Source organism: Maledivibacter sp., from assembly GCA_025210375.1.
Classification (GTDB): Bacteria; Bacillota; Clostridia; order Peptostreptococcales; family Caminicellaceae; genus JAOASB01.
On the sequence record JAOASB010000041.1, the window covers coordinates 1 to 104,480 of the forward strand.

Here is a 104,480-nt window from a genome sequence, read left to right on the forward strand (position 1 = left end):
ACTTGGCACAATTGCATATGCGAATATCATCCTTAATTTAATTACTTAAGATATAAGCATATTTGGTGGTATAGCTTTGAAGATTTTTAAACTACATGTAGTAGATGGTTTTTATAGAAAGTAATTATGCAATTTGCTCATATAATAATATTTTAGTGTTGAGGGAAATGCTATTTATTAAGGAAATTTTATAATTGAGATTTAGAACAATTGAATAATATATATCGCATGGTTTTTATGGAAGGCAATTATAAAGTTTACTTTATTGATAAAAAAGTAATATGCAAATTTAAGGAGAAAGTTCAATAAATAAAGCAGCGTATTATGGAAAGGAAGCGATGTAATGATTTATTTAGATAATGCTGCCACTTCATATCCTAAACCAGAGGAGGTGTATAAAGCAGTAGATAAATGCATGAGAGAGTATGGGGCAAATCCAGGAAGGTCAGGTCATAAATTAGCTTTAAAAGCAGGAAGGGCAATATATGAAACCAGGGAATTGATGTGTAAGCTTTTCAATATTGATAATCCCATGCAAATAATATTAACATCCAATGCCACGGATTCTTTAAATCTTGCAATAAAGGGTTTACTTAAGGAGGGGGATCATGTAATCACATCTGGAATGGAACACAATTCACTGATAAGACCAATAAAGGCCTTAGAGGAAATAGGAGTTGAGAATACCATAATAGAATGTGATAGTGAAGGTTTTATAAAGCTTGATAAATTAAGGGAGGCTATTAAGGGCAACACAAAACTAATAGCTGTGACCCATGCTTCTAATGTTACGGGAACCTTAATGCCCATAGGGGAAATTGGGGAGATAGCAAAGGAGAGTAATATACCTTTATTGGTTGATGCCGCTCAAACCGCAGGAGTATATGATATAGATGTACAAAAAATGAATATTGATCTACTAGCCTTCCCAGGACATAAAGGGCTTATGGGACCTCAGGGAACAGGGGCACTTTATATAGGTGAGGGAATAAAGCTGAGACATATGAAAGAAGGGGGGACAGGAAGCAAATCGGAATCACTGCTACAGCCAGACATAATACCAGATAGGTATGAAAGTGGTACTCCAAATACATCAGGGATTGTAGGCTTAGGGGCAGGTATAAAATATATTTTAGATATAGGTCTAGATAATATAAGAAAGCATGAAGAAGAATTAACGAAATATATGATTGATGGTTTGAGAAAGCTTGACAAGGTAAAGATATATGGACCCCTGGATGCTAAAAAAAAGGCATCTGTAATTTCAATAAATATAGGGGATTTAGATTCATCAGAGGTAAGTTATATACTAGATCAGGCATTTAATATTGCGGTGAGGTCAGGACTACATTGTGCCCCATTGGCACATAAAACCGTAGGAACATTTGAGCAAGGAACTGTGCGATTTAGTATAGGTTACTTTAATACAAAGCAAGATATTGATAGAGCCTTAGAGGCTATCCACAAAATATATGAAGAGATAGAATAAAAAATAACATTACCAAAGACAATGATTAGGTGAGGGCACTATGAAGAAATATTTATTTATAGTAAATCCTGTTGCAGGTAAGGGAAAGACATTGGAGCTGGTTCCTAAAATAAAGGAGAGCTTTGATAAAGATAAGATAGATTATGATATAAAAATAACTGAAGAGAGGGGCCAAGGAGAGACAATAGCAAGGGAAGCGGCCCAGCAAGGGTATACCCATATTATTTCTGTTGGTGGAGACGGAACCGCTTATGAGGTTATTAATGGTATCGGTAGTGGGAATGTCGTACTAGGAATACTACCAGCAGGAACCGGTAACGATTTTGTAAGGATGACAGAATTACCGAAGGACTACGATGAAATCTTAAAGCATTTTAAAGCTTCTAAAACAAAAAGGATAGACATTGGTAAGGCAAATAATAGATATTTTTTAAATTATTCAAGTGTGGGCATTGATTCAGAGATAGTAAAGGAAACAGAAGATATAAAAAAATATATCTCTGGACCTTCAGCCTATATTGTAGGCGTTTTTAAAACCTTAATAAAGTATAAGAATAAAGAAGTAGATATATTAATAGATGGAAAAAAAATAAGAAGAAACATTGAACTCATAGCAGTCGGTAATGGTAAATATTATGGTGGGGGTATGAAGATAAATCCCTCAGCCGATCTTGAAGACGGACTTTTAGATATTTGTATAGTTAATAAAATTAATAAATTTAAATTTGCTTTGCTTTTCTCTACTGTTTTTAAGGGAAATCATACAAAGTTTGAAGAGGTGGAAGTTTTTAAAGGTAAAGAAGTGAAAATATTAGGTGAAGATTCGCTACTATTATATGCCGATGGAGATATGATTGGAAATACCCCTGCTGTTATTGAGGTACAAAAAGAATCCGTTGAGATTATTATTCCGTAAAAATATGAATAATTAAGGCACCCCTTAGAAAAAATAAATCTAGGAGGTGCTTTGTTAGTGAAAAAAACTATAGCATTAAGTAATGTTTCCCAGGACATTAAGGATGTACTCATTGAAAAGGGGTATAAAATAGTTGATATGTCATATAAAGGTTATGTAGATACCATACTATATAATAGCGATACGGGATCATTAAGTTATTTAAATGTATTTGACAATGTTATTGATATGGATAATGGAGCCTTCGTAATAGATGTAAAAAATAAAACTTCCGATGAAATTGAAAAAATAATTGAAAACAGAAGCTATACTTCATTATTTTAATGATAAATGAAGCATGGGAAGGCCTTTAATTTTGATATGTATAAATTAACTGTTTAACTGGAATATCTATATAGATTTCCAAAAGCTAAACTTAATTTATACATCTCAAAATATCCGATGATTCTAGGGATTTTTGATGTGTATAAATTAACTGTTTAACTGGAATATCTATAGATTTCCCAACATGAAAAAGAGCAGCTAACTCAGATTAAACTGCTCTTTTTTTGAATCCTTCTCATTTTGAAATTTGCATAGACCAAAGTATATTGCACTTGAAATAGTTTCAGCCATATTCATTACTAAGCTTAGCCGTGTATTTTGAAGCACAATATATTCCATGAAGCCTCCTAGATTAACTATTCCGGTTATATGGATATCTCCAACAGCAGGTAAATTCTTTTTGACTCCAGCTCCAGGCTTTATAGGGCCTTGAGATACTGTTAAGTAACCTACCCTATCTACCTTACCTAGACAAGCATCGATTGCAACCACAAAAGGGTTTTTATGGGAAGCATAGATTGTTTTAATGCTTTCATCAAGATTTTTAGCATGGACAGGTTCATCAAGGGTTCCATAAACATGAACATCCTTAAATCGTTTTAGCACTTTTTTCATTTTGTATCCACTTAGGGGGCCTAAAGAATCACCGGTAGATCTATCTGTACCTATGCATAGTATGACTATTTCCCCATGATTATTACTATAGGAATCCTTGAGATGGGATAAAAACATATCAGAAAAATATGATGTGGCCAAGGGTGTCTCAATATTTATAGTGTTATTTGAAAGATTTGATGTCAAATTCAAGCTAATGCCCCTTCCTTAAAAATATAGTTATTTACAAAAAGTTTTCCCCCTATGAAGAAAAAAATACATGAAAAAACTATTTATATAATAGATATGACGATTGAAAAAAATATATACATGATTGATGATATAAACAATTTGTAGTAATATAAAAAAAAGAATGTAGGGGGGATAGTAATGCCTACAAAAGAATTGTTGAATAGAAATAAAATATTTTATGAAGCATGGAAGTCATTCATTACAAAGGGAATATTGGAAAAGAAAAATTTAAGAGATTTTATAGCAGAGTCATGGACGAGAAGTAGGGAATATGGTGTAGACCCTTTCGCAGAAAAGGCTGAAATAGATTTAGATGAAGAAGAAATTAATAAGAGATATGAGGAGTTTAAGGCACTGTTTAAAACAGCCAAACCATTTATGGACAGTCTTTATAAAATAGTGGGAGGCTCTGGCTTGCTTGTTAGATTAACAGATAAAGATGGGTATGTTCTTGAATGTATAGGAGATAAGAATTTAATGTCCAAATATGGTATGTTAAATATGGATAAGGGGTGTAATGTAAGAGAAGAGGTAATAGGAACCAATGCAATAGGGACTGCTTTATATACTGGCAAGCCCATTCAGGTAATTGGAGCTGAGCATTTTTGCAAACAATATCATAGCTGGAGTTCTTCGGCTTGTCCAATCAGAAATGATAGGGGTGAGATGTTGGGGATACTAAGTATGACAGGGGATTTTGAGAAGGTTCACCCCCATACCCTAGGAATGGTTGTGGCCTCAGCTGAAGCAATTGAAAATCAGCTGAAGCTAGATCTTACTAATAAACAATTGGAAATTACAAATAAGCATTTTCATGCAATAATGGAATCAATATCAGAAGGATTAATTTGTATAAATAAGGAAGGGACAATAACCGATATAAATTTATTTGCTAGAAAGCTTTTATCACTAAGGGAAAAGGATATAGTGGGGAAAAATATTAACATCATAATATGTGAAGACTATAGCCATAGAATAAAAAGGGCAATAAAGAGGGGAAGGAAGTTTGAGGAAGAAGAAACCTATTTCAAATTAAAAAAGGGTAAAAAGTTATCGTGTATTTCAACAATGACGCCTATAAGTGATCCGGATACCAATAGACTGGAAGGAGTTGTTATAACCTTTAAAGAGGTTAAGGTTATCCATAGTCTAGTAAATAAAATAGTTGGAGCTGAGGCAAGATTTAAGTTTAGTGATATACTTGGTGAAAGTGATAAAATCAAGGAAGTAATCGATTTGGCGAAAAAATGTTCACAGCATAGTACAACTGTTTTACTTCATGGAGAAAGTGGTACTGGAAAAGAATTATTTGCTCAGTCCATACACAATGCCAGCTCTAGAAGAAATAAACCCTTCATATTTCTTAATTGCGGAGCTATACCAAGGGAGCTTGTAGCAAGTGAACTATTTGGATATGTTGAAGGAGCATTTACTGGAGCCAAAAGAGGAGGTCATCCAGGAAAATTTGAATTAGCTGATGGGGGAACAATATTTTTAGATGAGATAGGGGATATGCCCCTAGATGCTCAAACTAATCTTCTTAGGGTTCTTGAAACCAGAGAAGTGGTTAGAGTTGGTGGGCATGAGGTTATTCCAGTGGATGTTAGAGTTATAGCAGCAACTCATAAGGATTTAGAGAAGGAAGTTGAGCTTGGAAACTTTAGACAAGACCTTTATTATAGATTGAATGTAATGCCTATTAAAATACCTCCACTAAGGGAAAGAAAAGAGGATGTAAGGCTTTTTAGTGACTATTTTATAAATAGGTATTCAGGTAAAATGAATAAAAAGGTAAAGGGTATAAATGATAGCTTCTACAGGGGCTTAATGAGTTATAACTGGCCAGGAAATGTGAGGGAACTACAGAATGTAATGCAGCAAATAATAAATATTTTGGATAATGGTGAAATTCTAAGCTATAAATACCTACCCAATTATATGAAAACAAATAATATGACAGAATCATTAGGAATAAGGGATAAATTACTTTCTTTAGAAGCTGTTGAGAGAATTACCATAGAAAAAACCATCAGAGAAGTAGGAGGAAATATTGCTTTAGCATCCAGACATTTAGGTATAAGTAGAAGTTCTTTATACAGAAAAATATATAAATATGAACTTAAACATGTACTAGAATAGGACATGTGTTTCAAAATAGAACATATTAGGACTTGCCATTTTAAAAAAACTGTAGCAAAACGAAACACTTTTATTCTAAAGGAGATTGTTATCTAATAACAATCTCCTATTTTATTGGTAAAGAAATATATAATTCAGTGAAATGAGGGGATACATCAAGGAAAAAAATATTGGCATGAAATTTGCGAATATAAATTAGTGGTTTTGAGGTTGAGTTATTTTGCTTTTAATTTGGAGGTAGCCATGGAAAGAGATAATATATTTTTCAAAGTATTTATTTTATATATGTTTTTTTGGATTGTCCTAGGTGAAAAAGTAGATTTTCAGATCACATTAGCAGGTATATTTGTTATATCAATGGTACTTATATGGAATTTCGGGAAAAGTAGCATATGCTACAAAGGAAAACGTTACCTAAATTATAAAAGAGGAAAGCTTTTTGTTAGTTATTTGTTTCTTCTGATGAAGGAAATAGTTATAGCAAGCCTTCAAGTAGCCAAAATAGTTTTGAGCAGAGAACTAAATATAAGTCCACAAGTTATAAAATTTGAAACTAGATTAACGGGAAATTTATATAAAACTATTTTAGCGAATTCCATAACATTAACGCCTGGAACTTTAACCATAGAAGTAAATGATAATGAATTTACTGTTCACTGTATTTCAAAAAATCAGATAGATGATGTAGTTAATTCAAAGTTTGAGAAATTACTTTTAAAGATAGAGGAGCAGTCATGATGATAGAGAAGCTATTGGTTTTTGCATCAATTTTCTTAAGTATAACAATATTATTATGTACCATTAGGGCTGTAAAGGGACCAGGGCCTGCTGATAGGCTTATTGCCATAAATGTTATAGGAACAAAGACAGTGGTTCTAATATCTATTATTTCCTATATATTAAAGGAAACCTATTTTTTAGATGTAGTTATTGTGTATGCACTTATAAGTTTTATAGCTTCTATAGTGATATCAAGGCATATTCAGGCTGATAGGAGGTAAAACTATGAAAACTATCCTTATATGGATTACTTTAACTGGAGGGCTATTCTTTCTATTAGTTGGAACCATAGGAATATTGAGATTTCCAGACCTATATACCAGAGTCCATAGTGCTGCAAAGTGTGATACATTAGGGGCAATCCTTTGCTTGTTTGCATTAATGCTTTATAGTGGGTTCAATTTTTCAAGCTTAAAGCTATTGTTAACCATAGTGTTTCTATGGATAACGGCACCAACTGCGACTCACTTGATAGCAAAGGCCTATTATGATGGAAATAATCAGAAATAAGGCATATGCAAAAAATAAATAAGTCATTTCACTTGCTATCTGAATTATTTATCTTCGTTATCGTTTCCTTACATATGCCCAATATCCTCGATTACGATGCCTGGAAAATAATCCAGAGTCCCCTATAAACTGACCTATTTCTTTCATATGCCTAAGTAAATGGAGTGAGAAAGTAATGAATATATTCACCATAATCATGCTTATATTTTTAATTGGATGTTCTATAGCAGTATCAGCTATAAAGAACTTATTAGGTGCTGTTATAGTTTTTATGGCATACAGCCTTGTTATGGCCATCCTATGGCAGCAGCTTAATGCACCGGATCTTGCCATAACTGAGGCAGCAGTAGGAGCGGGAATAACCACTCTTTTATTTGTTCTCACCTTAAAGAGAATTAGAGGTGATAAGTAAATGAAGAAAATAGCTGCAATTACTTTAACTGTAATCATAATTTTAATTTTACTTATAGGAGTTAATGAACTACCTGTATTTGGTAAAGAAAATAATCCAGCTAATAATTATGTGGCCCATAGGTATATAGAAAAAGCAGTAGAGGAGACGGGGGCATTAAACATAGTTACTGGAATCATTTTAGACTATAGAGCATTTGATACCTTCGGAGAAGCTACTGTGCTGTTTACAGGTATTATATCCGTTCTTATTGTACTAAAAAATTCAGGCAGAGGTTAATATATTTTTGATATTATAAATGTGTGTTAAACCCATATTTAGTGGTGGAGAAGCCACATATGTTTTCTTCCAGTTCCTCCTATAAACCAGTTTTTCATCTTAATAGTAAAAGGACAAAACAGGTTTATAAAGGGAACTTTCATAAAACATATGTGTCTTCTCTAGCAGACTATGTTATTTCTTAAAATATTCATGCTTAAATATTAAATGAGGAAATTGCATAACTCTGACTTGGCTAAACCTAATATGCGAATATCATCCTTGATTTAATTGCTTAAGATATAAGCATATTTGATGGTATAGCTTCGGAGATTTTAAAACTATATATAGTAGATGATTTTTATAGAAAGTAATTATGCAATTTGCTCAAATGATATATTATGATCCTGTTATGGAATTAAACAAATTGGTGGAGGTTTAGATGAATAACATTGTTTTAATAGAAATAGGCAAGATTATTATACCCTTTATACAGATATTTGGTATTTATATAATCCTTTTCGGACATTTATCACCTGGAGGTGGGTTTGCAGGTGGAACTATTATTGGAACAAGTTTAATACTATATAGGATAATATTTGGTGAAGAACAGGCCAGAGAAAAATTAAGCTATAAAGGGCTTATGGAATTGATATGCGGGTCACTTATATTTTATGGAGTTTTAAAGGGGTATAGCTTTATAACAGGAGGGGCCCATATACATGCCCCTCAAATACCCCCAGGCAAACCAGGAGATATTTTATCAGGGGGATATCTTCTTCCATTGAATATTGCAGTTGGTATAGTTGTATCGGTTACAATATATTTTTTATTTTGTTTGTTTAATGAAGGAGAAATATAGCTATGGAAGGATTACTAACTAATTATGTTGAAACGGCTTCAATAATATTGTTTGGAGTAGGATTTGTTACTTTGCTCCTGCATAGTAATCTTATTAAAAAGATTATTGGGATGAACATAATGGATACAGCTATATTTCTATTCTTTATTTCAAAGGGATATATATTTGGAAAGGAAGCACCCATAATAAGGGGAGTTCATAGGGGGATTCATGGATATGTAAATCCAGTGCCCACTGCATTGATGCTTACTGGAATAGTAGTGGCAGTAAGTATAACGGCCTTTGCATTGGCATTAACGATAAGGCTATATGAGAAGTATGGAACCATAGAACTAGATGAAATCATGAAAATAAGGGGTGAATAGAATGAATATAGCTAGAAGCTTTCCTCTTGGAATCATATTACTTTTATTTATGGGTGCATTTATTATGCCTATGCTTAAGAAAAAGACCTATGCTAAAGTTTTTAGCCTAATGACATTGGGGATATCATCGTTACTATCGGTTATTACATTAACATATGTGAGCAGATATGGTTCGTTTTTTTATAGGGTTGGTCATTGGGATTCACCATGGGGAATAGAACTAAATATAGGTATTTTAGAAGCTATGATTTCATTATTATTTACCATAATAGCATTTTTAATATCATGGTATTCAATCTATACCGTTGAGGGAGAAATAAAGGATAACAAGATATCTTTCTATTATACCCTTATAAATGTACTGGTTGGAGCCTTGCTCGGTATAGTATATACAAATGATTTATTCAATGCCTTTGTTTTTATAGAAATAAGCACTATAGCTGCTTGCGGAATAATAGTTGTTAAGGATAAAAAAGAAAATATAAAGGCTACTCTTAAATACTTGATATTAAGCAGTGTAGGCTCGGGTTTAGTACTAATGGGAATAGCTTTTATTTATTCAATAACGGGGAACTTAAACATGACATTTATCCATAAGGAGCTTATTGTAAGCTTTATGTCATATAGGAATAGCATATTGATTGCACTAGGATTATTTACAATAGGATTAGGGGTGAAAAGTGCCATGTACCCACTTCATGTATGGCTGCCTGATGCCCATTCAAATGCCCCCTCAAGCTCAAGTGCAATTCTTTCAGCTTTGGTACTTAAGGCCTATGTGATTTTATATATGAAGATATTATATAGAATGTTTGGATACGAGATAATGGGGGGGTTCAAGGGATTACTGCTCATGGTTTTAATACTTGGCAGCCTAGGTATGATAATGGGATCAATATCGGCAATACTTCAAAAAGACATTAAGAGGGTAATTGCTTATTCAAGCGTGGCTCAAATGGGATATATATTTTTTGGAATAGGACTTGGTAATTCCCTGGGACTAATAGCTGCTATTTTTCATATGTTGAACCATGCTGTTATCAAATCAGCATTATTCTTGGCCGTAGGTTCAATGATAGAAAAATCGGGGGAAAAAAAGCTTGCAGGCTTAAGGGGTATAGGTAAGGAAATGCCAATAACCCTAGGTATATTTACAATAGGAGCCCTTTCCATGGTAGGTATACCTATACTTCCGGGATTTATTAGTAAATTTAATTTTGCAATAGCCAGTATCCAAGGAGGAAAAAGTATTTTTATAATTGTTATATTAATAAGCAGTTTGTTAAATGCACTATATTATTTTCCGATAGTCATTAATGGATATTTTGGTGAGGAAAATCTAGAAGGTAAAGAATTTAAATCAAAGGAAAAGACATTAAAGGAATTGATGCCAATACTTATCCTAATTATAGGGGCCCTATATTTAGGAGTCACATCAAATAAAATAATAGACCTAATCAGTAAGGGGCTAGAAATGTTTTAATAAACTAAGAAATCATTAACATTAACCTCAATCTTAATCTTAATTACGGAGGTAAAGAGCTTTGAAGAATTTTTTGATACTTGTTCCTATATTGTTTCCACAAATAGCTGCACTGACAATGACAGCCATAAAATTTAAAAATAGTAAAGGAAGAAATATATATATCGGAGCTGTTATAACACTAAATCTTTTATTTATCATAACTTTATTGTCTATTAATCAATCCATGGGCTTTCATCTTATTAAGATAAACAATCTATTGGATATATATTTTAAAATAGATAAGCTTGGGATATTGTTTGTTTTATTGGCATCTACACTATGGATATTTACGGCTTTTTATTCCTTCGCCTATATGCCCCACGAAGGAAATGAAGAAAGATTCTTTTTATACTTTATGTTAACATTAGGGGTTACTGTGGGAATAGGGTTTTCAGGAAACCTATTTACTTTATATATTTTCTATGAATATTTAACTCTAGCAACCTTTCCCCTTGTAATACATAGTGGGAGTAAGGAGGCACTTAGAGTTGGAAGAAAATATTTAACTTACTCCTTTGGGGGAGCCACATTAGCTCTTTTGGGGATTATTTTAATATTTACTTTAACTAATAGCGTAACCTTTGTAGAGTTTGGTATATTACAAGGCTTAGATTTAACCAATAAGGAGTTATTATTAGCAATATATATGATAATGTTCATTGGTTTTGGAGTGAAAGCCGCATTAGTACCCCTACATTCGTGGCTTCCAGCAGCAATGGTTGCACCTACTCCCGTAAGCTCACTATTACATGCTGTAGCAGTTGTAAAGTCCGGTATATTTGCTTTGATCAGAGTAAGTTACTTTATATTTGGATCAGAAGTTCTTTATGGGATTGGTGGAAACCATTACATCATCATATTGGTTATACTCACCATCTTGATGGGTTCATTGCTTGCTTTACATCAAGATAATCTAAAGAAAAGGCTTGCTTATTCCACTGTAAGTCAGCTGGGGTATATATTGCTTGGTATTGTTTTACTTAATAGAAAGGCATTAACAGGGGGACTTTTACATCTTGTTAATCATGCTGTAATAAAAATAACACTATTTTTCTGTGTTGGAGCAATATATTTTATGACAGGTAAAAAGTATATACACGAGATAAAAGGAATAGGTAAGGAAATGCCAATAACAATGGGATGCTTTGCTGTATCGGCAATATCATTGATCGGAATACCCCCAACCAATGGTTTTGTAAGTAAATGGTATCTAGCCCTAGGAGGCCTTGATGAAAATAAGATTTTATTTGTGGTCATTCTATTATTGAGTGCAATGCTTACTGCAGGATATTTATTACCAATAGTTATCACAGCATTTTTCCCAGGTGAAGAAAGAAATATAGTGAAGAAGGAACCACCTTTGTCTATGCTTATACCTATTATAATATTAACAGGAATAGTTATAATTTTAGGTCTATTTCCAAATGTTGTATTGCATTTGATAGAAGAAATTGTTAGAGCAGTAGTATAATCGAGAGCAAAATTTTAAGGGGAGATATAGGATGATATATAGAAATGCTATTCTAGTCATTTTGATTTTACCTATGCTTGGGGCCCTTATAGGATGGCTAATAGGTAGAAAAAGGGAAGGATATAGGGATACATTTAATATCCTGTTGACTGGAATAGAGTGTTTAATAATAAGTTTACTTTTCAAGAAAATAATTTCAGGCCCAGTGGAGGTCTTTATCCCAGACATCATGGGGATAGGATTATCCCTAAAGCTCGATGTTTTTAGATATATATTTATATGGGTGACTTCCTTGATATGGTTTTTGACCACAATATATTCAACTCAATACCTCATAAAGTATAAAAATAGAAATAGGTATTATGCATTCTTTATGCTTACCCTTGGAAGTACCATAGGAATATTTTTATCAGAGAATCTTATAAATCTATTTACCTTTTTTGAAATAATGTCATTTACTTCATATGCATTGGTAATACACGATGAAGATGAATATGCCCATGAGGCGGGAAGATCATATATTTCCATGGCAATAATCGGAGGACTGATCCTTCTTATGGGATTATTCCTTTTATATGACTGTCTTGGAACTGTGGATATAAGCTTATTATCAAATTCAATGAAGAATTTAGGTAATATTAAGTATTTAATATCTGCTTTACTGATAATAGGTTTTGGAGTAAAAGCCAGTATAGTACCACTGCATGTATGGCTTCCAAAGGCCCATCCTGCGGCTCCTACACCAGCAAGTGCGATTTTATCTGGAATACTTGTTAAAACAGGGATTTTTGGAATAATAATAGTAGTAAATATAATAATGGCTGGGGATATAATTCTTCCAGCTGTGATATTCATAATAGGTCTGATAAATATGTCACTGGGAGGGTTTTTGGCTGTATTTCAGAGGAATATTAAAAGGATACTTGCCTATAGTAGTATGAGTCAGATTGGTTATATACTGGTGGGAATTGGACTTATAGGGCTTTTAGGTGATCATAATTCCATAGCAATATATGGTACCTTGTACCATATATTTAACCATGCCCTATTTAAGGTATTACTATTCCTTTGTACAGGGATAATATATATGATACTTCATGAGCTTAGTATAAATGCCATAAGGGGCTTTGGAAAACATAAGAATGTACTCAAAGCACTATTTTTAGTAGGACTATTCGCCATAATTGGAATGCCAGGCTTTAATGGATTTATTAGCAAAACTCTTTTACATGAAGCCTTGGCAGAGGCCCATCACATGTACCATAATAGATGGTTTAGTATAGCTGAAGTAATATTTACTGTAAGCAGCAGCTTTACTGTAGCATATTTATTAAAAATATTTGTTACTGTATTTATGGAGGAAAACGAAAAATACAAAGGTCAATATAGGGACCATCTGAAAAAAAGAGCAATAGTTCCAATGATATTATTGAGTACAATTATTATTTATATAGGTATTAAACCTAGGGTGTTTTTAAATGTACTTGAAGGGACTATGGAAATATTTGATTCCCATGGACATATTGAGCCACATTTTTATAGTGCTGATAATGTTAAGAGTTCCATGATTACAATAGGCTATGGTATCATAATATATTTTGGGTTTATAAGGAACTATTTGAGAAAGGTAAAGCATGGAGAGCCAGTATATGTTAACCCCTCTTTAAGTTGGTTTAATCTAGAAAAGCATTTTTATATACCCGTAGGAGTATTCTTATATAAATCAAGCTCCATAATATTTAAAGTAATCGATAGGGGGGTAATTAACCTGGTAATATATATATCTGACACACTTAAAGCTTTAAGCGGAATTAAAGTAGTAGCTCCCCATAAAGCCTTTAAGAACTTTAAGATAAAAAAGCCAGAAATCCTAAAAGGAGAAGGTTATAAGAATGAATTTGCAACCTTTTCCGATATTTTATCGATTTTAAGATTTAATCTTAATAGCTTGATGTACTCAGTATTCATATTAGCTATGATGATTATAATTGTTTTGGGAGTTTTAGTTTTTTAGAATATAAATCATTTATAGCCATGGGACTATTTATCTATAGAGTTCCTAATAAAACAAGCTCACCTCAGTATAATATAGGTGGGCTCCTTTTATGAATACCGACTAGGATTATATAGATTATAGAGTATAAATATACATAAAATTAATATTAACAACTTATAAGCATTAGACTGATAATTATATGTGCGGTAGCCCCTATGAGAAGTCATATCACAATTATTAAGATTAGGGTTATTATCTGTATAGAACCTATCATTTGGGTTAGATCGATATCTAGAACCACGATTACCATTGGATCTATTGAATAAACCAAGTAAACTGATAAAATCAAGTTTATTATTAATTGGAGTTTCATTTTCATTATATTGATTGGATGGATTTTCATGGTCATACTTTTCTCTTAAACCATACTTATTACTATTATTATGGCCATTAAATAGGCTAAATAAATTATTGAAATTATGCCTATCATTTATATTAATCCTATCATATGGTCTGGATTCATTTTCTAAGTTAGGAATATCTATTAAATCAAAATCGTCATCGGGCTTGCTATAAAAATTAAGTAAGTAATCTAGGTCAAGCTTATCATTATAATTGAATGGATTATTTAAAGTATCTGGATTGGGTTTGTCTTCAGTAGCAGCCCTATTATTTATATTGGACTCAATTCCATAATCAGGTTCAGCTATTGAATCAACTGTTCCATCGTTTGGTTCATTGTATGAATCAAGCAGATGATCTAAACCCGGCTTATCCTTAGTATTAGAATTAATCCCATTCCATGGATTATCCATATTTGCTTTACTTACTGCACAGGGTTCATCAGATGGATTAGATTCATTTTTTAGATTAGGTATATTTATCAAATCAAGTTTGTCATTACTATTAGAAGCATCTATGGTAGGTTCGTTTTTTACATTCCCATTATTAGCTAAGCCAAGCTTGGGATTATTTGAACTAGTATCCTTTTTACTACTACAATAGGGCTTAATATTTACTTGTTGATTCTGTAATAGTTGAATTTCAAGGATAATAGACATATTATTATCTATTTCAATTATTTCCTTTATATCCGATGGGTTTTCCTTATATATGTATTTATACTGTTCACTAATTTTGCTACTAACCAATTCACAGAAGGGTTTTTTATTTAAAAATTTAATAGAATTCTGGTAATAATCTGATACATCCACAGATAGTAACTTGCTTTGCTCACAATATTTAGCCTCAGTGCTAGTAGAATCAAGTATAGATGGAGCCTTAGAGCCATTAAGTATACCAGTCTTAGTGCATTCAAAGGGTATATCTAGATTATAATATCTAGAATCATTATAGGGTTTTAAAGCATAATATATCTTTTTACGTATAAAACCATTTATAAAAAGTACATTGGGGCCTTGTAAAAACTTACAGGATGATATTAAAATTTTATTTTCAATATTATTGATATCATATGCTTCCTCAGGGAGTTTAATCAAATGACTGATATACAACTCAACCATAAGTACTGCCAGCAATACAGGGATATCCGATGATATTTCCGATGTAATAGGGCTTAGTGGAATGGATTTATTTTCACAGTTTTTTAGAACTGTACTTGTGATTTTGGGGGGATTAGCTTTATCACATTTGTGCAGGTCATTTTCTCGAGAAAAATCTGACCTAAAACTAAAGGGCCCAATGCCCTTGAGATCTTTATTAATAGTCAATTCCAATCACCACCCTATTGAAATATATTAGAAGATATCACATTTTTTCATCTATTACATAATATGAAAATAAAAAGAATTAGTTCAAGAAAAAATTAAAAATATAGGGTCTTTTTACTTTTGACCATATTTCCTTTGGGAAATGACATAAAAAAAGTATCTAGATAAAATCCAGATACTCTTAAGGTGGTAATGGTATGTTCCTTAGCTGATTTGTACTTGACGTTTTTGTAAGATTTTAAGTGTAAGGTATATAACCATTTTTTCTTCTATTTCTTTAAATAATCTTTCTTCAAATGGAGCTGAACCATAGATAGGTCTGCGATCTAGTAATTCATCAAATTCAACAATTCTACTCTTGATTAGCTCACAGAAAGGTAGCTCATTAAAGTACTCTGTACTTTCTTGGTTGAACTGTGAAAGATCGCCAGCTAGTAATTTTTCTTTTTCAGGGAAACCATTTGGTAATTCTTGCTCTCTAAAATATTCAAATTCTTTGCTTCTATTAAATATTACAGGTTTTGGCTCTGTACCATTGAAGTCTACTGGAGTTGTGCATTCGAAGGGAACATCTATTGTACAATGCTTAATATCTCCACAAACACCTTTATCGTTTGAGCATCTTCCCTTAGTAGAATAGTCTATGTTTTTACGAACAAAGCCTTTTATAAAGAGCATATTGGTATTTTGTAAAAGTCTACATTGAGTTATCTTAAGTCTTTTCTTAATAGTTTTTATTTCTAAAGCTGGCTCAGGCAACTTAATATATGAGCTAACATTAATTTGTATCTTAAGTTCTGCTAAAACAACAGGTATTTTTGCTACTACATCACAAATAAAGTCAAGATCTTCAGGATCGTTTTTACACGTTTCCACAGTTTTTCCATAAACTTCTACACATTTGCGAGGGCGACAACAACTATCTTGATCTTGGCCGGCAGTATCTATATTTACACCAGTAACAACACTGTTAGTTTCGTCAGTCATATAAATCTACTCCTTTATATTTTTTTAGAAATAGTAGGTGAGCATCCCATTTCCTATTCCCAGTAACATAATATTCAATTGTCCTATTTGTGTGACTTGTTTTAAAAAAATTTGGGCAAGTCTGATATTCTTTGTTTATCGAGCAAATTGCATAATTACTTTCTATAAAAACTATCTAATATAGGGATTTTAGTGTAGACTTTAATTTATACAAGTCCAAAATGTCCAGAAACATCGGATATTTTGCTACGTATAAATTAAGACTCACCCTAAACTCTCTATATTAGGCTTAGCCAAGTAAGAGTTATGCAATTTCCTGTATCTAGTTTTATGAGTTTATGATGGGATAAAGGGATGGGTTTTTTATGTTAGGCAGCTTATTTGGAAACAAGGTATTTTTTTGAAAAATTCATATGAATAAAAGGAGATTTATTATTTGTGAAGAAATAAAGTATGAACCTAATTAATTGAGAAAATTGCATAAGTACCTTCCGTAAAAAACATATACTATATATAGTTTTAGAATTCGCGAAGACATACCACCAAATATACTATATCTTAAATATTCAAATTAAGTATGATATTCGCATATGCAATTTTGCCAAGTTACGATTATTCAATTTCCTCAATTTATAACTTCAATTTATTTTTCAAATAATAAAAAGGATGGACTTTAAATGGAGAAAACAAAGGCTTTAATTGGCAAGAAATATAAGCATTATAAAGGCGGGATTTACAGGATTATAAATATGGCAATACATACAGAAACAAACGAAGTATTAGTTATATATCAAGGATTAGAAACGGGTAAAGTGTGGGCTAGACCCAAGGAAATGTTTGAGGAAGCTGTAGAAATTCATGGCAAAAGTAGGAATAGATTTCAAGAATTGAACCAATAAAATTGGTAATCTATAGAACTTATGTATAAATGAGGTGTTGATTTATGAAACGTATAGTGATGACAGGTGGAGGTACAGCAGGACATGTTACCCCAAATATTGCACTCATTCCTAGACTGAAGAAAATGGGATATGATGTTCATTATATAGGAACTAAAAAGGGCATAGAAAGAAAGCTTATAGAAAAAGAAGGAATACCCTATCATATTGTTAATGCAGGAAAGCTTAGAAGATATTTAGACTTAAAGAACATAACCGATACATTAAGAATTTCTCAAGGATTTATACAATCTTTATCAATAATTAGAAAATTGAAGCCAAGTGTTGTATTTAGCAAAGGAGGCTTTGTATCATCTCCTGTTGTTTGGGCAGCTTGGATGAATAGGATTCCAATAGTGATTCATGAATCAGACTATACTCCAGGATTAGCAAATAAGATATCCATTCCCTTTGCTCAAAAGCTTTGCTATACCTTTCCGGAAACAGAAAGATATATTCCAAAGGAAAAGGGTGTTTTAACGGGTATTCCTGTCCGTGAAAGCCTATTTGCAGGGGATAAGAGAAAGGGTATAGAAATTTGCAGATTCAGTAATGAAAAGCCTATTATTCTTGTTATAGGTGGAAGTTTAGGTTCAGAAGTTATAAATAAAAGCATCAGGGCAAATCTTGAAGTAATACTTAAAAATTTTCAGATCTGTCATATATGTGGGAAGGGAAATGTAGATAAAAATTACAAGGATATAAAGGGTTATAAACAATTTGAATATGTTAGTAAGGAGCTTCCCCATTTATTTGATATGGCCGACTTAATAATTTCTAGGGCAGGAGCAACGGTTCTTTATGAAATATTGGCCCTTAGAAAGCCTAATATATTGATACCCTTATCAAAAAAAGCTAGCCGAGGGGATCAAATATTAAATGCTGCCTCCTTTGAAAAACAAGGTCTAAGCTATGTTATTATGGAGGAAGAACTAGATGATAAATCAATTTTAGAAGGTATAGAAAAGGCATATAAAAATAGAAGAGATTATGTAAATGCTATGAATTCAAATAAAGCTGGAAACGGCATAGATGAAGTATTAAAGGTTATAACTAAATGTAGTAAATAGTATAGATTTCCAAAAGTTAAACTTAATTTATACATCTCAAAATATCCGATGTTTCTAGGGATTTTTGATGTGTATAAATTAACTGTTTAACTGGAATATCTATAATATAGGGATTTTAGTATAGATTTTAACTTATACAAGTCCAAAATGCCCAGAACCATCGCATGTTTGTCCATGTATAAACTAAAGTTTTGACTGGAATCTCTATAGAGCTGTCTCAAGGGTTTATTCTATGAGATAGTTTTTTTATTATATCCACAGTGGACAAGAAATTATACCTGCAATGTATTCTCAAGAATATCCTGTTGATAATGCATGAAATTGTGTATAAAATATAGAAAATGAGTATATTATCCACAGTTAAATTATATATACACATCGAAGAAAGATAAAATAGCGTAATAAGGAGTCTTTATTAATAGTAGGAGTGATAATAGATATGAACAATGTTATTATAACCATGGATAAATTTATCATAGAATTTGTTCAAAATCATATTCATAATCCTTTTTTAGATAAGATCATGCCCGTTATTACTTCCCTAGGGAATGTGGGATTAATATGGATTTTGATTTCTATAATTATGCTAACTAATAAGAAATACGGAAAAGCAGGGAAACTAGCCATATATTCCCTAATTATAAGTGCAGTTTTAGGTGAATTGATCTTGAAGAATGTCATATGTAGACCAAGACCCTTTATGGAAATTGAAAATATTAGTATATTGATTCCTAGGCCTACATCATACTCCTTTCCATCTGGGCATACGGCTTCTTCCTTTGGGGCAATAGCAGCATTTTTAAAGACCATTGATAGCAAGATAATTATAATTCCCTTGGTATTATTGGGACTATTAATAGCTTTTTCTAGATTATACTTATTGGTACATTATCCTTCAGATATACTAGGGGGAATTGTGCTTGGATTAATATCCGCTAAGATAGCCAGTAAATACCTTGTATTTAAAAGGAAAAATAGGGGTGTAGGCATATAGTTTAATATGATGGAATAGGATTTTGTAGGTGAGGAAATTGCATAACTCTTACTAGGCACAATTGTATAATATATATATAGATTTTTACATTATATGTAGTAGATAGTTTTTTGTAGAAAGTAATTATGCAATTTGCTCAAGTATTAAAAACTAATATCAATTTTAGCCTTGGGGGAGAGTGTCTTGAAAAAATATAAATTAAAAAATGGTAAAATGATAGTAGTTAGAGAAGGATATGGTGAGGATGCCAATAGGGTGGTCAGATATATTGAAAGGGTAGCTTCAGAAAGTGACAATTTGACCTTTGGGGAAGGTGAATTCAATACTAGTATAGAGGACGAAGCAAGGTTCATCAATGAATGTAGAAAAAGTAAAAATGCCTTGTTTTTGCTTGCCGAATGTGAGGGAGAAATAATAGGATGCTTGACATTTTCAGGAGGCAATCGGCCTAGAATAAAGCATTATGGTGAATTTGGTATAACTGTTTTAAAAAAATATTGGGGACTTGGAGTTGGAAAGATATTAATTAATTATTTGATTGAATGGGCTAAGACCTTTGGAACAATTAAAAAGATAAATTTAAAGGTAAAGTCAGATAATACAAAGGCCATAGCATTATATAGAAAGCTGGGTTTTGTGAAGGAAGGAAACATCTCAAAGTTCTTCTATTATGGAGGACGGTTCTATGATGTTTATGTTATGGGACTTGAAATAGATTAAAATAATTTGGTGAAGGTATAACCCTGGCTCAACCTATAAGTCTACCCAAAATTATTGAAAATAAATTTCCTATGATGGCGATATGGAGGATTCTAATGAAGAAGAAATTGTTGATACCTATTTTGATTTTAGTTTTATTAGTTACAATATATAATGTAAAGGAAAAGCAAGAAAAAAGAACACAAATCGAAAACATAGACAATCAAATACAAGCGTTATTTACTCCAACAATTAAAAATACCACTTTCATTATTGGAGATGATAAATATATACTTGTAATGGATAATGGAAAATTTCACAGTTCTATAGTTAATGGTGAAGAAGTAGATTATTTTAAAGCATTAGAAGGGGATACATTTATAGAGTTCTCAGTTTATAAAAACGAAGTGAAGGAAGAAAATCTAATAGGCTCTAGCTGGTATGGGCCTAGGGTTAGAAGAGATTCTTTGGAAAGTGATTTTTATATAGATAATAGTGAAGAGAAGAATATATTATTGTTGCTTTCAAGATTTAATGATGTGTATTATGACTATATCTATAGCTTAAATGAAAAAGAAGAGTCCGATGAAAAAAGTGGATATGCTAACTATGATGATGGTGATATTGAATATGATAAGTACGGAAAGCCTATAAAAGTAGGATATATAGAATATTATAATGAAATTTCATCAAAGGGCTTGGATTTGGTATTTGATACGGTTTTTAAAATGGATCCAGATGGGGAAAAACTAGATATAAATATTTCTGTGATAAATCTTCAGGAAGAAATAAAAAAACCATATATGACCAAGGAAAAATTAAAATCTGAGGGTAAAGAGACAACACTTTATTATCATAAAGAAGAAAACCATAATATGATGGAACACAACCTTGGGCCAATGATTATTGAATATGATGGTAAATTAAAACCAATTTGTTTATCTTGTACCTCTGTGCCATCTATATCACCGGATAATAAAAGTATTGCCTATATAACTCCCTTTGAATGGGAAGCAATTGGGGAGCTATATATATATGATATAAAGGATGAATGGAATAGAGAGGTTATAAAAGCAGAAGATATAGATGATCAAGATACAGTAAAGGTAGCTAAATGGCTAGATGATAGATATATATTGACGATTATAGGACTTGGTTATGGTACGGTTAGTGTGGGAGGAGATTTGTATTTATATGATACCGAAAATAGAGAGCTAAAGATGATTATCGATGCTGATAGCTTAGATAAAGCATTGCCTGAGGATCGTATGGAGATCATGGATTTTGATATCTTAGAAGACAATATTACTATGAAAATAGTTAAGCATAACAAAGAGTTTATGGAATACACCGTTGAAGAGAAAGTCCTAGGAAAGGATGAAATAAAAATAGACTAAAGATATATGGGGTGGGGAGAGATAAATGCTGTTAAAAAGGGATATGCTAGATTTTCTACATAAAGATAGAATAAAAAATGGATTGAGTCCACTAATAAAAACCCTAGGAGTTGTGTCCCTAGTTGGGTTTATGATGATAGTTTTTAGGGTTCTAAATGAGAAAAATATTAGGTTCGCTTTTCTAATATGGAATCTTTTTTTAGCCTGGGTTCCACTTTTTTTATCCCTAGGAATCAATCATATAAATAAAAATATGAAATACGGGGCTAAGAAAACAATATATCTGCTATTCTTAGGCTTTAGCTGGTTAATGTTTTTTCCAAATGCACCTTATATAGTTACTGACGTAATTCATTTAAGCATTTATAACTACTATCACAATATATCCGAGTATGCATACAATTTTAATACTGATTTCATGATTTGGTATGATCTTATCTTAATTATGCTCTTTATATTTACTGGGTATATAGTGGGTCATATTTCCCTATACAATATGCACAAAATAATTGAAGAAAAGCTTGAGAAAGTGGTAGGCTGGATATTTGTATGTATTGTTTCTTTTTTAAGCGGATTTGCCATATATTTGGGAAGATTCCTTCGCCTCAATAGCTGGGAAATGGCATCTAATCCAGTGAATCTAATTAAAGCAATATTGGCTAGTATAAACATAGGATCGATTAAGTTTACATTGATGTTCGGCTTTTTTATATTTCTAATATATATTGTTATGTATAATCTAAGTTTTTTAAAAAATGAGTAAAAATTTATTTCATTTGAATCCTTATGTAGGCGAAAACCTTCTTAAGGATCTTTTTGTTGAGGTCATTTTTCAGAGAAAAATCTGACCAAAAACTCAAGGGTTCAATGTCCTTGAGTTTTTTATCATAAAAAATTTAAATTTCTTGAAGGGATTTGTAAATACATTGCGTCTATATTATTAGAAAAGTGAGGAGGAACAGAAATGAAGGAAAAGAAAATCGGTATATTTACCTTGGCTGTATCTCTGATATTGCTAGGGGGTATATTTCTATTAAATAATTTCATTGATATCAATGTATATCATATTTTATCTATTGCTTGGCCAGTATTTATAATTTTACTTGGATTAGAGATCGTTTTTAGTAGAATCCTTTTTGGCAGTAAGGATGGGAGGATATCTATAAGTGGGAAAAGTGTATTTTTTATAATATTAATAGTTTGTATAACATGTTTTTTTTCAGTCTTTGATAGGTTTCCCTTATACATAGATATGGGGGGAGATTTTTTACCCATAGCATACAAGAATGAAACCACTGTAAATAAGGATATGACCATTGAGACAAAGGGCAAAAAGAAGTTAAAGATTATCAATGGATTTGGCGATGTTAATGTAAAAAAAGGTGATATAAAGGATATCAAAGTAGATATGATGGTAAGCATGAAACATAACTATGAAGAAGAAGAGGCTCAAAAGATAGCATCCAATATGCTAGAGGTTATAAATGATAGTGGAGACACTATAAAGATGATAAATAAGAGGGATAAGTATACCGCTAATAATGAAGTAAATAATTTAGAGGTAAATCTAGACATCACAATACCCTATGATATGGAGCTGGATATAACCAATAAATATGGAGAAATAATGGTGAATGATTGCTCTAACTTAGCTGTAATAAGTAATAAGCATGGGAATATCTTCATTGATACTATAAAGGGAGATGTAGATATAAAAAATTCCTATGGGGAAGTGGAAATAAAAAATATAGATGGAAATGTGAATGTAGAAAATAAACATGGAAAGGTATTTGCAAATAATGTAACAAAGGATATGGACATAGATGTTGAATACGGAAAAATTAAAGTGAATGAGATAGGTGGAAATGTTGAGATAACTAATGTTCATGAAACCATAGAGGCAGAAAAAATAGGTAAAAATCTAACTATTGAAAGCAGGTATTGTAGAATAGATATAGATGGGATAAAGGGGGATTTAAATATAAATGGAAAACATGGAAATATCCTAGGTAAAAAGATAGATGGTGGAGTAAAAGTAACTAATGAGTATGGGAGTATCAAGGTAACTGAGACAAATAAAGCCATAGATATTAGGAATAAACATGGTCAAATAATATTTGAAAGTGATAAAGTAATAAGTGAAAAATTAGAAATTGAGAACCAATATGATAGAATTGATATACGGTTACCTAATAATCAAGAAGGTAAATTCCATGTATATTCAAAGCATGGACGAATAGGTAGTGATTTTGATTTAAATATAGATAAGGATAATAGTGAAGAAATTATTAATCAAAGCATTGGGAACAAGAGTGTAAGTATAGATATTAAAGCTACTAACGGGGATATAAGAATAGATAATTAGACAAATATAATTATTTAATTGTCTCAATTGATTGGGCTGAGCATGGTGGTGATTTAAGTGAATGAAAATGACATAATAATAGAGGTACAGAAGGGGAAAACCGAGAACTTTAGTATGTTAGTAGACATGTACAAAAATAAGGTTTTTGCTTTAGCCTATAAATTTACTAATGATTACAATGAAGCACAGGATCTATCCCAAGAAATTTTTATAAAAGTATTTAAACATATACATGGGTTTAGGTTTGAATGCAGCTTTTCTACTTGGATATATAAAATTGCCACCAATAAGTGTATAGACTATAGGAGAAAGAATAAAATTGGGGCTTTAAGTTTTAATGAAGAATACAATAATAAAATAACATTGGATAATGAATCAAAATCAGTTGATAAGTCACCGGAGGAGATAATCATAACTGATGAGGGACATAGGGAAGTGCATAAAATTATACATGATCTGCCGGATATATATAAAACAGTAGTAGTAATGTATCATATTAATGAATCATCCTATAAAGAGATAGCCCAGACACTGGATATTCCAGAAAAGACAGTTGAAACTAGGTTATATAGGGCTAGACGATTATTAAAGGAAAGGCTTATTAAAGCAAATATGGGAGGTGAGATAGGGTGGAATGTGAAGAAGTCATAGGAAAGCTTGATGCATACCTTGAAAATCGATTAAATGATATTGAAACCCATAGGTTAGAAAAACATCTGGAAAGGTGCATAGAGTGTCAAAAAGAGTATGAACAGCTCAAGGAGATATTTGATATTCTTTCTGGCCACCCTACCATATTACCTCCAGAGGACTTTACAGTTAAAGTAATGAATGCAATACAGCCTACAATAAAACAGAATAGGATAAGTCCTATGATAATGAAAAAATGGGGTATAAGCTTTGTTGCAGCCGGATTATTGGTTTTTGTACTGAATACTTCACTGGGCTATAATATTCAAGATATCTCAAGTTCCATGTATAAGGAGCCCTTTTCTGTAAAAAGTCAAATATCAAACTATGTAAAGAAAATACCTAAAGGTTTTATCAATAATTACAAAAAATTAGAAATAAAGCTTTTTGAAAATAATAAATGAGGAAATCATAATACTTAAAACAAGGAGGGAGCATGATGAATTGCAGTATACACCATGATAAAGAAGCAAGTTTTAGATGCTTTGAATGTGGGGAAGTGATTTGTAAAGAATGTGCAACAGAAATGAATGGAAAGATAGTATGCAAAAAGTGCTTTGAGAAGCAGAGGACTAAGGCCAATGATAATTCTTTAGATATTGATAAGTTTATTGATAAACCAATAATAAATAATAGATATACTGGAAAGTATAATTCTTTTTGGGCCTTTATATTTTCATTAATCCCTGGGGCTGGGCAAATGTATTTTGGATTAATGAAGAGGGGTCTTCAGATAATGCTACTATTTATTACACCCATGTTTTTAGGAAGTATGTTATACTCAACTAATGGAGTACTAGTACTGCTTAATTTTATAATTTGGTTTTATAGCTTCTTTGATTGTCAACATATAAGAAGAGCAATTAATGAAGGAGAGGCACTTGATGATACACTTATTTGGGATATAAATATTCAGGGAATAAATTATAAGCATGTAGGTATGGGATTAATAGTATTGGGAGGCTTAACTATATTAAATAATGGATTCTATAGGTTATCTGACTATATCCGTACTAACTATTCAAATGATATATATTATTTTTTTAGATTTATTAGACAATCAAGCTTTCCAGTACTACTTATAATAATTGGAGTATTTTTACTAAAGAAGGCTAAAGCTCAGAAATAAGATTGGGGGTAAGGGCTGTTTCTAAATATATTTAGGAACAGTTTTTCTTTATTTGGGAAGGACGATTGTATATAAAATAGAATAATACAAAATAGAAATATAGAAAGAGGGAATATAAAATGGGTGAATTAAATAAACTTCCAAACATAGGAAAAGCCTTGGAGAAAAGGCTAAATGAAGTAGATATAGTTACAAAGGATGAACTATTGAGCTTAGGCAGTAAAGAAGCCTTTAAGAAATTAAGAGAAGTAGATGGAGGAGCATGTCTTAATTCATTATGTGCATTGGAAGGGGCAGTTCAGGGAATTAGATGGCATTATTTACCCAAAGAGGTTAAGAATGATTTAAAGGAGTTCTTAAATTCTCTAGAGGTATAGAGTAAATGAGTATGGATCAAAGAATAATATTGCTGTAAATCATCCATAATTAGAAATAAGAGTAAACATATTCATAAAGGTATCCAAAGGGAAATCTCAGTGTTAAGTTTTGTTATTTGAGGAAATTGAATAAATCTAACTTGGCAGAAGTGCATACTATATAGGGATTTTAGTATAAACTTTAACTTATACAAGTCCAGAATACCCAGAACCGTCGCATATTTGTACATTTATATGAAAATCAAGGGTTATAAATAGGTTGTATCTGGAATATTAATTAAATATAGTACAGCTTCATATGAATATATAAAATAAGTTTGGAGGGATGGAGCTTGTTAAATTTATTTAGAGTTAATGGTAAAATTAACTGGGCCGCTTTGATAATTAGTATTATTATCCCATTATTGGTAGGTTTTCTTAGCTCATACTTTATTATGGATTCGTATCAAGCCTTTGAAGAGCTAAACAAACCCAGTTTTGCACCGCCGGCTTCCCTTTTTGGGCCTGTTTGGACAATATTATATATACTTATGGGTATAGCAAGCTATAGAGTTTGGATGTATGGAACGGATAGACAGGATGTAAGGAGTGCCCTTCTATTTTACGGATTACAGCTGGTATTTAATTTTCTATGGCCTATAATTTTCTTTGGATCAGGATTAAGGGGGCTGGCATATATTGAGATAATTATATTGCTAATACTTGTAATAATAACCACATTCAAATTTTATAATATAGACAAAATCTCAGGATATTTATTAATTCCATATGTATTATGGGTTGCATTTGCTTCTGTATTAAATCTGTCAATATGGTTATTAAATAGATAGAAATACTTGAAATACATTGAAAATATGTGATAAGATATAGAAAAGAAGGATGAAGGAGGTGTGAAGATGAGAGACAAGATTTTAGTTGACCATTTTTTGGATAAACTACCAGCTAATTATAATATAGCATTTACTTTGTTAAACCAAGGGGGTAGTCCGTCCAAAATTGAATATTATGTCAACTGAGATCAAGTAATTCATCTTTACCTAACTAAAATCTAAATCGGTTATTAATCCAGGTAGGAGTTTACTTGCCTGGGTTTTTTTAATGTAATCTTACTATAGAGAGTTCCAAGTAAATCTTAATTTATACATAGGAAAGTATCCGATGTTTCTAGGGATTTTTGATATATATGAATTAAAGTTTTGACTGGAATCTCTATAATAATATAGTATGAGAAACTTTATCAATGCTCGGGTAGGTAGTTATTCACTCGAGCATTTTTTATGTTTAACTTAAAAGAATGATCCAAAAACTTGGTACTTGGAACATATAACCTGCAACTTAAAGGAGGAATAAAAATGATAGAAATCGCTTTAAAAAATATTCAAAAGTATTATGGTGCAAATAAAGTGCTTAGGGATATAAGCTTTGAAGCCCTTGGATCAGATAGAATAGGAATATTAGGGAGAAATGGAACTGGGAAAACTACAATTTTCAAGATTATAGCTAAACTAGAAGGTTATGAAGAGGGTACTTTATCCATAAGAAAGGGTGCCAACATAGGATATCTAGATCAAATTCCAGAGTTTCCCAAGGATTATAGGGCAATGGATGTACTGAATGAAGCATTTAAAGACGTTCTAAGAATTAAGGAGAAACTAAGAAGTCTAGAGAATGAGATGATCAATCTACAAGATCAAGAGCTAGACAATATAATGGGAAGATATGGGGAGTTACAAATACAGTATGAAAGTCAAGGCGGATATGAGATAGAAGAGAAGATCAGTAAGATATGTACGGGTTTGAAGATTAATGAAGAGTTTAAAGAAAGACTATTTCATACTTTAAGTGGTGGGGAAAAGACCACCATCATGTTGGGTAAAATATTACTTCAAAATCCAAGCATACTTTTACTTGACGAGCCGACTAATCACTTAGATATAGCTTCTGTTGAATGGCTGGAAGAGTTTTTAAGGGATTATCAGGGAACAGTGCTTATAATATCCCATGATAGATATTTTCTCGATTCAGTAGTAGATAAAATAGTGGAAATAGAAGATGGAAAGTCAAATATTTATAATGGAAATTATTCTTATTATATACAGGAAAGAGAAGTAAGGCTGGCTCAGCAGATGGAAGCATATAAATCTCAACAGAAAAAAATAAAATCCATGGAAGAAGCAATTAAAAGATTTAAGGATTGGGGAAATCGTGGGGATAATGAAGATATGTTTAAGAAAGCAGCAAGTATGCAAAAAAGAATTGATAAGATGGAAAAGATAGATAGACCCATTGTGGAAAAGCCTAATATGAAGCTTGATTTATCCACAAGCTCTAGGTCCGGAAGGGACGTTATAGAAATAAGTGGATTGACAAAAGGCTTTGATGATAAAGTCCTATTAAGGAATCTGGACTTTCATGTTAAGTATTCAGAAAAGGTGGCTATTTTAGGAAAGAATGGCTGTGGGAAATCCACACTCATAAAGATACTATTAAATGACATAAAGGTGGATAAAGGACAGGTGAAAATAGGATTGGGGGTAAAGATCGGATATCTTCAGCAGGAAATAGAATTTAGTGATAAAGAACATACTATTATAGAGGTTTTCAGAGAAGATTATCCAGTATCCGAAGGACAGGCCAGGGGAATACTTGCAAGATTTTTATTCTATGCCGATGATGTATTTAAAAAGGTAAAGAATTTATCGGGAGGAGAGAAGGTAAGACTAAAGCTGTGCATCCTTATGCACAAGGATATAAATCTCTTAATACTAGATGAACCTACCAATCATCTAGATATCGATTCCAGGGAGATGCTAGAAAAAGCCCTTGGAGATTTTGATGGGACTATAGTATTTATATCCCATGATAGATACTTTATTAATAAAATAGCCCAAAGAATAGTGGATTTTAATGATAAGAAGCTGGTGAATTATGTTGGAGATTATAATTATTATAAAGAAAAAAAGTTACAAGAAACATTAGTTAGAAACACAGGGTCTAATAAGAATAGGGTAAAGAAGGAAAGAATTAGACATAAAATGACTAAGGATGGTGGTAATAATAAACTAGAGGGAGCGGTTAAAGCCTTGGAGCAGGAAATTGAAGCCCTAGAAAATCAAATTGAAACTCTAGATGATCAGTTGGCTAATCACTCCCATGATTATGAAAAATTAGCAGGTATTCATAAAGAAAAATGTGATTTGCAGCAAAGCCTTGATAGCCTATTGGAGGAATGGATAAACCTAAGTTCATAAAGAACAACATCACCATTTATTATTTAACCATTATTATGTATAATTAAATAGTATTAAAAGCACATAAACTATAAAAAAATTAAAAAAATATAATTATAGGATAAAATAAATATTAGGAGAGATAAAATGGCAAAATTTGAACTTATGGCTACATCAGCCTTTGGAATAGAAGCTGTGGTTGCTAGGGAAATTAAGGAGTTAGGCTATGAAAATGTTGTAGTTGAAAATGGAAGGGTAACATTCACGGGAAATGAGGAGGCAATATGTAAATCTAACCTATGGCTTAGATGTGCGGATAGAGTATATTTAAAGGTAGGGGAATTTGTAGCCACAACCTTTGAGGAGCTTTTTCAGCAGGTAAAGGCATTACCATGGGAAAACTATCTTCCCATAGATGCTAATTTTCCGGTGAATGCAAAATCAGTAAAATCCAAGCTTTTTAGTTTGTCGGATATCCAAGCAATTTCTAAGAAGGCTGTAGTTGAAAAAATGAAGGAAACCTATATGCAGGATTGGTTTGAGGAAAGCGGAAGCAAGTATCCTATAATGGTATCTATATTGAAGGATAAGGTTACAGTATCAATAGATACCAGTGGGGCTGGACTCCACAAAAGGGGCTACAGGGAAGTGGGAAGTGAAGCACCTCTAAAGGAAACCTTGGCAGCGGCAATGATAAAGATAAGTAGATGGCGTCCCGATAGAGTTTTTATTGATCCATTTTGTGGTTCGGGAACTATTCCCATAGAAGCAGCTCTAATAGGAAGGAATATAGCACCTGGGCTTAACAGGGGATTTATTTCAGAACAGTGGGATATAGTTCCTAAGGAGCTATGGAAAAAGATAAAAAAAGAAGCCTATGAGGCTATAGATCACGATATAGAGTTAAATATCTCAGGATACGATATAGATGGTAGAGTAACTAACATAGCCATGAACAATGCCATTGAAGCCGGAGTAGATGATTGCATCCATTTTCAAAAAAGACCCGTAGGTGAGCTTAGCTCAAAGAAAAAATACGGATACATAGTATGTAACCCACCCTATGGGGAGAGATTAAGTAAAAAAAGAGAGGTAGAAAGGCTTTATAAGGAAATGGGCAAGGCCTTTGGGAACCTTGATACATGGTCATATTATGTGATTACCTCCCATGAAGGCTTTCAAGAATCCTTTGGCAGAAAAGCCGATAAAAATCGAAAGCTTTACAATGGACGTATCAAATGCTATTACTATCAGTATTTCGGACCAAGACCGCCTAGGAGAAGTGAATAGTATATATGAAATAGAAAGTAACCGGTTTTTTTGATTTTAATGTATTGATTAATTGGATTTTTGGAACTCAAAGGTAGGCGGCAAGAGTTTTAGGAATATCTCCGAATATAGTTTTTAAGGCAAAATATATAGAAGCAAACGAACCGTCCTGTTGCTTCTATGATTTAATATATCCTTTACTATAAATTAAAGAAGCCATTTACGTTTCCTTGACAACAATCTGCTAAATTGATTAAATTTGCAAACTAATATTATATATAAATATGGTGGCGATTATAATGATAACTTTTTTACTTAAATCGGTTTTTGCTGGTATCATTACTCATATAGTATTAAACTATGTTAATGGTATTTTAAAATTCAAAGAGAAAATTTATGATAAAATCAATGACATTATCTTAACAAAAATCGTCCTTGCTTTTACTTTAGTAGTGCTTTTTAGCATATTAGTGGGAGGGGCAACGGTAACCATTTCATTTTTTTTAAGCTATAATTTATAGTAGGGGTGATACCAGCGAAACTGTAACCAGGGGCAAAGTAGATATTATATGAACTCTACTTTGTTTTCAAGAATCAAGGGGACGGTTCGTTTGCTTCTTATCGAAATACATAGAGTAGAATGGAATTTATGAAGACAATCACAATACCTAGAACAGCGAGGAGAAAGAGTAAGATAGGAATAAATTATATAATATTTAGAGGAATAAATCATCTGGATATTTTTCTTGAAAAGGATGACTTTGAACAATATATCTGTAGATTAAAAAAGATATCTAAAAATATGAGTTAGAGATATATGCATATTGCCTTATGGCAAAACATGTTCACTTATTAAAGTGAAAGAGAGATGATAATTATAAAGGTGAAAAAAATTGAAGGAGTAACTCAAAGGCAGGCGGCAAGAGTTTTAGGAATATCTCCGAATATAGTTTTTAAGGCAAAATAGATGGAAACAAACGAACTGTCCCCTTGCTTTGGGAAATCTTTTAGATAATGCTATAGAAGCCTGTGAGAAAGTAGCGGCGCCATGGGGACTGTCCCAGTGGCAAAGCAGAAGCTTAAACTTTAAATTACATAACACCAAAAACGACTCTAAAATGAGTCGTTTTTACTTTTTTTGACAATATACATACCAAATACCATGTTTCATCGACCACTTTTATAAAAGCTATTGAAAATATTTGAAAAACGAATAGAATAAAAGACAAATATGGAATTAAATGGTGAAAAATGGAATCAAAGGGACGGTTCGTTTGCTTCCAAACAAAACACATGATATACTAGAGTAAAAAGCCACGAGGAGAATCACAATGCCTAGAACAGCAAGGAAAAAGAGTAAAACAGGAATAAACCATATAATATTTAGAGGAATAAATTATCTAGACATCTTTCTTGAAAAGGATGACTTTGAAGAATATATTTACAGATTAGAAAAGATATCCATGAAATACGAGTTGGAAATATATGCATATTGCCTCATGACAAACCATGTTCACTTATTAATCAAAGAGGGAATAGAAGATATTTCGGCTTCACTAAAAAGACTAGGTACAGGATATGCCCAGTGGTACAATAAAAAATATAGAAGATGTGGACATGTATTTCAAGATAGATTTTTAAATGAACCAGTAGAAGATGATGCATACTTACTAACGGTATCCAGATATATACATATGAACCCCGTAAAGGTAGGAATGACCCAAAAACCAGAGGAGTGGAAATGGAGCAGTTGCAGAGGGTATTATTCTATAGACATACCGAATAGTATACTGAAGAGAGATAAAGTATTAAGCTGCTTTTGTGATGATAGAGAAAAAGCAGTAATGGGATATAAAGAATATATGAAGCAAGAAAATAACGACAAATGTATGGAATATAGAATATCAAAGAAGAGTGATAGTGAGGTATATGAAGCCCTTGCTTGTTTAATGGAAGGGATACCAGTACATAGCCTAATGGCACTGGAAAAAAGAAAAAGAGATATGATAATTGCAAAGGCAAAGAAAATAGAGGGAGTACCCCAAAGGCAGCTAGCAAGAGTTCTAGGAGTATCTCCCAATATAGTTTTTAAGGCAAAATAAATAGAAGCAAACGAACCGTCCCCTTGCTTCGCTGCGAATACTGGAGATATAATACAGGCAGTAAGATATGGGGTCCTTGGTATGCAGGTGAATATGCTGATCCTGATTGGATTAAATTATAGTTATTTAGGAGGATTTTTTTGAATACATATACCATTATAATTCTTAATATTAGTTTATCTACGCTATGGTATAAATTTATAGAGAATAGAATAACCGGAAAAATCCAATATTGGAATTGTAGGTTAAAGCAAATTTTATTGCAATTACCGTCTGTAATTTATGTAATTAATATAAACTTAAAAAATAAAAATTTACGTGAAGTTTCTATTGGAAATAGTTATGTGATGATGACAATATGTCTTCTCATTACAGTATATATGATTTTAAATTATTATAAGAAACACGAATAAATTAAATCATATATGACAAATAGACCCAACAACAGATGCACTATTGTTGGGTCTATTTAAGTGTCATGCCAATAATAGGCATAGAATTCAGTATTTATGTTGTATCTACCCCAACAATCATTTCCCAGTTTCACGATTTCGGAAACTATTAAAATTGCTAAATTATTTTTTATAATAGTATAGATTGTTTTGGGAGGTAATCATGGGGAAGCAATTAACTTTAGTCTTATTCCTCCTATTTTTTTACATACATCACTATCCCATTTCCCTTGATGAAATATACAAAAGTTCTTCTTAGATTCCTTCTATACATTGTTTCAATAATAACACAAATATCTATATGACTTTTAGGTGTGTCAATGCCTACAGCATAACAATCCAGAAGAATTATTTCTTCTGGATTGCAATAAGAAGCTAAGTGACATTAGTCTGCCGTCCCCTTACTTTTGTCCCCTTGCTTTGTAAATTGTACTCCTTGTTTCTGCACATTGTACCTCAAATGTATTTGTTGTATAATATAATATGACATAACAATATTTACCCAATAACCTTAATATATGGGTTTTAATTTGAGAGGTGGAATGTATGAAGAATCCTTTGATTATGACTCCCGGACCTACTTATATCCATGAGGAGGTTAGAAAGGCCCTATCTATGGGAATTACTAATCCTGATTTGGATTTAAATTTCTATGAATTTTATATGGAAACATGTGAGAAATTCCAAGAGTTATTAAACACCAAAAACGAAGTACTTATATTAAGTGGAGAGGGGATATTAGGCCTAGAAGCCGCTTGTGCATCCCTCATAGAACCAGGGGATCGAGTGCTATGCATTGATAACGGTATTTTTGGTAAGGGTTTTGGAGATTTTGCACAGATGTATGGGGCGGAAGTGGTTTATTTTGAATCAGACTATAAAAGAATGGTGGATGTGGAAAAACTGGAAGCGTTATTAGAAAAAGATCATAACTTCAAGATGGTGACACTGGTTCATTGTGAAACTCCATCGGGGATTACTAATCCAATCCACTTGATTTGTCCATTGTTGAAGAAATATGGAATCATATCTGTAGTGGATTCAGTATCTGCTATGGGTGGAGAAAAGCTATTAACCGATGATTGGGGAATTGATATTGTACTTGGAGGTTCACAAAAGTGTTTGTCTTCTACTCCAGGATTAACGATTATGAGTATCAGCCAAGGGGCTTGGAATAAAATATTAAATAGGAAAACGCCAATAACAGGATTTTATTGTAATCTTGCTAATTGGAGAAATTGGTATGAAGAAAAATGGTTTCCATATACACAACCAATAAGTGATATATATGGTTTAAGGGCTGCAGTGGAAATGATACTAAATGAAAAAACTTCGTTAAACAGACATGAGAAGATTGCCAAAGCCGTTAGGAAGGCTTTAACCGAAGGTGGATTAGAGTTATATCCCCTAGATGGTTTTTCTAATACGGTAACTACAGTAAATATCCCAGAAGGGATATCCTATCAACAAATCTTTGAAGGTATGGTTAATGAACATAATATTATGATCGCAGGAGCCTTTGGATTTTTAAAGGATAAGGTTATCAGAATAGGTCATATGGGACAAAATTGCTATGAAGAAAAATTATATTTAACTTTAAAAGCATTAGATCAAGTATTGAGGCAAGTTGGTATAAAGCTTAAAGGAGAATTGCATAAATTATTTGTATCTAATATTGAGGATTAATGATATAAGGCAGTGTTAAAACTTGAAATTCAATACTGACCTTCCCACGTTTATCCTATATATTTAATATCCTATGAATATTCCTGTAACCCATAGTCTTATATGGATCATAGGAATATTTTTTACTTTAGAAGAAAAATGCTATTTATCCTTGTGTATATTATGCAATGAATTTATAAAGTAACAGCTTTTATATCTCTATTTGTAGTTTTTGTATAATTTTTTCTGGGTAAACATATATATAAATAAATTTATATATATTATAATGATAGTATGCAAAGGGAAATCTAGTAAAATTAAGGAGGGAGCATTACATGAATATAAGTTACAATAATCTGGATAAGAATATTTCTTTTGAAGGGGTTATATTACCCTATTTTGAAGATCATTCAGTGAATTATGATGTGTTAGGGATTTTAGATGGTAACAAACTACCCATGGAATACTTAAAGAATAAAGAGTTATTTTCAGGTAAGAAGGATGAGACATATCATTTGTGCTTTTCTAAGGATAATACGGCCTTAGAGGTTGTGCTAATGGGGCTTGGTAAGAAGGAAGAGCTAACGGGACATATTCTTAGAAAGGCAGTGGCTAAAGGCTATAAGGCTTTAAAGAAAAAAAAGGTAGTAAATATAGGTGTGTATTTAGAAGCCGTAAAAGAGGGACTAAAATGCAATTATGCCATGGCTAGGAATACTGCTGAAGCTATTGTTATGGCAGATTATAAATTTGATGCTTACAAAACAGATAGGAAGGAAGAGTTATTAGAAGAGGTTGTACTGCTTTTAAATGACATCGATGAAGAGTTTAAAAATGGTTTTAATGAAGGAATCAGTTTAGGTAATAACAATGTTTTTGCAAGGAAACTTGTCAATGACCCTGCCAATATACTTACACCGGAGGAACTAGCTAATAGAGTAGTTAAGCTTGGAAAAGAAAAGGGTTTTGATACAGAAATCTATGAGCTAGACAAAATCAAGGAATTAAAGATGGAATCATATTTAGCCGTTACTAGGGCATCAGCAAAACCGCCGAAATTTATAATCATGAGATATAATGGAAATCCTGGAGGAGAGACCCTAGGCTTTGTTGGTAAGGGACTTACCTATGATGCAGGTGGACTTTCTATAAAACCAACAAGCGGTATGGTAAATATGAAAAGTGACATGGGAGGTGCCGCTGCGGTCATAGGTGCAATTGGAGCCATTGCAGAAAACAAATTGAAGGTTAATGTAACAGCTGTGGTAGCAGCTTGTGAAAATATGATATCCGGCGATAGCTATAAACCAGGTGATATTATAGGTTCCATGGGAGGTAAGACCATTTTTATAGGCAATACAGATGCAGAGGGTAGACTTACATTAATAGATGCTATGCATTATATTGTTAACCATGAGAAAGTAAATAAAGTAATTGATATTGCAACTCTTACGGGGGCAGCAATACATTGTTTGGGAACTGAAGGTACCGTTAGTATTGGAAATGATGACGATTTCTTTGGGCTGGTAGAGGAAAGCTTTAATAAGGCTGGAGAAAATATATGGAGAATGCCAATCTTTGAAGAATACAAGGAGCTTATTAAACACTCTGAGGCAGATTTAACTAATACCGCGGGTAGTCCAGGGACTATTACAGCAGGTATGTTCATTGGTGAGTTTGCAGGGGACCTGCCTTGGGTTCATCTAGATATCGCTGGAACTGCTATGGCTAAAAAGGAGAAGGCGTATATTTCAAAGGGTGGAACCGGTGTAGCAGTTAGGCCTCTATACTATTTAGCTAAAAAAATTGCTGAGTAAAATCCATAAATTATAATTAAATGATTATTCTAAAAAAGTCCCCATGGAAATTCACATGGGGATTTTTCATTTAATTGGGCAAATTGTATAATTACAATCCTCAAAAACTTACTACTACATATAGTCTTAAATGCCCTGGAGGCATACCACATTTATTATGCAACTTAGCCAAGTTAGAATTATGCAATTTCCTCAATTAATTAAATGAAAAATAAATTTTAATTCTTTGAGGTTTATATTATAATGTTTGTATTGGGCATATGAAAAAATAAACAAGTTGGTTTACGAAGTGATTTTGATTATTTTCTGGGCATTACGTCATGGGCATACTCACTGTATATAAGGGATAAAGTAACGACGGAAGGAATCAAAAAGACGAGTAAGGTGATTAATTTATTTTTTGAATCTATCTTATGTTATAAAACTATAAAATTTTATTATATTTACAGGAATTGAAATATTTATATAGAATAAATAGGATAAGAGAACAATTGTTTTCTGTTCTTAATATGTGTAAAGATGGAGAGAGTGGTATGGAAAAAATATTAACCAAAAAACTCGAAAGACAAAAACGATTTACTGAAGATATATTGGCGGGGATGATAGACCTTGTAAGGGTGGTAGATAAAAATAATAGGATCATATTTATAAATGATCCCATGAAGAATTTGTTGGGAGATGTAAGGGGCGAAATGTGCTATAGAGCCTTGGGAAAGTGTCGTAAATGTGAAACCTGTATAACCGAAACCACTATAAATCATGGTAATATAATTAATAAAGAAGAGATTGTAGGAAATAAGATTTTTTCTGTTGTCAGCTCTCCTATACGTGATGAAAATGGAGAAATATATTGTGCTGTTGAGGTTTTTAGAGATGTCACCGAAAAAAAAGCAATGGAAAAAACCATACTTGAAAAAAATCTCAAAATGAAAAGCGATCTTGATTTCGCAAAGAAAATTCAACAGAGAATAATACCAGAGGATGGAATATATAATGATATGATAAAGATATATTCAGAATATATTCCAAGTGAAATTTTGGGAGGAGACGTTTTCGATATTATAGATATAGATGAAGACAATATAGGTATATATATAGCTGATGTGGCGGGACATGGAGTAACAGCTTCAATGATAACAATGTTCATTAGGCAGACCTTAAAAAACCTAAAAAAGGACGCCCTTGATCCAGTTCATACTCTTAATTATTTGAATTGCAGATATAAAGAATTGAATCTAGATGATAATTATTATCTAACTATATTATATGGCGTATTTAATAAGACCACTTCCACCATAAGGCTCGTAAATGGTGGCCATAATTGTATGCCCATAATTATTAGACAGTATGAAGCCCAAGAAATATTTTTACCGGGACTTCCCATATGTACCCTTTTTGATAAAGTAGAATGTAACGAGTGTAAAATTGAACTCAGCAGTGGAGATAGGGTGCTTTTTTATACCGATGGAATAAGTGAAGCAAGGAATCCTGAAAAAGAAATCTATTCCGAGCGTATTTTAGATATTTGTTTGGAAAATTTAACAGTCTCTAGTGATAAATTAATAGATACTATTATAGACGATGTGAAGGACTTTTCAAATAACAATTTAGATGATGATGTAGCTATAATGATGATGGAAATGTCGTAATTACAAAAGCTGTTTATGGTGTTTTTGTAATATATGTATATCCTCATTTTTCATTCCCATACTTTTTCTATAAAGTTTACTATCATTCCCAATATTTTCATTATTTGACTCGGAAATATTTATATAAGGCATATGGAAAAATAAACTAGTCATCTTACTTGTTTATTTTTTTCATTTGCATAAAACCCCATATTAAGTTAATCTGGGCTAAAACTTAGAACTATAAATACGTATTTGATATATGTTATAATAAAAGCTAGGACACACTGAGTTTTGAGGAGTGAAGATCTTGGCTAAAAGAAGAAAAAGACTAAACAAGACTAGATTTCTAATATTTTTACTAGTAGTTGCTTCTATGATATTTGGAGTAATAAAGTTTACTCAGTTTTTAATCACTACCTTAGGTAATAAAGGTGTTAACTTTAAAAGAGTAAATACAATTGAATATATAAAAAGAAAAGATGAAAACAGAAAAGTCTATATAGAAAGCTTTAATCAATATATTTTTAAATTTGAACAAAAAAAGCTCCATGCATATGACAAAAAGGGGAATATGCTATGGGAAAAGACTTTAGATATTGACAAGGTTATTGTAAAGGGAAATAAGGATAATATAGTGGTTGTCGACTGTTTTGGTGGGAAAATGTATTATATAGATTATGAAGGCGAAATTAAAACAGAACACAACTTTGGAAAAGAAATAATGGATATGAAAATTAATGATAGCGGTTATGCTCTTGTCATGCTTCAAGAGGAAGTAAGTGTATTTAATTCCCATGGAGAATCAATCTCAAATTTTACTATTCCTAATGGAGAGGTTATAGATGGAGATTTATCTCCTGACAATATTACTATAGCACTTACAATATTAGTCGCTGAAGAAAAAAAGTTTTATAGTAATATTTTATTTTATTCACTGGAAGGAAAGGTTTTAGCCGGTAAAAAGTTTGACAATAATGTCATCAATAAAATATTTTTAATTAGTGATAAAAGCTTGCTGGTTTTAAGTGAAAATAGTGTATTGATGCTAACCAGCGAAAATAATATTCTTTGGGAAAAGAAATTTGAAGAGACTTTAAATAGAGGGAAGCTAGAGGATAATGAATTACTTGTATTAAATCTTGTTATGAAAAAAAATACCATAATAGATACAAAGAATAAAAACATTATAGGTGGGCTAGATTTAAATGGTAATATTTTGTATAAAATCCCTGTTGCAGGAGAAGTTCTAGGATTAGATACTATTAATGATCGAATTGGAGTTTTTACAAATAGAACTATATATATAATTGATAAAAAAGGGAATACGATTTTAGAGAAAAAGATTAATAAGGACATAAAAAATATATATTGGATTTCTAAAGAAAATCTCTTGGTAATCTATAAAGACAAACTAGAGGTAATGGAGATTGATTAGTTAAGATACTTATTTTTTCATGGGCCTTATAAAAGCGAATATCCATAGATTAGGGGGACAAACCAATGAATTGGATGGATATAAGTGTAATTATAATCATTGTCATTAGTGGACTAAGGGGATTAAGTATTGGTCTTGTATTATCTTTTTTTAATATAGCTAGTTATATAGTAGCGGGTATTATTGCAAAGCTGTATTACTCCTTTGTGTCTGTACTTATAATAGAAAATACTAATTGGTTTTATAGGATACAGCAATTCATAATCAAAAATATGAAATTTTTAGCAAAGGACAGTCTGCAAAATCAAGGTGCCACCAAGGAGAATATCTTTGAAATGATGAACCTGCCAAAGATATTTGAAAAATTATTTATGAAAAGTGATGCCTTTGCACAGTACAGTGAAGGATCGTTATATAATATCAATATCTATATATCAGAGCTTATAGCTAAGGTGATCATAGATTTATTGAGTATAATAATAATTTTTATAATAGCTAGAATTGCATTAAATATATTAAGCACTGTGTTAAATGGAATAGCGTCACTACCAATTATCAAGCAGTTTAATAGATTGGGGGGACTTATATTTGGATTTATAAAAGGAGTGTTGATTGTTTTTATTCTTGCAGCCATAATGATTCCCATTGTCTCAATTTCTCCAAGTTGTTTTTTGGCCAATGCTTTGGAAAACTCAATCATAGCTAAATCCTATTATGATCACAATGTCCTTTTATACATGGTTAAAAGTATTGTAACCTATGGTGGAAGTCAAATGGTGAATAGCTTTTAGGTTTTAGTTTGTATAAAAAAATTTTATGCAAAGGTGTTAGATATAAATAAATATTATAATAATAATTTTAAAAAACGATTATGTGATACTGGATTTAAGTATTATAATAATCATATGAACACAAAATAAGGAGGATAATACTATGAAATTTGAAGTAGATGCAAGGGGGATGCAGTGCCCTAAACCAGTTATAGAAACAAAAAAAGCAATGGAAAAAGTAAATGAAGGTACTATAATTACTATAGTTGATAATGAAATAGCAAAGGAAAATGTATCTAAGTTAGCTAAAAGCCTAAGCTATGATGTAAATGTACAGGAAGTAGATGGAGAATATCATGTAAATATTTATAAAGGGATTTTGGAAAATGACTTTATTCCAAAGGATATGAGTTCAACTAGAGATTTGGCAATATTAATAGGTAAAGATACTATGGGCGAGGGATCAGAGGAGCTTGGGAATGTCCTTATGAAGGGGTATTTTTATACACTAACTGAAGCTAAACCATATCCTAAGTCAATACTATTTATAAATAGTGCAGTTAAGCTTACTACAGAGGGATCAGAAGTGATAGATCATATAAGAAAGCTTGAAGGAGAAGGTGTAGAAATTCTTTCATGTGGTACATGTTTGGATTATTTTAACCTAAAGGATAAACTAGTAGTAGGTGGAGTTTCTAATATGTACACCATAGTAGAAAAGATGAATGATGCAAAAAATACTATTAGAATTTAGAAGGAGTAATTAGATTGGAAAAAGAATTTTATGTCATAGCTTTTGAATCTACCCATTATGCGATTATGGTTGAAAAGAAATTAAAGGATAACTATAATATTCAAACTATACCCACGCCCCGTGAAATCACTGCAAGCTGTGGATTATCAATAAAGTTTCAAGGGGAAAGCTTAGATGGAATTATAGAAGAACTAATTAGCCAAGAGATTAATAGGGATATGTTGAATATATACAGAATAGAAAGAACTGCTAACCATAAAAAAGCTGAAAAAATAAATTGGGGGTAATAGATTTTGGATACAAAAGTAAAACAAGTGTTTTCGACCCTAACTACAAAATTTAGTGAAAGTTTAAAAGCCTTTACGGATCCAGAGAAGCTATCGAATATATTAAGTGACATAATCATAATAATAGTCATATTGGTAGGTACTAAGATAGCTATTAAAATTATTAAAGCATTGATTGATAAATTTTTTGCTGAAAAGGACAAATTTAAGCTAAGGCTTGAGGAAAATAGGGTCAACACCTTAAAAAGTATATTAAAAAGCTTAGTGACATATATTATTTACTTTGTTTCATATGCTTCTATATTTGAGATTATGGGCATCCCTATTAAGGCACTGATAACTGCGGCTGGAATAGGAGGACTTGCTATAGGCTTTGGTGCCCAAAACCTTGTTAAGGATATTATTACAGGCTTCTTTATATTATTTGAAGACCAATTTGGAGTAGGGGATTATATTGAAGTAGATGGGAAAACCGGTGTTGTAGAAGAGATGGCACTGAGGATAACAAAAATAAGAGATTTTAGTGGAGATCTTCATATAATTCCTAACGGTGCTATTAATAAGGTCACTAACAGATGCAGGGGTAATATGAGGGCAAAGGTAGATATGAGTATAGCCTATGAAGAAAATATCGAAAGGGCTATAGAGGTTTTAAATAAAGCTAGTAAGCAGATAAAGTCAGAGAGTGATGATATCATCGAGGGGCCTATAGTTCTAGGAGTTACAGAATTTGGAGAGTCCGATGTTGTTATAACAATAATATCTAAAGTGAAACCAATGTCCCAATGGGCAGTTGAAAGGCTTATGAGAAAGAGATTTAAGGAAGCCTTTGATATGGAAGCTATAGAGATACCTTATCCAAAGAGAGTGATTTATAATCAGGCTATGGATACTTAGAACTTATAATTATAAATGTATCCATCTGATGGTGCATTTGACCTTAGGAGGTTTATATTCTATGCCAATGGATTTAAAAGTAGGGGATATAGTTGAGACCAGAAAACAACATCCCTGTGGCAATAATAGATTTGAAATAATGAGAACGGGAATGGATTTTAGAGTTAGGTGTTTAAAGTGTAATAAACAGATTTGGATAGCTAGGGCCAAGCTTGAAAAAAGAATAAAAAAAGTGGAAAAAGAGAATGAATAAGGTATGTAAAAAAATAAACAAGTCAGATTACGAAGTGATTTTGATTGTTTTCTAAATACTCAATTGCGAGGATATTCATTGTAGGTAAGGAATTGAGTAACGAAGAAAAAAATCAAAAGCACGAGTAAGACGACTAGTTTATTTTTTGAATCTGCCTAAAGTATAATAAAATTTACAATCTTCAAGGAGTCATAAATACCATTTCAAAAAAATTCAATATTTACAAAAAAATGAAAATTATCTGCAAACCCTATATGAAAAATGCTATAATATAATTAGTGGGTCAACCCTTTTCCCGATATTCAATAGATTTTGGAGGTGCTTTTTATAATGGCAATAAAGTATTCTGATCGTATGGAGGGTATTAAGGCTTCGGAAATCCGTGAGCTATTGAAGCTTACTGTTAGACCAGAGGTTATATCCTTTGCAGGTGGATTACCGGCACCAGAAGTATTTCCTGTTGAAGAAATGAAGAAGGTGTCCTTAAAGGTTCTAGAAGAAAGTGGACAGCAAGCACTTCAGTATAGTCCTACAGAGGGATTCCCTCCTTTAAGAGAAAAGATTGCTAAAAGAATGGAGCAGGTTGGTGTTTTTACAGCCCCAGATAATATTCTGATTACAAATGGTTCCCAACAAGGACTTGATTTCAGTGGTAAAATATTTTTAAATCCCGATGATATTGTTATTGTTGAGAGTCCAAGCTATTTAGGAGCAATAAACGCTTTTAAAGCATATCAATGTAAATTCCTTGAAATACCAACAGATGATGATGGAATGATCATAGAAGAGTTAGAAAAGGCCCTTAAGGCCAATGAGAATATCAAGATGATTTATGTAATTCCAGATTTCCAAAATCCATCGGGAAGAACATGGTCATTAGATAGACGTAAGAGACTTATAGAGATAGCAAATAAATATGATTTACCTGTTGTGGAAGACAATCCATATGGAGAATTAAGATTTGAGGGTAAAAGATTGCCTTCAATCAAGTCTCTGGATACAGAGGGTAGAGTAATATTCCTTGGTACATTTTCTAAAACATTTTGTCCTGGACTTAGGATAGGTTGGGTATGTGCCAGTGATGAAGTACTAAATAAGTATATCCTAGTTAAGCAAGGTGCAGACCTTCAAAGTAACTCTATGTCACAAAGAGAACTGGATGCTTTCCTGGAGGTGTATGATTTAGACGAGCATATAGAAAAAATCAAGAAGTTATATAAGGGTCGTCGTGATCTTATGCTCAAAACAATGAAAGAGCATTTTCCAGAGGAAGTAAAATATACTCATCCAGAGGGTGGATTATTTACTTGGGCTGTATTACCTGAGCATATAAATACAAGGGAACTTATGCAAAAGGCCCTTAAAAGAAACGTCGCATTTGTGCCAGGAGGCTCCTTCTTTCCCAATGGGGGTAATGAGAACACAATGCGTATCAATTACTCTAATATGCCTGAGGAGAGAATCGTTGAAGGTATTATAATATTAGGGGAAGTTATTAAAGAAGCCTTAAGTATAAAATAAAGCAATTAAAAGCTGTACCCTTTGGTGCAGCTTTTTGGTAATTTTCAACAAAAATATATAATTATATTTTTGTTGTTGAATAAATTGTAATCTAATGATATAATCTAAAGTTGTGAATATAAAACATATTCTCTCTGCTCTGCTTGAGTAGGGCCACAAAGACCATAGGGAGGTGTAAAAGATGAGAAAGTATGAAGCGATGTTCATATTAAGACCAGATCTTGAAGAAGAAAAGAGAAATGAGTTAATCGAAAAATTTAAAACAATCATTTCAAATGATGGTGAAGTTGAAGAGTTTAACGAGTGGGGCTTAAAAAAGTTAGCCTATGAGATTAACAAGCTTAAAGAGGGCTATTATGTACTAGCTAATTTCAAAGCAAATACAGATTTGCCTAAGGAATTAGAAAGAAATTTCAGAATTTCAGACGATGTTATCAGATATATGGTTATCAATTTAGAGGCGAAATAAAAAGTGTAAAAACAATAAGGTGGGGATTAAATGAATAGTGTAGTTTTAATTGGAAGACTTACCAGAGATCCTGAGCTTCGCTTTACAGCAGGTAGCGGTAAAGCAGTTGCCACCTTTTCTATTGCAGTGGATAGACCATTTTCTAAGAATAATGAAGCAGATTTTTTCAGAATAGTTGTTTGGGGAAAAACAGGTGAAAACTGTGCCAATTATTTAGCAAAAGGCAGATTGGTTGGTGTACAGGGTAGACTTCAAAATAATAATTATCAGACTAATACAGGCGAAAAAAGATATTCAACTGAAGTTGTTGCAGATAGAGTAGAATTTCTAGAATGGGGAAATAAAAGAGAAAATAATAATTTAGATCCCCAATTCCCAGACTTCAATGATGGTGCAGATGGATTTCAAGCTATAGAGGACGATGATGACGTTCCATTCTAGGACAAGGAGGGGAAATTAGTGAGAAGAGGAAGAAAGAGAAAAAAGATTTGTAGCTTTTGTGCTAACAAAGTTAAAGAAATAGATTATAAAGATACTAAGTTTTTACAAAAGTATGTAACTGATAGAGGTAAAATTCTTCCAAGAAGAATAACTGGTAACTGTGCGCATCACCAAAGACAGTTAACTACAGCTATCAAAAGATCAAGAATTATGGCATTATTACCATTTACAGTTGGTGAATAAAAGAGATATACAAAAGAGGAGCAATATATTGCTTCTCTTTTTTTATATCAAGGAAATTAATAGATTTTATGGTAATAGCAAATATTACCATAAAGGTGTGGTATAATAGTAAAAACTAGGTTATATCATGGAATTGATATAATTTTGGATTATATATACATATCCCATGTATATTTGTTATAATGTATTAGGGAGGGAATAGTATGTCCTTTGGTGATAATGGTATAGATATTACAAAAAATATAAAGATAATAGAATGGCTAAAGAGTGAGCTGCTTTCTTCTATAGCGTCATTATTTGAGCTGCTAGTTAGAGGAATCAAGGGGAAGCAGGAAGCTATAGCTGATATCCTTGCTAATATTATTTTAGTTACCTATGTATTGGGAAGAAGACTGGGTATAAGCTATTCCAATTTGGATATGCGTGTCGATGATAAAATTAAACTAGGGGTTTTAGAAGATCATAAGGTTGAGAGCTGGTTCGGAGATCTATCAAGCTTAAAAAAACATATGGATAGAAATAGTAAATAATAGAAGCTTAGGGAGTGAATATATTTGAATACACGAAACAAAACTAGTGCAATGGTTGAATCAGCCTTGATAACAGCAATAGCCGTTATTTTCACTTTAGTCAGTATGTATATACCTGTTTTAAATGTATTATTAATGTTTCTACCGGCTCCTTTCATCGTAATTGGGGCAAAAAATGGATTGAAATATAACATACTGTCACTTATAGCAGCGGGGATCATGATAGGTACTTTTACAGGACCATTAAGAGCAGTGATATTTTTAGGAACCACTGGATTATCTTCGGCTTTTATGGGATATATGATTCAGAAAAAAAATTCATCCAATTTGATAATTCTTGTTGGAACTATTGCATCCATAGTAGGCATGATAATTAACTTTGCATTGATGCCTAAAATCTTTGGCTTCGGGCCTTTAGAAGCCTTAGAAAATACATTTGTTCAGGCTAGGGAAATGTATAAAGGATTCTCCGGATTTCCTGGTATAGATCCTGCCCAGCTGGATCAAGTTTTGAATGTTCTAGATCAAATGAAAAAGCTTGCTTTATTAGTATTCCCGTCTAGTATAATTGTTGCATCTGTAGTAACAACATATATAAACTATATTGCTTCAGGGGCCATTTTAAGAAGGACAGGCTTTGATATACGAAAGCCAAATAAATTATCCCATTTTAGGCTGCCGGCCAATTTTATGATGGGATCATTGGTAATAGTACTTTTGACTTATTTAGCAAATAGATTTAATATTGTCAAATCTGTTGCTTTAAATTTTAATATGATGCTTTTATTCCAAGAGATTTTTACACTACAAGGACTTGCAGTTGCTAGTTTCTTTTTGGAAAAAAATAATTTGGGTAATGGATTGAGAAGAACCATTTTAGTATTTGCCTATATTATACCGATTACAAGGGGTATTTCATTTTTCATGGGACTAACTGATGTTGTGCTTAATATAAGAAAACTTGAGAGCTAAGTTTGGAGTGTAATTATGAATAATAAAAGATTTCTTAAAATCTTGATGCCCGATACTAGGATTTATCTATGGATTATTGTGGTATTGGTTATGATTATATTTATTTATAATCCATATGTGGGAGCTTGTGGGATAGTTTTAATGGTATATCTAATTTATCATAATTGGAAATCCAATCATATACGTAAAAATAAATGGAAGAAGTATATTGAGAATTTATCTACAGAGATTGATTCAGTAGCAAGGTATTCCTTACTTAATTTACCCATACCCTTAACCATAGTAGAATTTGATGGAAATATATCATGGTATAATTCAAAATTTATCGATATGATGGAAGAGAAGGATATATTGGATAAAAATATAGAGGATATTGTACCTGCCATTGAGATCAATAAGCTTTTAGAAGAAGAAAAGGAAAAAATCAAAGATATAAAAATCAAGGATAAAATCTATCAAGTTCGTTACAATGTAGTAAAGCTCGATAATGAAAATGAGGAAAGATATATTATAATGTTGTATTGGATAGAAAATACTAATTTTTATAATCTAAAGACAAAGTATAATAATGAAAAACCCAATATAGCATTTATCCAGGTAGATAATTATGATGATGTTTTGAAAAAAACTGAGGAAGAATATAGACCTTTAGTTACTGCGGAAATAGATAGAAACATAAATTTATGGGTTTCAAGAATGAATGGATTAGTAAAAAAATATCAAAAAGATAAATATGTAGTTGTTTTTGAAAATAGATATCTTGATAATTTAGAGGCAAAAAAATTTACAATATTAGATGATATAAGGGAGCTTGATCTAGGAAATGAAATTCCACCAACACTAAGCATAGGTGTTGGTGTTAATGGGAAAAATTTAAGCCGTTTAGAAGAATTTGCGTCATCGGCTTTGGAATTAGCCTTAGGTAGAGGTGGAGATCAAGCTGTAGTTAGAAAGATAGATGCCTTTGAATTTTATGGTGGAAAAACTAAAGCAGTAGAAAAAAGAAATAAGGTGAAGGCCAGAATAATTGCCCATGCTTTGAGACAATTAATTGATCAAAGTAACAAGGTAATAATAATGGGTCATCAGTCTCCTGATATGGATAGCTTTGGTGCAGCAATAGGAGTATATAGGGCTGTAATCAATAGAGGGAAAAAGCCATACATAGTTATAAATGGAGTAAATGCAGCTATTGAAAATGTATACAATAAATTTAAAGGTAATGAAGAATATAAGTTTATAAGCAGTGATGAGGCCCTAGAGATTTTTGGTGAGAAGGATTTGATTGTGGTAGTAGATACCCATAGACCTAGCTTTACTGAGTGTCCAAGGCTCATAGATAACAGTGATAGAATAGTTCTTATAGACCACCATAGAAGGGGAACAGAGTTTATAGAAGATACGGTTCTTACCTATTTAGAACCCTATGCATCATCGACCTGTGAGCTTGTTACAGAGATTCTTCAATATATGGAAGCTAAAATAAATTTGGAAAAAATAGAAGCCGAGGCAATGCTAGGTGGAATAACTGTTGATACCAAGAATTTTGCCCTTAAAACCGGTGTAAGAACCTTTGAGGCGGCTTCCCTATTAAGAAGAGCTGGGGCAGATACCACAGAGGTAAGGCAGTTGTTTCAAGATGATCTAACTACATTTATAGCTAAGGCAAATGTGGTTAGAAATGCACAAATAGTTAAGGACAGTATAGCTATATCAGTATGCGATGAGAATATTAAGAATCCTCAATTAGTAGTTGCTCAAGGTGCAGACGAGCTTTTAAATATAAGAGGGATAAATACATCCTTTGTAATTGGAACTAAAGAAGATAATATAGTATTTATAAGTGGAAGATCTTTAGGTGAAATAAATGTACAAAGGATATTAGAAAAATTAGGGGGTGGAGGACATCTTACTGTAGCTGGGGCACAGCTAAAGGATGTGACCACCTATGAAGCAAAGAATATGCTAATAAATGTGATTGAAGAATACTTGGAGGAAGGTGAGAAGTAATGAAGGTAATATTACTAAAGGATATCAAAGGAACAGGGAAAAAGGGAGATGTCATCAATACAAGCGATGGACACGCAAGAAATTACTTGATTCCAAGGGGCTTGGCTAAAGAAGCAACCCAAGGTAACATAAAAAGTCTTAAAGCTCAGAAGGCATCTGAAAAGAAGAGACAAGATAATGAAGTAAATGAGGCAAAACAGCTGGCTGAAAAGATTTCTAATATAACGCTTAAATTTAAGAGTAAAGCAGGAGATGGGGGTAAGCTCTTTGGATCAATAACCACTAAGGATATAGCTGCTAAATTAAAAAAGGATCATAAAATAAATATTGATAAGAGAAAAATGGTTTTAGATGGACATATAAAGGAGCTAGGAGCCATATATGTGGAAGTAAAGGTTTATCCGGAAATAAGTGCAAAGATGAAGATTGAAGTTACAGCTGAATAAAAAAGTAAAAATTACATGATAATTCGATAATATTGTAAAAATTACATAGAAATAGACCTAATGAATTAAATCAATTCATTAGGTCTATTTCTATTGTATTGATTTTAAAGGAATTTAGAAACTTATGGACTTTTAAGGATTTTGGTACAATTCTTGCTACTTATTTTAAGTAATAGATATCATAAAGAATTATAGGGATTTTATATAATTATGTTTGGAGGGAAAGGATGGTGGATCTAATCTTATTTAAAACTGAAAATTATCGATTAGTAGTCAAACAATCGGATATATTGTTGGTCTTAAGCAAAAAGGAAAAGTTTTCAAATGACCAACAAAAAATAAAAACTTTTAATGAGATACGGGATATTCGACCTATAAATAGGGAATATTCAAATGCCACACAATTTATATACTTTGATGGAGATCAGCAATTAGAATGCTTGGGTGTTTCTGATATCCAATATTTTGAAGACTTCAATGAAGATGATATAGTTCATTTTCCAGAAAATGAAAGTCGTGATGGTATCATAGGGTTCATAAATACAGGAAAAGACATAGTACCCATTATAGATATTTTAAGCTTCTCATTTCGATGGATAAACAAATCAAAGGGCTATAACTATGGGTCAGTGGAATCTTCTTTAATAAGGGAATAATATTATTACTAATTCTATCTAATGGATATCTAATAGGTTTTTATAGGAGGAGAGCATAATATGAGATTAAAATTACAGGGTAAATTGCTTTTTATAATTATAGCATTACAATTAATATTTGGTGTAGTAACAATAGTGGCGGCAAAGAATGAAATAACAAATGCTGCAATTTATGAACTTAATAAAAAGCTCGATGGAGATTTAAATCTAGGCTATAGCTTGCTTGATAATAAATATCCAGGAGATTGGATGATAAAGGATGAAAAGCTTTATAAGGGCGATATATTAATTGGAGATGGAACACTAGAAAATGGAAATTTTGAAATCGTAGACGAAGTATTAGAAAAAACTAATTCAGTTGCAACAATATTTATGAAGAATGAAAATGTCAAATTAGAAAATAAAGATGGATATACGGAGGCTCCCTATGTAAGGGTATCGACAAATGTAAAAAAATCCGATGGTAGCAGGGCCGTGGGGACAAATCTTTCTGAAAAGGTTGCAAATAACATTGAACAAGGAGAACATTATACAGGGGAAGCAAATGTGGCAGACAAAATATATGAAACCAAATATAAACCTATTAAGAATAAAAAGGGAGAAGTTCTTGGTATATGGTTCGTTGGGGTAGAGAAAGATGACATTGACCAAGGAGTAGGTAAAATGATCTTTCGTTTTGCCATCATTAGTATGGTCTTTATCCTCATAGGTACCATTATTTCTACAGCATTTATTAGAAATATGGTAAAGAAGATAAAAAATATAGTATCTACAATGGCAGAGGTGGAGAAAAAGAATCTAAATGCTTATTGTGAGGTGAAATCAAATGATGAGATAGGTGATATTGCATTAAGCTTAAATAATCTCACAAAAACATTTAGAAACTTAATACAAACCTTTAGCAATTCATCTAGAACGGTAACCGAAACTTCGGGTTTGCTATCGGATATTACTGGTCAGACAGTGACCGCCATAGATGAAGTGGCAAGGGCAATAGAAGAAATCGCTAAGGGCGCTGGAGAACAGGCGAGGGATATGGAGGATAGCACCTATAAAATAAGTGGGTTAGCAAGTGAGATAGAGACTGTGGCAAAGTCGGCTAAACAAATGAATGATATATCCGATGAAGCAAATGAAATTAGTAATAGTGGAATAAAAATAGTGGAGACCTTAACACAGAAATCAAAGGAAACTAATGATGCTACAATGAAGGTAAGTGGTAGTATATTAGAGGTAGATGCAAAGGCTCAAGAAATAGAGAGTATTATAGGAACTATCGGTCAAATAGCTCAGCAAACAAATCTGCTTGCCCTAAATGCATCTATTGAAGCAGCTAGAGCCGGTGAATATGGTAGAGGATTCTCTGTTGTTGCAGAGGAAATTGGGAGCCTTGCTAAGCAATCGGAGCAGTCTGTAAATGATATCAATAATATTATAGAAGGAATACAAACACAGTCTAAAACTGCTGTAGATACAATGACCGAGGCAAAGGATATCGTAGAAGAGAATAATAAAATAGTCGATGAAGTTGGAGCAATGTTTAATAATATAATTCATTCTGTAAAAAGACTAACTGAAAAAATTAGTGAAATAGAAAAATATAGTGAAAGCATGAACTATAGTAAGGATGAAATCGTGGGTATAATAGAAAATTTATCGGCTATATCTGAGGAAACTTCAGCCTCTACCCAAGAAATTTCAGCATCCACAGAAGAACAGGTGGCTTCTATACAAGAGATCGCATCATCAAGCCACAATTTAGCAGAAATGGTTAAGGGACTAGAAAGGGAAATAAATCAATTTAAGTTGTAATATTTACTTACAAAAAATAAACCAGTCATCCCACCGGTTCTTTGGATTATTTTCTAAAGCCAGTACAAATTAGTACTGGCTTTTTTGTGAGTCTAAAATTATAAATAGAAAAAATGGGTAATTATCATTAGTTACTATAACAAAGTATTAATATATTGTATAATTATAATAGATTAAACATGTCGAATAATGACACTTATTGTAGTGCTATATATTAGGCTGAAAGAGATTGATATAGGTAACCACCTTTAAATTTTATTTAATTCTATTGTTGGTGACCTTTGAATGATAGTGTTGATAATTGGATAAGGGGGGACATAAGTGAAAAAAGTATTCATTGTAGACGATCATAAAGAAATCACAGATTTGTTACAAAAAGTGCTTTGTAAAGAAAATCTTGAAGCCGTAGGATTTTATAGTGCCGAATCGGTTATACAAGCATTGAAGGAAGACTGTCCGGAAATAGTTCTTTTAGATATTCAGATGCCCGATATGGATGGAGTTGAAGTTCTAAAAATAATAAATGAAAATTATAGTGAAGTTAAGGTCATAATAATGACCGCTTATGCGGAGAAATATAAATCTAAGTTTTTTTTAGAAAATGGTGCCGTAGATTTTATATCAAAGCCCTTTAAACTTAAGGATATAAGAAAAGTAATATGGAATGTTTTACAAAAAGATAATGGATTCAATAAAAGACTTCAGCAGGAAAAAGGCAAAATCATAGGTAAAAGTCCGAAGATAAGAAGCTGTATAGATAAGGCCTTAAAATTTTCTAATAGTGATGCACCTATATTGATTTATGGAGAAAGTGGTACGGGAAAAGAGTTAATAGTAGATTCTATACATTATAACTCCATTAGAAAACATAGTAACCTTGTCAAAATTAATTGTGCAGCTATCCCCGGTGATCTATTGGAAAGTGAGCTTTTTGGCTATGAAAAAGGAGCCTTTACCGGTGCTACCAACACAAAGAAAGGTAAAATTGAAGAAGCAAATGAAGGGACTTTATTCTTAGATGAAGTAAGTGAAATGGATGAAAAATTACAAACCAAATTGCTAAGGGTTCTTGAATACAAAACCTTTGAACGTTTGGGGGGAAATAAACAATCGTTTTCTGATTTTAGACTTATATGTGCCACTAATAGGGACATAATGGAAGCTGTGAATAAGGGCGGCTTTCGTAGGGACTTGTTTTATAGGATAAATACATTCAATATAGACTTGCCTTCCTTAAGGGAGAGAAAAGAAGATATACCTTTACTTGTAAATTATTTCATAGATATATTTAGACGAGACTATGTCACCTGTGTGAAAACCATAGATAAAGAAGCCATAGAAGCACTAAAAAAACATGATTGGCCTGGAAATATAAGAGAATTAAAAAATGTGATGCAAAGGATTATATCAATAGTAAATAAAGAAAATATTACCAAAGAGGATATCGACGCTTATTTATTATTAGCAGAAGACAAGAATAACAGCCCACAAAATATTGACAGCAGCGCCATGATCAGTTTAGAACAATTGGAAAAGCAGCATATAACAAAGGTTTTGAAAGGGGTTAGCGGTAATAAGGACGAGGCCATAGGAATTTTAGAAATAAGTAAGAAAACACTATATAATAAAATCCGAAAATATAATATCAAGATATAAAAATACATAAGGCTTTAGTATAAAAACTTTATAGAGGTGAAATTCCATGTTTCATACATTTTTTGATAATATGATCCTACTTATTGGGGCTTTTTTTATAAGCATTAAATTAGTGAACCGTGTTGATAAAAAAACAAGTGGTTATAGACCTAATATTTGGGCATCTTCTATTCATGCCAGTCTAATATCGGTTTTAATTATGCTCAATTCATATATGCACAAGGGAATGGTTTTTGATATAAGGGGTATACCGGTTTTCCTTGTTTCATATTTATATGGGTGGAAGGCTGGACTTATATCCTGTATTTTGCCTACAATATTTCGCTATTATATAGGAGGTTCAACAATTTGGCAAGGTATAGCTATGGGTATAATAATTCCTGGTATGGTTGGGTTCATATTTTATAAACCTAACAAGAATAATGAGAAATATAGATTGTTCAGTATAAAGAGGATACTTATAGCTTACTTAATATACTGTATAATTCGATTTTTCTTAATGCCATTTATTATACCCGTTTCCTATTCCCTATGGTTAATGCTAAATATAAATATGACAATTGTATCTTTGATTTCATTACTTTGTATTGTGCTGATCATAAATGATTCCAATAAAAATATGCTATTAGGAATAGAGATGGATGAAAAGCAAAAAAAGATTGAGAAACTCAATAGTGAACTTTTTAATTCAAATAATACATTGATATCTCTTTTGGATGTTATGCCCGTGGGGATAATAGTTTGTGATATAAAGGGTAATATTATTTTGACAAATAAAACGTCTACCAATATACTAGGTAAAAATGCAAATAGATTGGGTGGAAGGCTTGCCAATTCCCAGGAAAGGGCATATTTTCTTCACGAGCTAGATGGCACTGAGATTCCTTTAAAGGAATTGCCATATTGGGAGACTATTGAGAAGGGAAGGGTTATAAAGGATATAGAGATGCTTTTGCGAAGGAAAGATAAAAAAGAAAGAATTATCATAGTATCTAGTACTCCTATACATGATGAGAATAATAAAATAACCAATGGGGTAATAGTACTAAACGATATAACCCATCTTAAGATTATTGAAGACACCCTCCGTGATGGTCGGAAAATAAGTGAAGCATTTTTAAATGGGATAACGGAAGTACTGATATTGGTAGATAGAAAAGGAACTATTTTGGAACTGAATGAAACCTGTGCATCAGCGTTTAAATTAAAGATTGAAGAAGCTAAAGGCTTAAATATCTTTGACCTTTTATTACCAGAGCTAAAACAAAAAATGAAAAATTGTATTAATAATTTCATTGAAGGGGGAAAAAAAGTATCCTTTGAAGAAAAACTTAAGGAAAAATATTTTAATATAGTATTATATCCTATACTTGACAACCATCAGCAGATGAAAAAATTTGTTGTATTTGCTAAGGATGTTACCAAGATTAAGGAAGCGGATAAAATAAGAAACCGATTTATAAAAGAACTGGCTAATGAGCAGCAAAAGCTGGAGGACAAAAATCATAAGCTGACCTTGTTATCTAAACAGCATATGGCAACCTTGGAGGTCTTATATAAAAAAAATGAGGAATTAAAGGTAGCTAATAGATCAAAAAATAGCTTTATAGCCAATGTAAGTCATGAACTGAAAACTCCCCTTAATATTACAATGACTTATCTTGAATATTTATTGGAGGAACAGGATGAAGAGCTAAGTGAAGAACAAAAAGAAATGCTCAAGGTAGCCTATAATAATGCAGATAGACTTCAGTATTTAATTAATGACTTACTTGATATTTCCTTAATTGAAGCACAGAAAATCAACTTTGATTTTAAGGAAATTAATTTAACCACTTTTTTAAATACATTGATAACAGATAGAAATCTTACTATAAAAGGCAAAAACATTAATATAAAGTTTTCTATTCCTCAAAAAGATATTTTTATTATAACTGATATGTTTAGACTTAGACAAGTAGTTGACAATATCTTAGATAATGCAATAAAATTCTCCTGTGAAGGAGATATTGAGGTATCACTTAAAGAAAAAACAAATAATATTGATATATATGTAAAGGATAATGGAATTGGCATAGATCAGGATAAAATGGATAGTATATTTAAACCATTTTATCAAGTTGATGATTCTTCTAAAAAGAAATATAAAGGAGTTGGATTAGGACTGTATATTTCACAAAAGATTATAAATGCTTTAGGCGGCGAAATATCAGTGGAAAATAATTCTGAACAGGGATGTTGTTTTAAAGTAAGTCTTCCAATTATAGAGAGTCTAGGGTGAATTAAAGTTTTGACTGAAATATCTCTATAGGGTTTTCATAGTATAACTTAAAGTCTATACTGAAATCCCTATAATTGCTACAACAATTAATAAACCCTATAGCGAAATTTGTAAAAATTACTCGAAGAATGTAATAATTACATTAAAATATTCCCCTTGATATGTTAATTAATATCCGGGGGATATTTTTTTATTGAAATTAACCAGTATATAGGAAGAACATAAAAAAATATTTGATGGCATGAAACTTGCACTTATATATTAAACTATGAAAATTTAGGGAGGAGACCATTATGAAGTTAAGAAGTAAAATACTAATTCCCATTATACTAATTATTATAACATCAATATTAATTTTGGTTGTGGTCAGTTATACAAATATTAGAAAGGATTTAGTATTAGGCATGGTAGAATCACAGCTTTACAGCGAATTGTCTACAGTAACAAATACTGTAAAGGCTAGGGAAAACATGATGGATATAACTAAAAATGCATTGAATGAAAAGAGTATAGCTTTAACAAAATCCATAGCACAATTGATCAAAGAAAATCCTGAGCTTCTCTCTACGGAAAATATGAAAATAATAGCAGATAGGCTGGGAGTGGACGAGATACATATTACCGATGAAAATGGAGTTCTAAGCCACGGAACCATAGAGGATTTTATTGGTTTTGATTTTAAAACAACGGAGCAAACAAAACCATTTATAGAAATACTTAAGAATAAAAACCTCACCTTAGCTCAAGAACCAAGCTTAAGGGGTTCAGATAAAACATTATTCCAATATATAGGAGTATCTAGACTGGATCAAGGGGGAATAATCCAAATAGGGTTACATCCTAAGGCTGTAGAAGATTTATTAAAGGTAATGGATTTACAAGATCTTATTAGTAAAATACAGGTGGGAAAAGAAGGATATGCATATATTGTTAACTTAGATGGAGAAATAATAGCCCATCCCAATAATAAAGAAATAGGAACTAATATCAAAGAATTTGATTGGTCTAAGGATATTTTTGAAAAAGATGATGGTAAAATTAGATATACATATGATAAAATACCTAGACATGTTGCTTTTAAGAATATGGGAGACAAAATAGTTATAATTGTGTTTCCAGAAAGCGAATTCATGGAAGAAGTTAACAAGTTAAAGGGACATATTTTAATTGCCCTATTAGGTATTACACTATCTTTAGTACTAGTGGTGTCATTATTGATAAATAGGTTAGCGGTAAGGCCCATTAATGATTTAGTTAAAGCCATGGATAAGGTTGGACAGGGAGATTTAAGTGTGAAAATCCGTGTGAAATCAAAGGATGAAATAGGTCTGCTGTCGGTTAACTTTAATAAGATGATAGAAAACATGAGGGATATGACTATAAAGATAAAGGATACGGTAAAGGAGCTTGAAGAATCATCGGAAACAATATCCTACTCTACGGAGGAAGTAAGTATTTCCAGTGAAGAAATTTCCCAAACCATTGAAGAAATTGCTTCAGGTGTTAACGATTTATCGGGAGAGACTAGTATAGGTTTAGAAATCACAAATAATTTAGCGGTCAATATAAAAGACATCACAGAGAAACTCAAAATTACAACGGATAATACTAATCATATGAAGGAAAAAAATGAAGTTGGAATTATCTCAATTACAAATCTTGAAAAAAGGTTTGAGGAGAATACAAAGTCGACTATGGAGGTCGCAAAGGAAATAGAGGATTTAGCCGATAAATCCAAGTCAATAGGTATGATAGTAGAGGCAATAAATTCAATAGCTGAACAGACTAATCTATTAGCATTAAATGCCGCAATAGAGGCAGCTAGGGCAGGAGATGCAGGTAAAGGCTTCGCCGTTGTAGCCGATGAAGTAAGAAAACTAGCAAAGGAATCGGCAAAGGCCACTAATGAAATAAAGGGTATAATAGATGAAATAACAATAATTATTGAAAGAACAAATGATAATATGCATGGGGCAAAGCTCATATTAAATAGTGCAAATACATCATTAGAAGAAACTAAAAAGTCCTTTGACGATATAACCGTGTCAATAGATGAGTCTACTAAGCTAGTAGGTTTAGTGAATGAGGATATCGAAGAAATCAATAATATTAAGGATAATAATTTGAAATCCATAGAAAATATATCCGCAGTATCTCAGCAATCAGCAGCATCAGCCCAGGAAATTAGTGCATCTGCTGAGGAACAGACGGCATCGATGGAAGAAATCAGTGCATCGATACAAAACCTAGATAATATGATAAAAGAATTATCGGATGCAATAAAGCTGTATAAAATATAATGACCTTCAAGGTGAGGACATCAAGTACTGCTTAGAGAATATTTATATTTACAAATTCACATAAAATCTATTTTATGGTATAGGTTTTACAAGCTATTAGATTGAAAATCTCCAAAGGTATCGGATATTTAGATACCTATAAATTAAAATTTATCCTATATATAGTATGTAATTGTGCCAAGTCATAATTATGCAGTTTCCTCAAATATAGATAAACAGCATTAAGACTTAAAATATATTTCAAAGAAAATGATAAACCCTTCTACATTTTTTCTTTGAAATATATTAAACCTTGAAGTTGTTTATCTTTAAAAAAGAGTAAATATTTCATATGAGGTGTATTGATGAAGTTTTCACGAAGGATAAAAAAAGTAAGCATAGTAAGTTCTCTAGTATCAATGGTTCTGATTATGATTACAATAGGGATTTTTACATTTAATATATCCTATAAAAGGTTCAATAGTGAAATGGAGGTTTTAAGAGAAGAGTACTATAATGATCAAAAAGAGTTAATGAAAAACGAAATCTATGAAGTATATGATTATATACAATTTGAGAAGTCAAAAATAGAGGATAAGCTAAGGAGAGAAATAAAACATAGAGTCTACGATGCTGAAAGCATTGCCCTTAGTATATATGAAAATAACAGACATAAAACGAATGCAGAAATACAAGGAATGATCAAGGATGTATTAAGTCGTATTAGATTTGATTATGATAATGGATATTATTTTATGAGTAGATTAGATGGCAGCATAATTCTTTTACCAAATATGCCGGATAGAGAGGATACAAGCCTCATAGATATTGAGAATAGCCATATTATGAGGGACATGATTAAAATTGCCAAAACTGAAGGTGAAGGTTACTATCACTATACATGGACTAAGCCAAGGGACGATAAAAAAGAATATAAAAAAATATCTTTTATCAAATATTTTGAGCCCTTGGATATGTATATAGGGACTGGGCTTTATGTAAATGATTTAGAAGAAATCATTAAAAAGGAAGTCCTAGATAGGATATCAGAAATCAAGTATGGAAATGATGGATATATTTTTGTAACCACCTATGATGGCATAGCCTTGGTATTTGCTCAAAAAGAATACCTAGGCAAGGATGTTAGTAAAGTAAGGGACATAAATGACGTCAACATACATGATGAGGAAATTAAGGTAATAGAGGGGAATAAGGAAGGATATATTAATTATTTCTGGTCAAAGCCCAATAGGGAAGGTACATATCCTAAAATAACCTTTGTAAAAGGAATTGATGACTGGAAGTGGATTATAGGCACAGGTGTGTATGTGGATGAAATAGAAAAGACAGTGAAACTGGCTGAAGCCGATTTAAGAAAAGAAATTTTTAAGAATATATTTAAAATATCATATATACTACTATTTATAATGCTTCTTGTTACATTCCTTGAGCTATATTTGCTAAAACGAACGGAACAAACCATAAAGGCCGAAGAACAATTATATGAAATATTAACTAATCTTTCAGAAGACGGTATATTTATTTTAGAACCTAATGGAAGAATAATAGAAGCTAATCATAAAGGTTTAAAAATGATTTCATGTTCTAAGCATGTCATAAAAAAGCTAAACTTCAAGGAGCTATTAAAGGACCAATTATTTAAAGAAAATATTGATGAAATAATTAACATTGAAACATATCTAGTGAATAAATCTAAGGAATTAATACCTATAGATCTTTATATTAAGCGAATAAAGTTGAATAGGGATTATAAGTATATTGCATATGTGAGGGACTTAACCAGAAGAAAAAACTATGAAGAAACATTAAAAGCCCTAGCCATAACAGATGAACTCACGGGTGTTTATAATAGGAGATTCATAATAGATCAATTAAAAACTGAGGTTGAAAGATTGGATAGGGAAAAAAGTATTTTATCTATAGTAATGATCGACATTGATAGATTTAAAAATATCAATGATACATATGGACATATATTCGGAGACAAGGTTTTACAGGAATTTACTAAAATACTTAAGGAGAACTTAAGAAAAACAGATTTTATAGGAAGATATGGAGGGGAGGAATTCTTAATTCTTTTACCCTACACAGATAAAATATCGGCATTTAATACAATCCATAGGATAAAAAATATTTTTACTGGAAATAGATGGGAAAATAAGAATTTAAGGGTGAGTTTCAGTGCGGGAATAACGGAAATAAATAGTGCAAATAGAAATATCAAGGATTTATTAGTAGATGTTGATGAGTTGCTCTATAAAGCCAAGAATAATGGCAGAGATAAAATTGAGATATGATTATTAACACCTTATCCTTGTGATTGATAAATGATATAATAGAAAATATAAATAAAGCATTTTATAGTAATGAAATAATTTATTAAGAGGATATCAATGCTATAGATGAGCTTGGAATCCAAGCTGAAAATATGGTTAAATAAAGGCTTGGTAAGATGATCTATTTCTATCATGAATATGAATTATGAGATCTTTATAGAAGAAAAGGTGATGTAGATGGAACACTTTGGAAGAATACCTCCCCATAATGTTGAGGCAGAGCAATCGGTTTTAGGGGCAATGATTTTAGACAAAGAAGCTATAATCGTTGCAACTGAGCTTTTAAAAAACGATGATTTTTATAAAGAGGCTCACAAGGAAATCTATGAAGCAATGATAGATTTATATAACAAGGATGAACCTGTGGATTTGGTAACCCTATCCGAGGAATTATCAAGTAGGGGTACTCTTGAAGCCCTAGGAGGGGTAACCTATCTGTCGGATTTATCTACCTCTGGAATAATAACCTCCAATGCAAAATACTATGCAAAAATCGTAGCAGAAAAAGCATTGCTTAGACGTTTGATAAAGGCTTCTACGGAAATAGTAGAAAAGGGATATGAAGCTGAAGAGGCTGATATGCTCTTAGACCTTGCGGAAAAAAATATATTTGATATTTCTCAGAATACCAATAAGGAAGGTTTTTCTCCAATTAAGGAAATACTATTGGAAACCTTTGATAAAATAGAACAGTTATATAGTAGTGAAGGAGGTATAACTGGACTTTCTACAGGGTTTTCTGACCTGGATAGAAAGACTTCAGGACTTCAAAAATCAGATCTTGTTTTAATAGCAGGAAGACCGGCTATGGGTAAAACCGCATTCTCAATAAATGTATGCCAAAATGCGGCTGTAAGGTCGGGAGCATCGGTTGCCATATTTAGTCTGGAGATGTCAAAGGATCAGTTGGTACAGCGTATGCTAAGTGCTGAATCCCATATTGAGATTCAGAATATAAAGACTGGTCAGCTTAGTGAGGATGAATGGCCTAAGCTTGCAAATGCCATGGGCCCCCTAGCTCAAGCAAATGTATTTATAGATGATACTCCAGGTATTACTGTAATGGAAATGAGGGCTAAATGCAGAAGACTAAAGATGGAAAAGGGCTTAGACCTGATAATGATCGATTATCTACAGCTTATGGAGTCCCATATTAGATCCGATAGTAGACAGCAGGAGATATCAGCTATTTCAAGGGCTTTGAAAATTATGGCTAGGGAGATGGACTGTCCTGTTATTGCACTATCACAGCTATCCCGGGCTCCAGAGCTTAGGGCAGATCACAGACCCATCCTTTCTGACCTCAGGGAATCCGGTGCCATAGAACAGGATGCGGATATCGTTATGTTTCTATATCGTGACGAATATTATCATCCCGATAGTGAAAAGAAAAATATGGGAGAGCTTATAATAGCTAAGCACCGTAATGGTTCTACGGGAACCGTTGAGCTAGCATGGCTCGGACAATATACCAAGTTTGCAAATCTTGAAAAATTTAGGGAATAAAGGGTAGCAGCCGAAGGGTTAGGGTTTTATGATATAGATTTCCTAAAGCTAAACTTAATTTATACATCTCAAAATATCTGATGTTTCTAGGGATTTTTGATGTGTATAAATTAACTGTTTAACTGGAATATCTATAACCACTGAGATCAACAAAAAGATTATATATTTTAAGAAAAAGCAGTCTTGAAAGACTGTTTTTGTTTATTTTTGATAAAAAAGGGTATTTGTACTATTAGTAAGAATAACCAATTCAGAATAAATAATATTGGTTACATACAGAGATCCCAGTCAAAACTTTAATTTATACATATCAAAACTACCCAGAAACATCGGATATTTTTATATGTATAAATTGAGATTCACTTGGAACTCTCTATATATTAGTACTAGGAGCTGATTAGATGAATTATGTGATTATTGGTAATGGAATGGCAGGATTATCTGCAGCGGAAGAAATAAGAAAAAATGACAATGAAGGAAGGATTATAATAATCGGGGGTGAGGAATATTTAACCTACAATAGAGTTAAGCTTTCCCATTTCATTAGTAAAAAAGAGTATTCCATAAAAGAATTACTTGTACATGATGAAAACTGGTATAAAGAAAGGGCAATTGAAGTATTATTAAATACAAAGGTAATCAATATTGATACTAATAGCAAGGAAGTAATAACTGACACTACAGAAAAAATACAATACGATAAACTTTTAATAGCAAATGGCAGTAGCCCATTTATTCCACCAATCAGTGGGGTCGATAAAAAAGGTGTATTTGCACTAAGAACTATAGAAAATCTAATTGATATACAAAACCGTGCAGAAAAGTGTAGTACTGTTTCTGTTATAGGAGGAGGGCTTCTAGGATTAGAGGCAGCATGGGCATTAAATCAATTAGGGAAAAAAGTAAATATAATAGAATTTTCACCATATTTACTGCCTAGACAGCTTGACGAAGAATTGGGAAATTATTTACAACAACAGCTAGAAAAAGAAGGCTTAAATTTCTATTTTAATGCTGCTGCCCAGGAAATTATAGGAGATGGGATGGTAAGTGGCATTAAGCTAAAGGATGAAAGAATAATTGAAAGCGATTTAGTTCTCATTTCCACTGGGGTTAGATCAAATATAAATATAGCCCAGGGAACAGATATTAAAGTAGATAGGGGAATAGTAGTTGACAAATATATGAAGACCAATGTAGATTCTATATATGCGGCTGGAGATATAGCCCAGTATGATGGTCTAGTTCTTGCATTATGGTCAACTGCCATGGATCAAGGAAAAGTTGCAGGAGCAAATATGTGGGGCGATGAGAGGGAGTATAAGATGCCAAAGCCTGCTGCCACATTACTTATTGGAAATACAAAGATGTTCTCCGTTGGAAATGTGAGCAAAGGGGAAAAAGAAATAAAAATTCAAGGAGATAACCATTTTCATAAATTATTTATAGACGGTGGAAAGTTAATTGGAGGAGTACTTACAGGTGATATAAGGAAAATGGTAGTTTTAAAGAAATCAGTAAATGAAAATGTGGACATAAGTGATGCACTTGATAAATATATTACAGGGGAAGAGATCCTAGATAGTCTTTAGAATGATTTATGTAAGATTTACCCTAAACTCTCTATGGAATGACCCCAATATTAGAACTTATCACTTAGAACTACAAAGACGTGATATACGTCTCAGATTGTTGACAAAGTCAACAAGATGTCAGGCAGTTGAGAAATTTGAAGTTCGAGGCGTGCTGAAACCCAGAGGCCGTAGCGTATACAGACATACGTAAGGGTTCTGGGTTTCAGCAACAACGAAGAAATTCGGATTTGTCAATTGCCTGAGACGTGATATACGTCTTTGTTTTTTGGGGAGTGGGATATATGATTATGGCGGGGAATAGGACTAAAATAAGGAAGCTTATAAGAGAAGATGTGGATAAAATGCTTTTATGGGGAAAGCATGAAGACCCAGTATTTTTACATTATAACTTTCCAAATCTATCGAGTCTGGAAAGAGATTTATGGTATAAAATTAAGGCAAAGGATTTAAGAAAAAGATGCTTTACCATCGAAGATATAGAGGATAATCTTATAGGATATATAGCCATTAGAGATATCAAATTTTTAAAAAGAGAAAGTGAAATGGGTATAGTTTTTGATCCAAACAAATTGAATAAGGGCTATGGAACAGATGCCTTAAGTAATTTTTTAGATATGTATTTCAATGTTTTGAAAATGAAAAGATTGAATCTAAAAGTAGCAAAATTTAATAAAAGAGCCCTTCGCTGTTACGAAAAATGTGGATTTCAAGTATTCAAGGAAGTTTTAGATGAGTTTGAAGAACAGAATATAGGGTTAGTGACAATGAAAAGAATTGTTAAGGACAACAAGGAATTCAGATTAGATGATTGTAAACTAATGACAAAATATTATTATATGTATATAACGAAGAAAAAATACCTTTTCCACAAAGAAAAAGAAAAATTGTTGATAAGTCTGTGAATTGTGTGGATAAGTTATCTGGAAATTGTTGATATCCATATGTCGAAAGGGATATATTAAACCTTGATGTTGTTTATCTTTATAGGGTTTTCATAGTATAACTTAACTTATACGTGGACAAATATGTGATAGTTCTGGGCATTTCGCTGGTTTATTTTTTTCCCATGCCTTATTACCTTATTAGTTTGTATAATGATATAATATATAGTGATACAAAAAACAAGGAGGTAAATCTATGACAAAAATAACTAAAGATATGGTTGTTGCCCAGGTTCTAACAATAAACAGAGGAACAGCTACGGTATTTATGAGGCATGGATTACATTGTCTTGGTTGTGCTGGTGCTACTATGGAAAGCATCGGTGATGCTGCCAGAGTTCATGGTATAGATGCAGATAACCTTGTCGAAGCCTTAAATGAATATCTTGAAAATCAAGGGAAATAAGAAAGAGATGAAAGAGTGGATATAGAGTCCACTCTTTTTTTATAATAATATTTTGATAAGAAATAATAATATTTTGATATTTTCAGAAATAAAAAAATTTATAATATTTTGTAAATATTTAATAGTAACATCATATATAATTGAGGAAATCAAATAATTTTAACTTGGCAGAATTGCATATGGGAATATCATCCCTAATCTGAGTAATTAAGGTATAGCATATTTGGTGGTATAGCTTTGGAGATTTTAAAACTATATGTAATAGGAAGTTTCTATAGATAGTAATTATGCAATTTGCTCAATTTATTAAAAGTAGAGGATAGGAGAGATTACAGTGAAAAGTGATAAAATATTTGGCGGTTCTAAAGGCGCTCCTGCCAGATCATTATTTTATGGTATGGGATACACTAAAGAAGAAGTGGATAAGCCATTAATAGGAATTGTTAATGCACATAATGAAATCATAGCAGGACATATGCATTTAGATAGAATTGCTCAGGCAGCAAAAATGGGAGTAGCAATGGCAGGAGGAACTCCTATAGAGTTCCCTGCTATTGGAATATGTGATGGAATAGCCATGGGACATGATGGTATGAGATACCCATTGGCAAGTAGAGAATTAATTGCAGATTCAGTGGAAGCTATGGCTTTAGCCCACGGATTTGATGGACTGGTACTGATACCAAATTGCGATAAGATTGTTCCAGGCATGTTAATGGCGGCTGCTAGATTAAACATCCCCTGTGTGGTTGTAAGTGGTGGGCCAATGAGGGCTGGACAGCATGGTGGAGAGGATATTGATTTTAGTACTATAATCGAAAAAGTAGGAACATATCAGAAAGGACAAATGTCCGAGGAAGATTTAGAAGAAATTTCTATGAAAGCATGCCCAGGCTGTGGATCATGTTCTGGATTATTTACTGCAAACAGTATGAATTGTTTAACAGAGGTTTTAGGCATGGGATTACCTTACAATGGTACAGCTATGTCCCATTCCGGTGAAAGAATAAGATTAGCAAAATATGCTGGTATGAAGGTAATGCAGTGTATAGAACAAGACATAAAGCCTCTTGATGTATTAACTTTAGATGCTTTCAAAAATGCCATAACTATAGATATGGCTATGGCAGGGTCTACAAATACTGTACTACACCTTCCTGCGATAGCCCACGAAGCAGGTATAGAGCTTAGCCTTGATATGTTCGATGAGATAAGTAAGAAAACACCATATCTTACAAAGCTAAGCCCAAGTGGAAAACACCATATGGAAGACCTTCATTTGGCAGGCGGCATACCAGCTTTGATGAAGGAACTTACTAAAAAGGGACTTATAAAAGAGGATTTGATTACTGTTACGGGCCTTACCGTTGGGGAGAATATAAAAAATGCAAATATAAAAGACAAAGAAATTGTAAAGTCTGTGGAAAAGCCATATAGAGAAACGGGAGGATTAGCAATACTTAGAGGAAATCTTGCTCCCGATGGCTGTGTTGTAAAGGAATCAGCCGTTGCAGATGAGATGCTTAAGCACGAAGGTCCAGCCAAGGTATATGATTCAGAGGAAGCAGCTGTTAATTCTATATTTGAAGGTAAAATAGAAAAAGGAGATGTAGTGGTAATCAGATATGAAGGCCCTAAGGGTGGACCTGGAATGAGAGAGATGTTATCGCCTACATCGGCCATAGCTGGAATGGGACTTGATAAGGATGTTGCATTACTTACCGACGGAAGATTTTCTGGAGCTACTAGAGGTGCAGCCATAGGACATATATCTCCTGAGGCAATGGAGGGAGGCTTAATAGGACTTATAGAAAATGGTGACATTATTGAGATAGATATATCTAATAAGAAGTTAGAGGTAAGATTAAGTGAGGAAGAGATAACTAAGAGAAAACAAAAGTATGTAAAGCCTGAACCAAAGGTTAAAAAGGGCTACTTAGCAAGATATGCTAAATTAGTTACATCAGCCAATACCGGTGCAGTATTAAAATAACATATTATTATTTAGGAGGAACAAACCAATGAAGAGAATATTAGCTTTAATGTTATGTATGATTTTAGCTTTAAGTCTGTTTACGGGCTGTGGGCAATCTAAAAATCAGAGTAGTGAAAAGGCCTCGGCTGGGGCAGATCCAATTAAGATTAAACTTGCCCATGTTGTCAATGAAAAGGATGGATTCCATATTGCCGCTTTAAAATTTCAAGAATTAGTTAAAGAAAAAACTAGTGGCAAGGTTGAAATTGAAATATTCCCTAATGCCACATTAGGTGATGAAAGAACATTACTTGAGGGTATGCAGATGGGAACCGTTGATATGGGTATCATAACTAATGGGCCTGTGGCAAACTTCGTTGAAGAGATAGCCGTATTTGAATTGCCATTTTTATTTGGTAGTCCAGAGGAAGCTTATAAGGTACTAGATGGGCCAGTTGGAAAGGAACTATTAGGTAAGCTAGAGGATGTTAATTTAAAGGGATTAGCCTATGCGGAAAGAGGTTTTAGGAATCTAACAAATTCTAAAAAGTCTATTGAAACTGCAGAGGATATAAATGGATTAAAAATAAGAGTTATGGAAAACCCAGTTTATATAGACACTTTTAAGGCTTTAGGAGCAAATACAGTACCTATGGCATGGACTGAAGCTTTAACTGCTTTACAGCAGGGGACTATAGATGGGCAAGAAAACCCAGTCAATGTTATATATTCCTTTAAATTATATGAGACACAAAAATATTTATCTATGACAAGACATACCTATGCACCTGCCATATTTGTGATGAGCAAGCAAAAGTTTGAAAAATTACCTGAGGATATGCAAAAAGTTGTTATGGAATGTGCCCAGGAGGCAGCAGAGCATGAGCGTAGGATAAATGCAGAAAATGAACAAAAGCAGATAGAGGAATTAAAGAAAAACGGTATGGAAATTGTTAATCCAGATTTACAGCCATTCAAGGATACCGTTCAAACAGTATATGAAAAATATAGTGATAAGTATGGTGAATATATCAAGCGTATTCAAGAAGAGCTAAAATAGTATTTGAAAAATGATATAGAGATTCTAGTAAAACTATATGACTAATCAAATTAGCCCTAGTGAAAACTAGGGCTAAAAAAAAGTAAAAGGAAGGATTTTTATGAGAGTAACAAAGGCTTTAAGAAACCTTAGTGATAATATAGATTCATTAATAATGAAGGTGGTTTTTGTAACCATTGTAGGGATGATAGTATCGATTTCTTTACAAATTATTTTTAGAGTTTTTTTTGATGCATTAACATGGACAGAGGAATTATCTAGATATTTATTAGTTTGGTCTACCTTTTTAGGTGCTACCCTAGCCTATAAAAGGAGTATGCATATTTCTGTTACCTTTTGCGTTGACTTGTTCAAAAATACAGCTAAAAAAATAGTAATAGTATTTAGTATAGTATTATCCCTATTATTTTTTGTAGTTGTAGCTTGTTTTGGGATCAAGTATATGTTAATGCAGTCAACTCAAGTTTCAGCAGCCCTTCGTATACCTATGAGATGGGTATATATAGTTATTCCAATAAGCTTTATTGTGATGGCTGTTCATGGAATCACAGGAATATTAGATGAAATATTTAAAGTAAAGGAGGTAAAATAATGGTACAATTATTATTTATTACCTTTTTCATACTGCTTTTATTAGGAGTCCCAGTTGCCATAGCAATAGGTATATCCTGTATGGTAACGCTTTTTACTCAAGATGTTCCCTTGGTCATATTGACTCAAAGGATGTTTGCTGGAACCGATTCATTTCCTTTGGTTGCAGTACCATTTTTTATTTTATCCGGTGACCTTCTTGCAAAGGGTAAGGTATCGGAGAAACTCGTAGAATTTGCGGATTCCATACTTGGTTTTTTCAAGGGAGGCTTATCAATAGTTTCTGTTTTAGCAGGTATGTTTTTTGCAGCTATATCGGGATCCGGTGCGGCAACTACTGCGGCTGTAGGTACCACATTAGTTCCCGAGCTAAAAAAGAAGGGGTATGATGAAGCTTCTTCAGCAGCTTTAATAGCGGCAAGTGGTACTATAGGTGTAGTTATTCCACCATCGGTTCCCATGATACTCTATTCTGTTATATCGGATCAGTCGGTTTCTAAGCTGTTTCTAAATGGATTCGTACCTGGTATAATGATGGGTTTAATGCTCATAGGTATATCTATAAAGCAAGCCATAGATAGAAATTACCCTACAGGAGCAAAGTTTAGCGTGAAAAATATCTGGAGAACATTTAAGGATGCCATATGGGGTCTTTTAACTCCTGTGATCATACTTGGGGGGATTTTTTCGGGTTACTTTACACCATCGGAGGCCGCTGTAATAGCAGTCAATTATGCATTGATAGTTTCTTTATTCATATACAGAGATATGAAGCTTAAGGATGTATTTCAGATAATATGTAAATCGGCTATGACCATGTCTGTAGTCATGTTCATAATCGCAACATCATCAATTTTGAGCTGGATATTAGCTAACTGGAATATACCTACAGCTATAGCCAGTGGAGTTTTAGCAATGTCATCGAATAAATATATAATAATGCTGCTGATTACAATAATAATATTGATAACAGGAGTATTTATGGAGACTGCATCTGCACTAATAATTCTTACCCCAGTATTTTTACCATTAGTAGATCAGCTTGGTATCAATCTTATTCATTTTGGATTGATAATGGTAATGGGATTAGCCATAGGAATGATTACACCTCCTGTTGCAATAAACCTGTATGTAGCGTCCACAATCACTGATCTGCCAATCGAAAGGATTACTAAGGCTATACTACCCTATCTGTTTGGTTTGATAATAGTGTTGTTGCTTATACTATATTTACCCTTGGTATTTCCTATAATTTTTTAAAGTAAAAGAAATATAAATTTACGTTTGTAGAGTTCAATTTAAGTGAGAGAGCTACTGAGAATCCTTTTACGTTCCTCCCACAAACCAGTTTATCATTTGAATAAAAAGAGGACAAAACAGGTTTGTAAAGGTAACTAAAAGGAAACCTCAGTGGCTATTTTTGTTGCTGAATTTTTATTAGCGTACATCTATGAATACTAATATTTTATAAATCCTTATACAAAAGTCCAGCTTCGTTAGGGTTCAAACCAAGGGTTATAGGTTTGATTCTCTTGGAGATGGACTTTTTTAGAAAGTAAAAAATATGATATAATTGGGTAAAAAACTATAGGTAGCTTTGTCCTATAAATTTGGGATTATATTGTACCTAATTATATTTGTATCAAAGGATGAATAAAATATGAAAAACATTTTGAATTTTCCTTCTAAAAGTGAAGATATACAAAGGTTTGAGTGGGGCGAGGTTATGTGGCTTCATGAACCTAAACAGCACAGTCTTGAAAGAATGAGTGTTGGTTTAGTAAAACTGTTTGCAAAATCAAAGCATACAAAGCATTCTCACTTTGGGGAAGAACAAATACTATATACATTACAGGGTGAAGGAATACATCAAATAAATGGTGAAGAGAAAATAATCAGTGAGGGTATGTTTTTGCATTGTCCACCTTATTCAGAGCATGAGGTTACCAATAGGGAGGATACAGACCTTATATTGATGATTATATATACCCCGGGAAAGACCATGGATTTTCAGCCAAATATGTCCCTTATAAGCAGCAAAAATTTATTGGATTATGTAGATTTAGGTATCCTTGAAGGGATACAAAGGGATATATCTAATCTTTTACAGCTTTCCGTAAAGATAACCGATGGCAAAAAAATTGATATAACAAAGTTTACTAGCCAAAATTCTTTTTGTGAATTATGTCCCTATAAAGGGGATTGTAAAGAAAGCTTAGTTTCAGTGATTAAAAGTCCACTTTCAAAAATAAAGGATGTTTGCATATGTAGAAATGGCCTAATAATGCTTTGGAGTCCCATATTAGTAAAGGACAATATCATAGGATATATAAAATGTGGACACCTGCTTATTAATAGGCCCGATAATATTGAAGACACCTTGCAGCTAATATCAAAAAAACATAAAATAAGCTTTGAGGATTTGAAAAGGGCTTATAATGATATACTGTTGATTCCTAAAAGTAGACTATATGCCTTGGTGGAATCCTTGATGGTGGCTTCAAAATATATAACTGGAATTATCGAAAGTAATATAATACAGAGTGAATTAAAGGAGAAAAATAAGCAGATTATTCAAAAGATACAGGATAATATTGATCTTGAAGATGCTTTAAATGAATCAAACAAAAAGCTGTTAAAATATGAAATGAACTCTAAATTTAATATGAATAAGTATATTGAGGATACAAAGGATCATATATACAACATTGATTATCCTTTTAAACAGGAAATGGATTTAGAAAATTGTGTGAGGCAATTAGATAAAGGTAGAAGTATAGGGATTGTTAAAGATATTATTAAGAATTATCGGGAAAAAAATATTCCCATCACCATAGTTAAGGATGTTTTTATTGAACTATTCTCTGTAATATCAAAGGTAATATATAAAGAAACCCATGATTCCCAAAGTATATCTAAAATAAGGAGAGAATATAAAATAATAATCAACAATGCCCGTGATTATTCACAATTACAAATAATAGCTGAAAAAATTATTGATAATTGCGTCCAGATACTTACACCGATCCTTAATAAATATGATAAAGGAATAATAGATGAGGTCAATATATATATAAAACAAAACTATTACCAGGATTTAAACCTCAAGTCCATAGCAGAAAGATTCTATATTAGTCCCAATTATCTAAGTAAGATATTTAATGAACAAAATAAGATGTCATTATCGGACTATATCAATAGAATCCGCATAGAGAAAGCAAAGCTATATTTAGTAAATACAAATATGAAGATAGCCATGATAAGCAAAAAAGTTGGATGCAGTAATATAAGCTATTTTAGTCATATATTTAAGAAATCAGAACAATGCACACCTAAAGAATACAGATTAAATCATAAGGAATAGCTGTGGGGATTTTACCATAGGCTGTGAAATCCCTATAAAATTAATATTAGTATTCAAACGAATGTTCTAAATAATACACATGGTAATATTCGCAAATTCATTGACTATTACCATGGATTTTGATAGTATTAGATGTGTGCGTTCGGATTTAATGTTTTGAAAGAAGGTGTAGGAAATGTCAACCGTAGTTATTGTTGGAGCACAATGGGGAGACGAAGGTAAGGGTAAGGTAATAGATTATTTAGCTGCTGAGGCAGATGTAGTTGTTAGAGGACAAGGTGGAAATAATGCAGGACATACTGTAGTAGTTGGAGATAAGAAGTATGCTCTTCATTTAATTCCTTCGGGAATACTATATCCCGAAACAATTAATGTAATTGGAAATGGAGTAGTCTTCGATCCAGAAGGATTTTTAAAAGAAGTTGAAAATCTTGAAGCGGAAGGTGTTAGTACTAAAAATATTAAGATAAGTGATAGAGCCCATGTAATATTTCCATACCATAAGGTCATAGATGCTCTTTCTGAGGAAGCTAGAGGAGATCAAATGATTGGTACCACTAAAAAGGGTATCGGACCATGCTATATGGATAAAGTAGAAAGATCCGGTATAAGAATATGTGACCTAATGGATAAAGAAATATTTATAGAAAAGGTCACTGCTCAAGTAAAGAAAAAGAATGAAATAATAGAGAAGATTTATGATTCGGAGTCTGTAGATAAGGATGAGATTATAGAAAAATACTTAGAATATGCTGAAAAAATAAGGGATTATGTAGCTGATACCACAGTTATAGTATATGATGAGGTTAAAAATAATAACAAAGTTCTATTTGAAGGGGCTCAAGGAGCATTACTTGATATAGATTTAGGAACTTATCCCTATGTAACAAGTTCACATCCTATTTCCGGTGGATTTACGACTGGATCAGGGGTAGGCCCAAACATGATTGAAGAGGTACTTGGCATAGCTAAGGCATATACCACAAGAGTTGGTAAAGGGCCCTTTGTTACTGAAGAGGATAATGAAACAGGAGATAGAATCAGAATAGCAGGAAATGAATTTGGCACAACAACGGGTAGAGCGAGAAGATGTGGATGGTTTGATTCTGTAATGGTTAAGTATTCTGCTAGAATAAATGGTATGACATGCTTATCCTTGATGCTTTTAGATGTACTTACTGGATTTGACAAGATCAAGATTTGTACAGGCTATAGGCTAGGAGATAAAATAATAGATAACTTCCCGGCATCCTTAGAAACACTAGGAAAGTGTGAGCCTGTTTATGAGGAACTTGAAGGCTGGAATGAAGATATATCTGAGGCTAAAAGCTTCGAGGAGCTACCGGAGAATGCTAGGAAATATATAGAGAGAATAGAACAGTTAGTAGGAATACCTGTAAAGATTGTTTCAATAGGGCCAAAACGAAGTCAGACAATAGTTAGAGATAGTATATTCAGATAAAAACTGTGGTCAGCAATGGCCGCAGTTTTTTATAATTACAATGCTCCAAGAATAGATGTTATAATTGTTCTTGGTAAATATTGTAGATGAAATTACTATTAGGAGGTTAAGTATGGGTAAAAGAATATTGAATTTTTTTAAAACATCCAAAATATTTTATATAGGAATACTTCCTATTATATATTTAGCCATTAATACTGGTATCTATAAATCTAATCAAAATCCTATAAAACGGTATGTTATCGAGAATCATTCTGCTGTAGAAATATTTATGCCGAATGTAGGAATAGGCTTTATACATGGGATTCTGACATTCTCTATTTTAACTATACTCTGGATTTTTATTATAATATTAGGTACTAATTTTAATAAAGACAAGCCCTTTATTAAAAGGTTTTTTATATTAGGAGAAATGTCCGTAGACAATATTATAACCAAGTTATTTTATACAGGGATTATTGTAGTATGTTTTTGGGCTTATGTTTTTAAAACCTATTTCGGTACTATTATATTTAACTTTATTAGTTATGATATTGATTACAGCAGACTGTTTACTTTAATTATTTCATATATTATTACATTTGCTGTCGGACTTATTTTATGGAAGATCATATGTGAATTATTGGTCATTATCTTTCGTTGCTTCGAGATTTATTATGAATCAAAGAAAAAAGAAATGGAAGGATAGCTATAGAGCAAATTGCATAATTACTTTCTATAAAAACCATCTACCACATGTAGTTTTAAAATCCCAATAGCTATACCACCAAATATGCTTATATCTTAAGTAATTAAATTAAGGATGATATTCGCATATGCAATTATGCCAAGTAAGAGTTATGCAATTTCATCTATAGAGATTCCAGTCAAAACTTTAATTTTTGGAAATCTATATACAAGGCATATAACCCTAAAAGCGTTTCGTTTTGATGACGCTTTTTTTATACAAAAAATGAAAAAAAGAGACATATGCACCTTATCATACATCCCTTCTTATATAATGGAGCTGGTGATGGGACTCGAACCCGCAACCTGCTGATTACAAGTCAGCTGCTCTGCCAATTGAGCTACACCAGCCAAAAAGAAACTCACCCCGCTTGTTTTATCAAAGCGGTACTTGCCTTTTATTTGTCCGACGGACAAACTATCAAAAATGTACTTGCCCTATATTTATCTTACAGATAAATATAACTGGTGACCCCTAGGGGACTCGAACCCCTGTTACCGCCGTGAAAGGGCGGTGTCTTAACCGCTTGACCAAGGGGCCAAACTATTGTGATACAAAGACATCAAAAATGTACTTGTCTTCTATTTGTCCTACAGACAAATAGAACTGGTGACCCATCCGCGACTCGAACGCGGGACACCCTGATTAAAAGTCAGGTGCTCTACCGACTGAGCTAATGGGTCTTGCTCACAGTTATATATATTACAGTAGAATATCTAACATGTCAACAAAAATCTACAATATTTTTTATGTATAATTTGGATAAAAAAATCCACCATGAAGGCGAATTCTTTAAAAAATAATATTAGTTTACTTCCCATCTTAAATCGGGGCCATAGAACTCAAGCATTTCAAATCTACCAAATATTCTTGAAGAAACTCTATGACTATAGGTATTGGCTATATCGATGGGACCAAGATTAGTTGAAACTATGGTTTTTTTGTTTTGAATGATTCTATTGTTAATTATATTGAAAATTTCTATATTAGTAAAAGTATTAGTAAGTTCAGTACCTAGGTCGTCTATGATCAATAGATCGCAGTCAAAAAGTAGATCATAACTCATTCTAAGCTCCGGGGTTTTATTTTTATTAAACTTATATTCTTCAATAATTTCAAGTATTTTAAATGCGGTTTGATATACGACTATTTTACCCTTATCAAGTAGGGCTTTTGCAATACAGTTACATAAGAAGGTTTTACCTAGACCAGTTGTGCCATAAAAAAGTAGATTTTCTCCATTGTTTTTACCGAAGTTGTTAACAAAACCCTCTGAAACACTTAAAATATTAAGCATATTTTCTCTAGGGGTTAAATCTTCATCCTCAAATTTCTTATTAGAAAAAATATTTATATCAAAGGTTTGAAAGTTTTCATTGTTTAATGAATTGGATAAATTAGACATAGCATATGCTTTATCAATCAATTTCTGCTTGAAGCATTTGCATTTTTTACCATTTGATACAAAACCCGTATCCTTGCATAGCTTACATGAATAGTTTATTTCTAAAAAGTTTAAGGGTATATTATTCTCAGTTAAAAGTATGGCCTTTTCTTGCTTTAATTTTTCTGTGTACCTTTTAATCTTTTCGACTTCAACCTCATAGTCAGAAGGATTTTGAAGGATTGTCCTAGATAGCTTTATGCCTATTTTTGAGATTTCATCATCAAGATCCTTTAGCCTAGGAACTATGTTATAAACTTCGGCCTTTCTATATTGGAGTTCTTTCTCAGCATCATCTCTTCTTTTTTCGTACTTAAGCAATATATCTTTGATAAAACTTCCATTCATAAAGTCACCTACTTTACTTTTTAATTCTTAACATTTTCTTTAATTGGTCATCTGAGTATTCAATAGGTCTTTGTTTAAAATTATGAAACTTATTGTTTTTAGCCTTACCAATTCTAGTGTTTTGCTTCTTGCCAGTAGTTCTTTTTTCTTGATTTCTGTTTTCAGCTTCCTCGGGGGTTTTAAGACCATCATTTTTCCAAGCTAATAGTATGCTGTTTATATAATTTATACTTGGATTAGAGGTTTTTTTGGAATTCTCACAGGCCTTAAGTATTATATCTATTGAAAAATCCCACTTATCAATCCAAATATCCATGGTTTCCTTTTCAGCCTTAGAAGGTTGTCTAAAACTAAAACCAAGGGCTTTAAAGATTTTATCGTAATATATATATTTTCTATCGGAATTATCTAAGTGATCCTCAAGCTTTTCCAAATTGATTATGCCACCATCATACCAGCTCCTTATTATACCGCCAACATATCTAATGCTTTTTACGTTTCTTTTTTCAATACTGTATTCAAATGCTTTGATTATTATATCAGGATCCATGTTAAAGTTATATATCCATTCAAGTACAGTTATTCTTTCATTGACCGTTAGCTGTCTTCTCATAAGCTGATCTATCTGATAAAACATGTTTTTGATCTCCGGTATTTTATTTGCCTCCATTAGATCATCCGGTGAACAGTTATGCTCCTGTGTACTTTGAGGAGGCTGGGCCTTAGGAGTGCTTTTAAGTTCATAGTTATTATCTATATATAACTGTCTCAATGATAAAAATTCAACAATGAAATCATTATCATCTGAGGTATCCTTTGTATGCTTTTTAATTATTCCTACTTTTTCCCAAAACTCCCAGGCCTTTAAAACATCAACGAGGGGGATGTTTAGATGTTTTGAAATAGTATTATTATCAAGGATTATATTTTCATCTCTGTCACTCGCATACTTATATCCCAATAAATATACCTTGACATATGTACCATCAGCCATGGGCATGAAGTCATTGATAAATATATTTTCAATTGGTGTTTGACCAAAATCAATCTCTGTTGTCTTTTTTATAAAACTCATAAAAACACCTTCCATTTGCTCTTTAATATAGATTTCCAAAAGCTAAACTTAATTTATATATATCAAAATATCCCATGATTCTAGGGAGTTTTGATGTTTATAAATTAACTGTTTAACTGGAATATCTATATAGGGTTTTTATAGTATAAGTTAAAGTCTATACTAAAATCCCTATATAGCTATGCTACTAGTCTTTTTAATTTTTTTCATATGCCTAATTATATCATAATTGATGTTAACAAAGTAATATAGGGAATAAATTACAATTAAATAGATATATTTATATAGGAATGACATCTTAAATATTAGGTCATGGAGGATGATAATGTATGAAAAAATCTCCACTTAAAGCTTTAACAAAAATTAGATATATAAAACATAAGAAAGGCTTAATGACTTTCTTGATGATGGGGATAGCTTTATTTATTTTTGCAAATATATATATAATAGGTAAAACCAGTGTCATAGTTTTTGATGAACTAATGCCAGATGTAGAAGATATAAACGAGTATGAAATCAATGCCGTATTTTATGAGGAAGAAAAAATTATAGAAGCAGCTGAGAAAATTACCTACACTAATAACTGGTCAAAAAACATAAAGACTGTGTATTTCCATATATATCCCAATGTCTTTAAGGGCAAAGAAACTGTACCCTTTGATGCTGGTGAAATGGATAGAGCCTATGCGGATGGTTTTGAGCCTGGATATATTAATATCAATTCCATAAAATCCTCAAAGGGAGATTTAAGCTTTTTGATCATTGGTAAGGGTAATTCCATACTAAAGGTGAATCTTAATGAGGAATTAGAACCAGGAGATAAAACCAAGATATATATAGATTTCATGGTAAAGCTTCCACCTTCATATGGTAGATTTGGTTTTGGTAAAAATACAATTAATGTGGCAAATTGGTATCCTATAGCTTCGGTTATCGATGAAGGGGGCTGGAATCTTGACCCATATTATTCAATAGGCGATCCTTTCTTCAGTGATATTTCTAATTATAGAGTTGTGATGACAATGCCTCCCCGCTATGTATTAGCATCTACAGGGGATTTAATAAAAAAAGAAAGCATAGATGGAAATTCTAGATGGACATTTGAGGCTCAAAGGGTAAGGGATTTTGCCATGATTGCAAGCAATAGATATAAGATTATTGAAGATGAGACGGGGGACATTTCTATTAGAAGCTATTATTTTGAAGACCAATCTGCAGAACTTTCTTTAAAAGCGGCTAAGGATTCCATTGAGATATTTAATAAAGCCTTTGGAAACTATCCCTATAAACATTTTTCCGTAGCCGCGTCGGATTTTTTTATAGGGGGAATGGAATACCCCAAGCTGGTTTTTATAAATGAAGAGATGTATAAGGGTAATGATGAAATGCTTGAGTATATTATCGTCCACGAAACAGCCCATCAGTGGTGGTATGGGATTGTGGGGAATAATGAGATCAAAGAAGCTTGGTTAGATGAAGCCTTAACAGAATACTCTACTTTGCTATATTATGAAAATAAATATGGAAGGGAAGCAAGGGATAAGATGTATAAGGAAATGATATTAGGAGGCTACAATTTATATAGAAACTTTGATAAACCAGAAAATGAAGTCATATTAAAGCATCTACAGGACTTTAAAAGTCCTAGGGAATATCAAGCTCTAGTTTATTGTAAAGGAGCAATGTTTATCCAAAGCCTTAGGGAAGAATTAGGAGATGAAGCTTTTTTTGATATATTAAAAATCTATTTTGACAAATATAAATATAAAAATGCCACTACAGAAGACTTTATAAAAACCTGTGAAATGGTCTCAGATAAAGACCTCAACCCTATTTTTGAAAAATGGCTTAAGGGTATTGATGAATAAATTGTATGTATAAGCATATTCTATATAATAGCTTGTACCAATGTAACTTCACTTGGTCATATAAAAAAATAAACAAAAATACCATTAATTACAGGGATTACAGTTAAAGCTTTAATCTATACATATCAAAACTCTCCGGAAGTATAGGATATTTTGATATGTATAAATTAAGATTTACTTGGAACTCTTTATAGAATATGGTATACTATAAAAGCAAACATTACAGGAATATTACAAGATTCTGAATGTTCAAACAAAAGAAGCGTGGAAAACTTTTAGAGGAGAAAATTATGTCTAATTCAGATTATTTTAGTAGCCTCAAAAAATATATTAAAGAATATATTGATAAGTTTAAGGATATGAGGCAAAATAAAATATTATTAGTTTCAGCTGCTATTTGTATACTGCTTATAACAGTATTTTTGACATATAATAATGAACCAAACAATACAAGATTGACCAGTTCAGTTAAAGTAGAGAATTTTAGTATGCAAAAAGATTCTTCTAATGAAGGAGCTATGTCACAACCTAAAAAGGAAATAACCGGTATATCCAGTATAAAAGATGATATCTATGATATATTAAAAGTAAAAATACCCGTATATTCTATAAATGTTGATGGAAATGAGTTAGCTGCATTTAGAACAAAGCAAGGGGCGGACAAGCTTCTTGATGATATCATAAAGCCATTTACAGAGGGTGAAGATATCAAAATAGAAGAAGTTGGATTTAAAGAAGAGCTTAAGATCGTGGAGAAACTAGGAACTGTAGACGATCTACAGGCAAATGGTGGATATGAAGAAATACTACATTATATAACCAAGGGTACAAGTGAAACTAAAATACATAATATACAAAAGGGAGAGAACTACTGGGTTATTGCTGAAAAATACAATATAAAACCCGACGACCTTATAAAAGCAAATCCCGGAGTTAAGCCTGAAAGACTACAGATTGGACAAGAAATTAGCTTGGTAGTGCCAAAACCTATGCTAACTGTTGTTACAACTGAGATACAGCAATACAAAGAATACATAGCATTTGAAACAGAATATGAAGAAACAAATGTTTTATATAAAGGTGAAGTTAGAGTAAAGAAAGCAGGAAAAAAGGGTGAGCGAGAAGTTAAAGCAGAGGTATCCAAGGAAAATGGTATAGAGAAAAAAAGAGATATATTACAGGAAAATATAATTGCACAGCCCACCACCAAAGTAGTACTTAAGGGAACCAAAAATCCTCCTCCAAAGATAGGAACAGGAAAACTGGCTAAGCCGACAAGTAGAGGTGTAATAACTTCTCCATTTGGATGGCGATGGGGGAGAAGGCATACTGGAATAGATATAGGGCTTCCAATAGGTACTCCTGTAAAAGCTGCTGATGGCGGCAAAGTTGTATTTTCAGGAACTAAGGGTGGATATGGAAAATGCATTATTGTAGATCATGGTGCCAATATAAAAACGCTATATGCCCATAATAGCAAGCTACTTGTCAAGAAGGGTGCCAAGGTATTTAAAGGACAAACAATAGCCAATAGTGGAAATACAGGAAGAAGTACAGGACCACATCTTCATTTTGAGGTTAGAAAGAATGGTACTCCTGTAAATCCAACTAAATATGTTAAGTATTAATAATAGAGGAGTCTGATAAAGACTTCTTTTTTTATACACAATATATGACGAAGAAATCCCTTGATTAGTTCCATAAATATTAAGATGAATCAAAATATTGGTTTAAATTACCATATGAGTTTACATAATATAATGGTATAATATTGGTGTATTCCCTCATATACATATTGATATAAGGGGGAGGGGATGCACATGAAAAAAAGATATTATGTGCTAATAACAATATGTATTGTAGTTATTTTAATATTTTTAAATGTCCTAGGTATAAAAGGAGATTTATATATTTTATTTAGAAATATACCTAAGAAAACAGTTCTTGCTAATATAAAGGACTACAATGAAATTGAAACAAAGCATTTTGTTATAAGATATGAAAACAGCGATCCAGAAGTTTTGGAGCTTATTGAAAAAGCATCAGAAAAATATTATGATGATATATGTAGGTTATTTGATTATTATCCAGAGGATAAAACAGTAGTTGTATTATATGATAATTCAGAGGAGCTTTTAAAAAATGTAAATCTTGGGGAATCTAAACCTCCTATGGGTGTATACTATGCATCTACTATTCAAATTTTGTCTCCGAGATTATGGTGTCCTCCCCACAAGGATATGAAATCCTTGTTTATGGATGAAGGGCCTATGGTTCATGAGTTTACCCATCTGATTATAGATGATATTACTAAGGGTAATTATCCTTTATGGTTTACTGAAGGGGTAGCTCTTTATTCAGAGTATATTCATACAGGATATGAATGGGGAAAGGAAGTTGAGGAAGAAAAGATATATTCTATCGAGGAGTTAAATGATAAATTTAACAAATTAGATCAGTATTTAGCCTACACACAGTCATTTAGAGTAGTAAAGTATATGGCAGATACCTATGGATTTGAGAGTATAAAAGAAATCATAAAAAAATTGGAAGATGGGCATACTTTTAATAATGCCTTTGAAATAGTAACAAAGGATAAAGTTTCAAAATTGAATATCTAAATTCACATTATTGATATAAAGTTAAAAGCATCTGCACTTTTTTAACATTCTATTAATAATCTGGATTAAAAGTATAGACAAGTATAAAGATAAAAGATATCATAATAATAACATACAAATTGCTCAGGCTTTTGTCTGAGCGATTTTTAAAAGCCATAGAAGAATTTTACCATTAATTATGAAATGGGGATTATGAGTGAAGGCTTTAGTTTATACATATCCAAAACTCCCAGAGAAGCTGAGTATTTTTATATGTATAAATTGAGTTTTACTATATAGAACCCATATTTATGGTATAGTTTTGCTATGGATATTGTACATTTAAGAAATAACGAGATTATAGAGAGTTTAGGGTAAATCTTAATTTATGCATAGCAAAATATGCGATATTTCTAGGGAGTTTTGATATGTATAAATTAAAGAATCTCTATATGTGAAATATATATTTTAAAATTAATTTATTAGAGGTGATAAAGGGTGGACAAGAAGATACTTGTAGTTGATGATGAAAAGCCGATTTCAGATATTATAAAGTTTAATTTAGTTAAGGAAGGATTTCAAGTTGATGTTGCCTTTGATGGAGAGGAAGCCTTAAAAAAGGTTTACCAATTTGGGCCGGATTTGATCCTATTGGATTTAATGCTTCCTAAGCTTGATGGTTTCCAGGTCTGTAGAAAGGTAAGGGAAACCTTCAATATGCCAATATTGATGCTTACAGCTAAGGAAGAAGAAGTGGATAAGGTTTTAGGACTTGAGCTTGGAGCAGATGATTATATAACTAAGCCCTTTGGTATGAGGGAGCTTATAGCAAGGGTAAAGGCTAATCTTAGAAGGATACAAGTAGATAAAAAGAACAGCCAAGGCAGCAGTATAATGTCGGGAACCCTTATAATTGACCTTGAAAAATATGAAGTCAAAAAGGGCGACGAGATCATTGATCTTACATTAAGGGAATTTGAGCTGCTTAAATTTCTTGCAACTCAAGAAAATCAAGTTTTTACTAGGGAACAACTCCTCAAGGATGTATGGGGTTATGAATATTATGGGGATATAAGAACAGTGGATGTTACTGTTAGAAGACTAAGGCAAAAAATTGAAGATGACTCCAGTAATGCCAAGTATATTCTTACAAAGCGTGGAGTAGGGTATTACTTCAGGAGGATTTAGGATGTTTAAAAGCATTAGATGGAAATTTATAACGGTTTATTTTGCATTGGTATTTATTGCAATGGCAATTATAGGTGTATATATCATTCGAAGCTTCCAGTCCCATCATTTAAATGTCGTAAGGAGTAGATTAGAGTATACATCTGACCATATCATGGAGAGAATACCAAAGGAATCTAGTCTAGATGAGCAAAAAGAAGTTCTGCAAAGCATTGTAGAACAGTGGTCAAAGGGCTCCTTTGAAGAAACCTTCATCATAGACGATTCTTTACAAATAGTTGCAACGGATAATGATTCATTTCAAGGAATAAATGCAGTAAGCGAATTGGATGAAGAGCTTATTATACATGTATTAAGTGGAAAGAAAGAAGTGGCTGAAAAAGATGATCTTTCAAAGGAAAGACGAACAAAAAACATAGCACTACCTATAAAAAGAAATGAAAAAATAGTAGGAGTTCTATATATAAGATCGGATCTAACAGAAATATATAATACTTTAGATAAATCTAAGAAGATAATGACCCGAGCAGTAGCATTAGCCCTGGGTATTACAGTAATACTTGGATATCTTTTAGCCAAGAGTATAACGGAGCCTATTAACGATGTAACGGAGAAAGCTGCATTGATGGCTAAGGGTGATTTTAATCAACGGGTTGATATCAAGTCCGATGATGAGATTGGTAAACTGGCGGAGATGTTTAATTTCCTAACGGGAAAACTGGAAACAACCTTGGGAGAGATATCAAGTGAAAAAAGTAAGATGGAGACTATCTTAAATTATATGGCCGATGGACTCATAGCTGTTTATAAGGATGGTAGGATTATACATGCCAATCCAAAGGCAATGGAGATGCTAGGATTTTCAAAACAGATGATGACTGAAAAGAAGTATGATGAACTATTTGAGCCATTAAATAGTAAGCTTACACTTAAATATATAATAGACAATAATGAAGCTTTAATAGGTAGCGAATCCATAGGTATTTATGAATCCATATACAATGTGGATTATGCACCCTTTAAGGATGAAAATAACAATATAGGTGGATTGGTATTAGTACTAAAGGATATAACTAAACAGCAAAAGCTAGAAAATATGAGGAGGGAATTCGTAGCTAATGTTTCCCATGAACTGAAGACTCCTCTTACAAGTATAAAAAGCTATACTGAGACCCTATTGGATGGAATGCTTGAAGATAAGGATATTACAAAGCAATTTCTAGGAGTTGTAAATAGTGAAGCCGACAGAATGACTAGATTAGTAAGGGATTTACTTCAATTATCTAATTTTGACAATAATAAAACTAAATTCAATATTATTGAGAATGATTTAGTTAAGCTAATACAGCAAACTGTTATAAAACTTGGCATAACTGCAAAGAATAAAAATCAAAGGCTTGAATTTTTCACTGATTATAAGGAACTAACGGCTTGTTTTGATTTTGATAGGATAGAACAGGTTTTACTTAATATTACTAGTAATGCAATAAAATATACTGAAGAATATGGAGATATCAAAATATATCTTGATAAAAGTGATGATGATGCATTGATAATAGTAAAGGATACTGGTATGGGTATACCTAAAGAGGATCTGTCACGAATATTTGAAAGATTTTATAGGGTAGATAAGGCTCGTTCCAGAGAGCTTGGAGGTACGGGGCTTGGTTTATCAATAGCTAAGGAAATCATCGAGGCCCATAGTGGAAGCATAGAAATTCACAGTGAAATTAATAAGGGGACAGAGGTAAGAATGAGAATTCCTACCCAAGTAAAAGCCGTGTAATACTATTTTAAATGCAGTGTAACACCACTGTAATATAAAATGGTATATAATGATAGTATAATTAGGAAGGATTATGCTGGGAGGCCTAGGTATGTTTAAGAAGATAATAACAGGTACGCTGGTTTTAATAGTGCTTACTACATCTGGTATAGCTTATGCAGGACCGCTGGATGAAATGAATATAGATGGACAACAATTAGATATCAAATCGGAAGCTGTTGATATGAAAATTTCAAAGGTGAAGAAAGAAGATATACAGATTATTAGTCCTCAAATTAGCTCTGAGAAAAAAGAAGTGGTTGCAGACAAAAGTCTTACCATCTCCATAAATGTTTTAGGAGAAACATCTGTGACTTTGAGTTTTTACAAGGTGTCAAAGGTTATGAAGGTAAATGAAGAAACAAATGAATCAGAAAAAACAGAAGAGGTTACAGAATTATTTACACAAGTGGTTGAACCTAATGAAGAATTAGAGACTGACTTTAGTAAGTATATAAAAGATATTGAACAAGGAAATTATAGAATGATATTTAAAGAGGATGGAATAGAGAAACCTATAGATACCATTGAGTTTACAGTAAAGAAGACTGAAGAAGTGGTAAATAAAGAGAACCTTAATACTTTGCCAAATCTTTTAGACTTAAATATTACTGACCTTTTGCCAGGAGAGTAATAGAGGCGGGAGGTAAATATGATGAAAAAAGAAAACCTTAAATCTATATTATTAGCTTTGCTCTTTGCAGTTAGTTTTGTTCTTACACAAAGGTTATGGTTTTATCTGCCCCTTGGGGGAATGATCTCGACGGCAAAGGATATAGAACTGGAAGACATTGATATAGATATCACAGATATATTAAGCCCCCAAGACTTTGTCATAAGTTTTGGGGGTGGAGACTATGCTACATTTTTTTCAGAACCCTATGAGGTATGGAATATTACTGAAGATACAAAGGATGTATCCATTTGGGAGACGTCTAAGGAGGTACTTAGGGACTATTTAACAAAGGATTTTGAAATAAATGAAGTGGACTACGATGAGTGGAAAAAAATAATAAAATTTAAATCAATAAGAATGAACTTTGCATGTGAAATGCCTAGTGATAGCTTTATAAGGGCTATTAGCAGTGAAGACAATAATGTACCCGAAATGAAAAACGACATAGATACAATACTTATTCTGGCTACCAATGAAAAGGATATAAACAATATATATTTTGGCAATAATAGCCAAAATATATATTTTAAAGTTAAAGGCAATGTTGCAGATAGTAGGATCAGAAGGCTCATTGAAAATATTGGAGAAATCCGTGAAGAAAAGGGTTATATTTCATCTCTACCCCTTTACTCTAGTGTTGATAAAGATGTATTTACCCCAGTTTTCTCTAATGAAAGCGGTGAGTATATTCCATCCTACAGTGCAAAAAATCAAATAGATGTTTCAGATAAAGCCGGTGTAAAATCTATAGCCTATAAGTTTTTTGGTAGAACCTTTGACTTTGTTAAAGAGATTAATGAAATAGATGGTACTATTATATATATGTATGGCTATGGAGAAAAGGCTCTAAAATTTTATGAGAACGGGACTTTAGAATATCTTGAAAAGACCAATAAAGATGAGAGTGGAAATGATCTGGACTTTATAGACAGCTTGAAATATGCAGCCAAATTCGTTGACGATAATGTTGATTGGCCTATAAATATAGAAAATGCATATTTATCTGGTTATAAAACCATTGAACAGGATAACAAAACTGGCTATTTGTTTACCTTTAATTACAGATTAAAGGGTTTACCCGTATTTATTCCAGATATAGCATGGGATGAAGGAATACAGGTCAGTATTGTAGGCAGTCAAATTATTGAATATAAAAGAATAGTTAAGCTTCCCCCTCAGGAACTCAATAATAATGGGAATGAGAGGCCTTCTATTTTAAACGATGAAAAAGAAAAAAATGTGCTTAATGTCACAGAGGTTTTAAAAAAGAACAAAAATTATATTAAGAATAATTATATAATGCTATCTGGAAATGAAGTAGAAGAAGATAAAATTAAGGATTTTAAAATTGAACCATTAATAGAAGATATAGGCTTAGTTTATTATGTATATGGAGATAAGCTCATACCTGTTTGGGAAATAACTATTGATAATATAGTTTATTACTTTGATTTATACACAGGTACGAACTACACTAGTACTAATAAATATTTTCATTAAATCCTCGACTTATGTAGTCGAGGATTTTTAAAAGAAGGAGGTGCATTTATGGATTGGGCAAAGGCTAAAAATATTCTTATAATTGCTTTTATAATTACAAATCTGATTTTAGGATATTATGTTTTTAAGGACTGGAAAGCTAATAATGTTTCCTATAGCATAAGTGAAGAAAGAATTAATGATGTTAAAAAAATTCTTAATAAAAAGAATATAATTGTAAATGCCAGTGTGCCACAGGATATATTTGAACTTCCTGGATTGATACTTGAATATGAAACCTATAATAAAGAGGAGATAGAGGCTAGGGTCTTTGGAGATGGAAAAAGAGATTATATACAAAAAGTAAAGGTTTCATTGAATGATAAGTTAATCAATTATACGAAAAGGACTATAGAATTGTATAACGAGGAGACTACAGAAGAAACAGCAAAAAAAATCTCATATGATTTCATAAAAAAGCTGGGATTCCATAATGATGAAATAGAGTTTTGGGATATTAAACAAAAAAATGATGAATATGAAATACAATATAAACAAAGATATGAAGACATAATTTTAGATGATGGATATATGAAGATTGGGATAAAAAATAATGAGGTATTTTCCCTTGAGAGAAAATGGCTGAAGTCAATAACTGTAAAGCCTATTAATAAAAAAGTTATTCCTGCTACTAAGGCCCTATTATTAGGTATGGACGAACTAAGGGAGAAAAAAGAGAAAGAAGATAGTGAAGTTATAGTGACGGATATAAAATTAGTATATTCACTAAATAGTCCGGAGTTTAGTTCAATATTTGACGAACAATGGTATGAGGGAAATGAAAAATCCGGTTTGTTTTATTGGAGAATACGTTTGGAAAGTGATGAAGATATAGATATAAAAGCGGAAGCTTATGAATAAAATTACTTTGATGATAAAAGTAGAAGGACAATATCCTTTCAAAGAGCCAATTACTTTGGGCATATTTGAGGAATAGAAATATAAAAGATTTATTGTAATTTTCATATCTGCTATAATAGTGATATTAATGGGACTATAAAAATTTATTATAGAAAGGTTGAAACACTTAATGGGTCTTAAATTCTGTTCTTTAGCAAGTGGCAGCAGCGGAAACTGTCAATATGTAGGTAGTAAAGAAACAAAATTATTGATAGATGCAGGACTAAGTGGCAAATATATAATGCAAGCTTTGCAAAATATAGATGTTGAAGGAGATAAAATCGATGGACTTATCATTACCCACGAACATAGTGATCATATCAAAGGGGTAGGGGTGTTGATGAGAAAATTTGATATACCATTATATGTAAATGAAAAAACATGGGATGCCATGAAGGATAAGATAGGATCAGTTAAAGGAAAGGATATTAGACTTTTTAATGGCTGTAAGCCTTTTCTTATTGGAGATATAAAAGTCAATCCCTATAATATATCCCACGATGCATGTGATCCTATGGGCTATTCCTTTATTCATAATAATTCAAAGGTTAGTATAGCCACTGATTTAGGTTGCATATCCGATGATATAATTAATGAAATAAAGGATAGTGATTTACTTGTGCTTGAAGCAAATCACGATGTTGAAATGGTGAAGTTTGGTAAATATCCTTGGTTCTTAAAAAAAAGAATTCTTGGGGACTTTGGACATTTGTCCAATGAGACGTCAGGAAATATATTGACAGAAGTAGTGAAAACTGGAAGGGTTAAGTATGCACTATTGGCCCATCTTAGCAAAGAAAACAATTTTCCCGAACTAGCCTATGAAACAGTTAAGAATATTTTAGAAGAGAATGACATACATGTGGATGTAGATGTAAGTTTAGATTTAACCTATAGAAATAGAATTGGAAGGGTATATAATATACAAGACCCCCTTTAAGTAGATATATTATATTAAAAAATGCGCCCAGGGGGCGCATTTTTAGTTAAAATACTCGTCTAGCCTTTACATATCTTTTATTGTAATTGCCAGTAGTTATATCCGAGATAATTACACTATATTTGCTTCCCGATGAAGCATGAATGAATTTTCCATTCCCGATATAAATACCTACATGGGATATCCTAGTACCCTTTCCGTTGCTATTAAAGAAAACTAAATCTCCTATTTGTAAATTGCTTTTACTAACCTTTTTTCCTACTTTTGATTGCTCACTGGAGGTTCTTGGTATACTAATACCCGCTTTTTTAAATACATATCCAGTAAAGCCTGAGCAGTCAAAACGGCTAGGGCCAGTCGCACCATATTTATAGGGTGTGCCTAACAATTTTTTTGCTTCTTGAACAATTTTAATAGCAGTTCTATTAGCACCCCTTGATACGGTATTTTCTATGCTGTCACCAAAAACAATACTTACATAATCCTTATGTATCCATCCCTCTTGGCCTTTAGCTGTTATGATATTATACCAATCATCTAAATAATCCTTTATGTATATGTAAGTTTCAATATTTAATGTGTCCAAGATTTCTGAGTCAATAGATCTTTCTTTTCTTAGGTTTACGTTATCTCCAACGATTATTGCCCTAGAGTAATTAGGTTTGATCTCTACATAGTCCCTATGTATCCAGCCCTTTTTTTCTTTGTCTACAGATATTTCATACCATTCGTTTTCCGTATTGATTATTGTTATTTCATCTTTTTTAGATAAAGTAGCTATGATACCTGAGTCGATGTCGGGTTCTTTTCTAACATTTAGAGTATCAGCCGTTATCATACCTTTTTTTAGTAGGTCTTTTTCCTCATCCACAGCAATAAGATCATTCAAAATCCATCCTTGAGTTTTAGAAGTAGTTTCTATTAAGTACCAGTTGCTGTCATTAGATAAAACGTCAACCTCTTCACCGATCGAAAGCTTAGTTAATACTTCTGAGCCTGTTTTCGGAGCTTGTCTAATATTCACATTGTTTCCTAAGATTACACCTTGAGCCTGTCCTTCACCGAATACTGTAAAGGTGGAAGAAGCCACGCATGCAAGGCTTAAAGATAGGGTGAGCAGTGTTTTAGAATATTTCATTTCTCGTATCCTCCATAATTTATAGCACCTTGTGTAATAATTTCCTACTACATTAATATTATAACATTTAAAAATTGTTCATTCAATTTAATGATAAAGAAATAAATTTGAATATATTAAATTTGTAGGTAAATATTAGGTGAGCAAATTGCATAATTACTTTCTATAAAAACCATCTATAGAGATTCCAGTCAAAACTTCAACTTACACATATCAAAAATCCCCAGAAACATCGGATATTTTGACATGTATAAGTTAAGTTATACTATGAAAACCCTATACATATAGTTTTAAAATCCCAATAGCTATACCACCAAATATGCTTATATCTTAAGTAATTAATTTAAGAACCAATGAATTTTGAAGAAAAACTGATATAATATGAATTATAATAATTTAAAGCCATAGAAGATAAGCCTAGGAAGTATAAAAGATACACATATCTAAGGTATAGTTGTGTATGCTATTTTTGTGGTGAAGTAATATCATTTAATCGAATACATCTATAGAGATTCCAGTCAAAACTTTAATTTATACATATCAAAAATCTCCGGAGATATGGGATGCTTTGCTATGTATAAATTAAGATTTACCCTAAACTCTCTATAAAATAGAATATGAGGTGTGGTAGAAAAATGAATATATCCATAATATCTGTAGGAAAGATAAAGGAAAAATATTTTAAGAATGCAATCAGTGAATACAGTAAAAGATTGAGTAGATACTGCAAACTAAGTTTTATAGAAGTACCAGATGAAAAAGCTCCCGAAAGCTTAAGTGAAATAGAGATGGAAAATATAAAGGATAAAGAAGGTCAAGGAATACTCAAAAATATCAAAGAAGGAACCTACGTGATAGCACTAGATATAAAGGGAAAAATGATGACCTCAGAAGAGCTTGCCACAAAACTAGATACCCTTGGGATACAAGGTAAAAGCAGCATAGCCTTCATAATAGGCGGCTCCCTAGGACTATCAAAAAATGTCTTGAATAGAGCCGATTTCAAGCTGTCATTTTCCCCAATGACTTTCCCTCATCAGCTTATGAAGGTAGTATTGCTTGAGCAGGTGTATAGGGGGTTTAGGATAAATCGGGGGGAACCTTATCATAAGTAACTGGAGTTTTTGAAAGAGACATCTTTTTCTAGATGTCTCTTCTTAAAAGCTATTCTATTAAATGATCATGTGAATCGTATTCTTCCATCTCATCCTATAACTGTATTTCCTATTATATATACTATAACAATACTTATCCTTTTTATTCTTGAACTTGGCCTTTCTCAGAAATATATTCACTGCTTTCAATGGCATCTTCCCCATACTTCAATCTAGCCTTCTTACACCTATCTATGGCAGCCAAACAAGCCTGTCTAAACATAATAATTTGTTCTTTATCGTCGTCTAAGCTATTTGGATTTTTTAATTGCTTATCGAATTTTTCAAGATAAATTTTTTCTTGTTTTAAAGTTATATCTATCTGCTTAAGCATAAGTTTCCTATCGCTCATGTTTATCACCTTTATCCGTTGTTTTGCGAGTCCTTCATTATATAAGAGGTGCAAGTAAATAATTTCCATTTTGTTGTTTTGATATATCCATCCTGTGTTCATGATTGAATTGAAAGAATTAATTGACAGTTTTATTAAAAAGGTATTAATACCTAAATCTAAATTATTTCTTCTTTAAATAGTTCTGAGATTTCAACTTCTAGAGCATTAGCAATTTTTTCAATAATAACTATAGTAGGATTCTTTTTACCCGCTTCAAGTTCACCGATATAAGTAACTGAAATATCTGCTTTTAATGCTAGTTGTTTTTTAGTCCATCCTTTAGCTTGTCTAAGGGTAGTAATTCTTGTACGTATTATTGTTCTAATCATCTCCTAACCTCCTTATTGAATATATTATACAACTATAGTTTATTATAATCAACAATTATAGAGTATTATAAATTAAAAATTTTTATGCTATTATTAAACTATAGCGTATTATTCAAAGGTGGTTGATTCTATGGATTTGGCTAATAGATTAAAAATAATTAGAAATAATAAGGGTTATAGTGTCTATAAATTATCACAGCTTTCGGAAATATCTTCGACTTATATACATGAAATTGAAAAAAGTAAAAAGCAACCAACTGTTGAAGTTGTTTCAAAACTCTGTAGAGCCTTAGATATTACCCTATCTGAGTTTTTTCAAGAAGAGATTGAGAAAAAAACAATAACTCTTGATGAAGTTATTGAAGAACTCGAGAATCTCACTCCTTCACAATTAGAAGCTATTAGATTGACTGCTAAAACTATGAAGGAAAAATAAAGAGTGATATTATGAAAAATATATTGAGCTTATAAAGTCTAAGTATAAGCTCACAAACAATAGGGTCATAAGCCCACTTTTTAGACTTCGCTATAATAAATAGAAAGTTTAAAAGTGGGCTTATGATCCTATAATATTCTTGGTAATCTTTATTATAATGTATTAATTATGTCAATATGTAAATAATCTATTTATTAGTATATAGTAGATTGTGGTGTCGATAGAAACGGCCTTTGACACCTAAGCATCTACCCTCTTATGTTTCCTAGTTTTTCTCATTTGTTTTGTAGTTTTTAAATAATTTTCTTTTACTCGTAACACTACCACTCCCCTATAAATATCTAACATTTAGGATAAAAATATTTAAAAAGCAAATATTTTAAAACCGTCTTTTCAGCATTTCCTTAACGTATAAATCTATAATTTTTTGAAGTTACTTACTCTTATTCGCTATTCTTCACATCAATTTTATAGGTGTTAAAAGATATGTAACATTTACTCTCTTTGGGGCTTGAAAAGTTGGTATTAACTTTTTCATAGATAACAGTATATTCTCAACATCAGTAACAAAGCCACTGAGGGTACAAATATTAGTCATTTTGTCACTTCTCAATATGTAAAACCCTTCTGTATGTCCACAGCGAGTATAATTCATATTCCTATCTACAGCATACAAGTAATTTAGATAATGAACTTTATCGGGTTTTGAGAGTTTGACAATGAATTCCTCATTTATAAACATCACTTCACCTTTAGGACTGAATGAGAAAAGAATCTTTTTCATATCTTTCTTAGGGAAATATGTTTCTAAATCCACGGTAGGTGATGGTTTATCTTTTACTAAGTTTCCTAATGGTCCAGATATAGAAGCGTAATTATTTACTGAATAGTAGTGGAATGAAGCAAAGGCAAGCATAGAGATTAAAAACAAAATTACAAAAACAGCAGATAGTATGACATTTACTACAGGCGTATATCTTTTATATTTCCATAGTGAAACTCCTCTAAGTATTATAAATACTAATATATGGTAAATTCTATCATAACATACTCATATAGTCAATAAAAATAACTCGTATAGCATGTTATGTTTCTATTCTTTAAAAAGTATAGTATTTGTAAAGGAGTGGATACGATTGGATTATGTTGCTTTAGGAAACAGAATAAGAGAAGAAAGATTAAGATTAGGGCTTACACAGGAAAAATTAGCTGAGGATATAGACATTTCAATTTCATATATGGGACAAATAGAAAGAGGAGAGAGAAGTCTTACACTTGGGAGTCTTGTAAAGGTGGTTAATAGATTAGGGGTAACTATAGATTATTTACTTACTGATTCAGTAAAAGTAGAGGATGAGCAGTTAATGAAACAGTTGTTAATGCTTATGGATGGTAGGACAAGCAAAGAGAAAGAAATGGCATTGAATTTGGTTAAGCTTGTATTTGGGTATTTGGATGAGTGATAACTCAATATCTTGGTGAAGGTATTAAAAACAAATAATTGATTTAATAGATGTTCCTATGAAGATTGATTAATAATTCATAGGAAGTTTCTTTTGCGATAAATTGTATTTCTGCAAAATTTATGAAATATTGACGAAATAGATAGAGTAATTTTACAAAATTTGCATAATTAATATAGTAAATGATTAGTAGGATAATTTTCTAGGGTTTTCGGTGTAGTGTTACTGACATATATTGTGAATACCATAGTTATGTGCAATTATAAACTAAGATTAGGAAGGATATAAAGAATGAAAGGTAATAGAGATAGAGTTATATATATTGATAAAGAACATCTGAAAAAGCATAATGTTATAAAAGATGTTTTCAGTTATAAGGATTTAGATTTAGATAGTAAGACTAAAGATACATATGAGTATTTTGAAAATGAGTTCATTGAATCATACAGATTATCTGCAGATGTTCACAATATTAATGAGTTTAGCTTTTACTTAAAAGATAGTTTTCAATGTAATGCTTTTGCTATGCAGAGAAAAGGATACAATATCATAGGTATTACAAATAGTTATCCCATTTTATTAACAGAAAAGTTTGATTCAAAATATTTTGAAAAAATAATATTCACCTTCTTAATAAATAAGGAAAATATTGGTTTAGCATATATTGATCTATGCAAGAATGAGGAGTATGATTTTGGAAAATTTATGATAGATTGTTCAATTAAATTTACTTTAGGTCATGAATTTCGTCATATATTACAATTTAATAGTAGCAAAATAAGAAAAGAGAGTTATTATTTTCAAGAAAACGTAATGCAAAACAAATTTGATATTAGAAGACATGCATGGGAGTTTGATGCAGATAGATATGGATGCTACAATGTGTTAAAGTATGTATTTAGAGCTAATACAAGGTTAAAAGAGCGATCTGATGATAAATTCAAATGTTTACTTTACGCTGGATGTGCAAGCATGATGATTACAAAATACTTATTCTATTATGGCTTAATCTATCAAGGTATTCCTACAATATCAATAAAAAAAATAAAATTTTATACTAAGAAATATTCACATCCACATCCGTTGGTAAGATGTATGAATATTCTTGAGCATTATTATAGCAATATTCTAAATGATTTTCCTAAGTTGGAAATGGATGACCAGGAATTTTTTAATAATGTGTATGGAATTATGAAATTATATTTTGACTCTTTATTAGGAGATAAAAACTTCATAAATGAAATTTTCGATGATTTAAATACGCATATTGATAATGTTAATAATTATAATGGTGAATTATACGATGTGGCTATCAAAGATGAAGCTATAAGAAATTTATTAATTTCCAGTAATAGTAAGTTTGAAGATTTCTAATAATTACTTAGAAGGTTTATAACTGCACATAACACAGCAGTTCCCAACACAACCTTTTGACACCGATATTGCTGGATAGAGTGAACAGGTTCTAGTAAGTTTAATAGTTAGCCTGTGACCCGTGCGCATTAGCGATTGATGTGTTGTATAGTGAATGTCACAAAGTATCCTGAAGGCATTTTAAAATGAGTAGAAGGGAGATATCTATTCTAAGCTTGTATTGATTTCAAGCTAGATTCATAATTTGGTGTGGTTTATGATATACTTTCCATAGTGCGAGTCGCTGAAGTATAGGATTATTTTATGGCAAAATAATCTTACTTAGTTTGATTAGATATTGCTATTTTATTGTCGAATAGTACTGAATTTTAAAGTTCATACGTGCTCATTTTTGTGTATGAGTAACAAAGAATTATACTTAGGCAAATGTTTGGAGGTGTAGCGATGCATGAGTTTTTAAAGCTATTTATTGAGATGAAGAAGGAATTTATTAACTTAGCAGGTGTTATAGCCTTAATTGTACTTATAATTTTAATAGTAATCGAGTATTTCATTGTGAAAATTAGGAAGCCTCAAATATGGCTTGAACTTAAACTCTTTGGAATTCTAGCTGTTGTTGGAATAGCATTGGTTTTAAATAATTCAATAACTAGCACCATTGCAATTATAATCATGGGGACCTTTATTTGTTCAGAACGTTTCTTAGAACGTATAAGTGCAATAGTTATGAAAAGCAGTAATTACAGATTTGAAAATGGCGTTAAAACAGATATACAAGAGAAAATTAATCGTAATAATAAAGTAGATGAGCATAAGAGCATTGATTTGATAAACGAAAAAATAGAATTAAAATCAAATTTACTTAAACCTGTAAGAAATCATTTAGACATTGAAAAAAGAGAACATGTACTTAAGAGCATTGACGAACTATCTCAATTATATGGCAACAGTAAGTTGTTCATGAACATAAAGATGATTAAGAAGAAAGAGACTATTTTATATGACTCAATTTTGGAATTAGAGAGTGGTCAAGTGGTAATGTTTGAAATTCGAGAGTCTAGTATCAGCAAAATAGGATTTATTGAAAAAGACGTAAAATATATGTTAAGAGAGTTGAGAAAATACTATGGGAAACAAAGAAACATTAGTTGTGTGGCAATCGTATATTCTGATGAGGACTTTGATTTTTACACTATGGGTGACATTTGTATTTTAAAAAGCGAAAGTGCCATTTATGATACTTTTAAAGAGGTGAGGAAATGGATAGACTTAAAGGTTGGATAAAGGATAAGCTAAAAAAACAATCAATTCTAGGATCGGCTACCTATAACAACATTATATATGTCTTATTGTTTCTATTTTTTTTGTTTATGCTATTGATAATACCTTCTGTGTTTATTTCTATTCCAATTTCTATTATATATTATCATGTTTACGATGCTAATTTAAAATTAATTATTTTTGTTGTATTCGTTATTCTATTGATATTTCTATTAAATAGATCATTAAAACACCATAACAGAAAAATAGAGATTTCTGAAAACTTGTTTTTGGTGAATAATGATACAACTAAGTATTTACCTATATTTGAAGTGCTTGAGAGAGAAGAGCTATGTGGTGAAATTGATGTATATATCACGAAAAAAGAGAACGAAAAAATTAGTATTGAAGTTAGTCGTCAAAGATCGGTACTTATAATTGGAGAAGAATTTTATGATAAAAAAATTGAGAATATCAAATCACTTATTTATCATGAAATATTCCATCATAGATTTTGGTTATTTCAAGCTATTAACTTTACTTTTAAAAACTCTCTAAAAGAAATTAATCACAAAAAAAATCAAGTAAATAAAAGGTATGGATGTGCATTTGATTTACTTGGTATAACTTATTTAAATCGATCAATAGAATTGATGAATGAGGTGATAATAACTATTACTTATACAGTAGTGTCGTTATATAGTTCGTTTATAAATGAAACATTTGCAGATTTTTATGCAATTGATAAAACGAAAAGTTCAGGAATAATAAGATTTCTAAGATCGAAAACCAAGGGTGAATGTTATGATTATAAAATGTATGACGATTCTCATCTAGAGCCTAAAATGAGAATTAGAATTTTAGAAGAATATTTCAGTCATAAGTACATGAAGCGGGATCATAAGCTTTGGTTTACAAAACTGATAATCATATTCGTTGCAGTTGTGCTATCATCATTTGCTTTCTCAAAACTTATGATATTAATTTCTCAAAAATATTCGAGCATACCAGTTGAGTATTTGAAGAATAAATGGATTGCATTATTCAATAATAATGAAAAAATTGCACTTGCATATTTTCTGTTGTTTACATCTGTGCTAGGTTCAGTTTTCGGGATAAGAAAATGGTTTAGCTTAAGTTATTATAATGCATCATCAATAGCTGAAATTCGTAAAAATGCAATATTTTATACATCACTATCTTTGTTTATGGGGTGCATAGGATTGATGATTCTTATTGGTCAAAATATTATTTTACTAATTTTGGCATTAGTTTTTGGGATAATTTTTAGAGCATCAAACTAATCTAGAACATTAATGAAGATATAAAGTTTAATAGACTATGCCCCATCCTTTTTAAGACAAGTTGGAAGAGGAGAGAGAAGTGTTACATTTTTGACTCTTGTAAAATTGACCAATGGGTTAGGTGTAACCATAGACTATTCTCTAACGGATTTAGTAAAAACACAAGATGAACAGCTAATGAAACAGATGTTAAAGCTCATGATGGTAGGACAAGCAAGGAAAAGGAAATGGTACTGAATTTAGTTAAGCTTGTATTTTGGGATTTGGATGAGTGATAACTCAGTATCTTGATGAAAGTATTAAAAAGTAAATAATTCTTTAACTAGAAATTCCTATAGGATTTATAAATCATAGGAATTTTTTTGCAATAAATTGTATTTTCACAAAATTTATGAAATATTGACAAAATACATAGAGGGATTTTACAAAATTTACATAATTAATATAGTAAATGATTAGTAGGATAATTTTCTAATATTTTCAGTGTAATATTACTGACATATGTTGAGGATATAATAGTTAGATAACAAACAGGAAAGGAGAGAATTATATGGTTGAGTATGATAAAAGAAAGTTTAAAGTATTAGAAAAAAATATTAGGCACTCAAATAGATATATCTACTCTAAAGAAGTAAATAGTATTATTGACGAAATTATGGAAATTTCAAAATCACATATTATAGAAATTGGACAAGATGTTGAGTTATATCGATGTCAGGTTGGATGCATATATAAAGAAGATGAAAGCAATTATGATATATTACCATATGAAAAATTAAGAATGTTTCCAAGAAAGAATATAGCTAATGAAGGACGAGCTAATCCTAAAGGTATACCATATTTATATATGGCTACTGATATGAAAACTGCTATGTGTGAAGTAAGAGCTTGGCCTGGACTTGATGTATCATGCTGTGTTTTTAAGCCTAAGCAAAAGTTAAAATTAATAGATTTAACTAAACAATATAAAGCTGGACTAATTATCGATTTTAAAAAAAATTTAGTATTATCTAATGATTCTTCCGAAGATTTGTGGGGAGAAATAAATAATGCATTTTCTTTTCCAATATTAAGTACGGACAATTCGGCAGATTATTCTATAACGCAAGTAATTGCAGAGATAATTAAGAATGAGGGTTATGATGGTTTATTATATAACTCATATTTTACAAAGAATACTTCGAGAGGCAAGAATATTGTTTTATTTGATAAAGATAAGGTAAAGATTTGTTATGGACATGTTGTTGAAATTAAAAAATTAGATATAGATATTAAACAGGTTGGAAATACAGTTTGGTATGAATAATTGTTTATCACCTAACACAGCAGTTTCTAACACAAGCCTTTGACACCAAATTTTCTTGATAAATGGTAGATAGTTGGTGGGTAAAGTCGACGCCAAATTGTACGGGCCATTAGCGTGAAGAACTGTGGAAACGTTACAGAGCATTAAACTAATGTATTTGGAAAAATGTATATTATTAACTTTAAGGAGGAGAATTATGTGGCCTTTAGGAGACTATGAAAGATTAGTGAGTGAAATTAAACGCCGTGAAAACATGAATATACCTGTTACATTTGGAATACTAATAGCAGATTATAGACAAGTAAAATGTAGAGAGTATATATTAAATTATATAAATCGATTCAACTATAAATCTGATAGGTATATTAACTTTTATTTGCCAGGATATTTAGAAGAAGATATATCTAGAAAAAGAAAAGATAAGATAAGGATACACGAAAAAGAATATTATTTTGATGAAGAGATTTACATGAGATTTTTATATAAATTAGAAAGTGATTTTGAAATTGATTATCCATATAATCCTGTTCTATTATTACTTGAATATGATAGAGGAAACTTTAAAAAATCTAAGAGGATAGTAATAGAATTAGATAAAGATGGAGCAGATATAAAATTAGTTGGGGAACTATTTGAGAGAATATTTTCATATGCTACTAGTAGCTCTTCAATAAATAATATCTCAAACAAATTAATGAAAACTGAAATAACAGATGGATTGCTTGACAGTATTATTGCTGCTATTGATAATAGCTATTTAACAGCTATATATGATAAAGCTAATAATATTGCTAAATACAAACTAAAAAAATAATGTTTAAGACATCATGTAACATAGCAGTCCAAGAGATAAACTTCTGTCCCTATTTCGCTGGATATAAGGTAGCCATTGATAAGCAAAATCAGTGAAAAACCTAAGTATGTTTACGTCGGGAACTGTGAGAACGTTAGCTGAAATGCATTTATTAAGGTGATAACTATGAATAAAAAAGAGTGGAATAATAGAATTGCAAATAGAAGTGATTTTACTGCAGGATTAGTACATTTAACAAAATCTAATAAAGATAAAAATAAGTCTTCATTGGAAATATTAATGAAGATTTTAAAAGAGCAAAACCTAATAGGTAGTACAATTAATTCAGGTTATATAGTAGTAGATATTCCAGCAGTTTGTCTTCAAGATACTCTGTTATATTTATTAGCTAACTGTTAACTTAACAGCCCACAATATGACTTATGATAAATAGGATGTTAGAAAAAATCACATTGGTGACTGTAGGAACATTAGGTGAAATATCAAAAAATACTAGGTAATATTGATTGTAAGATAGATTTAATATAGCATATTATATAATCATACAAGATTACTTAAAAAAGGAGGATAGCCTATATGCCTATACCGGAAAAAGTTTCTGTTAATAAACTATTGTTATGGGAAGAAAACCCACGGCATACAACTTCAGAAACCCAAAAAGAAGCGATTTCTCAATTGGTAACTGGTTATGGAGACAAAATTTATAATTTAGCTAAGGATATTGGCAAAAATGGCTTAATTGAACCTTTAGCGGTTCTAAAGAAAGATAATACATATGTTGTTTATGAAGGGAATAGAAGATTGTTAGCAATGAAGCTAATAATTAACCCTGATATTATAAAAGATATTGATTTAAAGATGTATAATAAGTTTTCTTCAATTAAAAAAACTGATAATTTTAATGATACTATTTCAGTAAATACATATCAAGAAAAAGAAATGGATAAACTATTACACTATGTTGAATTAAGACATAACGGAGAGTTGGATGGGAAAGGGGTAATAAAGTGGAATGCTCCTAGTAAAGCCAGATTTTTTGAATTAAGAAATAATAAAAATGATAAATATCTAATATTCTATAGATTTCTCAAAACAAACAACGTATTAAGTGATAGAGATTTTAACTTGGTAAGTAAAACTAATTGGGAACGTATTCTTTTGAAGCCTGGGCAAGAATTTCTAGAGTTAGTATATGAAGGTGGAGAGTTTAAAACAAGTTTAGCTTTATATGATTTTAAAAAGAGAATTCAGCTTATAGCTTCAGAATTAGCGGGGCAGAATGTAAGCCGTGTATATGCTAGAGTTAACCAGGAGATATTTTTTAATGAAATGAAAGAACGTTTAAATCTCAATAATAAAAGTGATGGATGTCAACAAGTTGATATGTCATCTTTAGAGAATATAGAAATTGAATCTAAAAAAGATACGGAAGAATCAAAAAATGATGATATTGAGCTTAAGGAAGTCTATGGAAAAACTAAATCAAGTACAAAATCGCTACAATTCACAGAACCTATTAAATCACAAGATACAATGCAACGTATAAATAATAAAGATGATGATACTATTGATAAAGATAGTTTATTAGATAATAAAGAGATTGCAGAAAATAATGATGTAACAGACTTAGGGACTAAAGATATAAAGATAAGTGATAAGAAGAGTAGCGGTAATAATCTCAATTGTTTTTTTGCTGAATTAAAGAATACTATAGACTTTTCACAACAAGATAATAAAGGTATTCAATGTATTATAAATGAATTAGAAAAGATATCATCAAAAAAACTTCATAAGACTATACCAATAGCTAGTGCTTTTTTAATGAGGTCATTACTTGAACAGTCTATTTTATATTTATTAAGAGAACGAAATGTACTTAAAAGTATAAAAGAAAAGTCAAAGGGAGAAATTCCAGGCTTGATGAAATTAATTAAATATGTAGATAATCATAAAAGTAATTTATTTAGTAATGATAGAGAACTTGAAAGATGTTGGAATGTTGTTTCTAAAAACATTGGTACAAAAGACCATCTAGATTTAATTGTTCATCATCCAGAATTAATCCAACCGGATGGTAGTGTTTTACAATCTATCGCCAATAATGGTTTCAGAGCATTAATAGAAAAATTACTTACCATATAGAATTAGCCATAGGTTTAATAATTATGTTATTATTTATATAAAGGATGTGTTGGTATGGCTAATTACTCACCGCTTAGATATCCAGGTGGTAAAGCAAAATTATATTCTATGATAAAGGAAATAATATATAATAATAATTTAAAAGGATGTACATATGTGGAGCCTTTTGCTGGTGGAGCAGGACTTGCATTAAATTTACTCTTTAAAGGTGATGTAGATAAATTAATATTGAATGATTTTGATAGATCAATATATGCTTTTTGGTATTGTTGTTTATACTATACAGATGAATTTATTAAATTGATAAATGAGACTCCTGTTAATTTAGAAAATTGGCAGGAACAGAGATTATATCAAAAAGATAAGGATAATGTTGATTTACTTACTTTAGGATTTTCAACTTTCTATTTAAATAGAACAAATAGATCTGGAATTATAAAGGGCGGTATTATAGGCGGTCAGAGCCAAACTGGCAAGTATAAATTAGATTGTCGTTTTAATAAGGTAAATCTAATTTACAGGATAAGAGAAATACAAAAATACGCTAATAAAATATCTATACATAATCTTGATGCTGTAGAATTAATTAATAGTTATTTAAAGGATATGGAAACAAATTCGTTTACCTTCTTTGATCCTCCATATTATCATAAAGCACAGGGATTATATACAAACTTCTACAATCATAATGATCACATTGACCTCAAAAACAAAATAATTGAGGCTATGCGCACTCATTATATTATTACATATGATAATGCCGATGAAATAGTTGATATATATTCAGAGATGGATTCTTTATGCTATGACATTTCATACAGTGCAACGGTTAAACGAAAAGAAAAAGAAATAATGATATATAGCAATCTATTAAAAGTATAAAGATTTACGGATATTAACCAGTGCTGGTAGGTATCCGTTTTTATATACTTGTTTAATGGAAATCACCCAATACAGCAGTTTCCGGAACTATTATTATCAAAACGGAAGGATTAAAAATCGCATTGGGAACTGAACGGTACGAGTAGACCGATAGCAAAGATAAAATTTAGGGACAAAAAACCTGTCTCTTGTTCGGTCTATAGTACTTGGATACCTGGAGGAATAATAGTAAGAGTTTTGATATTTTTATGAAGGTAGTAAAAAAATAAATAATTGTTTAATTACATATTCCTATGAAGATTGTTAATCCATAGGAGTTTTTTCTGCAAGAAATTACATTTTTACACAATTTATTGAGTATTGATAAAAACAGATAGAGGAATTTTACAAAATTTGTATAATTAATATAATAAGTGATTAATTTGAATTAGAAGAAATATGACATATGTTATGAATCCCATAGTTAGGTGAAATCTTATTAAGAAAGGAAATTATTATGGATAAAAGATATCAAGTTTTTATAAGTTCAACATATCAGGATTTACAAGAAGAGAGACAAGAAATTATACAAGCTTTACTAGAATTGGATTGTATACCATCTGGAATGGAGTTATTTCCTGCTGCTAATGAAGATCAATGGAGTTTAATAAAAAGAGTAATTGATGATTGCGATTATTACATGGTTGTAATAGGAGGACGATATGGGTCTATTGGGCCAAGTGGATTAAGTTATACTGAAATGGAGTATAGATATGCTTTAGAATGTGGAAAGCCAATTATTGGGTTTATACATAAAAGTCCAGATAAAATAGTTGCTGGTAAGTCTGAAAAAAGTGATGAAGGTAAATTGAAATTGGAAGAATTTAGAAAATTAGTTTCTAGAAAAATGGTAAAATATTGGGAAACGCCAATGGAGTTAGGTTCAAAAGTCTCAAGAAGTTTAATAAGCCTAATTAAAAATAATCCAGCCATAGGGTGGGTAAGAGCTGATAAAGTAACAAATGAGAATTCTGCCAGTGAAATTCTTAGTTTAAAGAATAAAATTGAATCTTTAGAAGAACAATTAGAATTATCTAGAACAAAAGCTCCGGAAGGAACTGATGAATTAGCTCAAGGAGAAGATGAATTCAATATTGATGTAATTATAGAAGATTATACTGAAATTAGAAACTATATGAGTATTAATATGACTTGGAATCAAATATTTTATATTCTTGCTCCGATGATGATAAATGAATCATCAAAAGATGATTTAAAAAAAGCATTACGTCATTATGTCGCTAAAGAAGTTCAAGAATATATGATCCAGAATGATTTAGATACTAATCCAACTACAGTTCATGATATTGATAATACATCCTATGACACTGTTATTGTTCAACTTAGAGCTTTAGGTTTAATAAAAAAAAGTAATAAGAGTCGAAGCATCAAAGATACCAATACTTACTGGACGTTAACACCATATGGTGATGAAGTAATGACAAAATTAAGAGCGGTGAGAAAAACATTTTCTCAATAAGACCTCACATAACAAAACAATTAGCAAAACTCCCTTCGCTGGGTGCAAGTGCACTTACGTAGTAGAGCTTTGCGGAATCAGTGCATAGATGTCGCTAATCCGAAATGTTAGTACGCCAAGCAAAGCTTGGCTCTTCTGACCAGATGAAAGTTCTGGCAAGGCAAGGTCTAGCCAACCACCTTTATCGAGTGTTGCGCTGTGGCTGGCGACAGTCAGAGTGAAGTGTACACAGAGAATTCTATAGACCATAGGGGAGACCGTAATCCCTGAAGCACATCCAGCCCCGTCAGTCGTGTCCCTACAGTAGTAGGTTTTTGTAGATGACGACGTGTTTAACGTCACGGAAGTCAAAACGGATAAGTCGATATGGTGAGACTTAGAAGGTCTACCGGGGTCAAAGAACATGGTATGTAGAAAGAGAAGAGTCAGGA

96 protein-coding genes and 3 tRNA genes are annotated in these 104,480 nt (G+C 31.8%); 87 read left to right on the forward strand and 12 right to left on the reverse strand.

All coding sequences use genetic code 11. The features are described from left to right. Nucleotides 1-343 precede the first annotated feature (343 nt). The 3 genes from N4A68_14645 to N4A68_14655 are packed head-to-tail and all read left to right on the forward strand — an operon-like array spanning nt 344 to nt 2,729. Nucleotides 344-1,489, forward strand: a complete 1,146-nt coding sequence (locus N4A68_14645; protein MCT4565534.1) for an aminotransferase class V-fold PLP-dependent enzyme — start codon at nt 344-346, stop codon at nt 1,487-1,489. Between the two features lie 40 nt (nt 1,490-1,529). Then, on the forward strand, nt 1,530-2,405 hold the full coding sequence (locus N4A68_14650) for a diacylglycerol kinase family lipid kinase (protein ID MCT4565535.1): 876 nt from the start codon (nt 1,530-1,532) through the stop codon (nt 2,403-2,405). 57 nt (nt 2,406-2,462) lie between these two features. Then, nucleotides 2,463-2,729 carry a YkuS family protein gene (locus N4A68_14655; GenBank protein MCT4565536.1) on the forward strand — a complete coding sequence of 89 codons (267 nt, stop codon included), beginning with the start codon at nt 2,463-2,465 and terminating at the stop codon, nt 2,727-2,729. Between the two features lie 198 nt (nt 2,730-2,927). Here N4A68_14655 and yyaC read toward each other — a convergent pair whose 3' ends face one another. Continuing rightward, nucleotides 2,928-3,503 (reverse strand): spore protease YyaC, encoded by a 576-nt coding sequence (gene yyaC / locus N4A68_14660; protein ID MCT4565537.1) that lies wholly within the window; start codon nt 3,501-3,503, stop codon nt 2,928-2,930. Between the two features lie 210 nt (nt 3,504-3,713). Here yyaC and N4A68_14665 point away from each other — a divergent pair, with 210 nt between their 5' ends. From N4A68_14665 to N4A68_14715, 11 genes are all read left to right on the forward strand, one after another. Continuing rightward, nucleotides 3,714-5,714: a sigma 54-interacting transcriptional regulator gene (locus N4A68_14665; GenBank protein ID MCT4565538.1), complete on the forward strand. Its 2,001-nt coding sequence runs from the start codon at nt 3,714-3,716 to the stop codon at nt 5,712-5,714. Between the two features lie 243 nt (nt 5,715-5,957). Next, a complete protein-coding gene (locus N4A68_14670) occupies nt 5,958-6,452 on the forward strand; it encodes a Na+/H+ antiporter subunit E (protein ID MCT4565539.1) in 495 nt (164 codons plus the stop codon). After that, the gene (locus N4A68_14675; GenBank protein MCT4565540.1) at nt 6,452-6,715 is read left to right on the forward strand and encodes a monovalent cation/H+ antiporter complex subunit F; all 264 of its coding nucleotides are present in this window, start codon (nt 6,452-6,454) and stop codon (nt 6,713-6,715) included. Before N4A68_14670 ends, N4A68_14675 begins: the two co-directional genes overlap by 1 nt. A gap of 4 nt (nt 6,716-6,719) precedes the next feature. Then, nucleotides 6,720-7,004: a monovalent cation/H(+) antiporter subunit G gene (gene mnhG / locus N4A68_14680; protein ID MCT4565541.1), complete on the forward strand. Its 285-nt coding sequence runs from the start codon at nt 6,720-6,722 to the stop codon at nt 7,002-7,004. A 175-nt stretch (nt 7,005-7,179) separates the two neighbouring features. Beyond that, complete coding sequence (locus N4A68_14685) at nt 7,180-7,416, forward strand: DUF4040 domain-containing protein (protein MCT4565542.1); 237 nt, start codon at nt 7,180-7,182, stop codon at nt 7,414-7,416. Further along, complete coding sequence (locus N4A68_14690) at nt 7,417-7,695, forward strand: hypothetical protein (protein ID MCT4565543.1); 279 nt, start codon at nt 7,417-7,419, stop codon at nt 7,693-7,695. Nucleotides 7,696-8,116: 421 nt separating this feature from the next. Continuing rightward, nucleotides 8,117-8,536, forward strand: coding sequence for an MnhB domain-containing protein (locus N4A68_14695; GenBank protein MCT4565544.1), 420 nt, complete (start codon nt 8,117-8,119; stop codon nt 8,534-8,536). 2 nt (nt 8,537-8,538) lie between these two features. Continuing rightward, on the forward strand, nt 8,539-8,901 hold the full coding sequence (locus N4A68_14700; protein ID MCT4565545.1) for a cation:proton antiporter subunit C: 363 nt from the start codon (nt 8,539-8,541) through the stop codon (nt 8,899-8,901). Between the two features lies 1 nt (nt 8,902). Continuing rightward, complete coding sequence (locus N4A68_14705) at nt 8,903-10,384, forward strand: proton-conducting transporter membrane subunit (protein MCT4565546.1); 1,482 nt, start codon at nt 8,903-8,905, stop codon at nt 10,382-10,384. A 61-nt stretch (nt 10,385-10,445) separates the two neighbouring features. After that, nucleotides 10,446-11,897, forward strand: a complete 1,452-nt coding sequence (locus tag N4A68_14710; protein ID MCT4565547.1) for a proton-conducting transporter membrane subunit — start codon at nt 10,446-10,448, stop codon at nt 11,895-11,897. Between the two features lie 31 nt (nt 11,898-11,928). Beyond that, on the forward strand, nt 11,929-13,911 hold the full coding sequence (locus N4A68_14715) for a proton-conducting transporter membrane subunit (protein ID MCT4565548.1): 1,983 nt from the start codon (nt 11,929-11,931) through the stop codon (nt 13,909-13,911). 89 nt (nt 13,912-14,000) lie between these two features. Here the strand turns inward: N4A68_14715 and N4A68_14720 are convergent, their stop codons facing one another. Beyond that, nucleotides 14,001-15,623, reverse strand: a complete 1,623-nt coding sequence (locus N4A68_14720; protein MCT4565549.1) for a hypothetical protein — start codon at nt 15,621-15,623, stop codon at nt 14,001-14,003. 204 nt (nt 15,624-15,827) lie between these two features. Continuing rightward, nucleotides 15,828-16,610, reverse strand: coding sequence for a hypothetical protein (locus N4A68_14725; GenBank protein ID MCT4565550.1), 783 nt, complete (start codon nt 16,608-16,610; stop codon nt 15,828-15,830). Between the two features lie 677 nt (nt 16,611-17,287). Here N4A68_14725 and N4A68_14730 point away from each other — a divergent pair. The 51 genes from N4A68_14730 (at nt 17,288) to N4A68_14980 (ending at nt 74,092) form a co-directional block, all read left to right on the forward strand. Then, a complete protein-coding gene (locus N4A68_14730) occupies nt 17,288-17,509 on the forward strand; it encodes a DUF1653 domain-containing protein (protein ID MCT4565551.1) in 222 nt (73 codons plus the stop codon). Between the two features lie 44 nt (nt 17,510-17,553). Next, entirely contained in the window at nt 17,554-18,618 is a 1,065-nt protein-coding gene (locus N4A68_14735) for an undecaprenyldiphospho-muramoylpentapeptide beta-N-acetylglucosaminyltransferase (GenBank protein ID MCT4565552.1), read from the forward strand. A gap of 439 nt (nt 18,619-19,057) precedes the next feature. Continuing rightward, a complete protein-coding gene (locus N4A68_14740) occupies nt 19,058-19,612 on the forward strand; it encodes a phosphatase PAP2 family protein (GenBank protein MCT4565553.1) in 555 nt (184 codons plus the stop codon). Nucleotides 19,613-19,795: 183 nt separating this feature from the next. Continuing rightward, on the forward strand, nt 19,796-20,332 hold the full coding sequence (locus tag N4A68_14745; protein ID MCT4565554.1) for a GNAT family N-acetyltransferase: 537 nt from the start codon (nt 19,796-19,798) through the stop codon (nt 20,330-20,332). A 95-nt stretch (nt 20,333-20,427) separates the two neighbouring features. Further along, nucleotides 20,428-21,708: a DUF4652 domain-containing protein gene (locus N4A68_14750; protein MCT4565555.1), complete on the forward strand. Its 1,281-nt coding sequence runs from the start codon at nt 20,428-20,430 to the stop codon at nt 21,706-21,708. Between the two features lie 25 nt (nt 21,709-21,733). Then, entirely contained in the window at nt 21,734-22,471 is a 738-nt protein-coding gene (locus tag N4A68_14755) for a DUF1361 domain-containing protein (protein MCT4565556.1), read from the forward strand. Nucleotides 22,472-22,672: 201 nt separating this feature from the next. Next, a complete protein-coding gene (locus N4A68_14760) occupies nt 22,673-24,073 on the forward strand; it encodes a DUF4097 domain-containing protein (protein ID MCT4565557.1) in 1,401 nt (466 codons plus the stop codon). A 57-nt stretch (nt 24,074-24,130) separates the two neighbouring features. Beyond that, nucleotides 24,131-24,724, forward strand: coding sequence for a sigma-70 family RNA polymerase sigma factor (locus tag N4A68_14765; GenBank protein ID MCT4565558.1), 594 nt, complete (start codon nt 24,131-24,133; stop codon nt 24,722-24,724). Continuing rightward, on the forward strand, nt 24,703-25,167 hold the full coding sequence (locus N4A68_14770; protein MCT4565559.1) for a zf-HC2 domain-containing protein: 465 nt from the start codon (nt 24,703-24,705) through the stop codon (nt 25,165-25,167). The genes N4A68_14765 and N4A68_14770 overlap by 22 nt, the downstream gene beginning before the upstream one ends. A 35-nt stretch (nt 25,168-25,202) precedes the next feature. Beyond that, nucleotides 25,203-25,892, forward strand: a complete 690-nt coding sequence (locus tag N4A68_14775; protein MCT4565560.1) for a hypothetical protein — start codon at nt 25,203-25,205, stop codon at nt 25,890-25,892. 119 nt (nt 25,893-26,011) lie between these two features. After that, the gene (locus N4A68_14780) at nt 26,012-26,269 is read left to right on the forward strand and encodes a TfoX/Sxy family protein (GenBank protein ID MCT4565561.1); all 258 of its coding nucleotides are present in this window, start codon (nt 26,012-26,014) and stop codon (nt 26,267-26,269) included. Between the two features lie 332 nt (nt 26,270-26,601). Next, complete coding sequence (locus N4A68_14785; GenBank protein MCT4565562.1) at nt 26,602-27,099, forward strand: tryptophan-rich sensory protein; 498 nt, start codon at nt 26,602-26,604, stop codon at nt 27,097-27,099. 522 nt (nt 27,100-27,621) lie between these two features. Further along, nucleotides 27,622-29,520: an ABC-F type ribosomal protection protein gene (abc-f, locus tag N4A68_14790; protein MCT4565563.1), complete on the forward strand. Its 1,899-nt coding sequence runs from the start codon at nt 27,622-27,624 to the stop codon at nt 29,518-29,520. Between the two features lie 126 nt (nt 29,521-29,646). Next, the gene (locus N4A68_14795; GenBank protein MCT4565564.1) at nt 29,647-30,789 is read left to right on the forward strand and encodes a class I SAM-dependent RNA methyltransferase; all 1,143 of its coding nucleotides are present in this window, start codon (nt 29,647-29,649) and stop codon (nt 30,787-30,789) included. A gap of 278 nt (nt 30,790-31,067) precedes the next feature. Further along, nucleotides 31,068-31,289: a hypothetical protein gene (locus tag N4A68_14800; protein ID MCT4565565.1), complete on the forward strand. Its 222-nt coding sequence runs from the start codon at nt 31,068-31,070 to the stop codon at nt 31,287-31,289. A 128-nt stretch (nt 31,290-31,417) separates the two neighbouring features. Then, entirely contained in the window at nt 31,418-31,579 is a 162-nt protein-coding gene (locus tag N4A68_14805; GenBank protein MCT4565566.1) for a hypothetical protein, read from the forward strand. Nucleotides 31,580-32,099: 520 nt separating this feature from the next. Further along, on the forward strand, nt 32,100-32,870 hold the full coding sequence (locus tag N4A68_14810) for a transposase (GenBank protein MCT4565567.1): 771 nt from the start codon (nt 32,100-32,102) through the stop codon (nt 32,868-32,870). A 998-nt stretch (nt 32,871-33,868) separates the two neighbouring features. Next, complete coding sequence (locus N4A68_14815; protein MCT4565568.1) at nt 33,869-35,008, forward strand: alanine--glyoxylate aminotransferase family protein; 1,140 nt, start codon at nt 33,869-33,871, stop codon at nt 35,006-35,008. Between the two features lie 314 nt (nt 35,009-35,322). After that, nucleotides 35,323-36,804: a leucyl aminopeptidase gene (locus tag N4A68_14820; GenBank protein MCT4565569.1), complete on the forward strand. Its 1,482-nt coding sequence runs from the start codon at nt 35,323-35,325 to the stop codon at nt 36,802-36,804. Between the two features lie 533 nt (nt 36,805-37,337). Then, a complete protein-coding gene (locus tag N4A68_14825) occupies nt 37,338-38,453 on the forward strand; it encodes a SpoIIE family protein phosphatase (protein MCT4565570.1) in 1,116 nt (371 codons plus the stop codon). A 289-nt stretch (nt 38,454-38,742) separates the two neighbouring features. Continuing rightward, complete coding sequence (locus N4A68_14830) at nt 38,743-39,870, forward strand: DUF5711 family protein (protein MCT4565571.1); 1,128 nt, start codon at nt 38,743-38,745, stop codon at nt 39,868-39,870. Nucleotides 39,871-39,935: 65 nt separating this feature from the next. Continuing rightward, nucleotides 39,936-40,661 (forward strand): CvpA family protein, encoded by a 726-nt coding sequence (locus N4A68_14835; protein MCT4565572.1) that lies wholly within the window; start codon nt 39,936-39,938, stop codon nt 40,659-40,661. 142 nt (nt 40,662-40,803) lie between these two features. Beyond that, entirely contained in the window at nt 40,804-41,394 is a 591-nt protein-coding gene (yedF, locus tag N4A68_14840; GenBank protein MCT4565573.1) for a sulfurtransferase-like selenium metabolism protein YedF, read from the forward strand. A gap of 14 nt (nt 41,395-41,408) precedes the next feature. After that, on the forward strand, nt 41,409-41,681 hold the full coding sequence (locus tag N4A68_14845; protein ID MCT4565574.1) for a DUF3343 domain-containing protein: 273 nt from the start codon (nt 41,409-41,411) through the stop codon (nt 41,679-41,681). A 6-nt stretch (nt 41,682-41,687) separates the two neighbouring features. Further along, nucleotides 41,688-42,578 carry a mechanosensitive ion channel family protein gene (locus N4A68_14850; GenBank protein ID MCT4565575.1) on the forward strand — a complete coding sequence of 297 codons (891 nt, stop codon included), beginning with the start codon at nt 41,688-41,690 and terminating at the stop codon, nt 42,576-42,578. A gap of 61 nt (nt 42,579-42,639) precedes the next feature. Beyond that, nucleotides 42,640-42,831, forward strand: coding sequence for a DUF951 domain-containing protein (locus N4A68_14855; protein MCT4565576.1), 192 nt, complete (start codon nt 42,640-42,642; stop codon nt 42,829-42,831). Nucleotides 42,832-43,161: 330 nt separating this feature from the next. Further along, a complete protein-coding gene (locus N4A68_14860) occupies nt 43,162-44,352 on the forward strand; it encodes a PLP-dependent aminotransferase family protein (protein ID MCT4565577.1) in 1,191 nt (396 codons plus the stop codon). Nucleotides 44,353-44,533: 181 nt separating this feature from the next. Further along, complete coding sequence (rpsF, locus tag N4A68_14865) at nt 44,534-44,821, forward strand: 30S ribosomal protein S6 (GenBank protein MCT4565578.1); 288 nt, start codon at nt 44,534-44,536, stop codon at nt 44,819-44,821. Nucleotides 44,822-44,851: 30 nt separating this feature from the next. After that, nucleotides 44,852-45,262 carry a single-stranded DNA-binding protein gene (locus tag N4A68_14870; GenBank protein ID MCT4565579.1) on the forward strand — a complete coding sequence of 137 codons (411 nt, stop codon included), beginning with the start codon at nt 44,852-44,854 and terminating at the stop codon, nt 45,260-45,262. Between the two features lie 18 nt (nt 45,263-45,280). Next, a complete protein-coding gene (gene rpsR / locus N4A68_14875; GenBank protein MCT4565580.1) occupies nt 45,281-45,505 on the forward strand; it encodes a 30S ribosomal protein S18 in 225 nt (74 codons plus the stop codon). Nucleotides 45,506-45,708: 203 nt separating this feature from the next. Further along, on the forward strand, nt 45,709-46,035 hold the full coding sequence (locus N4A68_14880; GenBank protein ID MCT4565581.1) for a MazG-like family protein: 327 nt from the start codon (nt 45,709-45,711) through the stop codon (nt 46,033-46,035). Between the two features lie 24 nt (nt 46,036-46,059). Then, nucleotides 46,060-47,007, forward strand: a complete 948-nt coding sequence (locus tag N4A68_14885; protein MCT4565582.1) for a YybS family protein — start codon at nt 46,060-46,062, stop codon at nt 47,005-47,007. Between the two features lie 15 nt (nt 47,008-47,022). After that, the gene (locus N4A68_14890; GenBank protein MCT4565583.1) at nt 47,023-49,017 is read left to right on the forward strand and encodes a DHH family phosphoesterase; all 1,995 of its coding nucleotides are present in this window, start codon (nt 47,023-47,025) and stop codon (nt 49,015-49,017) included. Then, nucleotides 49,017-49,463 carry a 50S ribosomal protein L9 gene (gene rplI / locus N4A68_14895; protein ID MCT4565584.1) on the forward strand — a complete coding sequence of 149 codons (447 nt, stop codon included), beginning with the start codon at nt 49,017-49,019 and terminating at the stop codon, nt 49,461-49,463. Before N4A68_14890 ends, rplI begins: the two co-directional genes overlap by 1 nt. 227 nt (nt 49,464-49,690) lie before the next feature. Next, nucleotides 49,691-50,119, forward strand: a complete 429-nt coding sequence (locus N4A68_14900; protein MCT4565585.1) for a hypothetical protein — start codon at nt 49,691-49,693, stop codon at nt 50,117-50,119. Between the two features lie 60 nt (nt 50,120-50,179). Beyond that, nucleotides 50,180-51,931: a methyl-accepting chemotaxis protein gene (locus N4A68_14905; protein MCT4565586.1), complete on the forward strand. Its 1,752-nt coding sequence runs from the start codon at nt 50,180-50,182 to the stop codon at nt 51,929-51,931. 321 nt (nt 51,932-52,252) lie between these two features. Then, nucleotides 52,253-53,587 carry a sigma-54 dependent transcriptional regulator gene (locus tag N4A68_14910; GenBank protein ID MCT4565587.1) on the forward strand — a complete coding sequence of 445 codons (1,335 nt, stop codon included), beginning with the start codon at nt 52,253-52,255 and terminating at the stop codon, nt 53,585-53,587. Nucleotides 53,588-53,633: 46 nt separating this feature from the next. Further along, nucleotides 53,634-55,868, forward strand: coding sequence for an ATP-binding protein (locus tag N4A68_14915; protein ID MCT4565588.1), 2,235 nt, complete (start codon nt 53,634-53,636; stop codon nt 55,866-55,868). A 293-nt stretch (nt 55,869-56,161) separates the two neighbouring features. Beyond that, nucleotides 56,162-58,168, forward strand: coding sequence for a methyl-accepting chemotaxis protein (locus N4A68_14920; GenBank protein ID MCT4565589.1), 2,007 nt, complete (start codon nt 56,162-56,164; stop codon nt 58,166-58,168). Nucleotides 58,169-58,512: 344 nt separating this feature from the next. Further along, complete coding sequence (locus tag N4A68_14925; protein MCT4565590.1) at nt 58,513-60,465, forward strand: cache domain-containing protein; 1,953 nt, start codon at nt 58,513-58,515, stop codon at nt 60,463-60,465. Between the two features lie 216 nt (nt 60,466-60,681). Continuing rightward, complete coding sequence (gene dnaB / locus N4A68_14930; protein MCT4565591.1) at nt 60,682-62,010, forward strand: replicative DNA helicase; 1,329 nt, start codon at nt 60,682-60,684, stop codon at nt 62,008-62,010. A 401-nt stretch (nt 62,011-62,411) separates the two neighbouring features. Further along, nucleotides 62,412-63,602, forward strand: a complete 1,191-nt coding sequence (locus N4A68_14935; protein MCT4565592.1) for an FAD-dependent oxidoreductase — start codon at nt 62,412-62,414, stop codon at nt 63,600-63,602. 284 nt (nt 63,603-63,886) lie between these two features. Next, nucleotides 63,887-64,507 (forward strand): GNAT family N-acetyltransferase, encoded by a 621-nt coding sequence (locus N4A68_14940; GenBank protein ID MCT4565593.1) that lies wholly within the window; start codon nt 63,887-63,889, stop codon nt 64,505-64,507. A gap of 235 nt (nt 64,508-64,742) precedes the next feature. After that, entirely contained in the window at nt 64,743-64,952 is a 210-nt protein-coding gene (locus tag N4A68_14945) for a DUF1858 domain-containing protein (GenBank protein ID MCT4565594.1), read from the forward strand. 334 nt (nt 64,953-65,286) lie between these two features. Beyond that, nucleotides 65,287-66,945, forward strand: coding sequence for a dihydroxy-acid dehydratase (gene ilvD, locus N4A68_14950; GenBank protein MCT4565595.1), 1,659 nt, complete (start codon nt 65,287-65,289; stop codon nt 66,943-66,945). Nucleotides 66,946-66,973: 28 nt separating this feature from the next. Next, nucleotides 66,974-67,987: a TRAP transporter substrate-binding protein gene (locus tag N4A68_14955; protein ID MCT4565596.1), complete on the forward strand. Its 1,014-nt coding sequence runs from the start codon at nt 66,974-66,976 to the stop codon at nt 67,985-67,987. A gap of 100 nt (nt 67,988-68,087) precedes the next feature. Beyond that, entirely contained in the window at nt 68,088-68,579 is a 492-nt protein-coding gene (locus N4A68_14960) for a TRAP transporter small permease (protein ID MCT4565597.1), read from the forward strand. Continuing rightward, a complete protein-coding gene (locus N4A68_14965; protein ID MCT4565598.1) occupies nt 68,579-69,838 on the forward strand; it encodes a TRAP transporter large permease subunit in 1,260 nt (419 codons plus the stop codon). The genes N4A68_14960 and N4A68_14965 overlap by 1 nt, the downstream gene beginning before the upstream one ends. 400 nt (nt 69,839-70,238) lie before the next feature. Further along, nucleotides 70,239-71,942 (forward strand): PocR ligand-binding domain-containing protein, encoded by a 1,704-nt coding sequence (locus N4A68_14970; GenBank protein MCT4565599.1) that lies wholly within the window; start codon nt 70,239-70,241, stop codon nt 71,940-71,942. A gap of 175 nt (nt 71,943-72,117) precedes the next feature. After that, complete coding sequence (locus N4A68_14975; GenBank protein MCT4565600.1) at nt 72,118-73,404, forward strand: adenylosuccinate synthase; 1,287 nt, start codon at nt 72,118-72,120, stop codon at nt 73,402-73,404. A 112-nt stretch (nt 73,405-73,516) separates the two neighbouring features. After that, on the forward strand, nt 73,517-74,092 hold the full coding sequence (locus tag N4A68_14980) for a hypothetical protein (GenBank protein MCT4565601.1): 576 nt from the start codon (nt 73,517-73,519) through the stop codon (nt 74,090-74,092). A gap of 313 nt (nt 74,093-74,405) precedes the next feature. Here N4A68_14980 and N4A68_14985 read toward each other — a convergent pair. The 5 genes from N4A68_14985 to N4A68_15005 form a co-directional block, all read right to left on the reverse strand. Further along, nucleotides 74,406-74,481, reverse strand: a tRNA-Thr gene (locus N4A68_14985). A gap of 115 nt (nt 74,482-74,596) precedes the next feature. After that, nucleotides 74,597-74,671 (reverse strand) — tRNA-Glu (locus N4A68_14990). A gap of 67 nt (nt 74,672-74,738) precedes the next feature. After that, nucleotides 74,739-74,814 (reverse strand) — tRNA-Lys (locus N4A68_14995). Nucleotides 74,815-74,936: 122 nt separating this feature from the next. Further along, nucleotides 74,937-75,923, reverse strand: a complete 987-nt coding sequence (locus N4A68_15000) for an ATP-binding protein (protein ID MCT4565602.1) — start codon at nt 75,921-75,923, stop codon at nt 74,937-74,939. A gap of 13 nt (nt 75,924-75,936) precedes the next feature. Further along, nucleotides 75,937-76,998, reverse strand: coding sequence for a DnaD domain protein (locus N4A68_15005; protein ID MCT4565603.1), 1,062 nt, complete (start codon nt 76,996-76,998; stop codon nt 75,937-75,939). A gap of 329 nt (nt 76,999-77,327) precedes the next feature. Here N4A68_15005 and N4A68_15010 point away from each other — a divergent pair, with 329 nt between their 5' ends. The 9 genes from N4A68_15010 to N4A68_15050 all read left to right on the forward strand — a co-directional run bounded on the left by N4A68_15010 (nt 77,328) and on the right by N4A68_15050 (nt 88,534). Beyond that, entirely contained in the window at nt 77,328-78,866 is a 1,539-nt protein-coding gene (locus N4A68_15010; GenBank protein MCT4565604.1) for a M1 family metallopeptidase, read from the forward strand. Nucleotides 78,867-79,156: 290 nt separating this feature from the next. After that, nucleotides 79,157-80,494: a peptidoglycan DD-metalloendopeptidase family protein gene (locus tag N4A68_15015; GenBank protein MCT4565605.1), complete on the forward strand. Its 1,338-nt coding sequence runs from the start codon at nt 79,157-79,159 to the stop codon at nt 80,492-80,494. A 192-nt stretch (nt 80,495-80,686) separates the two neighbouring features. Continuing rightward, entirely contained in the window at nt 80,687-81,487 is an 801-nt protein-coding gene (locus N4A68_15020; GenBank protein ID MCT4565606.1) for a peptidase MA family metallohydrolase, read from the forward strand. A 477-nt stretch (nt 81,488-81,964) separates the two neighbouring features. Beyond that, nucleotides 81,965-82,654, forward strand: coding sequence for a response regulator YycF (yycF, locus tag N4A68_15025; GenBank protein ID MCT4565607.1), 690 nt, complete (start codon nt 81,965-81,967; stop codon nt 82,652-82,654). A 1-nt stretch (nt 82,655) separates the two neighbouring features. Beyond that, nucleotides 82,656-84,440, forward strand: a complete 1,785-nt coding sequence (locus N4A68_15030) for a cell wall metabolism sensor histidine kinase WalK (GenBank protein ID MCT4565608.1) — start codon at nt 82,656-82,658, stop codon at nt 84,438-84,440. Nucleotides 84,441-84,531: 91 nt separating this feature from the next. Next, nucleotides 84,532-85,113, forward strand: a complete 582-nt coding sequence (locus N4A68_15035; GenBank protein MCT4565609.1) for a hypothetical protein — start codon at nt 84,532-84,534, stop codon at nt 85,111-85,113. Between the two features lie 21 nt (nt 85,114-85,134). After that, nucleotides 85,135-86,655 (forward strand): hypothetical protein, encoded by a 1,521-nt coding sequence (locus N4A68_15040; GenBank protein ID MCT4565610.1) that lies wholly within the window; start codon nt 85,135-85,137, stop codon nt 86,653-86,655. Between the two features lie 48 nt (nt 86,656-86,703). After that, nucleotides 86,704-87,555, forward strand: coding sequence for a two-component system regulatory protein YycI (yycI, locus tag N4A68_15045; GenBank protein MCT4565611.1), 852 nt, complete (start codon nt 86,704-86,706; stop codon nt 87,553-87,555). A gap of 169 nt (nt 87,556-87,724) precedes the next feature. After that, complete coding sequence (locus N4A68_15050) at nt 87,725-88,534, forward strand: MBL fold metallo-hydrolase (protein ID MCT4565612.1); 810 nt, start codon at nt 87,725-87,727, stop codon at nt 88,532-88,534. A gap of 46 nt (nt 88,535-88,580) precedes the next feature. On the opposite strand, the gene N4A68_15055 is transcribed toward N4A68_15050, so the two are convergent. After that, the gene (locus tag N4A68_15055; GenBank protein MCT4565613.1) at nt 88,581-89,672 is read right to left on the reverse strand and encodes an SH3 domain-containing protein; all 1,092 of its coding nucleotides are present in this window, start codon (nt 89,670-89,672) and stop codon (nt 88,581-88,583) included. Between the two features lie 635 nt (nt 89,673-90,307). On the opposite strand from N4A68_15055, the gene rlmH reads away from it, so the two are divergent. Beyond that, nucleotides 90,308-90,787 carry a 23S rRNA (pseudouridine(1915)-N(3))-methyltransferase RlmH gene (gene rlmH / locus N4A68_15060; protein MCT4565614.1) on the forward strand — a complete coding sequence of 160 codons (480 nt, stop codon included), beginning with the start codon at nt 90,308-90,310 and terminating at the stop codon, nt 90,785-90,787. Between the two features lie 142 nt (nt 90,788-90,929). Here rlmH and N4A68_15065 read toward each other — a convergent pair whose 3' ends face one another. Both N4A68_15065 and N4A68_15070 read right to left on the reverse strand, forming a co-directional pair. Then, on the reverse strand, nt 90,930-91,178 hold the full coding sequence (locus N4A68_15065; GenBank protein ID MCT4565615.1) for a hypothetical protein: 249 nt from the start codon (nt 91,176-91,178) through the stop codon (nt 90,930-90,932). A gap of 158 nt (nt 91,179-91,336) precedes the next feature. Next, nucleotides 91,337-91,549, reverse strand: a complete 213-nt coding sequence (locus tag N4A68_15070; GenBank protein ID MCT4565616.1) for a helix-turn-helix transcriptional regulator — start codon at nt 91,547-91,549, stop codon at nt 91,337-91,339. Nucleotides 91,550-91,679: 130 nt separating this feature from the next. Between N4A68_15070 and N4A68_15075 the strand changes: the two genes are divergently transcribed. Next, nucleotides 91,680-91,985, forward strand: a complete 306-nt coding sequence (locus tag N4A68_15075; GenBank protein ID MCT4565617.1) for a helix-turn-helix transcriptional regulator — start codon at nt 91,680-91,682, stop codon at nt 91,983-91,985. 457 nt (nt 91,986-92,442) lie between these two features. Here N4A68_15075 and N4A68_15080 read toward each other — a convergent pair whose 3' ends face one another. Beyond that, nucleotides 92,443-92,916 (reverse strand): hypothetical protein, encoded by a 474-nt coding sequence (locus N4A68_15080; GenBank protein ID MCT4565618.1) that lies wholly within the window; start codon nt 92,914-92,916, stop codon nt 92,443-92,445. 205 nt (nt 92,917-93,121) lie between these two features. Here N4A68_15080 and N4A68_15085 point away from each other — a divergent pair, with 205 nt between their 5' ends. The 11 genes from N4A68_15085 to N4A68_15135 all read left to right on the forward strand — a co-directional run bounded on the left by N4A68_15085 (nt 93,122) and on the right by N4A68_15135 (nt 104,049). Further along, nucleotides 93,122-93,448, forward strand: a complete 327-nt coding sequence (locus N4A68_15085; GenBank protein ID MCT4565619.1) for a helix-turn-helix domain-containing protein — start codon at nt 93,122-93,124, stop codon at nt 93,446-93,448. Between the two features lie 291 nt (nt 93,449-93,739). Then, nucleotides 93,740-94,822: a hypothetical protein gene (locus N4A68_15090; protein MCT4565620.1), complete on the forward strand. Its 1,083-nt coding sequence runs from the start codon at nt 93,740-93,742 to the stop codon at nt 94,820-94,822. A 444-nt stretch (nt 94,823-95,266) separates the two neighbouring features. Beyond that, on the forward strand, nt 95,267-96,106 hold the full coding sequence (locus tag N4A68_15095) for a hypothetical protein (GenBank protein ID MCT4565621.1): 840 nt from the start codon (nt 95,267-95,269) through the stop codon (nt 96,104-96,106). After that, nucleotides 96,082-97,386: a hypothetical protein gene (locus N4A68_15100; protein ID MCT4565622.1), complete on the forward strand. Its 1,305-nt coding sequence runs from the start codon at nt 96,082-96,084 to the stop codon at nt 97,384-97,386. Before N4A68_15095 ends, N4A68_15100 begins: the two co-directional genes overlap by 25 nt. Nucleotides 97,387-97,476: 90 nt before the next feature. Beyond that, complete coding sequence (locus N4A68_15105) at nt 97,477-97,623, forward strand: hypothetical protein (GenBank protein ID MCT4565623.1); 147 nt, start codon at nt 97,477-97,479, stop codon at nt 97,621-97,623. Nucleotides 97,624-97,936: 313 nt separating this feature from the next. Next, nucleotides 97,937-98,692 (forward strand): RES family NAD+ phosphorylase, encoded by a 756-nt coding sequence (locus N4A68_15110; protein MCT4565624.1) that lies wholly within the window; start codon nt 97,937-97,939, stop codon nt 98,690-98,692. Between the two features lie 196 nt (nt 98,693-98,888). Then, on the forward strand, nt 98,889-99,506 hold the full coding sequence (locus N4A68_15115) for a hypothetical protein (GenBank protein MCT4565625.1): 618 nt from the start codon (nt 98,889-98,891) through the stop codon (nt 99,504-99,506). Between the two features lie 165 nt (nt 99,507-99,671). Further along, nucleotides 99,672-99,905: a hypothetical protein gene (locus N4A68_15120; GenBank protein ID MCT4565626.1), complete on the forward strand. Its 234-nt coding sequence runs from the start codon at nt 99,672-99,674 to the stop codon at nt 99,903-99,905. A gap of 177 nt (nt 99,906-100,082) precedes the next feature. After that, nucleotides 100,083-101,648: a ParB N-terminal domain-containing protein gene (locus N4A68_15125; GenBank protein ID MCT4565627.1), complete on the forward strand. Its 1,566-nt coding sequence runs from the start codon at nt 100,083-100,085 to the stop codon at nt 101,646-101,648. A 54-nt stretch (nt 101,649-101,702) separates the two neighbouring features. Next, entirely contained in the window at nt 101,703-102,530 is an 828-nt protein-coding gene (locus tag N4A68_15130) for a DNA adenine methylase (GenBank protein ID MCT4565628.1), read from the forward strand. 496 nt (nt 102,531-103,026) lie between these two features. Continuing rightward, nucleotides 103,027-104,049 carry a DUF4062 domain-containing protein gene (locus tag N4A68_15135; GenBank protein ID MCT4565629.1) on the forward strand — a complete coding sequence of 341 codons (1,023 nt, stop codon included), beginning with the start codon at nt 103,027-103,029 and terminating at the stop codon, nt 104,047-104,049. The last annotated feature ends 431 nt before the right edge of the window (nt 104,050-104,480 follow it).

What these genes read in the sequence shown, in the direction of transcription:
- N4A68_14820 (MCT4565569.1), top strand. Translation starts at nt 35,323, where the DNA reads ATGAATATAAGTTACAATAATCTGGATAAGAATATTTCTTTTGAAGGG.
- N4A68_14945 (MCT4565594.1), top strand. Translation starts at nt 64,743, where the DNA reads ATGACAAAAATAACTAAAGATATGGTTGTTGCCCAGGTTCTAACAATA.
- yedF (MCT4565573.1), top strand. Translation starts at nt 40,804, where the DNA reads ATGAAATTTGAAGTAGATGCAAGGGGGATGCAGTGCCCTAAACCAGTT.
- N4A68_14730 (MCT4565551.1), top strand. Translation starts at nt 17,288, where the DNA reads ATGGAGAAAACAAAGGCTTTAATTGGCAAGAAATATAAGCATTATAAA.
- N4A68_14675 (MCT4565540.1), top strand. Translation starts at nt 6,452, where the DNA reads ATGATAGAGAAGCTATTGGTTTTTGCATCAATTTTCTTAAGTATAACA.
- N4A68_14980 (MCT4565601.1), top strand. Translation starts at nt 73,517, where the DNA reads ATGGGTAAAAGAATATTGAATTTTTTTAAAACATCCAAAATATTTTAT.
- N4A68_14920 (MCT4565589.1), top strand. Translation starts at nt 56,162, where the DNA reads ATGAAGTTAAGAAGTAAAATACTAATTCCCATTATACTAATTATTATA.
- N4A68_14800 (MCT4565565.1), top strand. Translation starts at nt 31,068, where the DNA reads ATGATAACTTTTTTACTTAAATCGGTTTTTGCTGGTATCATTACTCAT.
- N4A68_14960 (MCT4565597.1), top strand. Translation starts at nt 68,088, where the DNA reads ATGAGAGTAACAAAGGCTTTAAGAAACCTTAGTGATAATATAGATTCA.
- abc-f (MCT4565563.1), top strand. Translation starts at nt 27,622, where the DNA reads ATGATAGAAATCGCTTTAAAAAATATTCAAAAGTATTATGGTGCAAAT.
- N4A68_15070 (MCT4565616.1), bottom strand. Translation starts at nt 91,549, where the DNA reads ATGATTAGAACAATAATACGTACAAGAATTACTACCCTTAGACAAGCT.
- N4A68_14665 (MCT4565538.1), top strand. Translation starts at nt 3,714, where the DNA reads ATGCCTACAAAAGAATTGTTGAATAGAAATAAAATATTTTATGAAGCA.
- N4A68_14940 (MCT4565593.1), top strand. Translation starts at nt 63,887, where the DNA reads ATGATTATGGCGGGGAATAGGACTAAAATAAGGAAGCTTATAAGAGAA.
- N4A68_14690 (MCT4565543.1), top strand. Translation starts at nt 7,417, where the DNA reads ATGAAGAAAATAGCTGCAATTACTTTAACTGTAATCATAATTTTAATT.
- N4A68_14740 (MCT4565553.1), top strand. Translation starts at nt 19,058, where the DNA reads ATGAACAATGTTATTATAACCATGGATAAATTTATCATAGAATTTGTT.
- N4A68_14715 (MCT4565548.1), top strand. Translation starts at nt 11,929, where the DNA reads ATGATATATAGAAATGCTATTCTAGTCATTTTGATTTTACCTATGCTT.
- N4A68_14735 (MCT4565552.1), top strand. Translation starts at nt 17,554, where the DNA reads ATGAAACGTATAGTGATGACAGGTGGAGGTACAGCAGGACATGTTACC.
- N4A68_14825 (MCT4565570.1), top strand. Translation starts at nt 37,338, where the DNA reads ATGGAAAAAATATTAACCAAAAAACTCGAAAGACAAAAACGATTTACT.
- N4A68_15090 (MCT4565620.1), top strand. Translation starts at nt 93,740, where the DNA reads ATGAAAGGTAATAGAGATAGAGTTATATATATTGATAAAGAACATCTG.
- N4A68_14870 (MCT4565579.1), top strand. Translation starts at nt 44,852, where the DNA reads ATGAATAGTGTAGTTTTAATTGGAAGACTTACCAGAGATCCTGAGCTT.
- N4A68_14650 (MCT4565535.1), top strand. Translation starts at nt 1,530, where the DNA reads ATGAAGAAATATTTATTTATAGTAAATCCTGTTGCAGGTAAGGGAAAG.
- N4A68_15055 (MCT4565613.1), bottom strand. Translation starts at nt 89,672, where the DNA reads ATGAAATATTCTAAAACACTGCTCACCCTATCTTTAAGCCTTGCATGC.
- yycI (MCT4565611.1), top strand. Translation starts at nt 86,704, where the DNA reads ATGGATTGGGCAAAGGCTAAAAATATTCTTATAATTGCTTTTATAATT.
- N4A68_15125 (MCT4565627.1), top strand. Translation starts at nt 100,083, where the DNA reads ATGCCTATACCGGAAAAAGTTTCTGTTAATAAACTATTGTTATGGGAA.
- N4A68_15050 (MCT4565612.1), top strand. Translation starts at nt 87,725, where the DNA reads ATGGGTCTTAAATTCTGTTCTTTAGCAAGTGGCAGCAGCGGAAACTGT.
- N4A68_14905 (MCT4565586.1), top strand. Translation starts at nt 50,180, where the DNA reads ATGAGATTAAAATTACAGGGTAAATTGCTTTTTATAATTATAGCATTA.
- N4A68_15035 (MCT4565609.1), top strand. Translation starts at nt 84,532, where the DNA reads ATGTTTAAGAAGATAATAACAGGTACGCTGGTTTTAATAGTGCTTACT.
- N4A68_14725 (MCT4565550.1), bottom strand. Translation starts at nt 16,610, where the DNA reads ATGACTGACGAAACTAACAGTGTTGTTACTGGTGTAAATATAGATACT.
- N4A68_14670 (MCT4565539.1), top strand. Translation starts at nt 5,958, where the DNA reads ATGGAAAGAGATAATATATTTTTCAAAGTATTTATTTTATATATGTTT.
- rlmH (MCT4565614.1), top strand. Translation starts at nt 90,308, where the DNA reads ATGAATATATCCATAATATCTGTAGGAAAGATAAAGGAAAAATATTTT.
- N4A68_14925 (MCT4565590.1), top strand. Translation starts at nt 58,513, where the DNA reads ATGAAGTTTTCACGAAGGATAAAAAAAGTAAGCATAGTAAGTTCTCTA.
- N4A68_14750 (MCT4565555.1), top strand. Translation starts at nt 20,428, where the DNA reads ATGAAGAAGAAATTGTTGATACCTATTTTGATTTTAGTTTTATTAGTT.
- N4A68_15100 (MCT4565622.1), top strand. Translation starts at nt 96,082, where the DNA reads ATGGATAGACTTAAAGGTTGGATAAAGGATAAGCTAAAAAAACAATCA.
- N4A68_14780 (MCT4565561.1), top strand. Translation starts at nt 26,012, where the DNA reads ATGGGTGAATTAAATAAACTTCCAAACATAGGAAAAGCCTTGGAGAAA.
- N4A68_14795 (MCT4565564.1), top strand. Translation starts at nt 29,647, where the DNA reads ATGGCAAAATTTGAACTTATGGCTACATCAGCCTTTGGAATAGAAGCT.
- N4A68_15030 (MCT4565608.1), top strand. Translation starts at nt 82,656, where the DNA reads ATGTTTAAAAGCATTAGATGGAAATTTATAACGGTTTATTTTGCATTG.
- N4A68_15015 (MCT4565605.1), top strand. Translation starts at nt 79,157, where the DNA reads ATGTCTAATTCAGATTATTTTAGTAGCCTCAAAAAATATATTAAAGAA.
- N4A68_15000 (MCT4565602.1), bottom strand. Translation starts at nt 75,923, where the DNA reads ATGAATGGAAGTTTTATCAAAGATATATTGCTTAAGTACGAAAAAAGA.
- rplI (MCT4565584.1), top strand. Translation starts at nt 49,017, where the DNA reads ATGAAGGTAATATTACTAAAGGATATCAAAGGAACAGGGAAAAAGGGA.
- N4A68_15095 (MCT4565621.1), top strand. Translation starts at nt 95,267, where the DNA reads ATGCATGAGTTTTTAAAGCTATTTATTGAGATGAAGAAGGAATTTATT.
- N4A68_14975 (MCT4565600.1), top strand. Translation starts at nt 72,118, where the DNA reads ATGTCAACCGTAGTTATTGTTGGAGCACAATGGGGAGACGAAGGTAAG.
- N4A68_14890 (MCT4565583.1), top strand. Translation starts at nt 47,023, where the DNA reads ATGAATAATAAAAGATTTCTTAAAATCTTGATGCCCGATACTAGGATT.
- N4A68_14815 (MCT4565568.1), top strand. Translation starts at nt 33,869, where the DNA reads ATGAAGAATCCTTTGATTATGACTCCCGGACCTACTTATATCCATGAG.
- N4A68_14965 (MCT4565598.1), top strand. Translation starts at nt 68,579, where the DNA reads ATGGTACAATTATTATTTATTACCTTTTTCATACTGCTTTTATTAGGA.
- N4A68_15040 (MCT4565610.1), top strand. Translation starts at nt 85,135, where the DNA reads ATGAAAAAAGAAAACCTTAAATCTATATTATTAGCTTTGCTCTTTGCA.
- N4A68_14880 (MCT4565581.1), top strand. Translation starts at nt 45,709, where the DNA reads ATGTCCTTTGGTGATAATGGTATAGATATTACAAAAAATATAAAGATA.
- N4A68_14645 (MCT4565534.1), top strand. Translation starts at nt 344, where the DNA reads ATGATTTATTTAGATAATGCTGCCACTTCATATCCTAAACCAGAGGAG.
- N4A68_14835 (MCT4565572.1), top strand. Translation starts at nt 39,936, where the DNA reads ATGAATTGGATGGATATAAGTGTAATTATAATCATTGTCATTAGTGGA.
- N4A68_14855 (MCT4565576.1), top strand. Translation starts at nt 42,640, where the DNA reads ATGCCAATGGATTTAAAAGTAGGGGATATAGTTGAGACCAGAAAACAA.
- N4A68_14935 (MCT4565592.1), top strand. Translation starts at nt 62,412, where the DNA reads ATGAATTATGTGATTATTGGTAATGGAATGGCAGGATTATCTGCAGCG.
- N4A68_14775 (MCT4565560.1), top strand. Translation starts at nt 25,203, where the DNA reads ATGAATTGCAGTATACACCATGATAAAGAAGCAAGTTTTAGATGCTTT.
- N4A68_14900 (MCT4565585.1), top strand. Translation starts at nt 49,691, where the DNA reads ATGGTGGATCTAATCTTATTTAAAACTGAAAATTATCGATTAGTAGTC.
- N4A68_14970 (MCT4565599.1), top strand. Translation starts at nt 70,239, where the DNA reads ATGAAAAACATTTTGAATTTTCCTTCTAAAAGTGAAGATATACAAAGG.
- N4A68_14700 (MCT4565545.1), top strand. Translation starts at nt 8,539, where the DNA reads ATGGAAGGATTACTAACTAATTATGTTGAAACGGCTTCAATAATATTG.
- N4A68_15130 (MCT4565628.1), top strand. Translation starts at nt 101,703, where the DNA reads ATGGCTAATTACTCACCGCTTAGATATCCAGGTGGTAAAGCAAAATTA.
- N4A68_15005 (MCT4565603.1), bottom strand. Translation starts at nt 76,998, where the DNA reads ATGAGTTTTATAAAAAAGACAACAGAGATTGATTTTGGTCAAACACCA.
- N4A68_14915 (MCT4565588.1), top strand. Translation starts at nt 53,634, where the DNA reads ATGTTTCATACATTTTTTGATAATATGATCCTACTTATTGGGGCTTTT.
- N4A68_15110 (MCT4565624.1), top strand. Translation starts at nt 97,937, where the DNA reads ATGGTTGAGTATGATAAAAGAAAGTTTAAAGTATTAGAAAAAAATATT.
- mnhG (MCT4565541.1), top strand. Translation starts at nt 6,720, where the DNA reads ATGAAAACTATCCTTATATGGATTACTTTAACTGGAGGGCTATTCTTT.
- N4A68_15075 (MCT4565617.1), top strand. Translation starts at nt 91,680, where the DNA reads ATGGATTTGGCTAATAGATTAAAAATAATTAGAAATAATAAGGGTTAT.
- N4A68_14755 (MCT4565556.1), top strand. Translation starts at nt 21,734, where the DNA reads ATGCTGTTAAAAAGGGATATGCTAGATTTTCTACATAAAGATAGAATA.
- N4A68_14695 (MCT4565544.1), top strand. Translation starts at nt 8,117, where the DNA reads ATGAATAACATTGTTTTAATAGAAATAGGCAAGATTATTATACCCTTT.
- N4A68_15065 (MCT4565615.1), bottom strand. Translation starts at nt 91,178, where the DNA reads ATGAGCGATAGGAAACTTATGCTTAAGCAGATAGATATAACTTTAAAA.
- N4A68_15135 (MCT4565629.1), top strand. Translation starts at nt 103,027, where the DNA reads ATGGATAAAAGATATCAAGTTTTTATAAGTTCAACATATCAGGATTTA.
- N4A68_15020 (MCT4565606.1), top strand. Translation starts at nt 80,687, where the DNA reads ATGAAAAAAAGATATTATGTGCTAATAACAATATGTATTGTAGTTATT.
- N4A68_14955 (MCT4565596.1), top strand. Translation starts at nt 66,974, where the DNA reads ATGAAGAGAATATTAGCTTTAATGTTATGTATGATTTTAGCTTTAAGT.
- N4A68_14685 (MCT4565542.1), top strand. Translation starts at nt 7,180, where the DNA reads ATGAATATATTCACCATAATCATGCTTATATTTTTAATTGGATGTTCT.
- N4A68_15115 (MCT4565625.1), top strand. Translation starts at nt 98,889, where the DNA reads ATGTGGCCTTTAGGAGACTATGAAAGATTAGTGAGTGAAATTAAACGC.
- N4A68_14805 (MCT4565566.1), top strand. Translation starts at nt 31,418, where the DNA reads ATGAAGACAATCACAATACCTAGAACAGCGAGGAGAAAGAGTAAGATA.
- dnaB (MCT4565591.1), top strand. Translation starts at nt 60,682, where the DNA reads ATGGAACACTTTGGAAGAATACCTCCCCATAATGTTGAGGCAGAGCAA.
- N4A68_14860 (MCT4565577.1), top strand. Translation starts at nt 43,162, where the DNA reads ATGGCAATAAAGTATTCTGATCGTATGGAGGGTATTAAGGCTTCGGAA.
- N4A68_15010 (MCT4565604.1), top strand. Translation starts at nt 77,328, where the DNA reads ATGAAAAAATCTCCACTTAAAGCTTTAACAAAAATTAGATATATAAAA.
- N4A68_14705 (MCT4565546.1), top strand. Translation starts at nt 8,903, where the DNA reads ATGAATATAGCTAGAAGCTTTCCTCTTGGAATCATATTACTTTTATTT.
- rpsF (MCT4565578.1), top strand. Translation starts at nt 44,534, where the DNA reads ATGAGAAAGTATGAAGCGATGTTCATATTAAGACCAGATCTTGAAGAA.
- N4A68_15120 (MCT4565626.1), top strand. Translation starts at nt 99,672, where the DNA reads ATGAATAAAAAAGAGTGGAATAATAGAATTGCAAATAGAAGTGATTTT.
- N4A68_14760 (MCT4565557.1), top strand. Translation starts at nt 22,673, where the DNA reads ATGAAGGAAAAGAAAATCGGTATATTTACCTTGGCTGTATCTCTGATA.
- N4A68_14810 (MCT4565567.1), top strand. Translation starts at nt 32,100, where the DNA reads ATGCCTAGAACAGCAAGGAAAAAGAGTAAAACAGGAATAAACCATATA.